Origin of the sequence: Methanocalculus chunghsingensis (assembly GCF_018132105.1) — an archaeon.
GTDB classification, from domain to species: Archaea; Halobacteriota; Methanomicrobia; order Methanomicrobiales; family Methanocorpusculaceae; genus Methanocalculus; species Methanocalculus chunghsingensis.
This window is the reverse complement of sequence record NZ_JWHL01000008.1, coordinates 1-84,062: the sequence shown is the minus strand read 5'-3', so window position 1 is coordinate 84,062 and position 84,062 is coordinate 1. Positions and strand designations below refer to the sequence as shown.

Sequence of the window (84,062 nt, the reverse complement as noted above, 5' to 3'; positions counted from 1 at the left end):
ATGTTAGCGGGGAGAGGTTATATAGGTTCCTGCCAAAGCAGCTGAACCCATCGAATCTCTTCACCACCCTGACGAGCCCCGGCATGTATACCGCCGGGACCCGGTGGCGCAGGCCCCCTGCAAGGGAGTTGCGCCCGGTCGGAGGCAGGATGCCACAATCCCGGATATGCTCCGGGTTGCGGCTGATTCGGGCGCTTTTGCGCGGAGCAGTGCCCCGTCGCGGCGCCCTCCTGTCTCCTGCGACTCTACATAGAATGCTATTCGTACTTATAAAGGTTCGGATAAAGCCGTGATTTTGCAGGGATCGAAGCCGGTGCCACACCCATCAAAGTCCCTCTTCTGCCCATATTCAGATCTCCTCAGGGTGGTCAGGTGGAAAACGCGCAAATTCCGGGATCAGACAACCCCCATGGTTCTGAAGTAGGCCCCTTCCACTGCAATCGCAGAATGAGGAGTAAGAAGTCCACCAGAACAAGCGGGGGAAGGAAAAGAAGAATGTTGTACATACAAGCAGACAGAATGCCCCGGAGAAGTGGTCACAGATATCAACTACCAACGACTAAAGTCGTTGGTTTGCCCTTCCATCTCCCTGATCCGGGTTGGATCAGAGCGGAGTGCGATAGGCTGGTTGATAGACAACCCCTAGATATGTGCATGATAACCGTTGTCTCCCCGGAGGAAGTGCCTTGCACACATTAGTATCGACCACTGAATGTATCGCTTAAACGGCATTCATCCCACGAATGAAGTCGTGGGCTTCCTGCCTTTGTTAGATCGTGATCAGGGGAGAAAATGGCGCCGGATCGATACCTGGGAACCCCACACCTTAAACGCCTCACAGCGTGAATAGTATTGTATGGATCCATTCGATCTCGTAGCACGTAACACCGTTGAAATCGTTACGGAAGAGGAGCTGCGGAGAACTCTCGATCAACCGGTCAAACGGGTATATACCGGATATGAACCTTCAGGGGAGATCCATCTGGGCCACCTCGTCACCATCAACAAGCTCATCGATATGAAGGAGGCAGGTTTTCACGTTGTTGTCCTCCTTGCCGATCTCCATGCCTTCCTCAACAGGAAAGGAACCCTGGATGAGGTTCGGGAACTTGCCGAGTATAATAAGGCATGTATCGAGGCTGTAGGGCTGAAGGGAGCAGAGTTTGTACTGGGAACAGATATCCAGCTCAACTCCGAATACCAGCTTCAGGTTCTTGAACTCTCCCAGCAGGTGACGCTTAACCGGGCGAAGAGGAGTATGGACGAGGTTGGCCGGGCGATGGAGGCACCGACCGTCTCCCAGATGGTCTATCCAATCATGCAGATGGTCGACATCGCAGCACTCAATGTGGATGCGGCAGTCGGCGGGATCGACCAGCGGAAGATCCATATGCTCGCCCGGGAGCACCTCGGTGCAATCGGAAGGCAGCCACCCGCCTGCGTCCACACCCCGATCGTCAACGGACTCGATGGGAAGAAGATGTCCTCGTCTGCAGGCAACGTTGTATCAGTCGCAGATTCGGAAGAAGAGATCAGAAAGAAGATAAAAAAGGCCTTCTGCCCTCCTGAGACAGAGGGGAATCCGATTATGGAGATCTTCCGCCATCATATCTTCCCGCGCCTTGGGGAGGTTGTGGTGAAGAGGCCGGAGAAGTATGGAGGGGATCGGCAGTTCCATTCGATAGAGACCTTTGAAGCCGCATATACCGCCGGAGAAGTCCACCCGATGGATGCAAAGAATGCCTGTGCAGATGGCCTCACCGAGGTGCTTGCACCTGCATACGAGCTTATCCAGAGCTACAGAAGAGCCTGAAGAGAGAGGAACAAGGGGAAAAGGAGAGTGTGAGGAGATGGGACGAAGGGGAGAAGAGACCAAAAAAACCGACAGCCGCATAGAAGAACTCGATCGGGAGTTATCCAGGATGGGTATCCGGATCCGTGACACCGACCAGCGGAAGGTCAGGGATGAGGTCTTTGATGAAGTCACCCTTCTCGCACTTTATAAACTCGCCAACAGGAAGGTGATCAATGCAGTCGGAGGATCAATATCAACGGGAAAAGAGGCGAATGTCTTCATTGCCAAGCGGGGAGACGATCTCGACTGCGTCATTAAGATCTACCGGATTCGTACCGGCAATTTTAATGTAATGAGTGATTATATCCTCGGAGATCCAAGATTCGCCAGCATCAGGAAGAATAAGAAGAATATCATCTTTGCATGGACAAAGAAAGAGTTCTCAAATCTGAAACGGGCTCTTGACGTGGGCCTCCCTGTGCCGGAGCCGATCGCTTTTGATCGGAATATCCTGATCATGGACTTCATCGGGAAGGATGAAGTACCTTATCCCCAGCTCCGCCTCAACCCGGTCGATGATCCGGAGGCAGGGTACATTGAAGTGCTTGGTCTTATCACCGACCTGTACCAGAAGGCCAGGCTCGTCCATGGTGACCTCTCAGAGTATAATATCCTCCATGGAGGGGGAAAACTCTGGCTCATCGATATGGGGCAGGCGGTCACACCGGATCACCCATCGGCACACAGGTTCCTCTTCCGTGATATCCAGAATATGAACAGGTATTTTGGGAGCTGGTGTGAGACACTCGACGAACATGAGATCCTCAGAGGGATCGTTGGTGAAGACTTCTTCACCCCATAAATTATAGAGGAGAAGCATATGACGATACAGGAACTGAAGGTGGCCTCCGATCGGATCGGTGTCATCATAGGAAAGGGCGGGGAAACACGAAGATCCATCGAGGAAAAGGCTCAGGCGACAATAAGCATAGACAGTGGAGAAGGCCTCGTGACCATTGAAGGGGAGGATGCCATCGGCGTATTGCGTGCAACCGAAGTGATCCGTGCTCTTGGGCGTGGTTTTTCACCAGAGCGGGCATTCCGACTCTTTGACGATGATGATATCATCCTGGATCTCCTCGATCTCTCGCATGTCGCTGATACCCCACAGAAGATGAACAGGATCCGTGGGCGGATCATCGGCCGTGACGGAAAAGCACGAACGCAGATCGAGAATATGACCGATACCACCATCTCGATCTATGGAAAGACCGTCGGGATTATCGGACTCCCTGAGCCGGTCATCACCGCACGAAAGGCTATCGAGATGCTTGTCGAGGGAGCAGAACATGGAAATGTCTTCTCATTCCTTGACCGGAGAAAGAAAGAGGCAAAGCAGGATCTCATCAGTTCCTACTACTGATTAGAGCTTCAATTGGAGATGTACCAGAGGAGAGAGTCGATCAAAAGGAGATCTCTATTGGAAAAATAACTGCTCTCATGCAATTTTTTCCAAGGTACATAGAGAGCAGTATTATGACCATTGTAAGAATTCATGAATTGAATTAAATAAATGGTAAAAAATTTATTACAATCAATAATAAATACGTTCATATAATTATCGATGTGATTCCCAGTGACAGAAGAGCATTCCAGTGGAAATGAAGGGGTTCCAGAGGGGGATCTCGATCTCCTTCCGATTCCGGAACCCCTCAGGGAACGGTATGCAGCAGCCGGGATCACCGCCCTCTATCCTCCACAGATCACCTGTATCAGCGAGGGGCTCTTTGAAGGGAGAAACCTCCTGATTACCATCCCGACTGCAAGTGGCAAAACCCTTGTTGCAGAGATGGCGATGCATCACCAGATTGCGCAAGGTGGAAAATGCCTCTATGTCGTCCCTCTCAAAGCACTGGCAAGCGAGAAGTATGAGGATTTCTCTGGAAAAGGGGTCAGGGTCGGGATCGCAACCGGGGATTTCGACCGGAAGGACGAGAGGCTTGGGAGATCCGATATCATCGTTGCAACCTCGGAGAAGGTTGATTCACTCCTGAGGAACCGGGCAGGATGGATCGATTCGGTCAGCCTGATCGTCCTTGATGAGGTTCACCTCATCGGTGATGAGAGCCGGGGGGCAACCCTTGAGATGGTCATCACAACGATGCGGAGCAGAAACCCGGCCATCCAGGTGATAGGTCTCTCAGCCACGATCGGAAATCCAAAAGAGCTTGCAAAGTGGCTCGATGCAGGCCTCGTCGACTCTGCCTGGCGACCTGTCAGCCTCAGGGAGGGAGTCTACTATAAAGGAAGGATTGCGTTTGATGATGGGGAGAGAGAGGTGCCATCCCCGAAGAAGGACGCTGACACAAACCTCTGCCTCGATACCATTGCAGAAGGGGGGCAGGCACTCGTCTTCGTCTCATCACGGAGAAATGCAGAAGGGACCGCGAAACGGATTTCGGCTGCGCTTCGGCTTGATGAACCTGAACTGACGAGGATTGCAGATGCTGTGGAAGGGAGCGACGACAGCTCAGTCGGCGAAACACTTGCCCTCTGCATCAGGCATGGAGCAGCGTTTCACCATGCAGGCCTCTCCCGGGATGTCAGAAGGCTTGTCGAGGATGGGTTCCGGAGAGGGGCGATCCGGGTGATCGCCTCGACGCCGACACTTGCAGCCGGGCTGAACCTCCCGGCGCGGCGTGTCATCATCCGTGACATCCACAGATTCCAGGCTGGAGAGGGGATGGTCCCGATTCCTGTACGGGAGTACAGGCAGATGGCGGGGCGGGCCGGGAGGCCCGGCCTTGATCCCTATGGTGAAGCGATCCTGATAGGAAAAGATCCTCGATCAGAAAAGAAACTCTTTGAGGAGTTCATCCATGCGCAGGCCGAGGATATCGATTCACAGTGTGCAAAACGATCCACGCTCCTCTCACGTATCCTGGCCCTTGTCGCGACCAGGGAGGCGGGAGATACAAAGGCCGTAACCAGCTTCTTCAGGGGAAGTTTCTATGCTACCAGACATAAAAATCTCCAGTATCTGGATCGGTTGATCACCCGCGTTATCCGGGATCTCGAAGAGATGGAGATGATCGTGGATCTCGGTTCCAGGCTTGAAGCGACTCAGTTTGGAGAGCTCACCTCACGCCTCTACCTCGATCCGCGATCAGCGGTGATGATCGCAGATCAGCTCCGGGGATACGAGAGAGAAGGGCAGGAGACGATCACCCCCTTCGGAATCCTCCACCTCCTCTCAGCCACCCCCGATATGTTCCGTCTTTATCTCCGATCCGCCGATGCAGAACTGATCGAGACGGTTGCAGAGGAGCGGGAAGGGGAGTTTCTTATTGGGAGGGCTGAGGATGCATGCCCATGGCTTGGATATGAAGAGATCGCCTGCGCCATCAAGAACGCCCTCGTCCTTGAGAACTGGATCGATGAGGTTCCAATCGAGATGATCACAGAACGGTTCGGGATCGGGCCTGGAGATATCCACGGAGTCGTCGAGGGCATTCTCTGGCTTATTCATGCAACCCGCGAGATCTGCCGGAGAGAGATTCCCGCCCTATCCAAGGATGTATGCGACCTTGAGATACGGGTGAAGAACGGGGTAAAGGAAGAACTCCTTCCACTCATCAGGCTCCGGGGGATCGGTCGTATCAGGGCACGCCAGCTCTTCAACAGCGGATACACCACACCGGAGGCCCTTGGTGCGGCAGGGATCGATCAGATCGCTCCGATCATCGGGCGGAAGACTGCCGAGTCCATTCTTGATCAGATCTCAGGAACATCTGAACGAGGAAGAAGAAAGAAGAAAAAAGATACAGGTACGGAGGATGATACCATGGAGATGAAGAAAGGGGTCTCTGCTCTCCTTCAGCAGAAGGGGAGAGCGCAGCAGTCGAGCCTTGATTTCTGGGAGAGTGGTGAAGAATAATGAATGACGATTTTCAGATCAGGATGGCACAGATCAGGGTTGATTCTGTACCCGGGGTACTTCATGCAATACGGGAGATTGCAGAGTCACTGGATCTTCGGATCATCTGTATGAATGCCGGAAAAATGGCGGGATACAGACATGCGGAGAAAGCAGTTCGCCATGCCCTCAGGGCAGAGAAAGAAGGGGGGATGACCGCACGAAGCCTTGAGATGGAGGCCCTCCTCTATGTCTCCGGCCAGCGGCAGACCGGAATCGGAATGAACTTCGGTCTTACGGAGGGGGAGATGACTGCATGGGTCGTGCTTCTTCCCGCATCGGATGATGGCTGGAAGAAACTCTCTGGGATCATGGTCTTCATCCAGGAGGAAGAGGGAGTGCCGGATGAGAGGATCCCCGTTCTCAAAGATCTGTATGGAATTACCGATGAAGAACTTGGAGTGGTCGGAAGAGACCGGATCGATGAGCTGGTCATCGAGCGGACGGCGCTTCTTGAGATTTTGAAATAACACGGGAAATGAGGGGCTCTGAATGGAGCTTTCACTTTTTTTGGGCATGGGAGAGGATATGGCCTATCTCCGGAATGATGATCTCTGCAACGGCGAGACGGACGGCCTTTGTAGAGCCTGGTATACAGAAGACTGCGCGGCCGGAGATCAGACCTGCAGTTGCACGTGAGAGGATAACGGCGGTTCCAACCTCCCTGATACTGAACTGCCGAAAGATCTCTCCAAATCCATCCATCTCTTTATCAAAGAGTGGTCGGACCGCCTCGATCGTTCGATCATCAGGAGTGAGCCCTGTTCCTCCGTTGATGATGATACAGTTTGCCTCATTTATTGCCTCATAGAGGGTACGCCGGATTGCATCATCCTGATCAGGGATAATGCTGTAAAAAACAGGAGAAAGACCAGCTTCGACCAGGAGAGCTTTGATAGTCTCTCCTGATACATCCTCAGCTTCGGTTCTTGTTGTTGAGACGGTGACAATCCCGGTTCGTATTTCGATCTTTCGGTGGTGTTCTTTGCTCATCTGAGGTGATTGATCGTCCCGGTATATCTCATCTTCTCGAAAGAAGATGGAGATCGATCAGATTTATCATGAAGAGGGGAGGGATAGACCATCCGGATTCTCCTCTTTTCCAGTGGAAATAAAGGGGTTTGGAATCATTTGGATCGGGAATGGTAGATGTCTGACAGATGTGAGTATCGGCATGGTATAGAGACTTTTCGAGGAGAAGCTGAAGAAATAAAATCTCCAATGGAAGGAGTTGGCGGTAATACCTGATGGAAAAAGGGGAAACGGAGTTCGTGGAATGGATAGTTCCAGGTGGATCGGAGGTACCCCTTTGTTTCCACTGGAGATAAAAAAAGTATCAGATGGAATGGGATGGGGGATTCTATAATTAAACTAAAACTAAAAACAAATTATTTAATTTATTTAATATATTACTAATTAATGATACTATTTATTTTTTTAAAAATATGTTATTAAAAATTTTTTATTTTCTTGTATATTGTTCCTTTGTGATGTTTGTACATCAAACAGATATGTATATATACTATACTCTCAAATTTACAAATGACTATTCTGTCTCATTTTTCACTTTGCCTCATTTTGATCAGCCACAGATCATCCTATCCTTCTAAAACTCCTCCACTCGAAATTAAGGGGTAGGGGTCAGCCGGGTCCTCCTCTTCTATTACAAAAATCAGATTTCGTCATCTCTCCCTCCAAACAGATATTCACATCCAATAAACAGTAATTCTGATCGATCCGGTTATCTGCATCGGAAACCACAAAATCATCCGATCAACGGTCATATTTTACCATAGCAGAACGAACCTTTTACCTCGCGTCCGGAGAGTGAGGTTCCAGTGGAAATAAAGGGGTCATATATTTTTGATGGATTGTTGAATAGTGTACCTCCAGTGGAAATAGTGGGGTTTAATAGTGCGGAGATTATCATATGATTACTCATCTCACAGCAGGACAATCCAACGGAGGGGATTTTACGACAGATAACGATGGTCATTCACTTGGTCTTTTTAAAAAATACCTGGGAAACAACAAAATATTCAAAAACAGGGAAGTTCTCAGGCATAGCTACAGGCCATCCATTCTTCCTCACCGTCGACCACAAATCGACTCAATCGCTGCCATTCTTGCGCCCTCACTTCAGAATGAAACCCCCTCCAACATCCTTATATATGGCAAAACCGGGACCGGCAAGACTGCGTGTGCCCGGTACGTTGGATCGGAACTTGAAAATGCAAGTGGCCAGATGAATACATCCTGCCGGGTTGTTCATTTAAATTGTGAAGTAATTGACACTCAATACAGAGTTCTTGCACAGATAGCAAAGCTGATCACCGACACCGAACATCTCGCTTCTGATCGTGTCAAAACACATATTCCGATGACAGGATGGCCAACCGATCAGGTCTATGCAGAGTTGAAGAATGTCCTCGAAAATACAGGCGGTGTCCTTGTCATCATCCTCGACGAGATTGATAAACTCGTCAAAAAAAGTGGAGATGAGACACTTTACAATCTCACACGGATCAATTCTGATCTTGAACGCTCAAAGGTCTGTATCATCGGAATCTCAAACGATCTCAGATTCACTGACTTCCTCGATCCCCGTGTCCTCTCCTCCCTCTCCGAAGAGGAGATCGTCTTCCCCCCGTACAACGCACCACAGCTCATTGATATCCTGAAGCAACGATCCGATGTCGCATTTGTTGAAGGGGTCCTTGATGAGAGTGTTATCCCGCTCTGTGCAGCACTCGCAGCACAGGAGCATGGAGATGCCCGCCGGGCGCTCGACCTTTTCAGGGTTTCAGGGGAACTTGCTGACCGGGCAAGCGAAGATCGCGTCACGGATCGTCATGTCCGCCAGGCACAGGATAAAATCGAGACAGACAGCATGGTTGAGTGCATCTCAACCCTTCCGACACAGAGTAAGGTAGTCCTCTATGCGATGCTCCTCCTTCATCGCATAAACCAGAAGGTCTTCACCAGTGGTGAAGTGATGCGTCTTTACCGGGAGATCACAAGAGAGCTTTCACTTGAGACGCTTACCCATCGCAGGGTCACCGATCTCATCAGTGAATTAAATATGCTCGGAGTCATATCAACCCGTGTCGTATCCAAAGGACGGTACGGAAGAACCAAGGAGATCACGTTCGATGCCGCAACGGATCGTATCTGGGATGTGATCATGAATGATCAGCGGCTGGTTGAACACCGTATCTCCCGATATAATGAAGAGCAGGCAGGTAAACTCTTTAGGTGAAGATTATGGATGAAAAAGACAGGGAGATCCTACGTGTTCTTGAATCCGACTCCCGTGTCGGAGCAGAAGATCTTGGAACGATGCTGAGCCTCTCCCCCTCGGAGGTTCAGGCACGGATTGGCACACTTGAAAAAGCGGGGGTACTCCGGAAATATACCGCCATCATCGACTGGAAGAAGGCCGGTGAGGACGGCGTTGTCGCTCTTGTCGAACTGAAAGTCAGTCCTGAGCGTGAGTTCGGATATGATCGTATCGCAGATCGAATCGCACGATTTCCCGAGGTCAAATCTCTTCGCCTCGTCACCGGAACATATGATTTTCAGGTCATCGTCACCGGCAGGACGATGCAGGAGATCGCTGAGTTTGTATCAGGACAGATCGCCTCACTTGAGAATATCAAGGAGACGGTAACCCATATCGTAATGAAGACCTACAAGGAGCATGGCTGTGAATTACAGAGAAGCGAAGGGCTCGAACGTCTCCCGTACAGCTTCTGAGATCCCAGAGGAGAAGGTCCCGAGGAGCTACATCTCACAACGGGCTGAAGGGATCCCACCATCGGGTATCAGAAAATTTTTTGATCTTCTTCTCACGATGGATGATGTCATCTCACTCGGAGTCGGGGAGCCCGACTTTAACACTCCATGGAACATCGCCGTTGCCGGGATCGATTCTATCGAAAAGGGCATAACCTCGTATACCTCAAACAAGGGCCTCCAGGAGCTTCGCGATCTCGTCTCATCTTATCTGAGCCAGCACTATAATACGGATTATGATCCGGATGATGAAATCATCATAACAACCGGTGTCTCTGAAGGTCTTGATCTGGCAGTCCGGGCTGTTGTCGATCCCGGTGATGAGGTACTCGTCGCAGATCCCTGTTATGTCTCATATGCCCCCTGTGTCATGCTTGCAGGCGGTATTCCTGTTGCACTCCCCTGCCCGGCAGAGGATGAATTCCGTGTAACCCCGGATGCACTCCTTGAGAAGGTGACAAAGAAGACGAAACTTCTGATGATCAACTATCCAAACAACCCCTCCGGCGGAGTGATGGGGAGGGATGATCTCAAAGCGATCAGTGACATCATCGTCGATCACGATCTTCTTCTCCTCTCTGACGAGATCTACTCAGAGCTCACTTATGAAGGCCGCCATGTCTCTCCCGCCTCAATTGAAACTCTTCGTGAGAAGACGATCACCCTGAATGGTTTTTCAAAGGCATACTCCATGACCGGCTGGCGTGTCGGATATCTCTGTGCACCTTCCGAGATCGCAGGTGCGGCATTGAAGATTCACCAGTATGCGATGCTCAGTAGCCCGACGATGGCACAGTATGCTGCAATTGAGGCATTACGAGGGGCTGAGGATGCAAAAGACCGGATGGTAGCAGAGTTCAGGATGCGAAGAAACCTCTTCGTTGCAGGTCTCAACAGAATAGGCCTCCCCTGTCATCTTCCAAAGGGTGCATTTTATGCATTCCCATCGATTGAAGGAACCGGTCTCACGGACGAAGAGTTCGCTGAACGTCTCCTCATCGAGCAGCAGGTTGCTGTCGTACCCGGCAGGGCCTTCGGATCCTCAGGGATCGGTCATGTCCGTTGTGCCTATGCCGCTTCACGTATGGATCTGGAGGAGGCTATTCGAAGGATAGGAATTTTCATCGATTCAATATGAGCCGTGAGAAATACGAATGAATTTATAGTTTCCTCACCCCAATTTTAGATACGTACATGAGTGACTCTGGTGACACTGGTGCAGCTGGAGCAGTTATCTCCGGACGGCTTGGATCGATTAAAAAAGAGTATTTTCAGTATATACATGAAAATATCGAGAAGATCGACTCCAACATCCCTGTCTTCTATGCACAGGTCTTCTCTGCCATCGAGTCCAAATTTCCTGATATCCGGGATGAGGATCATGATCGGTTCTTTGACGATATCACCTATCAGATCCTGAGAAAAAGTAAAAAAAATTCGGATCCCGCATATTTTGAGAAGGTCATCCAGCAGGCCCTCCGCTTCCGGAGGAAGAAGGCTGGAAGAAGAACGATTGAGACCTTTCTTGGGATAAATAAATTGCGTAATAATCAGATCAAAGAGGCTCTCACCCTTCTCGAGAAGTACGCACTGAAAGATGCGGTCATCGGCGTCCTTGTCGCATACTGTTATTACCGCCTGATCGAGGAAGACCGCCGGACCAACCCGGATGCGTACAATGGCCCGCGTCCGGGTGAGATGGAGCTTCGATCCCGGCAGCTCCTGCTTGAACTCTCTCGTATCCAGCCAAAGATTGGTGATCACTCTTTTCTCAGGGGTGAAGATGCCGAATGGGTGAATCAGATCTTCTGGTTCATGATCCACCAGGCCCACACCTGGCTTCCGAGCCACCGCTGGTTCCTCAGGATCGCGCTTGAGAAGGCGAAGAAGGAGGGGAGCATCCAGAAGAGAGATGAGGTACTGAAGATCTCTGCAGAAGTGTACAGTGACGATCTCTTCTTCCTCCGCGAGCTCTTCTCATTTTACCTCCAGAATCATGATGGGCAGGGTGCGGCGAGCACCGTTCTCCAGATGATGCAGCAGCATCCAAAAGCACTTGAACCAGCGTATTATGGGATAAAACTCTCCTTCCTCTCGGGGAAGAAGGATATGTACTACAGGTTCAGAAAACTTGCAATCGTCCGTGGCATGCCGGAGTATCTCCTTGGTCTCTTTGATGCTTCACAGGCCCTCCTCTCCGGGAACAGAGCAGAAGGCCTCCTCTCCTTCAAGGATCTCAAAATGAAATATGACTCACTTGAGTATCTTGTCTCTCTCCTCTCCTATGTGGCGGAAGATTTCTTCTCAGATGATGAAAAAGTCGTCCGGTCAGCCCGAAAGGTCTATCTGAATGCCCTTGATGGATACTGCCTTGGGATCATCCGTCGAAAGGATGCCTGATCTGATCTCTCTTCCACTATAACAGGTATATTGGATCAGAGATTCCATCTAGTACCCATGTTAAGAGATCAGGAGATCGTCTCCAGATTCTGCGAGGCCGGCCATCTTGTTGATCCGACGGTCGTCTCTTACATACAGGAGAAGGGAGATCCTGCCCTTATTCAGACGATACTGAAATCTCTCTCTGTTAATTGCACAGTCGTCCTTCCCTCTCATATCCCTTCCCTCACCCAGCGGCGTGATGGCATACGGTTCACCGCTGATCCCATCCTTGAGGTGATCGAGGGGATGGAGGGATCTGCCGGCCCTGTCCGGCAGATAGAGGATTATGCAAGTCTCTTCAGAAACCGGTATGACACCCTCGGATCTCTCATCCGCAAACGTACAGGTTCAATACCTGTTGAGGCACTGATCCGCTCATCACGATTCCGTGATAGTGATGTAACGATCATTGGAATCGTCCTTGATGTGAAGACGACAGCAAAAGGCCACCGTATCATTGAGCTTGAAGATCCTACCGGTATCATCCCCGTCCTCTTTAACAGTGGACGTGACGGCTTTGCAGATGCGGAGCGGATTGTCCCTGATGAAGTGATTGGTGTCCGGGGCAAACTCTCTCCGGATGCGGGGCTCTTCTATGCGGATCAGCTCCTCAGGCCGGATATTCCTATTCAACACGCTCCATATACCCCTCACCAGTCCGGAAAAGCGGTCTTCATCTCCGATATTCATATTGGATCTGATACCTTCCTTGAGGATCCATGGGAGAGGTTCTGTGACTGGATATCAGCAGAAGATGACATTTCATACCTTCTTGTTGCCGGTGATCTGGTTGATGGTATCGGCATCTACCCTGGCCAGGAGAAGGAGCTGACAATACAAAATATCTATGAGCAATATGACCGGCTCGGTGAGATGCTCGCCACACTTCCATCCCGCCTCAGGATCGTCCTTGCCCCCGGAAACCATGACGTGGTCCGGGGAGCAGAACCCCAGCCCGCGATTCCGGCCGAGTTCCGATCTGCATACACCCCAAACTGTACATTTGTTGAAAATCCTTGCGCTGTCAGCATCCAGGGTGTCCGGGTTCTGATGTACCATGGCCGGAGTATCGACGATCTCATCAGCCTCATCCCGGGTGCACGGTATGAGGCACCTTCCGAGATGATGGAAGCGATGCTGAAGAGGCGCCACCTTGCCCCTTCCTATGGAAGAAGAACCCCGGTGCTCGCGACCGAGCAGGATCGCCTCATTATCGATCCCGTCCCGGAGATTCTTCATACCGGCCATGTGCATATCACCGGAATATCACGGTACCGTGGTGTCCTCTCGGTAAATGCGGGTGCATGGCAGGGCCAGACTGCATTTCAGAAGCAGATGAATATCAATCCCACCCCCGGCCAGGCGATCATCATCGATCTTGAGAGGATGGAGCCACAGGTCTGTGACTTTCTCTCAAAATGAGGATCAGATGATTGGTGTAATTCCTGATTCTCCGTTCCCAAAAGAATGGATAATTAAACAATATTCAAATACTCTCTCTTCTAATAAAATAATATTCTATGAAAATCCTTCATCTGATATTCTTCTTCATTGCCATCTGCCTCTTCGTCTTTCTCAACCCTCTTGGTATCTCTTTTCCCTCTGATATTGATGCAGCAGGTGCAGGTACGTTCTCTCTCATCGGAGATGGCTTCGTCTCGATGAACCAGAGTGGCATTGCGGCATCCTGTTATTCATATGCCCTTCATTTTGATCAGAATGAGACAGTCCTTATGCAGAAACAGGCAGAGGCCTTCTACTCGCTTCATGAGTACGAGGAAGCGGCAGCCCTCTACTCCCAGGCGGCATCGATTGATCCCTCGTCATCTGAATTACTCACCGGTCTTGGTCGTTGTTACCTGATGGCAGGGGATCCTCAGGCGGCAGAGAATGCCTTCACAGAAGCCCTCTCTCTCTCCCCTGCTGATCCTGCCGCTCTTCATAGCAGGGCGGTTACTCTTCTCGCAGAAGGGCGGTATACTGAAGCCATCTCGGATCTCGATGCTCTCATTGCCACATATCCTGATAGCGGACGGGCACGGATGTACCGGGGGGATGCTTACATACATATGACGCAGCGCTACGAGACCGAGATGCAGGAGACCCATTCCAGGCCGGGATCGGGCTTCTCCGAGGGAAAAGCAACCGCCACAACGAGGCTGACAGGTGAGGCATCGAATGCATATATGAAGGCGATGGAGGACTATCAGAAGGCAATGGAACTTGATCCGCGGCTCACCCCGGTCATCACCATGAAGGTGATGGCACAGTACCAGTCCCAGGTTGAAACATACGCAATGATCATCGGATCACTCTGATCCCCCTTATTTTCTGCGCGCATCCGGACTGATCACGAATACCTATTCGTTAATAGCCGTATCTTCCTCGCATCATTCCATATGATATTTATGCTTCTCGTACCTTCTTCTATGGAAGGCATTCCGAACATGGAGGTATAAAAAACATGGATCTCGTTTATCTAGCACCTCTTGCTGCCCTTATCGCCCTTGCATTTGCGGGCTTCTCCTTCATCACGGTGAAGAAGGAGGGTACAGGAACAGAGGTGATGCAGAAGATCGCCGCCGCCATTCATCTCGGCGCCATGGTCTATCTGAACCGCCAGTATCGTGCGATTGCTGTATTCGTTGTTGTACTTGCAATCGTTTTAGCAGTTGGAATCTCCCCGCTCACCGCGGCGACATTCGTTCTTGGTGCGGTCCTCTCCGCAACCGCCGGATATATCGGTATGTACACGGCGACCGCAGCGAACGTACGAACGACCAATGCAGCCCGTCGTGGCATTGCAGAGGCGTTTCGTGTCTCATTCTCAAGCGGCTCTGTCATGGGCATGGCTGTCGTCGGTCTTGGCCTTCTTGGTCTCTCCGTCGCGTATCTTGCTCTCTCCGCTATGGGTCTTCCCCAGGGGGAGGTTCTCTCGACGGTGACAGGATTTGGTCTTGGTGCCTCATCGATTGCACTCTTCGCACGTGTTGGTGGAGGTATCTTCACCAAGGCAGCTGACGTCGGTGCAGATCTCGTCGGTAAGGTCGAGGCAGGCATCCCTGAGGATGATCCACGAAACCCGGCAGTTATTGCTGATAACGTCGGTGACAATGTCGGTGACGTCGCTGGTATGGGTGCTGACCTGTACGAGAGCTATGTCGGATCTATCATCGCCGCGATGGTCCTTGGTATCACAGCGGTTCAGACCGAGATGTATGCAGGCCTTGACCCGATGCAGCTCGTTCTTCTCCCGATGATGATCGCCGCACTTGGTATCTTCTCAGCGATCGTCGGATCATTCTTCGTCCGGACGAACAAGACCGAGATGACAGCAATTCATATGGCCTTCAACAAAGGTCTGATCGTTGCTATCGTCCTCGTTGTCATTGCGACATATTTCCTTGTCACAACCCTCATCGGACCTGAATATATCGGCATCTTCTTTGCAGCAATTGCCGGTCTCGTTGCAGGATTTGCAATCGGTCTCATCACCGAGTACTACACATCCTATGACAGGGCCCCGACACTCTCGATCGCCAAATCCGCCCAGACCGGATCCGCAACCACTATCATCAGCGGATTTGCAAAGGGCATGGAATCGACCGTCTTCCCGGTCTTCTTTGTTGCAATTGCAATCACCATCTCCTACCACTTCGCAGGCCTCTATGGTATTGCCATCGCCGCAGTTGGTATGCTCTCGACCCTTGGTCTCTCCCTTGCAGTCGATGCATACGGACCGGTCGCTGACAATGCAGGTGGTATCGCAGAGATGTCACACCAGGATCCCAAGGTCCGGAAGATCACCGACACCCTTGATGCAGTCGGCAACACCACCGCCGCCATCGGCAAAGGCTTTGCCATCGGATCCGCAGCACTTACCGCACTCGCCCTCTTCTCTGCATACACCCTTGCAGTCGGGCTCAATGTCATCGATGTCACCAACCCGATGGTCTTTGTCGGTATGCTCATCGGTGCAATGCTTCCGTTCCTCTTCTGCGCACTCACCATGACCGCAGTAGGAAAGGCAGCCTACGAGATTGTCATCGAAGTTCGCCGTCAGTTCAAGGAGATTCCCGGGCTGATGGAAGAGAAGGCAGATCCGGATTACGCATCCTGTATTGCCATCTCGACAAACTCCGCACTCCGTGAGATGATCGCACCTGGTGTCCTCGCCGTCCTTGCCCCGCTTCTTGTCGGGTACTTCCTCGGCCCTGCAGCACTCGGCGGTCTCCTTGCAGGATCCCTTGTTGCAGGGTTCTCCCTTGCGATCACCATGGCAAACGCCGGTGGTGCATGGGATAATGCCAAGAAATATATCGAACAGGGCAACTTTGGTGGAAAGGGTTCAGATGCCCACAAGGCAGCAGTCGTCGGTGATACCGTCGGTGACCCTTTCAAAGACACTTCAGGTCCTGCCATCAACATCCTGCTGAAGCTGATGTCGATGGTGGCACTCGTCTTTGCCCCACTCCTCATCCTCCTCTGAGGATGAAGAACAATCTTTTTTGATTTACGACGTTCTCTTCTCACTTTCTCTTCTCTCTTCCAGTATCTCCACCCGCAGCTCAGGCTGTCAGGTGACGGGGGGATTGGGAAAAGATGGATAAAAAAGGATCTTATGCCCCGATACCAAGATACCAGGTTGCAATCGAGAAGTAGATCAGAACCCCGGTGATATCGGCAAATGAGGTGACAAGGGGTGTGCTCGCCACCGCCGGATCTTTATTCAGTCTGGTCAGCAGGAATGGAAGCGTCATACCAATGAGCGATCCGATGCAGACGATCAGCATCATCGAGAGCCCGACCACAACAGCAATCCCAGGTCCTCCCCGGAAGATTCCAAGAACCATCACCGCCCCTGCAAGACTTACTCCAAGTGCCAGGGCGATGAATACCTCACGCCCGATGAGCCGTGCCCAGTCTCCTGCCCCGACATCACCGGTTGCAAGAGACCGGACCATCAGGGTTGCCGACTGTGATCCGGCATTTCCTCCGCTGTCGATGAGAAGCGGGAGGAAGAAGACGAGTGCGACATACGCAGCGATCGTCTCCTCGAAGTACGCGATTCCTGCTCCTGAGAAGACGTTCATCAGGACGAGGACGAGAAGCCAGGGGAGTCGTTTCCGATAGAGTATACCGATGGTCGCATCCTTGACGCTCATCCCGATATCGCGGACAGATCCGATCTTCAGGAAGTCCTCGGTCCCCTCCTCTTCGAGGAGATCGATGACATCATCAAAAGTGATCGATCCGACAAGCCGGTCTTCTGCATCAAGGACCGCTATTGCATAGAGATCATATTCAGCAACAAGTTCCGCAGCCCGTATTCGCGGCTCGGTTGTCCTGACGAAGAGGCCGGGCTCTGCTGCAATCTCTCCGAGCCTGATCTCAGGAGTTGTCTTGAGAAGACTCCCGAGGCTGATATACCCGCGATATATCCTCCCCGGGCCGATGACATAGATGACGCCCATCTCATCAGGACGGAGGGGGCTTGTATGGAGGCCTGCCAGCACCTCCCCGATTGTCGTATTCTCATGGAATGTAAGGTACCGGGAGGTCATAAACCGGCCACAGCTCCCTGCAGGGTACCCGAGGAGCTGACTGACTGCTGCTGCGTCTCCGGGCTTCATCTCTGCAAGGATCCGTTTGGCGATCTTGGCAGGAAGCTCCTCAAACAACCTCGTCTGGTCATCGGGATCGAGTGATTCGACAAGGCTGAGGGTCTCCGGATCCTCCATCAGAGAGATAAGCCGTGCCTGCTGCTCGGGATCAAGCGATTCGAAGACATCAAGGGCCGTATTCTTCTCAAGGAGACGGAAGAAGATGGTGTATTCGGCATCCTCTATCTCAGAGAAGAGATCGGCAGCTTCGAGTCTGGAAAGCTCTTTTGCATAATTTCGAAGTCCTTTCCAGTCTCTCAGAGCGAGTAATTCCAAAATCCTATCCCGGTGCATTGGCCTCTCCTTCAGTATCCGAGAGTATGGTGGCTGGATATAAGAGTCTGTTGTCAGCTTTATTGCGGTATTGGATGGAAATATGGCCTCAATTGACGATTATCGTTAGGTGCAATAAAATTCGTAGCCTTGGACATCCTTTTCTTCCATGCATCCCCATCACTCATGATAACCAAGGTGTTCCTATGAAACGATCATACATCATGCTGATTCTTCTTCTCATCGGCATCAGTGCATCCGCCGGATGCATGATGGCAGATACATCTCCGGACTTTCCCCACGGGTGGAGTGAAACGGTGGTCTATGAGAACGCTGCTCCCTATGAAAGGTCTGATGTGGCTTATGATACAAAGACGGGCTTTGTTGATGCACAGGTGATCAGGGAAGGCGAGATCTCTCTACAGAGCCGGGATCCCCGGCAGACGGCAGATGAGATCACAGAGATAGCAGAGCGATATAACGGCCGTATCCAGTCACTCACCATCAACTCTGCCGGGGTTCGGGATGGAAAGCAGCGCTATTATGTTGAGGCCATCCTCAGAATTCCACCGCAATCCTTTGATGCAGTGATGCAGGAGATTGAAGGTACCGGAACACTCACCCACAGGCAGATACGGGAAAGGGATGTCACCGAAGAATACACCGATCTCCATGCTGAGAAGCAGTCACTACAACGGCAGGTGGAGCGATATGATGATCTCCTTGAAAAGGCAGTGACGGTTGAGGAGATACTGCAGGTCCAGACTGCCCGTGACACCGCTCAGAGAAGCCTGGATATTGTGACCGGGAGGCTCAATCTCCTTGAATCACGGATCGATGAAGCGATTATCACTGTCTCGATCAGGGAAGCGCCGACTGTTGGTGTGGACTCCGGATTTAGTGCTTCGGGGGTTTTGAATACCGGTATATCAGCATTTATGGCGGTTATTGTCATCCTGATCGTTGCTGCCTTTGCCCTCCTCCCGCTCGCCGTTATCGGGGGGATCGTCTGGCTCATTCTCAGGCGACGGAAGGGATGATCCCTTATATTCTCACAATTTTTTCTGCTTTTTTGATATCAAGGCTGAGGTCCGCGTTCCGTACAGAATGGGTCAGCCATCCGGATGAAACGAGATCAACCTCGCATCCTGCATAGGACCCGGCATTTTTCGGTGTGATCCCTCCTGAAAGCTCAATTGTCACCCTCTCCCGAAGCCCTGCTTCTTTGAGGAGCTCAATGGTCCTCTTCACAGTTTCCGGGGTCATATTGTCGAGGAGGAGGATGTCAACACCGGCAGATGCGGCGATGATAGCATCCCCGGGGTTCTCCACTTCACACTCGATCACCCTGAATGCCGAGAAAGCCTTCGCACGCCTGATCGCCTCTTCAATCCCTGCAATGGCGAGATGATTATCCTTTATCAGGATCGCATCCGAGAGGGAATACCGGTGTGGCTCTCCACCGCCGATCCTGATCGCTTTTTTGTCAAAGAAACGAAGACCCGGAGCGGTCTTCCGGGTGCCGGCGATCCGTGCTCCAGGCATCGCCGACCCGATCACCAGTCCAAACCGGCTGGTCGCGGTTGCGATCCCCGACATCCTCCCCATCAGGTTCAGAACGGTCCGTTCGGCGGCGAGGATCCCATGGACAGGCCCGGTCATTGTAAGGACCGTCTGGTTGGGATCCGCCCATTCACCGTCAGGTATGGCAGGATAAGCCCTGACCCCGCATTCATTAAAGAGGAATACTGCCTCGTCAATACCGGCGATCACCATCGCTTCCCGTGCGATGATCACTGCCCGGCTCTCGGTTTGCGGAGTGGTCGCCTCTGTTGTTATATCCCCGAAGGGGAGATCCTCTGCCAGAAACCTCCGGAGTGAATCCTCCATGATCATTTTCTCACCGCCGTATCCGGATCATCCGTTCGACCGCCCGCTTCGCAGGCTCCAGGATCTCGTTCTCGATGATCACTTCATAAACACCGTCCCGGAGGGAACGGAGAAGATCCTCCCGCTTCGTCTTCTTCATATCCTCGCAGATTGCTTCCTCGGGGAGATGAAAAGCCCGATCCGGGTAGAGGCTCCTGAGCCGGTATCCCATATCGCGCTCTGTGCATACAAACCATGTCTCACATTCATCTGCATGCCTCACCATTCCGCCTGTTGATGTGACGAGATCGGATCGTTCCTGAACTTCGGGGCGGCATTCAGGATGGCAGACGATCCGGCATCCTTGGGATCGCGCCTCTTCGATCTGGGGAACGGTGAAGGCTGTATGAACATAGCAGTGCCCTTCGGCAGGAAGCGGGATGATCTCCTTCTCGGGAACCTGTTTCTGTACATAAGAGGCGAGGTTTGCATCCGGGCCGAAGAGGATCGTCTTCTCCGGTAGTGATCTGACGACATCGGCGGCATTTGCTGATGTACAGGTGATATCGGCTACTGCTTTGACGGCCGCTGTCGAGTTGACATAGACGACGACGGCAGCATCAGGATACTTCTTTCGTGCTTCCAGCACCATCTCCGGGGTGAGATGATCGGCGAGCGGACAGCCGGCATCCGGGATTGGAATCAGGACGGTCTTTTCAGGGGAGAGGAGCTTTGCTGTTTCAGCCATGAAGAGGACACCACAGACTATCAGTATCGACTCTTCAGCCTCAGCTGCCACTACAGCAAGTTCAAGACTGTCGCCAACGATATCTGCAACATCCTGAATCTCCGGCAACTGGTAGTTATGTGCGAGGATGAGGGCATTCTTCTCCTTCTTCAGCCATCTGATCTCTTCTTCTGTTGTCATGTTCCGATCACCAGCGGATTATCAAGATTTTCGAGCAGTGTCAGTATCGAGAGTGCGGCAAGATAGCTTGTTGCAGGGTTTTCGGGGCTTGGAATGTTTCGTACCCTGATATATGCATCCCCAAATTCACCTTCAATGAATATCTCATGGATGTTCCGATCCACATCCGGATCGACCCAGAGTTCAACATCGACCTCGTGGCCGGCAGCCAGGGTCAATGCCTCAGAGACGTTTACGTTCTTTGGATAATCCCTGATGCATTCATGTGCCTTTCCTGAGAAGATCATCGTTGGTACATCTGCCCTGATGGAGAGGGATGCCGGGCTCTTCGTCGTCCTGAGGAGGAAGGTATCAATGGCAGATATCTGCCCGACCTTGATGTTGTCAAGGCCCATCACCGCACCGGATGGGACATAGATCTTCTTACCCATCTCTTTTGCGGTTCGGACAAGCCTCTCACGGAATTCCGTATCCGAGAGTGCCCCCACACTCATCACCACGAAGTCACGGCCGGATCTGAGTATCACTTCACCGTACTCCTGCGCGGCGGCAACCGAGGCTGCTTCGACGACGATATCAAAGTCTGCGGAGAGAAATGTTGTAAAATCGGTATAGGCCCGGGCATCGGATGCTGCTGCCAGCTCGTCTGCCCTTGCCTCTATCTGGTCATAGACTGCTGTTATACTGAATGATTTCTGGTGTTTTGCGATGATATGCCCGATATTGCCGCACCCGAGCAGTCCAACGGTGATCATTGGTTATGGTATTGCTTCTTTTCAGTATAAACGGTTCTGGTCAATGGAGGTGTTTGATGGAGCTATTGTTCAGGCGTTACTTCTTCTTCTCTGCTTTCTTCTTCTTTTTATCCTTCTTCTTCTCTTTTTTCGCCTTCTTCTCTGCTTTCTTCTTCTTTTTATCCTTCTTCTTCTCCTTTTCTGCCTTCTTCTCCTCTTTCTTGTTTCCAGCTTCTTCTTCGCTCAGAGTATTCTGTTCGTCACGGGCAGGAGATTCCTCCTTCTCCTCTCCATTCTTAGCATGGATCATGATGAGCATCATCTTGAACCGGTGGATTGGCCGGACTGCATGGGGGATATTGGCAGGCATGATGATCATCTCCCCCTCCCTGAGGTGATGGGGTGTTCCGGCGATGGTGATCTCCGCTTCGCCATCAAGCGAGAAGGCAAGTGCATCAAAGGGTGCGGTATGTTCTGAGAGTCCCTGGCCCTCATCAAAGGCAAAGAGTGTCACCGTCCCCTGCCTGCTCATCATCACCACCCTTGATATAATCGTCTCGGACTGATAGGTGATCATATCCCGTGGCTTGATCGGAACTCCGATGATTGCGTCGTCTCTCTCTTCTGACATAGTTGAGAAGTGGTGCTGTCCGCATATCAAGCTTCTGATGTATCCATTTCTCGCCCTGATGGGATGATTGCCCGATGAGAGACGTTCATTTTTGATATTGGAAAACCAGATCCCTTTAATAGCAGTTTCCGCATTACGAGCACCTCTGATGCAGAAATAAAATTAAATAATCAAAATAATATAATTGCAAAAAAAGGACAATTTTTGAAAATGGCCATTATACGGGTTTTACGTCACCTTTAAGAAGACTAAGATCGTACTAGTAGTGAGTTGAAAGTAATATGGAATTATCTTCACAAAACTACAAATCCGGAGAATATCACAACTCGATCGGAGAGGATGCACCACAGTGGAGGGACTGGCGCTGGCAGATCGCCCATACCGTCCGGAGCCTCTCGATGCTTGAGAAGGTTCTCGGCATCACCTTCCCCCCGGAAGAGCGGGAGAAGCTGCAGGAGACGATAGATAAGTTTCCCCTTGCTGCAACACCATACTATCTCTCGCTCATCAAGACCGAGGATTATGCCAATGATCCCATCTTCCGGCAGGCCGTTCCGGTTCCTGATGAACTGAGGGTGGAAGAGTGTGAGCTTGAAGATCCCCTTGCCGAAGATAGCGACAGCCCGGTTCCGGGGATCACACACCGGTATCCGGATCGCGTCCTCTTCCTTGTCTCAAATGTCTGCGCAATGTACTGCCGTCATTGTACACGGAAGCGGAAAGTCGGAGATCGGGACAGAATCCCGACATGGGAGGAGATGGAGGTGGGTATCACCTATATTCGTGAGCATCCCGAGGTCCGGGATGTCCTCCTCTCGGGCGGTGATCCACTCATGCTCCCCGATGATCTCCTTGATAGGATCCTCACCCAACTTCGGGCGATTCCGCATGTCGAGGTGATCCGGATCGGGTCGAGAACCCCTGTCGTCCTTCCATTCAGAATAACTGATGGTCTGGTGAATGTCCTCAAAAAACATCAGCCGATCTGGCTCAATACCCATTTTAATCATCCCCAGGAGATCACCCCGAGTGCTGAGAAGGCACTTGCGAAACTCGCGGATGCCGGGATTCCACTCGGCAACCAGTCGGTCCTCCTCGCCGGAGTGAATGACTGCCCGAGGATCATGAAGTCGCTCGTCCAGAAGCTCGTCAAAAACAGGGTCCGGCCGTACTATCTCTACCAGTGTGATCTCTCTGAGGGTCTCTCGCACTTCCGGACCCCGGTCGGGAAGGGGATTGAGATCATGGAGAACCTCATCGGCCATACAAGCGGCTTTGCGGTTCCAACCTATGTCATCGACGCACCTGGTGGCGGCGGGAAGATCCCGGTGATGCCGACATATCTCATATCGTACTCCACCAACAAGGTGATCCTCAGGAACTTTGAAGGGGTGATCACCACCTACCGGGAGCCTGACAACTATACCTCGATCTTCTGTGATCGCAACTGCAAGGACTGTTCACTCCAGCTGAAACTCGAGGCCGGAGACGAGCAGCATGTCGTCGGGATCGCAAAGCTCCTCTCAGATTATGATGAAGCGACGGCACTCGTCCCTGCCGACTCGGAACGGATGGCACGGAGAGAGGATGAAGAGGAGTGATCCGGTCATCAGGGTGGGCCGAAGCCTCATCCAGCATGGAAGCTATAACAATCGGATCTACCTGATGAAACTCGATCCTGAGGATACCGCCCTCATTCTTGGTTGGATCCGGGAGACGCTTGAAGAAGAGGGGTATAGCAAGGTCTTCGCAAAGATCCCGGGTCCGGCTGCACCTGCATTTGAGAGGGAGGGGTTCGGCGTTGAGGCGAGAATCCCCGGCTACTTCAGAAATGGTGATACCTGTCTCTTCATGGGGAAGTACACCGATCCCTCGCGGAGGGAGTATAATGAGGAAGGGGTAGCCGTAGCACTCGGGACTGCCTTAGAACGGGCAGGTTCAGGCCATAATCCATTAAAGGAGGGATATCTGATCCATGAGGCAGACCTTTCCGATGCTGAGGCGCTTGCAGAGCTCTATGGAACGGTCTTTCCGAGCTACCCGTTTCCGATAGATGATCCCGGCTTCATACAGACCTCGATAGAGAGCGGGGAGACCCGTTTCTTTATGGTGATGAACGGAGAGACCCTCCTCGCCGCCTCGTCGGCAGAACTTGACCCTGATTCCGGAACGGTCGAGATGACTGACTTTGCGACCCTCCCGGAGGCGAGGGGGCTCGGTGTTGCCGGTGCTCTCCTGAGACATATGGAAGGGGTTGTACGGGATGACGGCTATCATCTTGCCTACACCATCTGCCGTGGCGAGGAGCCTGCGGTGAATATCCTCTTTGCACGTGGAGGGTACCAGTTTGCCGGCACCCTCCCGAACAATACCCAGATTGGAGGAGGATTTGAGAGTATGAATGTCTGGTACCGATCCCTTCTTACGAACCCTTCGCCTGGTTAACCATCTCCAGGCCACCTTCGAGTCTCTCGATCATCTCAGCGACAGAGGTCTCATTGCCAAGGCCGATCACCTCCATCGCATCCCGAAAGATATCGATCAGGGTTCTTCCAAGGTCGGAGAGCCAGCCGATAAACTCATCGAGCCCTTCGAGGGTCCCGGTGGGTCCCGCCGGATATTCTGTTGCCGATACTGTACCAGTGCAGAGGATGCAGAGGAGGATGGGTAGCATGAGAATATGATAGATCGCCATACAGTACACTCTCAATCAATAACGATAATACAACTGCTCATCGTAGTAACCAGATAGTATGCATGATCCTGATCTGCGGGCGGGGATCGATATTGGTGCGACCTGGATTCGGGGCGGCCTCATCGATCAGCATGGCTCCCTATCGTCTCTCATCCGGATGCGGACACCGACTGCCGGTCGTTCCGGGGCCGTCGTGACCGAGGCGGTGATTGCGATCCTCGATCAGATCCTTCCTGAGACCCCTCCGAATAGCAGAATCGGGATCGCCTCTGCCGGTCCCCTGGATCTCAGGTCAGGATCGGTCGTTGCCTCACCGAATATGGCATTTGACCGGATCGAGATCGTCTCCCCGGTTAAAGAGCGGTTCGGCCGTCCTGTCACCCTCATCAATGACTGCCGGGCCGGCGCTCTCGCAGAAGCGGCTTCTGGTGCCGGTCGGGACCTGAGAGATCTCGTTTATCTCACCTTCTCATCCGGGATCGGAGGGAGCGTCATCTCCGGTGGCCGCCTCCTCTCCGGTGCAGGTGGCAACGGCGGCGAGGTCGGGCATTTCTATGTTGACGGACGGTATGGCCTCATCTGCGGTTGTGGCGGAAGAGGCCACTTTGAGGCATATGCTTCCGGAACCGGTATTCCCCGTTTCTATGCACGTTTCCTTGAGGAAGAGGGGGAGATCGGATCCGTTCCGGACTCTGCCGATGCGATCCTCTCCTCCATGGACCCGGTAGCCTCCAAATTCAAAAAAGAGCTTGCAACCGTCTGCGGCCGGGGTCTCTCCACCATCATCGCAGCATATAACCCGGAGGCTGTCATCTTTGATGGCCCGGTGGTTCGGAACCATCCGGCCTTCGTTCCTGCGATGGTGAGCCGGGTGGATCGGTATCTCCCGGTTCCTGATTGTCTGATCAGCCCCCTCGGCGGAGATGCACCATTGATAGGTGCAGGGGTGATCGCATGGAGAGAGGGATCTCTGGATCGCTGACTCCTTTCCGGTAACACCTCATTAAGCCGGAGTACGTCTATACAGAAACCACAGGATGAATGAACAGATGAACGAGACCGAGATAGAATCAATCGCCCAGGCCAGTCTTCCGCTGATGAACCCGACGACTTCGGAGATGCTCCTCCGTGCAGGATCACGTGCCCGTCTCTCTCCAGGCAAGCTCGTCTATGATATCGGTTGCGGGAACGGGACCCTGCTTGCCCTCTGGCATGAGGCATACGGGATTTCGGGTGTCGGGATCGAGGAGCGGAAGAGCTCGGTCCTCAGAGCCCGGAGAGAGGTATCCGATGCTGGTGGCCAGATTCAGATCATCGAAGGGGATGCCGCTGTATGGACTCCTGATAGAGCTGCAGACTGCACCGTCGCCCTCGGCTCTGCCTTCATCTTCGGTGGTACTGATGGCGCTATTCCCCACCTTGCAGAGATGACCGCACCCGGGGGGGTGGTCGTCATCGGCGATCGCTACTGGCGATCAGATCGGGTCTCCCCGGAATTTGCTGTCCAATGGCCGGAGATTCCAACCGAATACGGCCTCGTCTCAACAGCCCGGGACTCCGGCCTTACACTTGCCGGTCTCGTCCGGGCAACAGAGGCCGATCACGATGCCTACGAGAGCGCAATCTGGCAAAATTGTCTCGACTGGATTCATACCCATCCGGATCATCGTGATCGCCCTCTTATTGAGGAGTACCTCTCCCGGATCCAAGATGAGTACCTCGTCTACGGGAGGGAGGCCTTCGGCTGGGCCTGCTGGATCTTCCGGAAGCAGAACTGAGAGATATCGGGAGGCTGATCCATCTGGCTTTTGAATGCAATCAATGTGGGGACTGTTGCAGTCACCTCGGGCTCGTCCATCGGATTATCCAGGATCTTGGCGATCACCGGTATGTCGTGAGAAACGAGTATACCGGTGAGCGGACGACCGTCACCGTCGCCCCCGGGATGCTTTCCCTCTTCAATGACCGCCGGACCCTTGTTGACCGCCCGGAAGCCTGCCCATTCTTCCGCTTTGCCAGGGAGAACGGGAAGGGGTACTGTTGTGTCCATGCAACCCGGCCTGAAATCTGCCGTGATTATGGCTGCTGGCGGATTCTGATCCTCGATCGGGATGGGAGGCGGGTTGGGAGAATTATGGCGTCACGACACCTCGCCTCTGAGGACTCCGATCTTCTCCGCCTCTTTCGGGAAGAGATGGCTCTGCATGCGGAACTCAGCGATTCCGAGTGGGATCGGGTGATTATCCGGATGGTACATGCGGCAGGCTACCGTGTATGCAGATAATCGTACCTTATACCAGAAGACGACACATAATCTGGAGTGCGGAAGATATCTGCTCCTGAAACAACCGGATCAACGCTACGGAGACGAATTGCGGAGCGCCTCTTTTTCCTGGGTCCTGTCCTTATCCTTGCAATAGAGGTCTCGGGAGAATCGGGGATCGTTGAGATCTTCGGGGCAGGGAAGGCGACGGGATACTCGCTCCTCTGGATATGTGCTGTCGCGCTCATCTATAAATATGCCTTTGCATATGGTATTGCCCGGTATACCCTTGCAACAGGAAAGACGATCTTCTCCGGCCTCCGGTCTATTCCAGGTCCCCGGAACTGGGAGGTTACCTTCATCACGATCATCTATGTCCTTGAGATGGTTGCGTACGGAGGTTTTCTTATCATCGGGGCACATTTTCTCTACTATCTCATTCCCTTTGATATCCCTATCCAGATAATCGCAACCCTCACCCTGGCTGCCATCATCGTCATCCTCTGGAAAGGGTCATATGAGCGGTTCGAACATCTGATCCTTGGGATGGTCCTGCTCCTCTTCATCGGATTCATCTTCAGCCTGACTGCACTCCATATCCCCTTCACTGAGGTTGCAGAGGGTTTTATCCCGTATATCGATGAGAACAACCTCCTCTGGAAGATGGCACTTCTCGGTGCCGTCGGCGCCGGCCTCAATATCCTCCTTTACTCTGTCTGGCTTCATGAAAAGACCGGTGGGAAGCCCTGTACCGATGATCTTCCGAAGAAGATGCGGATCGTCCGGGATGATCTCCTCATCGGCTTTGGATTCATCGCTTTTATGAGCTTTGTATTCCTCTCGATTGGTGCTTCTTACCAGGGGGCACCTCACCTTGAGATGGCTAACTCTGCCGTTGCGGTCTCCGGTCATATCCTCATGACGATCCCCTATGCCGCCCCCGTCATCATCTTCTCCTCATTCATCCTTCTTGCAGGTGCGGTTATATCGGGAATTGACGGCAGGGCCCGTGCTGTCTGCGGAATTCTGCGGGAAGCGGGGGGAGTCAGGATACCCCCGAAGAGGATGTACCGCCTGATCCTCCTTGGCTTCTCTGCCATGATCTTCGCTGCGTTCTTCATCTCAAAACCTGAATACCTGATAAAAAACGTCTCAATCTTTGCATCGATCCTCTTTGCGGTCATCGGGTTTGCTCTCATCTATATCGATAACCGCCTTCCAAAAAAGTACCAGGGATCACGGCTCTGGCTTGCCGTAATGGCTGCCGGATCCGGCCTCTATCTTCTCATAGCCCTCCTCCAGGAGAAGAGCCTGCTTGATTTTGGTCTTCCTCTCATGGAGAGGCTTGCAATCGTCTTACTCGTCCTGTACTTTTTTGTCCGTTCTGATCTCGCCGAGGCATACCGAAAAGGTGTTGCGACGAGAACCGATCTTCTCTGGCTGGTCCTGATCTTTGGAGTACTCTCGATTTACGGGACTTTACGGGGCTTCCAGATAGATGATGTCATTCTGAACTTCAGGGACCTTGGCCCGGTTCTTGCCGGTCTGATCGGCGGTCCCCTTGCCGGAGCGGCAGCCGGTCTGATTGGTGGGGGCTACCGGTATTCGCTTGGTGGCTGGACTGCGCTCCCCTGTGCGGTTGCAACGGTCGCGGCAGGGATCATCGGGGGTATTGCCAGAAGGTACTGGAAGACGTTCACACCGCTTCGGCTCGCCATCCTCGGTGTCGGTGTCGAAGCCCTCCACATCCTTGTCATCCTCCCTCTTCTCACCCTCGGCCACCCCACCTCCGAGGTCCTTGATGTGATACGGCATACCTTCCCGGCAATGTCGCTTGTCATGGTTGCCGGGCTGATCATCTATCTCATGGTCGAGGATCAGTACAGGAAGATCTGTGATATGAAGGATCTCGTGACATGGGTACGCCAGGATATTGATCCCGACTATGATCCTGATAAGGAAGAATAATCAGAGATACTCTGCCTGGGCTGCAAGCACCCCGGCACTATCACCTGCTGCTGCATAGTCGGCAAGGGGTTCGGCATTCACCTCAAGGAACCTGATCCCAAACGGGACTTTTGCGAGGATCTCTTCTGCCTGCCCCTTCTCTCCAAGAATAATGAGTGCTGCTGCGAGTGCCTCCACCGAGGAGAGGACAAAAGGCTTCCCGAAATTAACCGGGTTTGCCGCAACCAGGAACGGGAGCGCTCTCCGGCCCCGGAACCGTGCCATCTCCTCCCGCTCAAGCACCTCCCAGGAACAGTCGAGGGCTGTTATCGACCGGACCCACCTCCGGTCAGCAGGTGAGATGACAACTCCGGCGGTCGGGTCGAGGAGGAGGGTTCCTCTCGGCACCTGCTTAAACGAGGGGACGATCCGGATCATCCCAAAGCGCTCCAGCCGTTTCACTGTACACTTCCGTGGGGCGCAGGTGTTGTCACGATATGCGATCAGGGGAATCATGCTGGATCAGTATCTGTTCTCATCTCTCATCAAGAGCCGCGATCAATCCATCTGGGATCAGGACAGATATAATCTATGTACGTCATGATCGCCCCCTGTATTCTGGATCCCTCCCTCCGGGCAGAGGGGATTACACGGGAAGAGGATCTCAGGGCATATGAACGATGCCTCAGGCGATGTTCGGTATTCGGGCTTGAGATCGTTCCACTTCCCTGTGCTGAGACGCTGTACCTTGGGAGGAACCGTCCCCCCGGGACATACACCGAACGGCTCGATACGCCTGAATTCTCTTCCCTCCTCGACCGGCTCGAATCTGAGGTTCGGCAGATCATTCTTGAAAAGGGTGAGCCGCTCTGCATCGTCGGGGTTGACTCCTCACCTGCATGCGGGGTGAATACCACATGGTACAGCCCTGAAGGGAAGATAGACCATCGGGGAGCGTTCCTCTCACGATTCCCCGATATCCCGTCAACAGATGTCTATGACTTCGCCCGGTACAGGGTCTATCTCGCCGCCCCACTCTTTTCGGAAGCGGAACGGAGGTACAATGAGTTCATCCGTGATATCCTTGCCACCCACTGCTTTGAGGTCTATCTCCCCCAGGAGGCGGGTGATGACTCGGCATCCCGGCATCATCAGACGATGCAGGAGATCTTTGCATCTCATGCCGAGGCGCTCAGGAGTACCGACTGGGTGGTTGGTATCGTCGATGGTGCGGATGCGGACTCAGGGACCGCATGGGAGATGGGGTATGCCCATGCCCTTGGGATCCCGGTTGTTGCTCTCCGGACCGACTTCCGGAGTGCAGGTCATCATGAGCATGTCAACCTGATGCTCGAACAGTCATCGACTGTGGTGACGAGAAGAGAGGATCTTCCGGCGGCTCTTCTCTCTCCCCTGCATCATTGAGTCTTCAGGAGCGTTCTCCTCTCCCCGGGAGCTCTCCAAGGGATTGGAAGAGATCCCAGACCTCTGAAAAGACCGGAACGCTCCCCCGTCTCAGGACCGGGATGGCAGGCCGGACCGAGTCTCCTCCCGGAAAGGCGGCAAGAACCATATTATCCGTATGATCTGAGAACCGGACGATCTCAAGGGCGATCTGTCTGGGATCGGCAATCGCCGTTGGTGCGGAGATAATGATTGCGATATCCCAGAAATCCTGATTCTCAAGGAGGATATCGAGGACGGCGGCGAACCTCCCCGCCGTCGCGTCACCGATCATATCGACGGGGTTTCGTCCGCTCCATCCGGGAGGGAGGACCTCGTCCATTCGCTGGTGTGCCTCTGCCGGGAGATCGATCAGTTCAACTCCGGCGGCATCGGCATAATCAGATGAGAGGACTGCAAATCCTCCAGCGCTTGTTATGACCACTCCCCGCCTCCCCTTCGGGTATCCCTGGTCGGCGATGATCCCGCCGATCTGAAATGCTGATCGGATCGACTCTGCGGGAACGACGCCTGCCTGCCGGAATGCTGCCCTGTATGTCTGGTAATCCCCGGTAAGTGATCCGGTATGCGATGCCGCGGCAGCCTGGCCGATCCGGGAACTCCCTGCCTTGATGGCGATCACCGGCTTCATCCCGGCAACCTGGCGAACCGACTCCAGAAACCTTTTTCCATCCCGGATCTCCTCGATATAGAGGACAATGGCCCCGGTTCCATCATCCCGGGAGAGGAGATCGATATACTCGACGAATCCGATATCAGACTGGTTGCCGACACTGATCACCGCAGAGAACCCGATCTCCTCTGCAGCGGCCCAGTCAACGATGGTGGTGATCAATGCCCCGCTCTGTGATATGAATCCAAAAGGTCCCGGCCGCGGAGAATTATTCCCGAAGGTTGTGTTGATCTCAGCAGGCGGCACCATGATACCAAGGCTGTTTGGCCCGACGATTCGAAGATCATATGACCGGGCGATGGCAAGCATCTCCTCTTCAAGCCGTTCTCCTTCAGCCCCTGCCTCTTTAAATCCATAGGAGATGACAACGGCAACCTTCACCCCTTTCTCTCCGCACTCTTTGATGATCCCCGGAACAATTCTGGCGGGAACTGCAATCACCGCCATATCGACAGCCCCGGGAATATCGGTGATCGCCGGGTATGCCCTTCTCCCGAGGATTCGGTCATGCTTTGGGTTAACCGGATAGAGCTCACCGGGAAACGGGAGGAGGTTCCGGGTGATGGTATAGCCGATCTTCGTCTGGTTTGGAGATGCACCGATGACTGCGATCGAACCTGCCTTCAGAATGCAGTCCGAAAGAGGCCGGATCTCCGGAATATCCTCATTTAAAACGTCTCCTGTGATAAACCTGATATCCACGGCAACAGCCCCTTTCTCATGGAGAATGAGAGGATTGATGTCAAATTCGGTATACTCGGGATGGTCAAGGAAGAGGCGTCCGGCTGCGTTGATCACAGAAATGAGAGCCTCTTCATCCCGGGGTGGTTCATCCCGGAATCCTTCGATGAGGCGGTACCCCCGTATCTCCCGTATCATTGATCGGATCTCCTCCTCATCGATGGGGAGGACCCGGATCGCGGTATCCCGGAGGAGTTCTACGAGTTTGCCGCCCATACCAACGGTTATCGTCTTTCCAAAGGTGGGATCCGTTGATCCCCCGATGAGTATCTCAAGGCCCGCAGGCACCTCCTCCTCGATCCGAACCCCGGTGATCCGGGCATCTGGCCGCAGCCTCTTTACCCTCATAAGGAGATCCCGGTATCCTTCCCGGAGCTGTTCCTCACCCTCTATCCCAACGATAACACCGGCAACATCACTCTTATGCACGATATCCGGGGACTCGATCTTCAGAACGACCGGATACCCGATCCTGCCGCCAATCGCTGCCGCTTCATCTTCATCTCCGGCAAGCTCCTCTTCCGGCACCCGTATTCCATATTCTGCAAGGATGGAGTATGCCTCACGTCCGGAAACAACCTTCTCAGCCATATCTGAACGGAGATATGGCGGCAGTACTTTTTATTCTATCCTGATAATAGCAGAGGGACGATGATACCCGTTCTTGAGATACTCCTTCTCCTTGCAGTAGCGAAGGCAGCAGGAGAGCTGGCCGAGCGTATCGGATACCCCGGACTTGTCGGCGAGATAGGAGCGGGTCTTATCCTTGGTCCGTCAATCCTTGGGCTCATCGAACCTGGTGTTGTCATTGAAGCACTTGCCGATCTCGGTCTGATCCTTCTTCTCTTCCTCTCCGGGGTGCAGACTGATCTCAAAAACCTCGCATCTGCCGAGATGGCGGGATCGGCGACTGCTGTTGGGGGCATCATGATCCCTCTCCTCCTCGGTTCCGCCCTTGGTCTCTTCTTTGGAATGGATTCCCTCACTGCGATCTTTCTCGGTGTCGTCCTCTCGATCACCTCCATCGGGATATCAATTCGGACCCTCGTCGATGAACATGCCCTGAGTACTCCGGTTGGAAGCATCATCATAACAACCGCAGTCATCGATGATATCATCGGTATCCTGCTGCTGGCATTTCTGATGGCGATCGCATTTGGAGACGGTATCGTCACGGTACTTGGGGTGGCGGCCGCAGGCATCATCTTCATCATTCTGATGGTCACTGTGGCCCCGTCTCTCCTTGGATCTTTCTATGGACGTATCAGGCGGGGGGCATCCCATGAGACTGCATTCTCAGCAGTCATCTGTCTGGCACTTGGAGGGGCGGCCCTGACATCTCTTCTCGGGCTTCATCTTGCCATCGGGGCATTCTTCGTCGGTCTGGCACTCAGCGACCGGATACGGCCCGACCGTACAATTGAGGGAAGCCTCTCGGATCTGGCGGGGGGCTTCCTCATCACCATATTCTTTGCCTCCATCGGCCTCTCGCTTCTTATCTCTGTCAGTACATTCATCGATCCGCTCCTCCTTCCGCTTATTGTGGTGGCATTCATCAGTAAGATCCTCGGGGGATATCTCGGCTCACGCCGGTTCCTCCCTGATTCCCTCAGTGCACTGCTAGTTGGTATTGGTATCACGCCACGCGGTGAGATGGCCCTCGTCGTCGCGACGGTTGCTCTTGCAGGAGGGTTTATTACAGACAGCCTCTATGCCACAGTAACGATGATGGTGGTTATAACTGTCCTCATCTCGCCTGTTTTCTTACGATGGGGGTTCAAAGCTCACCGACAAGCCGGAGATGCCTGATGATGTGGCATATCTCGATCCTTCCCGTCACCCTGCCTGCGTCGTCGGTGACGATGAGATCTCCATGACGGTTTCGCTCCATCTGTTTCATCGCGTTGATGACCGAATCGTCCTGATGAATGGTGATATGGCCTCTGCTCATGATCTCACGTGCTGTTGCCCCCTCTTTCTTCAGATGGCAGGTGATGCACCGGTGCGATCCCCCGCTCCGTACACCGATCGAAGGGAGGATTGATCCGATCAGATCAAGCGGGGTGACGACGCCAAGAAAGATTCCCTCAGGAGTTGTTACCGGAAGATCGCCGCATCCTTCCTCAGATCCAAGGATGATGAGGTCACGGACGGGCGTCTCCGGGGTGATGGTCCGGATAACACGGGTCATAATCGAGCTGACTGGAGCCGGGTTTCCCTCGGGTTCATCGGATGGTGACATACAGGTACCTCAGATTCTCTGATGGTACCGTATCAGAAAAAAAGGTTCTGTAGGTTTTTATCTCCGCCGTGCAACGACGAAGATCATGCCAAGGAGAGCAACTGCCCCGATGGCGGTGATCGGAAGTGCTGCAGCCGGCTCGGGTGTCGGTGCCGCCTGTGGGTTGAGTGTCGCAACGACCTGTGCGGTCTCACCGGCAGTCACTGCAACGGTGCTCGTCCAGTCAGTATACCCCTGCATCTTTACTGTCACCGAATGAGTCCCGGGTTCAATATCAGGGACGATGACCGGTGCATATCCGCGGAAGAGGTTGTCAAGATAGACCTCGGCACCGCCTGGTGCGGAATTGAAGCTCACTTTGCCGGTCGTCGCCGGGGATGAGGCCGGTGTCAGGGTTGCCGTTACGTACTTCAGGGTCCCGCCGGTCACGGTGGCACTTGTTGTGTAGTCGTTGTATCCCGGCTTTCTCAGGGTGATCGAATGTGTACCGACCGGGATATCGATGATATCAAAGTAGTCGTTTGCAAAGGTTGTCCCCTGGAAATTTCCGTCAAGGTAGATGGATGCTCCTGAGGGGAATGACTGTACACCAATCGAACCTGTTGTCGGGGTCGTCCTTGAGAGCTGGGCATTTACGTTTGTTGTCTGTCCTGCGTAAATCTGTATGTTCGACCTGTAGGCACTGTATCCTGCCAGGCGAAGTTCAATGGTATGCGATCCGACGTTGAGGTTTCCAACCGTCATCGGCGCATATCCCCGGTAGCTCCCATCAACATAGACATCAGCCCCTGATGGATTGGAGGTGACTGCGAGGAATCCGGTGGATGGGGGGTTTGGTGTCAGGGCTGCATAGATGGGGCTCGTCTGCCCGGAGTATGCAGTATATGTCCCTGCCCAGGATTCATACCCGGCAAGCTCTATCTGAACCCGGTGGGTGGTCCCTGATGTGACGCTCCGGGTAATGGGTGTTGTTCCGACATAATGGCCATCAATCCTTACAGTAGCTCCGCGTGGCTGAGAGTCGATGGAGAAGTATCCCTCTGGTGAGGGTGTCGGCGTTGGTGCTATCGGCTGGAGGACTGCATGGACATAGGCTGTCTCTCCTGCACCGACTGATGGTGCCGGAGTGGAGTATGTCTTGTATCCGGACATCGAGACGACGATCTGTCCGCCCGGAGTCCCTGTTGTATAGATTTTGATATCAACAGGGGTGCTTCCTTCATACTGGCCATCGTAGTTCACATTGGCCCCGCTCGGATCAGATGTGACCGAGATGATCCCGACATCGCCACCGAGCTGGGCGGCGGCCGGGGTTGCCGATGCAATGAGCAGTACTGCCATTGCAATGATGATAAGAGAGAGTTCTTTCTGCATGGAATTTCCCAGTATAACAGATGATAAAAGGAAAATATATAGCTATCGCATCTTTCTGCTCAGGATCAATTTATATGATTGGGGGGTGTACAATTTCTCATAGACCTTCTGATCAGTTATTATCCCGGCAGAGGGTGCGGATGGTGATTTTGTATGGATGGATATATCGAGATTGTTGATTTTGAACTTGGCGGGGAACATTATGCACTTGATATCCATCTCGTCCGCGAGATCGTCGAGATGAAGCCGATCACAGAGATCCCCCGGACACCGCCCTATATTAAAGGAATTATGAACCTCCGGGGTGAGATAACGACGATCCTCTCCTTAAATGAACTTCTCTCCGTTCCTGAAAAGATGGATGGGGATCGGAAGATCATCGTCCTCGTCCCGGAGACATCACAAGGATCCAATGTCGGGATGATCGTTGATGATGTTCATTCGGTGATGCATGTTCCGGAGTCTGATATCGATCTCTCCCGGGAAGGATACGGCGATGAGGTGACGGACTATCTCCGGGGCATCATCAAGATCAGACGGGAAGGGGGAGGGGAGGAGGATGAGCTGACCAGCCTCATCCTCTGGCTTGATATGAAACGCCTCCTTGAGAATTTCTTTGCCGATGCTGCCCGAACCTAACGTCTCAGCCTGTACCCGATAAGAAGCCCGGCTCCCGCAAGTGCAGTCCACCATCCTGCCGCTTCAGTCGCCGGTGGAACTGTCGTCTCCGGAGGTTCAGGCATCAGGACCGGGGTGAGATTTGTCACCAGAGATGTCGTCCGGCCATCATAGATGGTAATATCCATGATCAGGGGTTCGTATCCGTCATGGGTGACCACCAGATGATAGCCTCCCGGAGGCAGCGATATGCCAAGTGGTGTCTCTCCCTGGTATTCAGAGTCGATCTCCACCTGTGCACCATATGGCGAGACGGTCACCTGAAGCGAGCCCCGTTCCTCAGTGAGAGTAAGGCGACCCGTCTCACCGATCACCGCTTCCATGGCCGCTGCGTTTGGGAGCAGGAGAACGGCGATGAGGAGTACTGCGACTGCTGTTCTGTACATGTGATGAGGTATAGCCTTTTCCGGATAATGCTCTTTCCCTCCTCTCCGGCGGGACGAGACACTCTTTCCCTTCCCCGATGAGATCCCTCCTCCCGGCAGAGATGAGTCCTTCACGGACGAGTGGATAATTGGCGGGATCCATATATCTGAGAAGAGCACGCTGGATCTGCCGTTCACGTCCTTTCGGGACATGAACCTCCTCCCCGGTCATCGGATCGATCCCTGTGTGGTACATCGCGGTCGATCGCGTCATCGGGGTCGGCGTAAAGTCCTGAACCTGTTGTGGGGCAAGTCCGGTCTGCCTGATATATTTGGCCAGCTCGATCATATCCGGAATAGTACATCCCGGGTGTGATGAGATCCAGTAGGGAATCAGGTACTGCTTCCCCTTGCCTTTGGGTTGGATTTCAGCAAATCTCTTACGAAATTCTTCGAATGAGTCCTTGTCCGGCTTGTTCATCAGTCGTGTCACATGAGGGGTGATATGTTCGGGTGCGACCTTTAACTGGCCGGAGACATGGTGGCGGACCAGTTCTTCGATGTACTCTGATCGGTCAGCGATGGCGAGATCGAACCGGACTCCTGATCCGCAGAAGAGATGTTTTACCCCCGGTATCTCCCGCAGCCGTTTCAGGAGACGGACAAGGGGCGTATGATCGATGGTCAGTGACGGGCAGTCCGGTCCGCAATCCCGATCCGGGCAGGTCCCTCTCTTCAGCCATTTCGGGCAGGAGAGGCCGTACATATTTGCCGACGGCCCCCCGACATCCTGAATCGTCCCTTTGAAGGATCGCATCCGGGTGATATCCTCAATCTCGGCTGCTATCATGTCTTCGCTCCTGGAGGTGACGATCCTCCCCTGGTGATGAGCGAGTGCGCAGAACGAGCAGTTTCCAAAACATCCCCGATGGCTGATAACCGAGAATCGGACCGTTTCAAGTGCAGGTATTGGTTCTTTATAGGAGGGATGGGCAGATCGGGTGAAGGGGTGGTCATAGATTGCATCGATCGTGGCAGTCGTCGGGGGAAGGCGGGGCGGGTTCTGGATGATGACCGTCTTTGGATGTGGCTGGGCGATGGTCCTGCCACGGACGGGATCCTGCTCTTCTGCGTATGCGGCATAGGCCCGTGCATAGGCAGCGGGGTCATCCCGAACCCCGGGATAACCGGGGAGGAGAACCATTCCGGTGGTATCGGTCGTTCTGAACTCTGCAACCGGCATCGTCCAGCAGGTTCCCCTGAGATCCCGGATGGATCGAATCGCTTCTCCTGCCGCCATCCGGTCCGCGATGGCGATCAGGGTCTCCTCTCCCATTCCATAGACGAGGAGATCGGCGGGGGCGTCTGCCAGGATCGACTGGCGCACGCTGTCTGACCAGTAGTCATAGTGTGCGAACCGCCGGAGACTCGCCTCAATCCCTCCAATCACGATACCGGTGCCGGGAGCGATGGATCGGAGCAGGTTTGCATAGACGATCGTTGCCCTATCGGGCCGTCGGGGAATGCCGCCGGGAGAATAGGCATCCTCTCTTCGCCGCTTCTTGTTCGGGCTGAATGCATTGACCATCGAGTCGACATTCCCGGCAGATATGGCGAAGAAGAAGCGGGGGATGCCAAGTTGTGTGAGATCATGATCTGATCGCCAGTCCGGCTGGGCGATGATCCCGACGGTATATCCGGCACCCCAGAGGTTCCTGCCAAGGATCGCGGCGGCAAAGGAGGGATGATCGACGTAGGCATCCCCGGAGACGATGATGATGTCAAATCTCTCGATCCCGAGCTTCTCCTTCTCTCTGGGTGTCATCGGAAGGAACGCTGGCTCCGGTATCGGGTTCATAACTGATCACGCATCTCTGAGGACCTCAGGGTGAGGATAAATGCCGATCCCTTCTCCGGATGCCCTGGAATCCTGTTATCTACCCGGATACCTCCCCCATACCGGGATGCAAGGGTCCTGCAGAGGAAGAGCCCTATTCCAAGTCCACGCGATACAGTGGATAGTCTGGTGTACCGCTCAAAGAGGCGCCTCTTATCCTGATCCGGGATGCCCGGACCATCGTCTGCCACGGTGATGATGACCCTGTCACCTCTCATCTCAGTGGTAACCTCGATCATGACATCTGGTCCTCCGTGCTTCTTCGCATTTGAGAAGAGGTTCGTAAATATCCCTGAGATGAGGTCATCTGCAATGACGGATACGCCGGACTCCGTCAACCTGAAGTTAGTACGCGGTGGTACAGCTCCTTTGATGATTGGATCAAGGGCGACCGGCCTGAAGCTCTCGCCGCCTCTCTCCCTGATCCGCCGGATCATCATAACATTCTGATGGATCTCTGCGGCTGACTTCAGTGCTGATCGGATGATCCCTGCATGCTGGCACCTCTCCTCGCCCTCGGCATCCATCATAAGGTCGAGTCCCGCCTCGATTGCCATATGGGCGTTATTGACATCATGGATGAGGATGTCAAGGAAGAGGTTAGCCATATCATGAGCATCCCTCACCTCCTCCTTGATTCTTTGCGCCTGGATAGCGCCTCCTATCTCCCTTCCGATACCGATAAGATGAGACTGTTCATCCGGATCAACGATCTCCTCTCCAATTTTGTAGATGTTGATCGATCCATGGATCGTCCCGTCTGCTATGAGGGGGATGATGATTGCTCTGGTGGGTGCGATTCTCGTGGCATACTCTGCAAATCCGGTGACCTCGGGGCATTTGAGATTCAGAATATCACAGAAGATCGCCTCTCCTCTCTGGTAGACGGCAGCATATGGCTCTTTATCGAGAGGTAACCGTTCATATTCCGAAAGTTCATCAAGGCAGTCTTGCGGAGCACGTATGACCATGAGAGCTGCTTCACCCGCATCATGGTCTGTGAGATATATCGAAATGATCGAGAGCCCGAATATGCTATTGAGCTCATCAGCAATGATCGTCAGGGCATCCTCGAGCTTCTCTTCACGGTGGATTGCAGTGATAACGGTGTTTGTCATCGTCAGGAGGCGGTTCTGGGATTCAATCCTCCGCCCGGCATCAAGGAGCGGGGTCACATCCCTGACGGTGGCAACGATCCGGCTCCTCTTACCAACCCGGATTGGCGTGAGGGTGACACTCGTCTCCCGCTCGATTCCGCCTGCAGCACGATGAACCCAGAAGGCTTTTATCGGCCCCTTCCCGGCCTCTCCAAGAAGATGATGCATCTTGTCTTCAGCTCTTATCCCGTCAGGCTGATATTCCGGGGAGAGTTCGGCAGGTGTTCTTCCTATGAGCTGGTCAGGTGGTACCCCGAAGAACTCGCCAGCAGCAGTGTTGGCTTCGGCGATCCGATCCCGATCAAGGAGAAGGATGATCTCCGGTGCTGATAGAAAGATCTCACGATAAAGTGCTGCCGCATCTATCGGCGCCTCTCCGGGCTTGCCGGGATCGTTACTGGCCGCATGATAATATTGTTCGTTTCCAGGGAAGGTTTCGCTGATGATCTCTTTTAGCCTCTGTTCAAAGAAAAAGGTTCTGAACGTTCTTCTTCCCCTGCCGATACGACAGCGGTAATGGTCCCGGATTCATCCCTGATAACTGTATTATGCCACCAGATCTCGCGAATCTCCCCTTTTCGATCGATGATGGGGTTCCTCTCACGTGATCGCGGCTCAACGCCGGATTCGACGAGGTGGTTGAACCTCTCCCGCAGCTGATCCCGGATATTCTCAGGGACGACGGTTTCAAACCAGTCGGCACCGATGAGTTCATCTTCTGTGTACCCAAGGATTGCCGATCCCTTTTTGTTGATCATCCGTACGGTTCCGTCCCGGCTGATGACGGCGATCAGGACACCGGCCAGCTGGAGATAACTGTTAGCACAATCGCGTTCTTCTTTCAGCCTTTCTTCTGCAATGAGGCGTGAAAACCCGGTCTTTGTCAGTGCCTGAAGGGAGAGTATCCTGGAATTGATTTCCGGTCGCATCACCCTCTCATGATCTGATCCAAGAATAACGGAGAGGGAGATCGCCTCCTCGCGCACGATAGGAATGATCAGAAGCGATTCTATGCCGGATCCAAAGATCTCCGGGGATGGCCTCTCAAGATGCCGGATTTCTCCATAAAGATACTCATCTGCATCTGGGGGGAGGGTCTCCGGGAGGAGATCCTCCCCGGCACATCCAAGTGATCGTATCTCATCGCTTCCGTTGCGCCGGAAGACTCTTCCAGCCTTCATGCCGGAGACTGCGAGAAACGCATCAAGACAGGGTACGGCCGCCTCCCTGAATGAGGCCGCCCCCTCAAAGCGGAGGGCAAGGTCCCGCTCAATAAGAATACGTTCGGCTTCCTGCCGCTCTTCGGTGATATCCCTGCTGATGCTGAGAATGTAGCGCATATCTCCGCATGAAGAGAAGATCGGAATCTTCTTTGTACTGAGGGTTCTGGATCCATTTCCGTCGTCTCTGATCTCCACGACCAGTTCAAGGGTCTCTCCTGATGCCATGACGGTCGCCGTCGTCTCCTGCCATGATCCGGCGAGGAGATCCGGGAAGATCTTCTCAGCCTTCTGCCCGGTGAGAAACTCCCTCGGGACTCCGATGAACTCCTCAGCTGCACGGTTGAAGAAGACGAGGGTGTGATTCTCCAGCTCCTCGACGGTGACGATATCGGGGATGTTCTCTACAATGGAGTTGAGAAAGGTCTTCCATTGTTTCACATGCTTGAGGGCCCGGTTTCTTTCAGTGACGTTTCTGAAGGCACCCCTGTATCCGAGGAAGACGGGGTTGCCCTCTGCATCTGATAAGGTGATCGGTGCTCCTGAGAGTTCAATGATGATCGCGGCCCCGTCCGGCCGTCGGAAGCTGCATTCGATCAGCGGCCAGGGCTGTCCGGCACTGATGGATGGTTGGAGCCTTCTTCGAAACTCCCGTGCCTCGAGGGGATCCATAAAGTCGGTGAACTTCCTCCCGTTCATCTCTTCAGGAACAATCCCGCAGACCGCCTCTGATCGCGGGCTGATATAGGTGATGGTACCGGTCTCATCCGTTGACCAGATCACATCGCTGATATCAGATACAAGTGTCCGGAAGAGCTCTTCGCTCTGCCGGAGCGCCTCCTCTGCCTTCTTCTGTTCGGTGATATCCTCAAGGATGACGGTGATGCCGGGTGTGCCGTCATCAAAGACGGTTGGAAAGACCTTCTGCCGGAAGAGGTGTTCATTTCCTCCTTTCATCAGGCGGATCACCTCATCTGATCCGGATCTCCCGTTACTCTCTCTGATATAGTTCTTCAGTGCCGGATGGGAGAAGATGATGAGCGGTGTCTCATCAAGGCTCTTTCCGATGACCTCCTCGCGTATTGCACCGCAGAATGCGAGGATCTGATCATTTGCCAGGATGAGGGAGGCATGCTGATCGAGGACCATGACGAGATCCGAGGCTATGTTGAGCATCGCTCCAATCGGTACCCTCTGGGAGAGGAAGAAGACCTTTGCCTTGCCGAATGTCCGCATCTCCACCTGCCCCCCGATGAGGAGCATATCCAGGTACCGGGCCGCGGTGTTTCGGTTAATCGAGATGGCATCAGCGATCTCACCGACAGACATCCCGCGCGGATTACCTCTCAGCAGTTCGGTGATACGGGTGACCTCAGCAGGGTACGATGGCATTACTCAGGATATCGTTGGATTTCGATAAAACCATTTCGACATTGCACGGCGTCACAATGAGCATCAATGCATGGCATTGAGAGAAATCTTTATATTCTCAAATATCGATGATCGTAATGGACAATCCGGATCGGTCCGATTCGGATATCGCCCATCCAGCAGATGAAGGCGTGCGTCCTGCCCCCGGTCTTGATCACCCACATGAATTCAAGGCACACAATTCACCCATAGACCCGGCTACACACCTCTCAAGCGATCACACACAATTGTTCTCTGATCACTTCGGGTCACCACTTTCGATCAGACCGGGGGCACGCCACCTTCCCACCAGTCAATATTTCCTGTGCCGTGCGGGCATGTATCAATCACCTCTCTCTCTCTCTCTCTTCCTTTTTTTTATTCTCGAGTGTGCAGAAAAGATTCATTTCGTCGCTCCTCTGAAGAGGCGAAAAGGGGGAAAAAGGATAAGGGATTCTTCTCAGAGTAGTTTGTACTTTGTCGTCCTCTGGACAAGCTTTCGGCCGATATCTTCTGAGATCCGGCTCATCACCTTTGGATCAAGGTATCCTGCCTCGCTCCCGCCTGCCTCAACGGAGACATCATCGGAGAACATCGTTCCTCCAAGGTCATCCCCCCCGGCAAGGAGTGCGATCTGGGTGAGCTTGATCCCAAACTTCCCCCATGGAACCTGAATATGATCGAAGTTATCCAGGAAGAGGCGGGATACGGCGATCATCAGGAGGTCTTCCCGGCCGGTTGCTCCTGCCGGAGCAAGCCCCTTCTCATAGAGTGCCGTGTTCTGGTGGAGATAGGAGAGGGGGACAAGTTCGGTGAACCCTCCGGTCTCGTCCTGGATGGTTCGCAGAATATCAAGGTGGGTGATCCGATCCCGTGGGTTCTCTGCGGATCCATACATGATCGTTGATGTGCTCATGATCCCCATGTCATGCGCCTCTTTGATGATCCGAATCCAAGTGGCTGTATCCACCTTCGCCGGGCAGATCACCTTCCGGACACTATCGACGAGGATCTCAGCAGCGGTTCCCTGGAGGGTTCCAAGCCCTGCATCCCTCAGCCGCTCAAGCACTTCACCTGTTGAAACCCCGCTCTTTCGTGCGATGTAATGAACCTCATCGGGGCTTGCGGTATGGATATCGATGCCGGGAGCGGTCTCATGGACGGTCCGGATGATATCTTCATAGCTGTCGATGGTATAATCGGGGTGAACGCCCGAGAGGAGGCAGATCTCGGTGATCTCCCGGGTAAGGGCGAGCTGAACCTTCTGCCGGATCCTTGCGGGATCATCGAAGAAGGCATCGGGGTCCCCTTTTCTCTTCCCGAAGGCGCAGAATCCGCAGAGATTTTTACAGATATTCGTTATATGGATATTCTGGTTTCTGACATAGGTGACCCGATCCCCGATCTTTCTCAGGCGAAGCTCATCTGCAGCTGCAGAGACATCAAATATCTCCCGTCCTTTGACGTTGAGCAGATGGAGGCCCTCTTCAGGGGTAAGCCGGTGGCCCCCCAGGCAGTCGTCGAGTATTTGCTTTGTCTGTATCATCGTTTATCTCTCCTCACTCCTTCGTCTCCTTGATGCGATCAGTTCCTGGATGATAATAATGGCGACGACGACGGCTGCAAATTTCCAGATGTTGAGTGGAAGGTACCCGATGAGAGGGATCCGAAAGACCGCCTTTCCGATGATCCATTCATCCCTGACCGGCTCGATCCTCCCAAGGCCCGGGTGAATCGTCACCTGGTCGATGACCGGGTTGTTATCACCTTTTGTAATGATACCTCCATCAGTATTCTCGAGGCCAAGTTCAGATGCTGCGGTATCGCTATCGATCCATATGATTGCACGATGGATGATCGGGTGGACCTGCTCATTGCCGTTTGGCCGGAATATGATGACATCTCCCGGATGTCCAAACGAGGTATGCCCGATTCCTGCACCCTCTTCCGCCGTCACAAGGGATCCGAAGCGATCCGGCGCGGCAACGAAGACGAGATCCCCTATCTGCATCTCCGGGAGCATGCTCCCTGACTCGATCGTTACAACGGCAGGCCATGTTCCAAAGACGAGGAAGAGGAGAAGGGCGATTCCCCCCACGACAAGGGCAACCCAGACGAGATCACGGCCAAGCGATACAGCCGGATGGTCACTGCTCCTGAATCTCTCTATCAGGGATGTGTCAGTTTCATCTCTCGGATCCTTCTTCGTCGATCTCGTCATTGTCAAATTATATGTACAGGCTCACTCTTGATGGTTTCCTCTTATGATCTGATGGGGCTTGTCTGTATGGTGACGGGGGGCTACTTTATCACCTACCCAAACAGAAATCTAATGATACGATTATGTCCTGTACGATCATCGTAGGTGGTTTCTTTGGTGATGAGGGTAAAGGCAAGATCGTTGCCCATATCGCTCATCAGGACCATCCAACAGTTATTTCTCGTGGCGGTGTTGGTCCAAACGCCGGCCATACAGTTAAAGTAGGGGAGAAGGAATATGGTGTCCGGATGATTCCGTCCGGTTTCGTCTATCCTGATGCAAAACTCTGTATCGGTCCTGGTGTCCTCGTTGACCCCAGAGTCCTTCAGAAGGAGATAGATGAAGTCGGTGTCTCCGGGCGCGTCTTTGTTGATGGGAGATGCGGCATCATCGATGAGGAGCATATTGCCCGTGACAAATCGAGTGAGCATCTGGCAAAGAAGATCGGAAGCACCGGATCCGGATGCGGTCCTGCAAACTCGGACCGGGTACTCCGCCTCTCAAAACAGGCAAAGGATATCCCCGAACTTGCTCCGTATATCGCTGATGTTGCAGAACTGGTAAATCAGGCGATTGATAATGGCGAGACCGTTCTCATCGAAGGAACCCAGGGTTTTGGAATCTCGCTTTATTATGGGACGTACCCCTATGTGACGAGCAAGGATACCTCGGCATCCCAGATTGCAGCTGACACGGGTGTCGGTCCGACACGGGTTGATGATGTCATCGTCGTCTTCAAGGCATTCCCGACACGGGTCGGTGAGGGTCCCTTCTCAACAGAGATGAGTCTTGAGGCATCCCATTCCATGGGTATTCAGGAGTTTGGGACCGTCACTCACCGCGAACGGAGGATCGGAAACTGGGACGGTGACATGGCACGGTATTCGGCGATGATCAACGGCTGCACCCAGGTTGCCATCACCGGCATCGACCGTGTTGATCCCGATTGTTATGGAGCAACTGAGTATGATCAGCTCAGCCAGACCGCAAAAGATTTCATCCATCAGGTAGAGGTGGATGTGGGACGTCCCGTCACAATCATCTCGACCGGACCAGAACTCTCACAAATCATTGATCTGAGGAAGAAGAAATGAAGCGTTGGTTGATGGATATCCTCTGTTGTCCGGTCTGTAAGGGTGAGATTGAGCTCTCTGTTACTGAAGAGGACGGGGAGGAGATTATGGAAGGAAGCCTCCGGTGTCCGGCATGTTCTGTCGACTATCCGATCCATGAGGGGATTCCAAACCTTCTTCCACCCGAACCAGAAGGGGAGTAGTCTGCCTGTATGACTGTCATTGATGTGCATCTGAATCGGAAGGGAGTAAACAGCATCGAGGTCTCGGCACGTGAGGTACCCGTCGATGCAGGGAGTGACCTTAGAATCCGGTTTGAGAACCACGGCTCCCCCACCCATGCAACGATCAGAACACAGAACGGACAGGCATTCACCGACTTTTTTCATGAGAATATCTTTGTGGATGGCGTCATCGAGATCGCTATCCCTATTCGTGAATCCTCAGGGGACGGTATCTTTACCCTTGATATAATCACCGGATATGGAGCAAGAACGACACGGGTGAAGGTCGTGGTGAGCAAGGCATGCCCTATCGTCTGTGAAGATCCTGAGATCATCGTGGTTGAAGAGTCCCTGCTGAAGAGGTCTCCGCCACTCCTTGCCCTGATCCCCTGTATCCTGGCATGCATCATCTATCTCATCTGGCTCTCCTTCCGTGGCGCACTCCTTGCGCCTGTGGATGCATTTGCCACAGCACTCATCGTTCTCCTCCTTCTTGCCGGGGTCGTCACTGCATGCCGTTCGCCGGAATCATTCTGATCCTGGCAGTCTTTCTTGATCGGGCTGTGGGTGATCCCCATACGCCATATCATCCGGTAGCCCTCCTCGGAAGATTTATTGGATGGTGGGGAAGACCAACTGCATACCGCCGATCCCTCCAGCGGGTGGCGGGTCTCATCTTCTGGATTGCAACCGCCGCCATCGCGGTGATCCCGGCACTCCTCCTTGAATGGTATGCTCCCTGGTGGCTCTATATTCTGATTGCACCAGTGTTTTTGAAATCAACTTTTGCATGGCGTTCACTTGAAGAGCATGCCATATCGGTCGAAGAGGGGCTCTCGCGTGGGAGCGGTGAGGGGCAGAGGGCAGCAGGGATGATGGTCTCCCGAAAGACTGCCCTCCTCTCGGATGAAGAGGTCCGTTCAGCAGCGTATGAGTCGGTTGCTGAAAACCTTGTTGACTCGATCATCGCCCCGCTCTTCTGGTTTGCCCTTCTTGGTCTTCCCGGTGCTGCGATGTACCGGGCTGCCAATACGATGGATGCGATGCTCGGATACCGGGATGATCGCGAACGTCTTGGCTGGTTTTCTGCCCGTGCCGATGATATCCTCAGTTATATCCCGGCACGTATCACCGGATGCCTCCTCCTCCTCTGGTTTACAGCCCGCAGACGGGGGAGGGAGGCATATCTGGTACTCCGGCGTGATGCAGGGAAGCGTCCGGGGTTCAATGGCGGGATCCCGATGGCACTCATCGCAGGAGGGTGTGGGATCCGGTTTGAGAAGCCGGGGAGCTATAGGATTGGGGACTGTACACAAAGTCTTAAGACAGGGGGGCGATGTGTCATCGCCGCGGTACGGGGGGCGACGGTGCTTGGTCTTCTGGCTGCCATCCTATGCCTCCATCTTGCCAATCAGAATCATCTTCTATTTATTTTATAAAATATAAAAAATTAATAAAAATATTCACTTTCCTGTTGCCTTTTTACTTCATTTATGGGTGTTTGAATCAGCCAGGAAATCATCACTAATCTGTGATGCTGACCTTATACTCGCATAATCATATCCACAATCTTTATATTATTTTGAACTAATATCTGCGATACTTGCAGAGGGGGTCATGCATTTCACAAAAGCTGTGGAGCTGATCGCATCTTCAATGAATGCTTATAATACTTTATACTTTGAGAGGTGTTCGATGAGTACAACATCACGATATCTGGTTACAGGGGCGATGATATGGCTCCTTCTTGTCTTTCTTATTCCCGGAACAACGACTGCTGCTCATATCTATGTCGATTCCTTCAATGGAACAATGGCAGGGAGCGGACAGTCCGGAGGAATTCCCCTTGCAAATCCCTATGGTGTTGCGGTTGACTCCCTGGATGATGGAAATGTCTATGTTGCAGATACCCAGAATCACCGGGTGGTGAAGTTTGATCCATTTGGAACTGTGGAATGGTCAATTGGAACCCAGGGGTCCGGGGAGCGCCAGTTCCATGAACCAAAAGGGATTGTCGTCGATAACCAGGGTTTCATCTACATTGCTGATACAAAGAATCACCGGATTGTCCGCATCGATCGGGCAGGTGGGCAATGGCGAACATTCGGCTCATTTGGAAGTGCGAATGGAGAGATGAAGAGTCCGGGTGCTGTTGCGGTCGATGATACCTATCTCTATGTTGCTGATACCGAGAATCATCGCATCCAGATACTTAATAAAGATGGCAGCTTTGTGAGGGCTTTTGGCCAGGCGGGAACCATTAATGGAACATTCCGATATCCGGTCGGCATCTCGGTCGATTCGTCAATGAATATATATGTGATGGATCAGCAGAACTTCCGGGTTCAGGTCTTTGATATCAATGGCGTCTACCAGAGAAGCTGGGCTTCCGATGGGTATGGTATCCTGATAAATGAGGAGAACAACATCTTCTCAACAGACTGGACTTCGAATCTGATCAGGGTAACAGACAACGTAGGTGGATCAATAACAGCGTTTGGTGATGATCCCGGGATCAGTCAGCTGGATGAGCCCCGTGATATCGGGATCAAGCGGGTTCTGGCAACGCCTGGAAGGACTCCATTTATTTATGTGGCAGATACCGGCAATAACAGAATCTCGATCTGGGCGCCTGAAGGTTCAACCCTCCCTCCTATCGCTGATTTTGAATTCGAGAGTATCACTCCGGCATCTGTGCCTCATGGGGTATGGCTCAACGATACATCCAGTTCAGATCCTGAGGGGAGAAAGCCGACAACATGGCGATGGGAGGTCTCCAGAGATGGAGGTCCATGGGGTATCCTCTATGAGACCCAGTCTTATGAACAGCGTAACTACACGCATGAATTCACCGATGTAGGAACGTACTCGGTCCGCCTGACAGTGAGAAACGGAGAAGGGACCGACACGATCACCAAATCTGATCTCTTCAGTGTGACTGCCGCTCCCCATCTCACCTTCGATCCCGATCAGATGGATCTGACGATCGGCCAGGAGCAGATCATCGGTCTCTGGCTCGATATTCCGGCAGGACATACCCCGAATGATCTCTCCGGGTTTAATATCACGCTCAGCCTCTCAAATGATAATGTGAAGATCACAGATGTCCGCCCGTCCCCTCTCTGGAATGCCTATGAATTCCAGACCGAATATGCCGCGCTCCCTGGAAGCAGTGTCTGGGTGACAGCGGTTGATCTGAATGGTGAATCAGGAAGAGACTCTCTTCATCTCTTCGATCTGGTGGTTGTTGCCGATAGCGGAAGCGGATCAACAGTACTGACGATTGAGAAGACTTCGATACCGGGTGATTCCGGTGATGAGATCCATATCGCTGATCGTGAAGGAGGGATCTATCGGCCGGTTGTCAATGATGCCGTCATCAATGTTGAAGGGGTCCTGTCATTCCCCCGGCCATCAGGAGGCCTCTTCCCCTCGCCAACGGCACGTGGTATTATTGCAAATACCTATGAAGATCTCGATGGAAACGGGAGAATCGGCTTCAATGATGTCGTCATCTTCTGGAATAATATGGATGCAATCGCTACCGGCAATCATGGTACAGTTGATTACTATAACTATGATGGTGTTGGCGGAATTACGACAAATGATATGAGGACGCTCTACCGTGCAATCGAGTGATGGGAGAATCTCCTCTCACTCTCAACTATTGCTCGTTATGATTATGCATCTGGCAGGGACAGGGATGGTGATACTGGCATGAAACCGGCAGTCTGGCTCCTGATTATCATAGTCTCTTTGCTTCTTGTACCCGGTGGTTCGGCAGTTCTGGTCTCTCCGGAGTCCTCATCCGGATCATCCTATGAGATGGCCTTCATTCCGGCTGAGGTTACCGCAGGGACGGGAGATAGTATTGATGTTACCCTGAAGGCGATAACTGCCCCGAATGGTCTCATTGGATTTAATATAAGCTTTTATCTTGATAACCCCGATGTTGGGGAGATTGTTGAGGTAATCTTCCCTTCATGGGTTGATCTACGGCAGCAGAGTTCACTTCCGGGTGATGAGGTCTGGTGCAGGGGTGCAGATCTCGGGGACGGCCCCGGCGGTTCGGATATTACCGTCCTGACTCTTCGTATCAGGGCTGATGCCCCCGGGATGACCGGAATCAGGATTCGTTCCGGGGAGGGGTATCTCGATGATGCAGCCGGTTATCGGGAATATCCCCCTCCCATCTCTGCTCTTCTGCATGTTGGGTCAGATCCCGGACCGACACCAACTCCTGAGCCCACCCCCATTCCGACTCCTGAACCAACACCCAGCCCTCAACCGGATACATCCTCTGTTCTTCTTGCAGGGGATGAGGACGAACTCTCCGTCGGGCAGACGGCTGTCTATACCGTGGTGATGGAGAACGCGGATCAGGGCATTTCCGGCTATAATATTACGGGTTTTGTCTCTGACTCCTCGGTTCTTGAGATCACATCGGTCTCCTTCCCTTCATGGGCAAATATGCCGGAGCATGGACCGCTTCCAGCAGAGAGTGTCTGGTGCAAGGCGGTTGATCTGGCCGGTGATTCCGGAACAGGAGAAGTGGCCCTTGTCATGATGACCGTCCGTGCAGTCGCGCCGGGAGAGGCCGGGATTGGTATTCTTGAGGGGCATCTTATCGATGATCGTCAGGGTGGACTGTACTGCCCGGCCCTTCAAGATCGATCGATTACGGTCAAAGAGATGCCACCCCCTCCCCAGGCTGATTTTTTTGTCAATCAGACTGAAGGAATTATCCCATTCCCTGTTACACTGACGGATCGATCGACAGGTACCGTTGATGCATGGCTCTGGGATTTCGGGGATGGGACAACCTCATCAGAGCAGCATCCGGTTCATGTCTATCAGGATCCTGGCACCTATTCGATCTCTCTCACCGTCACGAATGCAGGTGGGGAGGATCATATAATCACGGACTCCATCATCACCGCACATCCGCCACCTCCATCGGCAGCATTCGATGCCGATATCAGAGAAGGCAATGCTCCCCTCTCTATCTCATTTAGTGATCTCTCATCAGGAACCATCGATGAGTGGCACTGGATGTTTGGTGATGGCGGTGAATCAACCCTTGAAAACCCGGTATACAGCTACACTACCCCGGGAATCTATACTGTCAGCCTCATGGTCAGAAATGGCGGCGGATCTGATACCATCACAAAAAGTGATTATATTAATCTCCTTCGCCATTTTCCAAAGCCTCAAGGAGGATTCTTTCCAAAACCCCAGGATATGACCGGAGATCGGCTTTATGAGGATCTTGATGGCAATGGAAGAATCGGGTTTAATGATGTCATCTTATTCTATGAAAATATCGAGGTGTTGCGACTCGGAGACTTTGGCCAGATAGAGCTCTTTGATTATGATGGAAACGGCCGAATCGGGTTTAATGATGTGGTGGTGCTCTACGAGATGGTCTGAAAACCGGCAGGGTGCTGAAAGGATGATGACAGGTATCTGGAATGGTTTAGGTTGCTGATAAACAATGGATTGTTTAATAAACGCGGGTGTCAGGATATGAAGTGTACTACATTGATATACCTTGGAGTAATTCTCGGTCTTGGCCTCCTCTGTTCACCATGTCTGGCAGAGGAGGAGTATATCTTTTTCAAGTCGTTTGAGGTACTGGATTCGCCATTTGATCGCCCGTACGATGTTGCCATCGATTCGACCGGTAATGTCTATGTTGCTGATACATATAACAGCCGGGTTGTCAAGTTTGATCAGGCCGGTACTTTCATCAGGGAATGGGGTTCATTTGGAACCGGTGAACTGGAGTTTCAGTATCCAAAGGGGATCGCAGTCGATCGGGGCGATCGGGTCTATGTTGCGGATACCAACAACCACCGGATTGTCGTGTATGACTCGGAAGGTGTGTATCAGCGTTCCTATGGTTCATATGGAGATGGTGCGGGACAGCTCACCAGCCCGACCGGTATTGCGGTCGATACAATCAACTGGATTTATGTTGCAGACTCCGGTAATAACAGGATACAGAAGATTAACCGTATAAGCGGGGTCTTTGAGTCTTTTGGAGGTCCCGGAACCGGTGAGGGGCAGTTTCTCAATCCTGTTGACGTGATGGTGAATGAATCAGGTTATATCTATGTTATCGATGACCTGAACGGCCGGATTCAGTGTTTTAATACTGCTGGCACATTCCAGAGGGCCTGGGATACACCAGGATATGGCATCGCTGCTGATGACAATAACCTGGTGTATCTCGCCGATCCCGCCAATGATCGGATCATCAAGCAGACCCCTGAAGGTGAGACGCTCCTTGTGTTTGGATCCGGTGGTGCAGGAGATGCAGAATTCTCAAGCCCCCGTGGTGTTGCAGTCCGAAGATCCGGAGGACTTGGCCTGACGCCTTTTGTTTATGTTGCAGATACCGGGAATAACCGGGTGTCCATCTGGGTACCGGCAGGATATCCTCTTCCTCCGGTTGCAGGGTTTACCGCATCGCCAACCCATGGATCAGCACCCCTTAATGTCTGGTTTACAGACGAATCTTTCAATAACCCGACATCATGGAGATGGGATCTGGGAGACGGAACAGTACTCACCGAGCAAAACCCCCAATATCGGTACGAAACACCGGGAACCTATACAATAACCCTGACGGTTACAAATAACGAGGGGAGCTCAACAGAGGTGAAGACGAATTGTATCACGGTCACTGAGGCTCCTGTGATGCCGTATCTTGAGTTCCGGCCCTATACTCTGGAGGACAGATACGAGATCCGGTTGGGACCCGGACAGACCGAGAAGTTCGGGCTCTGGCTTGTCTATCCAGCCGGAGGATCCGGTGTTCTCTCGGGATTCAATCTGACACTCTCTCTTACAGATAACGGGGTTGCAGAATACATTGATGTGGAGTTCCCTGCATGGGCTCATTTTGATCACGTCTCAAACCTTCCATCTGTCGTTGTTACCTGTACAGCAACCGATATACGCTCCGATGTCGTGGCGAGCAGGGAGATACATCTACTGGATCTGACGGTTGAGGGTGGCACAACGCGAGGAAATGCGATGATGATGGTGGGCGGCGGTCCGCGTGCAATTCAGGATCGTGAAGGACGGACATACCAACCAAATAATGGGGTTATTGTTCAATCAAAGCAGATACGCATCTCTGATGTCCTGCCATTTGGTTCATTTCCAAATCCGACCATGAGGGGGAAAATATCGGGAACCTATGAGGATCTCGATGGAAACGGGTTTATCGGGTTCAATGATATTGTCATCTTCTATAACTATATGAATACGATCAAGGAAGGAGAGCATGGGGATATCGATTATTTTGATTATGATGAGAATGGATGGATTGGGTTTAATGACGTTATAACCCTGTATAATGCGTTGGAATGGTCATGAGGAGAGAATCCTGATCCCCTCTCTCTTTTCCCGGAGATGAAGGCTTCACGATTAAATAGAGAAAATGATACGGGTTGATAATACTATTTCCCCTTCAACGCCGCTTAGGATACGACCAGAGAATGTCATGGTATCCTGTACCGGGGGGTATGAATCCCGAAACAATGGAGTGTATTCTCTCAAAAGGGAACCAAAAAACCTGCTATTCCGGTCTCGCTTCGTATCTCTCGGGATGCCTTTATGGTATCTGCTTCTGCTGGTTTCTCTCTGCCTTCTCTCAATCTGTACATCTGCTTCTGCCCACTCCGGTCTGTTATCCCTGAACCCCAATCCCATGGACGAAGGGGATCTTCCCCCGGTCATCATAGCAGAGCCGGGGATCCTTTCGCTAACTTCTGGTGAGAAGCTGGCGATAACACTCTACCTGGATCCAGCCCGGAGTGGGTTTGCCGGATACAACATCAGCATGTATCTCGGTGAACCGGGTATTGTTGAGATAGATCAAATTGCCTTTCCGGAATGGGCGTATCTTTCCACCTACCAGAAGAGTGGATCTCCTGCTGATGCGGTCTGGTGCAAGGCGATAGATCTTACGGGGGCAGGGGGAACCGGCAATGTCACCCTCATCTCATTTACCCTGCATGCTCTCTCGCCTGGCAATACAACGGTTCATCTATCCGAAGAATCCCTGATTGATGATCGACAGGGTGGCCTGTATCTACCTCACCTGACACCAGTTGAGGTGGTCGTCAGGCCTGCTCCGACCCCTGAGCCGACACCTACGGCCACTCCCACTCCGGTTCCGACGCCGACGCCGACGCCTGCTCCGACCCCTGAGCCGACACCTACGGCCACTCCCACTCCGGTTCCGACGCCGACGCCTGCTCCGACTCCTGAGCCGACACCTACGGCCACTCCCACTCCGGTTCCGACGCCGACGCCTGCTCCGACCCCAACCCCCAGACCTGTGATCCCCGTCACCGATCTGACGGTGATAAACACTACATCCGGATCCGCACACCTCACCTGGACTCCTGCTGTTGATGCACAATCAGTACACCCTGAGGTGAGTACAGATGGCGGAACAAGATGGGAAGCAGGTAATCATACCCCGATTCCCCCTGATGCCGGGGAGACCATTCTGGATGGCCTGGCTCCATATACCGACTATCAGATCCGACTGGTGGTACTGGGAGGGTATAGCGAAGGTATCTCCAATACCGTTATCTTCAGGACCGAACCCGGATATCTCCTCAGCAGAACATTTGGATCATATGGCTTTTCACCCGTCCGGTTTCGGGATCCAGCCGGAATCGCCGTCTCTCCTGCCGGGGAGATCATCGTTGCCGACAGGCAGAATAACCGGGTTATGATCTTTGATAATGAAGGAAGTGTCATAAAGAGTATAGGAGCAGATCTGAGTGTTCCGGTTGGTCTTTGTGTCGATGCGAAGGGTGACATCTACCTTGCTGATGCAGGAAACCACCGGATTATCACCTTTGATTCTTCCGGAAGTTATCAGAGAGAGATTGGATCACGGGGGTCGGAACATGGGGAGCTTCTCTTCCCTGGCGATGTGGTGGTGAACCGTTCAGGATTCATGTATGTCTCCGACACATCGAACCATCGGATCCAGCTCTTTAATCCGGATGGAGATCTTGTCTGGAGTCGAGGATCGTATGGGAGCGGCATCTGGCAGTTCCAGTACCCACAAGGGATGACAATCGATCCCTCAGAGACGATCTATATAGCAGATCGGGAGAATAACCGTATCGTCGCTATCGACCTCTCTCTGGATTTCCGGGTATTTGGGGAGTATGACGCCGGTGATGATCAGCTGAACCGTCCCAGGGATCTGGCATGGAGCCCGGAAGGGTTTTTCTATGTCGCTGATACGGGGAACACCAGGATCGTTGCCATGGATCTGAATGGAGAGATTCTTCATATAATCAACAATGAGGCCCCCTCTTCGGTTGATATCACCTCCCCTTCCGGCATCGCCGTCGATTGTAATGGGACTCTCTATATTACCGACAGCAGCCTCCACAGGGTTGCCATCATCACCTATCATGGTCCTGTTGCTCCACCATCTCCAGCCTTCACTGCCACTCCCCGTTCAGGATATGCCCCGCTTACGGTTCGGTTTGATGATATCTCTATGGGGCGTGTCACCTCATGGAACTGGAATCTCGGAGATGGGACGATGAATGTCTCCCGGTATCCTGAAAAGATATATTCCTCTCCAGGCACGTACACCGTCTCACTTACTGCCGGTAATCAGGGAGGAATGGCAACCATGGTTCAAAATGACTTCATCACTGTCCACCTCAGGGGTGATCTGAACAGAAATGGACGGATCGATATCGGGGATCTCTCACGGGTCGCCTATATGGCAGCAGGATATGGTGAGGGTGTTAAGGAGGCCGACTTCAACGAAGACGGAGTGGTGGATGGAGCTGATGCAGCCTATATTGCCTACGCATATCTGGGGATGACCGGGCCACCGGGCGGAGATGGTATATGATACTGAAGAGAGAACGTCAGATGGGATCTATTGCCGAGGGGAGAGAGAAACGAGTATGCATTCTGATAGAGGGCGGTCAGGCAGTTCATCATGAAGCACTGTCCGGACTCCATGGAATGAATGGATGTGATCATCGATGATACCAGGGAAAAAAATCATTTTTGTACTACTGTTCGGGCTGGCACTCATTGCCGGCACCCCTTCATCCGCACTGGAGGAGTATATTTTCATCGGGTCGTTTGGGACATCCGGATCGGGTGATGGGGAGTTCCTGACACCGATTGGTATTGCTGTGGACATCCAGGGGAATATCTATGTAGCTGATACCGATAACCATCGTATCCAGATGTTTGATGGTTATGGCAGCTTTATTCGTCAGTGGGGGGGAGAAGGGGTTGCTGATGGCGGCTTTTCACAACCCCGGGGCGTTGCCGTCGATGATAGTGGGAGGATCTATGTAGCAGATACCGGCAACAACCGGGTTCAGGTCTTTGCCCAAAATGGATCCCACCTCTTATCTTTTGGATCATATGGTTCCGGTGAATATGGTTTGCTCCAGCCTTCAGGGATTGCAGTTGATGCCGCATACATCTATATCGCTGATACCGGGAACAACAGGATCCAGATATTCACTAAATCAGGGACACATATACGTTTTTTAGGTGGATCAGGTACCTCTGAAGGGAGATTCAGGTATCCGAGCGGGGTTACGGTTGACAATATGGGAAATCTCTATGTAATGGATGAGATAAATAGTCGGATTCAGAAATTCGCTCCCGATGGCGAGTATATAAACCAGTGGACGACCGGTGGTTATGGTATCACGGTTTCTGATGCAGGGGATATCTATAATGTTGATTATAATGCCCGCCAGATAAAAAAGTGGAATGATACGGGCGACATTCTTGCCATATTCGGTTCTGATCACCTTCGTTTCCCCCGTGGTGTTGCGGTGAGGATGGTTGGCCAGACCGGGAGAACTCCGTATGTATATGCGGTTGATACGGGAAATGCCCGGATCGCAATCTTTGCTCCAAGAGGTAACCCTCTTCCTCCGATAGCCGGTTTCAGCCATACCCGTCTGGATACGACAAACTCCGTTCCGCTCTCCATCCAGTTCACCTATACCCGGCAGGAGCTGGTTGAACGGGCTCCTTTAAGCTGGCATTGGGATTTTGGTGACGGTGCGACTTCCGATGTTGAAAATCCCCGACATACCTATACAACTCCCGGTCTGTATACAGTCAGCCTGACGGTTGAAAATGAGGAGGGGAGGAGTACGGTGACCATGACCGACCTGATACGGGTAACGCCTGCACCGGAACTCTATTTCGTACCCGACAAGATCATCTCTGTTCCTGACAAGGATCACTCATTCAGCCTGTTCCTGAGAGTTCCGGAGGGGCAGGTTCCCGATGATCTCTCCGGATATAATCTCACTGTTACCGTGGGAACAGAGAACCCATTCCTTGATCTATTGCCGATTGTTGATCTTACCTTCCCCACATGGGCACAGTTCAATGATCTCTCTCTTCTCCCATCGAGTACTGTATGGTGTCGTGCCATCGATCTGAATGGTGATTCCGGACATGGAACCATCCATCTTCTCGACCTCACAATACGCACCTCTACAACCGGAGAGTATATTCTGGGTATTCTGGATGAGGTCGATGGACCGGTTTTCGAGGTTGAGGATAAACAGGGGAATTTATATCGTTCGGTTGTTATTTCTTCGGAGATTATCGTTAAGGATCGGCTCCCGTTCCCCGGAGGACTTGAGGGCGATTTCCCGGATCAGAGGAGTATCTCTCCCAGCTCCAATTCTGAACCTTTCATTCAGGGGATGCATTATAATGATCTTGATGGAAATGGACGACTGGGCTTTAATGATGTCGTGGTGTATTATCGCAACATCGGGCCGATACGCGATGGTGATCATGGCCGCATTCTGCATTATGACTATGATGCAAATGGATATATCGGCTTTAATGATGTTGTAATCCTAAATGGGTGGGTAGGATGATTTTATGAGAATAAATATTGTATCAGTAATTATCGTCTCTCTATGCTTTCTGGTAACACCTGCCCTCGGGGCTGATGTTATTGTATCGCCAGCCGGGAGTCTTTCTCTCGGTGTTGGTCAGCAAATTCCTCTGACGATCGGAATCACCGGTGCTACAGATGGGATATCAGGGTTCCATCTCAATCTTGAAGTGACGGATCCGCATATCCTTGATGTTGCCGATGTAACCTTCGCGGAATGGGTGATGCTGGAAGAATTTGTATCTCCAGGCACAGAAACCGGTCATATAAGGGGTGTTGATCTCTCCCAGCTGGCAGAACCTGGAGAGGGTTCATTTCAGTTTGCAGTCCTCTCTCTTGCCGGCGTTGCCAATGGTATGGCAACCATAACCATCACTCCGCATATCCTTGAAGATGACTTTGGCGATCTGTATAATGGTTCACCCATTGTCATTCCTGTGACTGTCGGTGTTAGTGCTTCTCCGGCATCCGGTGGTTCCGGTGGAGGGGGGTCCTCATCTTCAACACCTGTTGTTACCGCGACTCCCACTCCCACACCCACACCTGCCATGACTCCTGGTATCACAACAGTCGCAACGCCGGAAGAGACTCCCGAGCCTGTAGCAGATCAAGTGACCCCTCTGGATTCCGAATCTGGTCATATGGAGGATCAGGTGGTTTCGGTCGATGAACCGGATCTTCAGAAATCTCCCGGAGGGCTATTCCTTCCCATTCTGGGATCTCTCATCGCCCTGCTGTTGATTGGATCTCTGCATGGTCGTGATCCGGAGAATTAGCGTGAAGATCTCTTCTCATCTCCTCTTTCTTCTTCTTGCCTGCCTATGTCTGACAGCTTCGGCAGGCGCCGATGAGGCCCCTTCAATCCAGAACAATGGAGTTCCCATCTCGATCATCCCTGATCCCGAATATCTGGTTGCTGAAGTTGGCGATCTGGTCGAATATTCATTTCTGGTAGAGGATGCTCCTGATGGAATTTCAGGGTACGAATTCATCATCCAGATTGATGATCCAGAAATCGGCGAGATAACGTCAGTCCTCTTTCCCGGGTGGGCGGATCTCCCGGAGAACAGTACCCTTCCCGGTCAATTGGTCAGATGCAAGGCAGTTGATCTTACCGGTGCTGCCGGGACAGGGGAGGTTCTCCTGATCACCATCTCTGTCCGGGCGATTGCACGTGGATATACTCCTCTGCAGATCCAGGTAGATAGTATCGATCCCCTGGGACCAGGCAAATATGATCCGATCGTCTCCTCGGCTGTTCTCAATGTCGGGGATGTCCCTGTTCCTCCCCAGAAGCCTGCTGCACGATTCAGTGCTGATCCGGTTGCAGGTGTTGCCCCTTTATCTGTCCGCTTTATGGATCAGTCAGATGGGAATCCTGATGAATTTTTATGGGATTTTGGAGATGCAACCGGTTCAATGGAACAGCACCCGACAAAGATATACACCATACCCGGACTCTATACTGTATCCCTGACGGTGTCGAATACCGGGGGGAGTAGTATCCTCACAAAAGAAGACTTTATCCACGTTCAGGAAACACCTCTTCCACCCACTGCACATTTTCTTGGAGATCCGACCAGCGGGGCTGCACCACTCCTTGTTGCTTTTACCGATCATTCCACCGGAGATCCGGACTTCTGGCTCTGGGATTTTGGAGATGGAACAGCCTCTGAAGAACAGCATCCAACAAAGATCTATGAAGATGTCGGTACCTATACCGTCAGCCTCACCACCGGGAAAGACATAGGGAGTAATCGTTCAACACGAGAGGGGTATATCACCGTCACCTCTCCCGCTGATCCCGAATATTATCTCTTCCGGAGGAGCTGGGGATCGTTTCTGAGTTCTCCTCGTGGCATCGCCATATCCTCATCAGGCATCGTCTCTGTCGCAGATATGCTGAATAACCGGATCATGATCTTTTCTTCTGAAGGCACCTTCGTCCAGGAGATCACCGGTGCTCCGGGAGAAAACCTGGGCGGACCTGTCGGCGTCTCCTATGATGAAGCCGGCCGGCTCTATGTGGCTGATACAGGGAACCACCAAATCCGGATATTTGACTCGGATATGCAGTTCCTTCGTTCATTTGGTGAGAGGGGATCTCTCCAGGGAGAGCTCTCATTTCCCGGCGGCATTGCCATAAACCGATCCGGGGTTCTTGCTATTGCTGATACAGGAAACCACAGGATTGATCTCTTTAACTCTGAGGGTGGCTTTATCCGCCATTTCGGCTCACAGGGGTCGGGTGATGGAGAGTTCAGATCCCCGCAGGGTGTCCGGTTTGATCGTGATGATACCCTCTATGTTTCCGACTCCGGGAATAACCGCGTGGTTGCTTATGATCGATCCGGGGTCCAGATCCGCACCTACGGCCCTTCGCTTGAAGGTGATGGGGGGCTGACAGCGCCCCGCGATGTTGCCATATCTCCTTATGGAGAACTGTTCATCGCAGATGCCGGAAATGGAAGAATTATCGCATTTCATCAGAACGGAACATATATCGGATCATTTGGCACTGGTCGCCTCTCATCTCCGTCCGGAATTGCCGTTGATAGCCGTGGTGATCTCTATGTGACAGATGCAACCCATAACGCCGTCTTTGTATTTTCACCATCAACTCCCCCTTCCCCTCCTGTTGCCGATTTTGCTGCAGATCTGCTCGTTGGTCCTGCCCCTCTTACTGTAACTTTCACCGATCGGTCAACCGGCTACCCGGACAATTGGGAATGGAGTTTTGGTGACAAAACAATCGTCCGTGATCAGCATCCCATAACGATCTTCGAAATCCCGGGAAGATACCGGGTATCCCTCACGGTATCAAATCATGCCGGAAACGATACGCTGACACGAAATGAGTATATTATTGTCAATCCGAGAGGTGATCTGAATGGCAACGGCAGGGTGGATATCGGAGATGTTGCAAGAGTGGCATACATTGCGGTCGGACTCATTGACCAGGATCCCAGGGCGAAATTAACGGATCCTCTTTCCGATCCGGTAAATCACAGTGATGCTGCAAAAATTGCGTATCATTATGTGGGTGCGATACAACTTGGATAAATAGTATCTCAAATTTTTTCCCGAGTCTGATATTCGATATCTCGGGATACCATCGGAGAGTGGTTCGATTCTCCGGGATGTTATGTTTTATAGTCTTGCCTGATCCAATAAACAGGGATGAAACTTGAAGAGCTGAGGTTTGGGACGGAACTTCTGAAGCGGGGTTTTGCATCGATGCAGAAGGGCGGCGTCATCATGGATGTCGTCTCTGCTGAAGAGGCAATAATCGCAGAAGAAGCCGGTGCGGTTGCGGTAATGGCGCTTGAACGTGTTCCTTCGGATATCAGGAAGATGGGGGGTGTCGCCAGGATGGCAGATCCAACCAGGATCGTCGAGATCACCGAAGCGGTCTCGATCCCGGTCATGGGGAAGGTCAGGATCGGCCACTTCGTCGAGGCGCAGGTGCTCCAGGAGCTTGGTGTCGATATGATCGATGAATCTGAAGTGCTGACACCGGCAGATGAGGAGTTCCATGTCGATAAGAAGGTCTTCTCGGTGCCGTTCGTCTGTGGGGCACGCAATCTTGGTGAGGCGCTCAGGCGGATCAACGAGGGGGCAGCGATGATCCGGACGAAGGGTGAGGCCGGGACCGGCAACGTCGTCGAAGCCGTCAGGCATATGCGGGCCATTCAGTCCGAGATCCGGCTTATCTCCGGGATGGATACCCAGGAGCGGGCGGCGTATGCCCGGAAGATTGAGGCCCCGGTCGAGCTCGTCGAGGATGCAGCAGTCCGCGGGCGTCTTCCGGTTGTGAACTTCTCTGCAGGCGGTATTGCAACACCCTCCGATGCCGCACTGATGATGCAGCTTGGTGCAGACGGCGTCTTCGTCGGTTCAGGGATCTTCAAGTCAGAGAATCCTGAGAAGATGGCACGGGCGATCGTTGAGACGGTCCATCACTTCAATGATCCCAAGGTTATTGCAGAAGTGAGCCGTGGCCTTGGTGAGGCGATGAAGGGCATCGACATCCATACGCTCCGTCCGGACGAGGTGTTGCAGACCCGTGGCTGGTAGGATTGGAGTCCTTGCACTTCAGGGCGATGTCTCCGAGCACCTGGAGGCATTTCGCTTAGCGCTTGGTGATCGGGGGGAGGTATCTGCCTTCCGTACAGCATCCGAGATACCGGACTTTGACGGCATCGCACTCCCAGGAGGGGAATCAACAACGATTAACCGACTGATCCAGAATGCAGGGATGCAGCGCCCCCTTCAGGAGTACGATGGGGGGATTTTTGCCACCTGTGCCGGGATGGTTCTCCTTGCTACAGAAGTCGAGGATGACAGCCTCTTTGAGCCACTCGGCATCATGGATATGACGGTGAAGCGGAATGCTTTCGGACGCCAGCGTGAGTCATTTGAGGCCGATATTGACTGCGTCGGACTTGCAGATCCATTCCATGCAGTCTTCATTCGTGCACCTGTGGCAACCCGTGTCGGATACAAAACAGAAGTACTGGCGAAGCTTCCACAAGGATATATTGCAATCAGGCATGGCCTTCATATGGCCTTCTCGTTCCATCCCGAACTCAGTGGAGATCTGAGACTCCACCAGCTCTTCCTTGAAAACCTCGGCCTCTGATCTGCATCAGAGGAGCTCGAGGGCTTCTTTTCCTATCATTCCTTTGACAATTCCTTTTCCAACTGCATGTGTATTTGCCTCTTTGACTTCTGCATAGAGGATCTCCTCAATTGAGGTGATGGCAGGCCCGGTCATCGCCTGCATCTTTGCTGCAGGTACCCCGAACTTTTCAAGCGCGGCGATATCGAAGGCCCCACATCCGATCAACCCATCGCCTGCTGTAACAAAGATGAGATGAACACCGCCAACCGGGATCGAGTATCCGTCCGCCATCCGCTTCTCGAGGGGTATTGTGAGGTGTTGCATTGGACCCTCCCCCTCAGTCATCGAGTGTTCCAAAGTAGGAGACGATCTTATCGGCAATCGGTTCTGCCGATCCCATTGCGATGCTATCCTCCCGGACATCACCTGGATAGAATCCCCTTCCGATGATATGGCCGATATACCCGTACTCATGGGTCGAGAGGAAGGCTTCAAGTGTCTCAAGTGTCCGGGTTCCTCCCTTGTCTGCACAGACCGCGATTGCAACCGCCTTCTTTCCGGCAAGCTTGCGGTCATGCCAGAGCGAGTAGGTCCGGTCGATGAGGTTTTTCACCTGTCCGCAGACATCAAAATAGTATGTGGGCGATCCGATGATCAGAAGATCTGCATTGACCATCTTCTCGATGATCTCATGCCAGTCATCATTTTTAATGACACAGCATTTCTCTTCCTTACATTTCTCACACCCGATGCAGGGTTTGATCTCTTTGCCTGAGAGTGAGATGAACTCGGTTGGAACACCCTTTTGCGCGACATGCCTGAGGATCTCCTGGACCAGAATGGCGGTATTCCCCTCGCGCCGCATACTCCCTGATATGCCAAGTACCTTCATAGAGGTATCCTTCATCTCTGATCTCTAATATCTTCTGATCGTGGCCATGAGTCCGATTGACGAGAAGATATCTGCAAGTTCTGAAGCCGGATCATCCAAACGGATAAAGAGGTGGGACCGACACCGGCAGTCGGAGGCCCCGAAACCCGGTATTGACGGGCCGCCCACCAGATCTGCAAGGGTGCACTCAAGACGTTCGGTTGTCGGTGCAGCAACCGATGCAATCAACCGGGTTGAAGGATGCTGGAGGAGGTAGTCGATGTGCCAGTGCGGCCGCCTCCCGTCATGGGCGGTCGTTTTGTGGCGGCTGATCCGTCCAAGCCCCCCCGGCCCGAGGGCGGATCCGACATAGATGAGGTATCCTCCGGGTATCGTGAGATTGCCAAGCGCTCCAATCTCTATATCGGCGCCTTTGGATTCGAGCACGAGTGTATAGATTCCCTTATCCATGATAGGACTGGAGGCACTGCCGGGTGGCAAGCAGATGTCTTCCTGCGCCACTCTTCACCGGCTGCTCATGGCCTGGCCAGAGCGACTCAACCCGGAGCATTGCGAGCTTTTCGACCGATCGTTTCAGGTCTCCGGCGTTTCCACCGGGAAAGTCGGTCCTCCCGAATGATCCCCCGGGGAAGACGGTATCACCGGAGATGAGTGCCGCCTCTTCCTCATGATAGAGGCAGATGCTTCCCCTGGTATGGCCGGGGGTATGGATGACCCTGAGTGGCCCGATCTGGTCTCCGTCGCTGAGGATCCGATCGGGTATGATCATTGGGGGGCGTGCGCCGAAGTGAAACGAGAGGCTCTCAGCCTCGGATCTGAGGGCACCTGCATCCTCCTCATGGATACAGACCGTTGCACTGCACATCGCCTTGATCTGAGCGAGATGGGCTGTATGGTCGAAGTGTCCGTGTGTCAGAATGATCGTCTCAATCCTGTCTTTATATTGTTCAAGAGCCATCGGGAGAACCCCTGCATCGATCAGAATATCTCCGATAAGATAGGAGTTCGCCTGCCAGCCGCTCCCGGGTATCCACTGGACGGGCATGCAGGATAATAAGCTCTCCAGACAGATGGTTCTTATGCATGCACTCATCAGGCAGTGCCGCTCTGATCCCCCTCCGGAGCTCACAGCGGTTGCCAGGACTGAAGGTATCTCCCCGGAGAGGATGGCAGAAGCAGTTCAGCGAGGGCGTATTGTCATTCCTGCCAACCCGCGGCGGAATGCCCGTCTGATCCCTATCGGGGAAGGGTGCCGCGTCAAGGTTAATGTGAATATCGGGACCTCACAGGGAAGATGTGATCCCGATCTCGAGATGGTCAAGGCTGCCGCCGCCATCGATGCAGGTGCGGACGCCCTGATGGATCTTTCAACTGCCGGAGATCTCAGGGAGATGCGTCGGAAGATCCTCTCCCTCGATATCCCTGTTGGAACGGTTCCGATCTACGAAGCGGTCCGCCGTGCCGGATCTGCAGCCGATCTCACTGCTGATATTCTCTTCTCGGTGATCCGGGAGCAGGCCAGGCAGGGTGTTGATTTCATGACCCTCCACTCCGGTGTGAATCTTGATGCATTCGAGGCACTCCGGCTCGATCCAAGGACACTCGGTGTCGTATCACGGGGTGGGGCGTTCCATGTCGCATGGATGGCGGCAACGGGTGAGGAGAACCCTCTTGCAAAGGAGTTCGATTACCTCCTTGAGATCCTTGCCGAAGAGGATGTCACCCTGAGTCTTGGTGATGGAATGCGACCCGGAGCACTCGTCGATGCGAGCAGGCTTGCCAAGACGACCGAGTACCTGACCCTTGGCAGGCAGGCCCGTATCGCGCTGCAGGCCGGGGTACAGCGGATGATCGAGGGGCCCGGTCATATCCCGATCCATGAGGTTGCATGGAATGTGAAGGTCATCAAAGAGGTGACCGACCATGCGCCGCTCTACCTCCTCGGCCCGCTCGTCACCGATATTGCAACCGGGTATGATCACGTCGTCGGCGCCATCGGGGGCGCTATTGCGGCATCAGCAGGGGCAGATTTCCTCTGCATGGTCTCTCCGGCCGAGCATCTTGCCCTCCCTGATGAACGCGAGATCATCGAGGGGACACGGGTCGCACGGATCGCCGCCCATGTCGGGGATATCTCCCGGCGCGGCGGGGTTTCCGGATGCCCTGAAGAGGAACGCATGGCGATTGCCCGGCGTGATCTCGATTGGGAGGGGCAGTATGCTGAAATGCTCTTCCCTGACCATGCACGTGCCATCCACGATCGCGACACCGAGAGGGAGACCTGTTCGATGTGCGGGGATCTCTGTGCGGTGAAGATGGTTCGGGAGATATTTGACGGGGATCAGAAGAAGTAGGATTCGCCAATACTATCCTCCCTGGTCTCCGGAAGAGACTATTTTTCGGTTATTTTTACCAATGAAGGATCAGATTCATTCTGTAGACAGACCACAGGGTGGGAGGATACTCCCTCCCCTCATGGCTGGCTGCTCCCTCATGCAACGCCGAGTATCCGCGCGGCGAGGTGTGCTGCATTCTCCCCGCCATCAACTGCGACGCAGGCGACCGGGACGCCCTTTGGCATCTGGGCGATCGAGAGGAGTGCATCGAGCCCACCCATCACTTTTCCGCTCACAGGGACCCCGATGACCGGTTTTTTTGTCTTTGATGCGATGACGCCGGGGAGGGCGGCGGACATTCCGGCGATCCCGATGAAGACGCGGGCATCGCTCTTCCCGATATACTCCTGGAGTTCCAGAGGATCGCGGTGAGCTGAAATAACCCGTTCTTCATAGCTGATACCGTATTCTTCGAGTGTTACGCAGACTTTGCGAACGATCGCCTCGTCTGATTTTGATCCCGCGATGACAGCTACGTCGACCATAGGCTTCACCATCTATTAAGACCTTTATCTTCTTATAGTACGGTCGATCAGGATGCAGAACGAACTATTACTCATGATGCCAGGACCGGTCCCGATGCCGGAACGGGTCAGGAACGCGATGTCCCGGCAGGCGATCAACCACCGGGGGAAGGAGTTTGGCGGTGTCTATGCAGACTGCGTCAGGGTGCTGAAGGCTCTCTTTGGAACAGAGAATGATCTCTTCGTCCTCTCCGGGTCGGGTACCGCCGGGATGGAGGCCGCAATCGCCAACGTCGGCCTTGACCAGACGATCGTCTCGCTCGTCAACGGGAAGTTTGGCGAGCGTCTTGCTGAGATCAGCGGCAGATACGGGACCTCAGTCGCGATCGAATCCGAATGGGGCCATCCGTATGATCTTGAGGTACTTGCAGAGGCACTTGAGAACGGTGCCGGTATCGTGACGATGGTACATAACGAGACCTCGGCCGGTATCCTCAACCCTGCGGCAGAAGTTGGCCGGCTTGCCCGGAAACATGACGCACTCTTTGTGATGGACGGGATCACCTCCATCGGTGGGGAGCATGTCGCCTGTGATGAGTGGGGTGCTGATATTGCAATCGTCGGCTCACAGAAATGCCTCGCCGCACCAGCAGGCCTCTCAGCAGTCTCGGTCTCGGAGCGAGCCTGGGAGCGTCTCTCAGAGAAACGGCCGTATTATCTTGATCTGAAGGCATACCGGAAAGCAGGATCGAAGGATCCGATGGAGACGCCCTACACCCCGGCTGTCCCCCTCTTCTTTGCATTCCGGGAGGCATGCCTCATCGCCGAGGAGGAAGGGATCGAGAACCGTATCGCACGGCACAGGAAGCTTGCAGACGCTGTCCGGGCTGCTGCGAAAGAATGGGGTCTTCCCCTCCTCCCGGTCTCAGACAACCTCCATTCACCATCCAATACGGTGACAGCGATACAGTATCCTGACGGTGTCAGCGACGGAGACCTCCGGGGCAGCCTCAAGAAGATGGGTATTGAGATCGCCGGCGGCCAGGATCGCCTGAAAGGAAAGATCTTCCGTATCGGGACGATGGGCGCAACAGGCCCATCCGAGGTGCTTGCGACGGTTGCAGCGGTACAGGGGACCCTGAAGCGGCTCGGCTACAGCTTCGATGGAGATGGTGTCAGCGCCGCCACAGAGGTGCTGGTATGAAGATCGGGATCGCAGACACGACATTTGCACGGGCAAATATGGGTGCGGCGGCGGCAGATGAGATCCGCCGTCATACCAGCATCAGGATCGAGCGGTATACCGTGCCGGGATTGAAGGATCTCCCGGTCGCCTGCAAGAAACTGATCGAGGAGCGTGGCTGCGATCTCGTGATGGCGCTTGGGATGCCGGGTGGGGCAGAGAAGGATAAGGTCTGTGCCCATGAGGCGTCACAGGGCCTTCAGCTCGCGATGCTGATGACGAACAGGCATATCATCGAGGTCTTTGTCCACGAGGACGAGGCGAAGGATGATAAAGAGCTTGCGTGGCTGCTTGAACAGCGGACCCGTGAGCATGCAGTAAATGCCGTCAAGCTCCTCCTTTATCCGAAGGAGCTTGAACGGGATGCAGGGACCGGACAGCGACAGGGTTTTTCCGATGTCGGCCCGGCACGGCAGTAAGGAGATGATGATACTATGACGATAAAACTAGGATTGGTCGTTGCGGAGTTTAACCGCGATATCACGTACATGATGGAGATCGAGGCAGAGGAGCATGCAAAGTTCCTTGGCGCGGAAGTCATTGACCGGATATATGTCCCTGGTGCATATGACATGCCGCTTGCCATCAAGAAGATGTTAAAGGATGGAAATGTCGATGCGGTTGTCACCATCGGCTGTGTCATCGAAGGGGCAACCGGGCATGATCAGATCGTCGTCCAGCATGCCTCCCGGAAGATCATCGACCTCTCTCTTGAGTTTGAGAAGCCGGTGGCACTTGGTATCTCGGGTCCGGGTATGACCCGTCTTGAGGCACAGGAACGGGTCGATTATGCCCGCAGGGCCGTCGAATCGGCGGTGAAACTGGTTCAGAGATTGTCATGAAGCATCTCTCAACGGCGATAGGGGCGATCACCCCTTCGGCAACGATGGCTATCACTGACCGGGCGAAGGAGATGGCCCGGGAGGGAATCGATGTCATCAGCCTCTCGATCGGTGAGCCGGACTTCGCGACCCCTGACCATATCACCGAGGCGGCGATTGCGGCACTGAGGCGTGGAGAGACCCATTATGCCCCCTCACGCGGGATCCCGGAGCTGCTGGATGCGATAGCAGAGAAGCTCGGGAGAGAGAACAATATTCCTGCCTCATCTGCCGATATCATCGCAACCGCCGGTGCAAAGGATGCGATCCGGCTCCTCTGCCAGGCGGTCCTGAACCCGGACGACGAGGTGATCATCCTTGATCCCTCCTGGGTCTCCTATGAGCCCTGTATCCAGATGGCTGGTGGCCGGGCGGTCCATTACCCTCTTGATCCTGAGACATTTCAGCCGGGAGAGGATCTGGCGGATCTGATCACCCCTGCAACGAAGATGATCATCATCAACTCCCCGTCGAATCCCACCGGGTCGATCCTCTCCCGTTCATCCCTCGGGATGATCGCTGATCTCTGTTCTGATCACGATATCCTCGCCCTCTCGGATGAGATCTATGAGAAGCTCGTCTATGACGGGGCCGAACATATCTCCCTTGCCTCGATTGGGGATATGGCAGAGCGGACCGTGACCGTAAACGGCTTCTCAAAGGCGTATGCGATGACCGGCTGGCGGCTCGGCTATGCCGCAGGGCCTGCACCAGTGATCAACTATATGAACCGGATCCAGCAGCACTCGGTCTCCCACCCGACGACCTTTGTGATGTATGGCGGTGTTGCTGCCCTCACCGGGGATCAGGGATGTGTCGAGGATATGCGGGCTGAATTTGCCGTTCGCCGGAGATATGTCATCGATCGCCTCTCCGGTGCAGGCTACCCCTGTGCACCCCCTGACGGTGCATTCTATGCATTTGCCCATGTCGGGGGGGACGATCTCGCTGTCGCCTCGGAATGGCTCGAAGAGCGGCATGTGGCGACGACCCCGGGATCAGCCTTTGGAGCGCCGGGATGGGTTCGGATCAGCTATGCAACCTCAATGGAACGGCTGGAAGATGCAATGGAGCGGATCTGCGGGGCGTAAGAAGCCTCTTTCAGGATCCCTTCCCAAATCTTTTTCCTCCTCTGTCAGAAACCAGGGATACACCAATGTCTCCATCTCCTCCCCATGACGACTCCTCACGGGAGAAGACAGGGATCGCCCTTGTCGCGGTCTTCAGCAACACCTTCCTCGTCATTCTGAAGCTCGCCATCGGCTTCTTCACCGGATCGGTGGCGATCATATCCGATGCGGTGCATTCGGCAACAGACATCATCGCATCCTCGATTGCCTACTTTGCGGTGAGAAAGTCCGCCCGGCCGCCGGATGATCAGCACTCGTTTGGCCATGGGAAGTATGAGTCGCTCTCAGGACTCATCGAGGCTGTCCTGATCCTTTCTGTAGCCGGATACATTATCTACGAGGCTGCGGGGGCCCTCATCGCAGGCGAGAGCACCCTCAACCCCGACCTCATCGGCCTTGGCCTGGTGGCAGTCGGTGTCTCGGCACTTGCCAACATCATCATCTCCCATCGGATGATGGAGATTGCGAGACGGACCGAGTCGATTGCACTCGAGAGTGACGCCTGGCACCTGAGGACCGATGTATATACTTCAGTAGGTGTCTTTGCAGGACTTATCCTGATTCATTTCACCGGAATTCTCCTCCTCGATGCGGTTATTGCCATCGGTGTCGGTCTTGTCATCATCAGGACCGGGGTGGAACTTGTCAGAAAAGCACTTGCACAGATCCTTGATACCCGGCTGCCAGAGGAGGATGTCGCACGGATAGAGGAGATCCTCAAGGAACACTGCACCCGGTATGTCAATTTTCATGGTCTTCGAACCCGGCGATCCGGGCCTGACCGGTTCATCGAGTTTCATGTGATGTTTGACCAGGATATCCTCCTGAGCACAGCACATGATCTCGCAGATCATCTGGAGGCGGATCTGAAGACCGAATTTCCAAAGAGCCACGTTACCATTCATATGGAGCCGTGCCATGAAAAATGCGATGAGTGCGGGGTATTGCTCTGTCCCGCACGCAGGGAATAGCCGCTATTCCGGCTGGCTGATCGCCTTCTTAATGGTGAGGATATTCTTCCCGTCATCACGCCTGTAGGTGAGCCGGTCGGTCAGCTGGCGGGCAAGATAGATACCGAGGCCGCCGATCTTCCGGTCGCTGAGATCCAGGCCGATATCCGGGGGTGGAAGGTTCTCCGGATTAAACGGCATGCCCGAATCTGTGAAGGTGATGATGACCGTCGTCGCATCTCTGATAACCTCGATGCTCACTGAACCACCCTCTGCCCCATAGGCATAGGAGGCGATATTGGTAAAGATCTCATCTGCAGCCAGCTGGAGATCAAATATCTCTGTGGGTGAGAGTCCCATCGAAGAGAGTGTTTCTTCGAGAAAAAGAACCATATCAGGGAGTTTTTGGATATCTGCCCGGAATATCTCCTTTACATGCAGCGGTCTCACATCCTGAGAGGTGTTCTTCATCTTCCGGATCTCCTTTCCTACCCTGACAACGCCTCGGATACCGACTCCCTGATGGTGAAGACGGATGTCAGCCCGGTCATCGTGAAGACTGCGTCTATCTCGGGTCTGAGAGCGGCGATCCGCAGTTCCCCGCCTGTCTGTTTTAGCCGTTTCTGTGCAGAGAGGAGCACCCGGAGACCGGATGAGCTTGTATAGAGGAGCTCTCCGGCATCGAGGATGATGATTCTGAGACCTTCTCCGATCAGCCTCTCAAATGCCGCGTCAAGAAGCGTGAAGCTGGCAGCATCAAGCCGGCCGGATGGCCTGATGATCCCGATATCCTCCTCCATCCCGGTTTCGATCTCCAGCATCTATCTGATCATTACAGCCGATAGAAGATAGCCCTTTTCTCTCCGGCGTCCTGTGAGGGCGATAGATATACAAGGTTGATATACATTGATCGTGTATATTTATACTAATGCGAAATTCGTTCCTCGTCGCAGCTCTCGTCGTCGGCATCCTTCTTGGTGCCGGATCCGCATCTCTCCTCTCTTCTCCAGCCCTCCCGCAGGACAGGGAGGTGTTCTATCAGGTCTCTGCCATAGATGCCCTTCTTGAGAGTGTGTACGATGGCGTCATCCCGGTCGGTGATCTGATCCGGTATGGCGATACAGGGATTGGAACCTTTGACTCGCTTGATGGCGAGCTGATCCTTGTCGATGGAATCGTCTACCAGGCACGGGGGGACGGAACTGTCAGGATTGCACCATCCGATCTCCTCACTCCTCTTGCGATGACCACCTTCTTTGATCCTGATAGAACCCTCACCGGGGCATCGACGAGCGGATACGCCGGTTTTGAGAATCTTCTTGATGCAGAGGTGCGATCAGGAAACCTGATCTATATGATACGAATTGATGGTTCTTTCTCCTCTGTTACCGTCCGTGCCCCCCATCGGCAGGAGCGCCCCTATCCACGCCTTGTTGACGCACTGGCAGATCAGTATATCGCCACCCATACCAACGTCTCCGGTACCGCAGTCGGGACACTCCTTCCGGAGTATATGGGGGGTCTGAATGTTCCCGGTTATCATCTCCATTTCATCAGTGATGATCGTACGATCGGGGGCCATATCGTTGACTTCTCCCTTGAGAATGGAACTATCTTCCTTGATGAGACCCCACGTTTCATGATGCTCCTTCCATCGGAAGGAGGTTTTATTGAGGCAAAACTGGGCCGGGATCTCTCCCATGAACTAACAGCTGTTGAACGGCCGGTGACCGGGTGATCAGAAGTGGCGGATATCCCTTCCATTCTCTTCGTCTGCAACAGGAATGCAGGGCGCTCCCCGATGGCGGCCGGTCTCCTCCGCCACCTTGCACCTGGCCGCTACATTGCCCTGAGCGCCGGGATCACCCCTGCATCGAGAAGCAATCCGCTCGTCACCCGGGTGATGGATGAGATGGGGATCGATATCCCGGATCACAAGCCCGGCTCTCTTTCTGCACTCCTCGATCAGTGGTTCGACCGGATCATCCTCCTGACAGACGAGGTACCCCCCTTCCTCCCACCGGCAGGGGAGGTCATCCAGGTCCCGCTCTCCGACCCTGCCGTTCTTCAGGGCCCGGAGGAGGTGCAGCTTGCCGCCCTCCGCTCTCTGAGGGATGAAATTGCCGCATGGATCAGGGGGAATCTCCTCTGAGAGGGTGGCTTCTATCTCTTCTCCTCCTGATGTTCATCTTCTGCCCGGCAGCCTCGGCCGATGAAAGAATGGTTCTTGTTCTCCACTCCTATCATCCCGAGATGGTCTGGGTGACAGATATCAGTGCCGGTATCGAGGGGGTTCTGGGTACATCAACGGATCCAATCCAGATACGGACCGAGTATATGGATACGAAGCGGTACGATTCACCTGAGTATCTTGACCAGCTCGCCGCGATGTACCGGTACAAGTACCGCGATGACCCCCCTGACTGCATCATCGTTGCAGATGATGCCGGACTACGTTTTCTTCTGGATTACAGAGATGAACTCTTTCCCGGGATCCCGATCGTCTTCTGTGGTATCAACCATTATGATCCCCTGCTGATCGAGGGGCATACAGGAATCACCGGTGTCGTCGAGGGTCTCAATATCCATGATACACTGGTGCTGATCAGAACCCTTCATCCCGATATGAAGCGGCTGGTTGTGATAAATGAAAAGAGTATTACCGGAGAACAGACGCTGAGGACGTTCAGTGGGGTTGCATCTGTCCTCCCTGCTTCTGTATCTGTTGATTATATCGAAGGGGAATCGCTTCCTGCAATCGGGAATCGTCTCGGATCATATGGTGGGGGGGATGTTATCCTCCTCCTGGCACTGACCAATGATCCGGATGGTGCGGCATTCATCCCGCATGACAGGGTGGGATCCTCCATTGCGGCGAGGACGGATGCCCCTGTGTATGGTATCTTTGAGTACTATCTTGGAGAGGGGGTGATCGGGGGGGTCTTCTGTATTGGACGGGACCAGGGGAGGATTGCTGCTGATCTTGCACGGAAGATCCTTGATGGCGCAGATCCCGACGACCTCCCCGTCATTGAAGAGATTGAGACGAAAGCGATCGTCGATCATCGGGCTCTCATCGCCCATCAGATTGCCCCTGAAGATCTCCCCCCGGGAACGGAGATCATCAACACGCCTCCACCTATCGTTGAGATCCCCGTCTATATCCTCATCGCCCTTCTCTTCGGGTGCGTCTTCCTCGTCACCATCGTCGTTATGAAAGAGGCCGAGCTTCAGAGGCAGAGAGGGATGGAGGCTGAGCTCCGGGAGCGGGAGGAACTGTATCGCGGGATCAGTGAGCGGAGCTTTGATCCGATCGTCACCATCGATCCGGATGGCAGGATAACGTACCTCTCACCATCATTTCAGCGGGTTGCCGGTATGGCCGTTACGGCTGTTATCGGGACGCAGCTCTCCGGGTTCATTGCGAATGACGATCGGGAGAAGGTAAGCAGAGCCTTTGAGACCATCCGCAATGGTGAACGGGTGGAGGATCTCACCTTCCGGTTCCTGCGATCAGATGGCAAAGAGGCAATGATCGAGGCGACCTTCTTCCCTATCCGAAAAGGAGGGAGTATCATCGGTATTCAGGGGCTGCTCCGGGATATCACCGAGAGGATGGAACTCATCTCGCAACAGAAGGAGGCATTCAGGCAGATCGAGGAGAATATCACCCAGCTTGCGATCCTTGGGGATCATATTCGAAATCCCCTCCAGGTTATCGAAGGCTACACCATCCTCGGTAATGGGGAGTATGCTCTGGAGATCTCAGAGCAGGTTCGAAGGATCAACGACATCGTCTCCCGGCTTGACCAGGGGTGGGTTGAGTCTGAGAATGTCCGGGCGTTTCTGAAGCGCCATTATGCCATCGATCCCGATCATGAGGATGAGAAGCATTAAGTGCAAATGTAACGAATGTTTTACATTCTCAGGCACCCGGCCCGGGTGCTGGTGGTGAATATTTATGGCAGAAAGCATCATGAAAATACTCTTCCGGCCCGATGAGTTCTTTGAAGAGCATGCAGGGAAGGAGCCTGCACTCGGGCTGCCGTTTGGTATCGTCCTGATATATGCAGCCCTCTCTGCGATCCTCGGGTATCAGATGACGGTACTGATGGCCCCGATGTACGCCTCGATTGCAGAGGGATATGAGGGGATCATCATCTTCTTTGGAGCCGCCGGTGGATTTGTTTCGGCAATCATATTCTGGATCATCGCATCGGTCATCTTCTATCTGCTGAGTATGATCTTCAAGGGTGAAGGCTCGATGAAGAAGGTCCTTGAGGCGGTCGGATACGGGATCGCCCCCCTCATCGCCTCGGTCGGCATTGCCATCATCTGGCTCTCGATGATCGCCGACCAGATCATCACCCCGGTGATCCGTGATTTTATGGATCCTGCCGCAGTTGATACAGCCCTGGAAGCATTTATGGCCCAGCCGGCGATGGCGGAGTACACCCTCCTCCAGACGGTCCTCTCGATCGTCTTTATGATCTGGGCTGCAAACATCTGGTATTCAGGGATGCGGTATGCCAGGAAGCTTACTGCACGGGATGCCGCATACACAGTTTTTATCCCTGTAGGATTATATCTTATCATAACCATCATTTCAGTCGGGGTTCTCTGATGCGGATATATCTCATACTACTGGTTCTCCTTGCGGCTCTTGTCTCCACAGGGGTTGCAGCCGAAGCCTCGGCACAGGTGACGGTGACCGGAATCTCCCTTGATCCCGAGGTCTTTATGCCATGGGATACCGGGACATTGCAGCTCACTGTTCAGAATACCGGAACGCTCCCGATCAGCATCTCGGCTGTCCGCCTGACCGGCCAGCAGAATGTGGAGGTGCTCACCTCCCCGCATACCGGATCAGGAGCCCTGGGTGCCGGAAACAGCATGACGTTTACCTATACCATCCGGGTCCGGGGCGAGGAGGGTATCTTCTACCCACGCTTCTCCATGAATTTCATGGGAGGCGGCTCCCTCTCTGAGCCGATCCTTCTCAGGGTGGACCGGCGGCCGCTCGATGCTGCCATCTCATCCCGGCCTGACATCTTTATGGAGGGGAGGAAGGATACTGTCGTCGTCTCCCTTGGAAACCCACGGATGAACAGCATATCATCCGTTTCGGTCGTCCCCGTCACCGGTGTTGCCGATGTCGTTCCAACGACCATCTTCATCGGGTCGCTTGCACCGGGTGAATCGAGGGATGCTTCGTTTTCAGTCACGCCGACTGGAACAGGTGATCTCACATTCAACGTAGAGTATCGCAACGGCCAGAATACCCACTCTGTACCGCTGACCATCCCGATCACCCCGGGTACTGCAAAGAAGGCGGCAGATCCGATCGTCTCGAATATCGAGGTGACATCGGTTCCAGGCGGATACCGTATAACCGGGGATGTCTCAAATGCCGGACTTGAATCTGCACGTTCTGTTGTGATGACTACGTCATCCCCGGCAACGCCAATCGATCCGTTCCGGGTCTATGTTGTTGGAACGCTTGATCCCGATGACTTCTCCTCCTTCGAGGTGACCTTTGCCGCCTCAGATGCCGAAGAGATCCCCCTTCTTATCCGGTACCGCGATGATGATGGAAATCTCTATGAAGAGACGGTGATGGCGACGATCAGATCCGGGTTACAGCCTGTACAGGAACATGAGGGCGGCCTCTCTCCGATGATGATCGGGATCATTCTCCTCTCAGTCGTGATCGTTGCAGGAGCGATCATCTATTCACGAAAGAAGAAGAGATGACACCCGCGATCCGGTTTCTGGACGTCTCAAAGATCTACTCTCTCAGGAGTGGGGATGTCACCGCCCTCGACAATGTCACCCTCTCGATCGAGGAGGGGGAGTTCATCGCAGTGATGGGGCCGTCCGGATCCGGAAAATCAACTCTCCTGAATATGATGGGGTGCCTCGACACCCCGACAAAAGGCCAGGTCTTCATCGGGGAGAGAAATATCGGGGAGATGACCGATGATGAACTGACGATGCTCCGGCGTGAGCACCTCGGTTTCATCTTCCAGCAGTTTAACTTAATCCCCCTTCTTTCAGCGATAGAAAATGTCCGGCTTCCCCTGATCCTGAAAGGGGGTGATCCGGGATGCACCGACCGGTGCATGAATATCCTTGCCGAGGTCGGCATTGAGGTCGATCGCCTCGATCATACCCCTGCAGAACTCTCCGGCGGCCAGCAGCAGCGGGTTGCAATCGCCCGTGCCCTCATCAATGATCCTGAGGTTCTGCTTGCGGATGAGCCGACAGGAAATCTCGATACGAAGACCGGTGCGCAGATCATGGATCTCCTCGTCCGCCTCCAGAAGGAGGAGGGGAAGACGATCATCATGGTGACCCATGATCCAACCCTCTCGGAGTATGCTGACCGCGTCATCCGGATCGTTGACGGGAGGATTGCATGAACCGCCCGATCTTCTTCCTCTTCGCGATCCGGAACCTTCGTCTGCACTGGCTTCGGTCACTTCTGGCGATGCTTGGGATCATCATCGGTGTGGTTGCGATCACCTCGATGGGTATCCTCGGCTCCTCCCTTGTCCTCTCCATCTCAGAAGACCTGACGACGGTCGGCGATACGATCGTCGTCGTCCCCCATAGCGGCGGGAGCGGTATGGGTGGCGGGCCTGGTGGCGCCGGGATATCATCGGATGATACAATCACTTCCCGGCAGCTTGAGCGGATCACCCGTGCATCCGTTCCTCATACCGTCATCCCGATCTATTCAGGGGGTGAACGGATCAGGATCGGGGCTGAGACAGGATTCGCCCCCATCTATGGGATGCGGACAGCCGATATTCCGCTACTTCTTGAACGGGAGGATGGCCAGTACCTGCGGGGATCATCAGGTGCGATGATCGGGGCCCTCCTTGCAGAGACCTACTCGCTGAAGGTCGGGAGCAGGATCCTGGTCGGCTCTGATGAACAGCCGGTCAGGGTGACCGGGGTTCTGGAGGAGCGGGGCATGGGGTTTGACATCAACACCGACAGTGCCATCGTCGTCTCTGAGAGATGGTATGAGAACCGGTATGAGCCCTCCGGGTATGATCGGGTCATCGTGAAGGTGCGTGATCTTGAGGAGATCGAAGCGGTGAAGAGCTCTATCGAGACCTCACTGAACCGGAGGGAGACGGAGGTGGATGTCTATGATACCCGCGCCATCCTCGCGACCATCCTCGAGACATTCGGCAGGATCTCGACCTTCACCATCGCTATCGGTGGAATCTCCCTCATTGTGGCAGGGGTCTCCATCTTCAATGTCATGATGATGTCGGTGATGGAGCGGTACCGGGAGATCGGGGTACTCCGTTCCATCGGTGCCCTCAGGCGGGAGATCAGGCGTATGTTCTTCTATGAGTCGCTCCTCCTCGGTGTTGCGGGATCGATTATCGGGGGCATCCTCTCGGTTGCCGGAGGATACCTTGCACTCCTTGTGATGCTTGAGGATACCAGCTATCTCCTCGCCCCGTCAAGCCTCATTTACATCCCGATCGGGATGGTCTTTGGCGTAGGGACGTCGATCCTTTCCGGATTGTATCCGGCATGGAAGGCATCCGAAGCTGATCCGATCGAAGCGCTCCGGCATGAATGAACGGTCGCCTGGATAAATCCACAACTATTATCTCTTCTTTTTCCAGAATGTACTACCGGATTCTCCGATGATCAGATGGCTGGCTGAGCCCGCCGGAGGTGATGTCAGGGTTGTTCTCTGTTATACACGATGAAGAGGCATTCACCGGCCTTGAGGCGGCGGTCATTCTGATCGCCTTTGTCGTCGTTGCGGCAGTTTTTTCATATGCTCTCCTCGGATCAGGCTTTTATGCAACCGAGAAGGCGCGCCAGGTCACCTCGGATGCCGGGACAACCCCCTCTTCGGTGATGGTGGCCGGATCGGTTATTCTGAAGACCGATGCATTTTCCAATCCGGAATCACTCAGTTTCTTCTGCGAGGTTATCGGAGGGGAGGCTGCCATCTCGGGTATCCACTACTCGCTCCATACAACCGGGATGATCTACCAGGTCCCGGATACGGATCTTCAACTCAGGTGGCCATCCGGGGGATCGGCTGAGGGACTCCTCTCCCGTGGGGAACTCCTCAGCGTCAGACTGACCATCACTGATGCGGGCCTCTCCACCGGAGATGACTTCACCCTCACCATCATTCCACCCCGCGGGGTGCCGGTCAACATACCATGCACCGTTCCGGGTACGCTCCTTGGGAACAAACGCTATGAGGTGGGATGAGTGGAGGACGGTTTCACCGGCCTTGAAGCTGCAGTCGTCCTGATCGCCTTCGTCGTCATCGCCGCCGTCTTTTCACAGATCATCCTTGCCGCAGGCTTCTCAATCTCACAGAATGTCGGAACAGAGGTTATCGAGGGTGTTCACCGGGGAAACTCGGGCTTTGTTCTGGCAGGAAGCATCTTTGCGGTTGATACGAATAATGATCTGAGATGGGCTGAACACCTTGAGATCCCGGTCCAGCTGACGCCGGGATCCCGTCCGGTTGATCTCAGGACCGTCTCCATCAGGTTCAGAGGGTTTTACCATTACGAAGAGATGTATGCGCATGATCCCCTCTTCACCTCTTCCCCTGCCACTCCCCGCTTCTCGATCATCCGCCCGATACGCGATGATCAGAATCCAATCCTTGAACCCGGCGAGGTGGTCGTCTTTATGGTGAAACCCGGCATGTCGCGGGATCTCTCTCCGGGGTCACGGTTCACCGTCGAGATCATCGCACCAGGTGTTTATCCTCTTCATATCCCTTTCCTTTTTCCACCAGCCATAACCAGATATACCAGGGTCGGCTGATGATGCGCAAACCCGAAGCCTCATTATAAAGGAATGACAAACGTACCCTGATTCGGATGGCTGAGATACCAGAGGATGAATACCTCCTCAAATGCACGACGGCCTGTGCCGGGTGCAGCGCAGCGCTTGCACTCAGGTATGTGCTCAAGGCGGCCGGACCAGATACGGTGCTTGTCGTTCCGGCATGCTGTACAAGTGTTCTGCAGGGAATATACCCAAATACCGCATTTGCTGTTCCTGTGTATAATATCGCATTTGCTGCTGCGGCGGCATGTGCATCAGGAATGAGCGAAGCGTTTGCGAGTGAAGGAAAGAAGACGAACGTCATCGTCTTTGCGGGCGATGGTGGAACAGTGGATATTGGTATCCAGGCACTATCGGGTGCACTTGAACGTGGCACCAACTTCCTCTACATCTGCTATGATAATGAGGCATATGGAAACACCGGGATGCAGCGGTCGGGTGCAACCCCGATAGGGGCACGGACGACGACGACACCGGGTGGAAAGACCGATACGAAGAAGGATATCGATCGGATCATTGCCGCTCATAACATCCCCTACCAGGCGACGGCATCTGCGGCACATCCAAAGGATCTCTTTGAGAAGGTGAAGACCGCCCTTGCCACGCCCGGCCCCTCGTTCATTCATATCCTTGTTCCCTGCCCGCCGGGCTGGCGTATCCCCTCTGATATGCCGGTGACGGTCGGGAAGATGGCGGTGAAGACCGGCATGTGGGTCCTATGGGAGAGGAAGTACGGGGAACTTACCATTAATGGCCCCTCCAGGGCTGTGATGAAGAAGCGGCTCCCGCTGAAGGAGTATCTCTCGCTTCAGGGTCGGTTCAAGGGGATCACAGAGAAGCAGGTGAATGAACTTGAGCAGCAGCTCGGGAAGAATCTCGCCATGCTTGCGAAAGAGGAGGCAGGAGAATGCTGACGATAGCAACAGGGAACAAGGCGGTTGCGGCTGCCGTGAAAGCGGCAAAGCCCGCCGTTGTTGCGGCATACCCGATCACCCCCCAGACCGAGGTGGTCGAGCAGATCGCAGAGTATGTTACTGCAGGTGAGATGGATGCCCGGTATATTCCGGTAGAGAGCGAACACTCGGCGATGACCGCCTGTATCGGGGCCTCAATAACCGGTGTCCGTTCTTTCACGGCGACCAGCTCCCATGGGCTTCTCTATATGCATGAGATGCTCCACTGGGCTGCAGGTGCCCGCCTTCCCATCGTGATGGCAAACATCAACCGCTCCCTCGGTCCCGGATGGAATGTCTGGGCAGAACATACCGATGCCTTCTCACAACGAGACACCGGATGGCTTCAGTTCTTCGTCGGCGATGTTCAGGAGGCGTATGATACCACCCTGATGGCATTCCGTATTGCAGAGAACAATGATATCCTCCTCCCGGTGATGGTGAATCTCGATGGTTTTGTCCTCTCCCATATCATGCAGTCACTTGAGACGGTGGAGCCTGGAGACTATATTCCTCCGATGCGGCTCCCCCACAGGATCGATCCGGAGAACCCGGCAGGCTATGGTGCAATGACCGGGCCAAACGATCATTTCAGGTTCCGGTGGGAGATCGAGCGGGCGATGCGCAATTCGCCGGCTGTCATCCGGGATGCGGAGGAGGAGTTCTTCAGACAGTTCGGGCGGAAATATGGCCCGACCGAGGAGTACCGATGCGAGGATGCCGAGGTGCTCATCGTCGCACTCGGGACACTTGGCAAAGAGGCCGAAGTGGCAGTCGATATCCTCAGGGACGCTGGTATCAAGGCAGGCTCCATGAGAATCCGCTGGTTCAGGCCATTCCCTGACCTTGATATCGGGGGACGCGATCTCGTCGTCCTGGATCGGGGGTACTCATTCGGGTACGGCGGGGTCCTCTCTTCTGAGATCCGCTCGAAGTATCCGGGTGCCTCGATCTACTCGGTCGTCGCCGGACTTGGCGGCCAGGAGGTCACCTATGATGATATCGCCGGTTTTGTCAGGGATCGCCGGATGGGTGAAGAGTTCTGGTTCGGGGTTGATGCCTGATGTATGAGATCCGGATCCATTCGCGTGGTGGACAGGGTGGTGTCACTGCCGCCCGTCTCATAGCGATGGCGGCCTTCCTCGACAAAAAGCATGCAACAGCCGCCCCGTTCTATGGTGCCGAACGACGTGGTGCTCCTGTCGTCTCGTTTGTCCGTATCGATGATCATACCATCAAGATCTACTCCCAGATCCGATCCCCTGATCTCGTCATCGTCCTTGATGCAAGCATCATGGATGCGGTCGATGTCCTTCAGGGGATGAAGCCAGGCGGCCGTGTTCTCATCAACAGCCCGCATCCGGTTGATCTCCCCGGGGTTGAGGTTATGACAATCGATCTCACCGGAATTGCCCTCTCCGTGGATCTTGTCGTCGCGGGGAGCCCGATCCTAAATACCCCTGTTCTTGGGGCGATTGCAAAGATGGGTCTCATCACCCATGAATCTGCGCTTACCGCGATCCGTGATATGTTTACGGATGAGCGGAACGTGAAGGCGGCTGAGGCTGCATATGAGGAGTTGACGCTATGAGTGACCCTGTTGCGATGAGCAGGCCCCGGAAGGGAGCTGCAGGAAAGACCGGAACATGGCGGACATTCCGGCCGGTGGTCGATCGCGAGGCATGCAATGCCTGCGGCCTCTGTGCGATGTACTGCCCTGACGCCTGCATCGATGCCGATCTTGAGATCGATCTTGAGTTCTGCAAAGGATGTGGGATCTGTGCCCAGGAATGCCCCAAAAAGGCAATCCGGATGGACCGCGAAGAGCGGTGATCACCCCCCAATCTCTCTTCTGCCCTCATACAAGGTTTTAAATATTTTTAGTTCGTCTATATCCTTACAGTTCGTTGGGTTACGAACATATGCCAGGTCCAGTCTCCGGGGAGTTCCGGGTCATGAGCACCATCTGCTCTCTGTTTTTTTTGGGCCGGTCCTGGATGTGAGGAAAGTCTATGGCAAATATTGTATCAGACGTAATATGCACCTTCTGCGGAACACTCTGTGACGATCTTGAGATCGAGCTCTCCGATGACGGCAGGAAGATCAAAGAGGTCTATCATGCCTGTGCCATCGGTGCAGAGAAGTTCCTTCATTCCCAGGCAGAAGACCGGATCACCCGGCCCCGGATGCAGGATGACGACGGCAACTGGACCGACGTCTCCTACGAGGAGGCGGCAAAATACACCGCCAAAATCCTCTGTGACGCAAAGAAGCCCCTGATGTATGGCTGGTCCTCAACCTCCTGTGAGGCACAGAGTGTCGGCCATGAGATCGCCGAAGCTGTCGGCGGCATGGTGGACAACACCGCGACCGTCTGCCACGGGTCATCACTCATCGCCGTCCAGGACGTCGGGATTCCATCCTGCACCCTCGGCGAAGCGATGAACCGTGCCGACCGTGTCGTCTTCTGGGGATGCAACCCGGCACACGCCCACCCACGGCACATGTCCCGGTACTCGGTCTATCCCCGTGGATTCTTCACCGGAAAGGGCTCAAAGAGCAGAAAGGTCATCGTCGTTGACCCACGCAAGACAGATACCGCATCCCTTGCCGATGCACATCTCCAGCTTGAACAGGGTCGTGACTACGAACTCCTCTCAGCTCTCCGTGTCGCGTTCCGTGGCGAAAAACTCCCGGATTTCGTTGCAGGCATCCCCAAAGACCAGATCTACGAAGCAGCCGACCTCTTAAAGAGCGGCAGGTTTGTGATCATCTATTTCGGGATGGGTGTCACCCAGTCACTGGGCAAGAACCATAACATCGATATCGCAATCGCAGTCACCCGTGACTTAAACGACTATACCAAAGCGGCCATTATGCCGATGCGGGGCCACTACAACGTCACCGGCTCAGGCGAGGTCCTCGGCTGGCAGTTCGGGTTCCCGTTCTGTGTCGATCTCTCCCGTGGTGTCGCCCGATATAACCCCGGCGAGACCAGTTCAAACGATCTGCTTGTCCGGGATGAACTCGATGCCGTCTTCGTCCTCGGGTCTGACCCCGGTGCACACTTCCCGATCAGCTCGGTCAAAAAGATTGCCCAGCTCCCATCGGTTGCCATCGACCCCCATCTCACCCCGACGACCGCGGTCTGCAAACTGCATGTCCCGGTCGCCTTCGTCGGTGTCGAGGTCGGCGGCTGCTGTTACCGGATGGATAACGTTCCGATCGAGTCACGCAAAGTCGTTGACCCGCCGGAAGGGATGCTCACCGACCAGGAGTTCCTCACGATGGTCCTTGGTGAAGTCAGGAAATGCAAGGGAGTGTAGAACCAATGGCAGAATATCTCATCAAAAATGGTTTTGTCTTCGACCCGGTCCTGGGGATCAACGGAGATAAGAAGGACATCGCCATCAAAGACGGCAAGATTGTCGAGAGTGTCGGTGCATCTGCAAAGGTGATCGATGCTGCCGGCAAGACCGTGATGGCCGGGGGTGTGGATATCCACGCCCACGTCGCCGGACCAAAGGTCAATGTCGGCCGGTGGTTCCGCCCTGAAGACAAGAAGCAGGCGACCTATGAACCTGGCCGCGGTGTCCGCAGGATGTCGGGCGGGTTCTCTGTCCCGACCGTCTTCAAGACCGGCTACGAGTATGCGAACATGGGATACACCACCGTCATGGAGGCGGCGATGCCCCCGTTCTATGCACGGCATGTCCATGAAGAGATGCGGGACACTCCGATCCTTGACCAGGGTGCGTACCCGGTCTTTGGGAACAACTGGTTCGTCCTTGAGTATCTCAAGAACGGCGAGATCGAGAATACCGCGGCATATATTGCATGGCTTCTCCGTATGACGAAGGGATATGCAATCAAATGCGTTAATCCCGGCGGTACCGAGGCATGGGGCTGGGGACTGAACTGTACAAGCGTTCAT

At 53.7% G+C, this 84,062-nt stretch carries 80 protein-coding genes; 56 read left to right on the top strand and 24 right to left on the bottom strand.

Annotation, left to right across the window (positions count from 1 at the left end; all coding sequences use genetic code 11):
- The first annotated feature begins 856 nt into the window (after window positions 1–856).
- From RJ53_RS06535 to cgi121, 5 genes are all read left to right on the top strand, one after another.
- The gene (locus tag RJ53_RS06535; RefSeq protein ID WP_211530826.1) at window positions 857–1,813 is read left to right on the top strand and encodes a tyrosine--tRNA ligase; all 957 of its coding nucleotides are present in this window, start codon (window positions 857–859) and stop codon (window positions 1,811–1,813) included.
- A gap of 37 nt (window positions 1,814–1,850) precedes the next feature.
- Window positions 1,851–2,657: a serine protein kinase RIO gene (locus tag RJ53_RS06530; RefSeq protein ID WP_211530825.1), complete on the top strand. Its 807-nt coding sequence runs from the start codon at window positions 1,851–1,853 to the stop codon at window positions 2,655–2,657.
- 18 nt (window positions 2,658–2,675) lie between these two features.
- The gene (locus tag RJ53_RS06525) at window positions 2,676–3,218 is read left to right on the top strand and encodes a KH domain-containing protein (protein WP_211530824.1); all 543 of its coding nucleotides are present in this window, start codon (window positions 2,676–2,678) and stop codon (window positions 3,216–3,218) included.
- A gap of 213 nt (window positions 3,219–3,431) precedes the next feature.
- Window positions 3,432–5,732 (top strand): ATP-dependent DNA helicase, encoded by a 2,301-nt coding sequence (locus RJ53_RS06520; RefSeq protein ID WP_211530823.1) that lies wholly within the window; start codon window positions 3,432–3,434, stop codon window positions 5,730–5,732.
- The gene (gene cgi121 / locus RJ53_RS06515) at window positions 5,732–6,241 is read left to right on the top strand and encodes a KEOPS complex subunit Cgi121 (protein WP_211530822.1); all 510 of its coding nucleotides are present in this window, start codon (window positions 5,732–5,734) and stop codon (window positions 6,239–6,241) included. The genes RJ53_RS06520 and cgi121 overlap by 1 nt, the downstream gene beginning before the upstream one ends.
- Window positions 6,242–6,272: 31 nt before the next feature.
- Here cgi121 and RJ53_RS06510 read toward each other — a convergent pair whose 3' ends face one another.
- Window positions 6,273–6,764, bottom strand: coding sequence for a MogA/MoaB family molybdenum cofactor biosynthesis protein (locus RJ53_RS06510; RefSeq protein ID WP_211530821.1), 492 nt, complete (start codon window positions 6,762–6,764; stop codon window positions 6,273–6,275).
- Window positions 6,765–7,701: 937 nt separating this feature from the next.
- Here RJ53_RS06510 and RJ53_RS06505 point away from each other — a divergent pair.
- From RJ53_RS06505 to RJ53_RS06475, 7 genes are all read left to right on the top strand, one after another.
- Window positions 7,702–9,030 carry an ORC1-type DNA replication protein gene (locus RJ53_RS06505; protein WP_211530820.1) on the top strand — a complete coding sequence of 443 codons (1,329 nt, stop codon included), beginning with the start codon at window positions 7,702–7,704 and terminating at the stop codon, window positions 9,028–9,030.
- Window positions 9,031–9,035: 5 nt separating this feature from the next.
- Window positions 9,036–9,527, top strand: coding sequence for an Lrp/AsnC family transcriptional regulator (locus RJ53_RS06500; protein WP_211530819.1), 492 nt, complete (start codon window positions 9,036–9,038; stop codon window positions 9,525–9,527).
- The gene (locus tag RJ53_RS06495; RefSeq protein ID WP_211530818.1) at window positions 9,472–10,704 is read left to right on the top strand and encodes an aminotransferase class I/II-fold pyridoxal phosphate-dependent enzyme; all 1,233 of its coding nucleotides are present in this window, start codon (window positions 9,472–9,474) and stop codon (window positions 10,702–10,704) included. The genes RJ53_RS06500 and RJ53_RS06495 overlap by 56 nt, the downstream gene beginning before the upstream one ends.
- A gap of 56 nt (window positions 10,705–10,760) precedes the next feature.
- Entirely contained in the window at window positions 10,761–11,966 is a 1,206-nt protein-coding gene (locus RJ53_RS06490) for a hypothetical protein (RefSeq protein ID WP_211530817.1), read from the top strand.
- 57 nt (window positions 11,967–12,023) lie between these two features.
- Window positions 12,024–13,430, top strand: a complete 1,407-nt coding sequence (locus RJ53_RS06485; protein ID WP_211530816.1) for a DNA-directed DNA polymerase II small subunit — start codon at window positions 12,024–12,026, stop codon at window positions 13,428–13,430.
- 98 nt (window positions 13,431–13,528) lie between these two features.
- On the top strand, window positions 13,529–14,326 hold the full coding sequence (locus RJ53_RS06480) for a tetratricopeptide repeat protein (RefSeq protein WP_211530815.1): 798 nt from the start codon (window positions 13,529–13,531) through the stop codon (window positions 14,324–14,326).
- Between the two features lie 146 nt (window positions 14,327–14,472).
- Window positions 14,473–16,497, top strand: a complete 2,025-nt coding sequence (locus RJ53_RS06475) for a sodium-translocating pyrophosphatase (protein WP_211530811.1) — start codon at window positions 14,473–14,475, stop codon at window positions 16,495–16,497.
- Between the two features lie 130 nt (window positions 16,498–16,627).
- Here the strand turns inward: RJ53_RS06475 and mgtE are convergent, their stop codons facing one another.
- Window positions 16,628–17,947, bottom strand: a complete 1,320-nt coding sequence (mgtE, locus tag RJ53_RS06470; protein ID WP_211530809.1) for a magnesium transporter — start codon at window positions 17,945–17,947, stop codon at window positions 16,628–16,630.
- A 203-nt stretch (window positions 17,948–18,150) separates the two neighbouring features.
- Here mgtE and RJ53_RS06465 point away from each other — a divergent pair, with 203 nt between their 5' ends.
- Window positions 18,151–18,984, top strand: a complete 834-nt coding sequence (locus RJ53_RS06465; RefSeq protein WP_211530804.1) for a DUF4349 domain-containing protein — start codon at window positions 18,151–18,153, stop codon at window positions 18,982–18,984.
- 4 nt (window positions 18,985–18,988) lie between these two features.
- Here the strand turns inward: RJ53_RS06465 and nadC are convergent, their stop codons facing one another.
- The 4 genes from nadC to RJ53_RS11865 form a co-directional block, all read right to left on the bottom strand.
- Complete coding sequence (gene nadC, locus RJ53_RS06460) at window positions 18,989–19,834, bottom strand: carboxylating nicotinate-nucleotide diphosphorylase (RefSeq protein WP_343221842.1); 846 nt, start codon at window positions 19,832–19,834, stop codon at window positions 18,989–18,991.
- A gap of 10 nt (window positions 19,835–19,844) precedes the next feature.
- Window positions 19,845–20,741 (bottom strand): quinolinate synthase NadA, encoded by an 897-nt coding sequence (gene nadA, locus RJ53_RS06455; protein WP_211530802.1) that lies wholly within the window; start codon window positions 20,739–20,741, stop codon window positions 19,845–19,847.
- Window positions 20,738–21,496, bottom strand: coding sequence for an aspartate dehydrogenase (gene nadX / locus RJ53_RS06450; RefSeq protein ID WP_211530801.1), 759 nt, complete (start codon window positions 21,494–21,496; stop codon window positions 20,738–20,740). The genes nadA and nadX overlap by 4 nt, the downstream gene beginning before the upstream one ends.
- A gap of 76 nt (window positions 21,497–21,572) precedes the next feature.
- Complete coding sequence (locus tag RJ53_RS11865; protein WP_211530800.1) at window positions 21,573–22,106, bottom strand: cupin domain-containing protein; 534 nt, start codon at window positions 22,104–22,106, stop codon at window positions 21,573–21,575.
- 281 nt (window positions 22,107–22,387) lie between these two features.
- On the opposite strand from RJ53_RS11865, the gene kamA reads away from it, so the two are divergent.
- On the top strand, window positions 22,388–23,707 hold the full coding sequence (kamA, locus tag RJ53_RS06440) for a lysine 2,3-aminomutase (protein ID WP_211530799.1): 1,320 nt from the start codon (window positions 22,388–22,390) through the stop codon (window positions 23,705–23,707).
- Window positions 23,694–24,551, top strand: coding sequence for a putative beta-lysine N-acetyltransferase (gene ablB, locus RJ53_RS06435; RefSeq protein WP_211530798.1), 858 nt, complete (start codon window positions 23,694–23,696; stop codon window positions 24,549–24,551). The genes kamA and ablB overlap by 14 nt, the downstream gene beginning before the upstream one ends.
- Here ablB and RJ53_RS06430 read toward each other — a convergent pair.
- The gene (locus RJ53_RS06430) at window positions 24,529–24,801 is read right to left on the bottom strand and encodes a hypothetical protein (protein ID WP_211530797.1); all 273 of its coding nucleotides are present in this window, start codon (window positions 24,799–24,801) and stop codon (window positions 24,529–24,531) included. The two genes, ablB and RJ53_RS06430, sit on opposite strands and share 23 nt — an antisense overlap.
- Before the next feature lie 58 nt (window positions 24,802–24,859).
- On the opposite strand from RJ53_RS06430, the gene RJ53_RS06425 reads away from it, so the two are divergent.
- The 4 genes from RJ53_RS06425 (at window position 24,860) to RJ53_RS06410 (ending at window position 29,032) form a co-directional block, all read left to right on the top strand.
- Window positions 24,860–25,783, top strand: coding sequence for an ROK family protein (locus tag RJ53_RS06425; protein WP_211530796.1), 924 nt, complete (start codon window positions 24,860–24,862; stop codon window positions 25,781–25,783).
- Window positions 25,784–25,850: 67 nt separating this feature from the next.
- On the top strand, window positions 25,851–26,579 hold the full coding sequence (locus RJ53_RS06420) for an SAM-dependent methyltransferase (RefSeq protein ID WP_211530795.1): 729 nt from the start codon (window positions 25,851–25,853) through the stop codon (window positions 26,577–26,579).
- On the top strand, window positions 26,546–27,085 hold the full coding sequence (locus tag RJ53_RS06415) for a YkgJ family cysteine cluster protein (protein ID WP_343221844.1): 540 nt from the start codon (window positions 26,546–26,548) through the stop codon (window positions 27,083–27,085). Before RJ53_RS06420 ends, RJ53_RS06415 begins: the two co-directional genes overlap by 34 nt.
- 36 nt (window positions 27,086–27,121) lie before the next feature.
- Window positions 27,122–29,032: an Nramp family divalent metal transporter gene (locus RJ53_RS06410; RefSeq protein WP_211530794.1), complete on the top strand. Its 1,911-nt coding sequence runs from the start codon at window positions 27,122–27,124 to the stop codon at window positions 29,030–29,032.
- Here RJ53_RS06410 and RJ53_RS06405 read toward each other — a convergent pair whose 3' ends face one another.
- On the bottom strand, window positions 29,033–29,527 hold the full coding sequence (locus tag RJ53_RS06405) for a DUF367 family protein (RefSeq protein WP_211530793.1): 495 nt from the start codon (window positions 29,525–29,527) through the stop codon (window positions 29,033–29,035). It lies immediately after the preceding gene.
- 75 nt (window positions 29,528–29,602) lie between these two features.
- On the opposite strand from RJ53_RS06405, the gene RJ53_RS06400 reads away from it, so the two are divergent.
- Complete coding sequence (locus RJ53_RS06400; protein ID WP_211530792.1) at window positions 29,603–30,436, top strand: nucleoside 2-deoxyribosyltransferase; 834 nt, start codon at window positions 29,603–29,605, stop codon at window positions 30,434–30,436.
- 4 nt (window positions 30,437–30,440) lie between these two features.
- On the opposite strand, the gene RJ53_RS06395 is transcribed toward RJ53_RS06400, so the two are convergent.
- Window positions 30,441–32,480 (bottom strand): acetate--CoA ligase family protein, encoded by a 2,040-nt coding sequence (locus tag RJ53_RS06395; RefSeq protein ID WP_211530791.1) that lies wholly within the window; start codon window positions 32,478–32,480, stop codon window positions 30,441–30,443.
- Window positions 32,481–32,540: 60 nt separating this feature from the next.
- Between RJ53_RS06395 and RJ53_RS06390 the strand changes: the two genes are divergently transcribed.
- Complete coding sequence (locus RJ53_RS06390) at window positions 32,541–33,698, top strand: cation:proton antiporter (RefSeq protein WP_211530790.1); 1,158 nt, start codon at window positions 32,541–32,543, stop codon at window positions 33,696–33,698.
- Here RJ53_RS06390 and RJ53_RS06385 read toward each other — a convergent pair.
- Window positions 33,667–34,131, bottom strand: coding sequence for a CBS domain-containing protein (locus RJ53_RS06385; RefSeq protein WP_211530789.1), 465 nt, complete (start codon window positions 34,129–34,131; stop codon window positions 33,667–33,669). The genes RJ53_RS06390 and RJ53_RS06385 overlap by 32 nt on opposite strands.
- Before the next feature lie 57 nt (window positions 34,132–34,188).
- Window positions 34,189–35,505 carry a PEGA domain-containing protein gene (locus tag RJ53_RS06380; RefSeq protein ID WP_211530788.1) on the bottom strand — a complete coding sequence of 439 codons (1,317 nt, stop codon included), beginning with the start codon at window positions 35,503–35,505 and terminating at the stop codon, window positions 34,189–34,191.
- A 153-nt stretch (window positions 35,506–35,658) separates the two neighbouring features.
- Between RJ53_RS06380 and RJ53_RS06375 the strand changes: the two genes are divergently transcribed.
- Window positions 35,659–36,144, top strand: a complete 486-nt coding sequence (locus tag RJ53_RS06375; RefSeq protein WP_211530787.1) for a chemotaxis protein CheW — start codon at window positions 35,659–35,661, stop codon at window positions 36,142–36,144.
- On the opposite strand, the gene RJ53_RS06370 is transcribed toward RJ53_RS06375, so the two are convergent.
- From RJ53_RS06370 to RJ53_RS06340, 6 genes are all read right to left on the bottom strand, one after another.
- The gene (locus tag RJ53_RS06370) at window positions 36,141–36,569 is read right to left on the bottom strand and encodes a PEGA domain-containing protein (RefSeq protein WP_211530786.1); all 429 of its coding nucleotides are present in this window, start codon (window positions 36,567–36,569) and stop codon (window positions 36,141–36,143) included. The two genes, RJ53_RS06375 and RJ53_RS06370, sit on opposite strands and share 4 nt — an antisense overlap.
- Window positions 36,487–38,406, bottom strand: a complete 1,920-nt coding sequence (locus RJ53_RS06365; protein WP_211530785.1) for a YgiQ family radical SAM protein — start codon at window positions 38,404–38,406, stop codon at window positions 36,487–36,489. Before RJ53_RS06365 ends, RJ53_RS06370 begins: the two co-directional genes overlap by 83 nt.
- Entirely contained in the window at window positions 38,403–39,917 is a 1,515-nt protein-coding gene (locus RJ53_RS11860; RefSeq protein WP_343221843.1) for a sensor histidine kinase, read from the bottom strand. The genes RJ53_RS06365 and RJ53_RS11860 overlap by 4 nt, the downstream gene beginning before the upstream one ends.
- Before the next feature lie 137 nt (window positions 39,918–40,054).
- Window positions 40,055–42,214 (bottom strand): PAS domain S-box protein, encoded by a 2,160-nt coding sequence (locus RJ53_RS06350; RefSeq protein WP_211530782.1) that lies wholly within the window; start codon window positions 42,212–42,214, stop codon window positions 40,055–40,057.
- Between the two features lie 478 nt (window positions 42,215–42,692).
- Window positions 42,693–43,778: a 5-amino-6-(D-ribitylamino)uracil--L-tyrosine 4-hydroxyphenyl transferase CofH gene (cofH, locus tag RJ53_RS06345; RefSeq protein WP_211530781.1), complete on the bottom strand. Its 1,086-nt coding sequence runs from the start codon at window positions 43,776–43,778 to the stop codon at window positions 42,693–42,695.
- Between the two features lie 3 nt (window positions 43,779–43,781).
- A complete protein-coding gene (locus tag RJ53_RS06340) occupies window positions 43,782–44,453 on the bottom strand; it encodes a S24/S26 family peptidase (RefSeq protein WP_211530780.1) in 672 nt (223 codons plus the stop codon).
- 122 nt (window positions 44,454–44,575) lie between these two features.
- Here RJ53_RS06340 and RJ53_RS06335 point away from each other — a divergent pair, with 122 nt between their 5' ends.
- The 13 genes from RJ53_RS06335 (at window position 44,576) to pdxT (ending at window position 62,384) form a co-directional block, all read left to right on the top strand.
- A complete protein-coding gene (locus RJ53_RS06335; protein WP_211530779.1) occupies window positions 44,576–45,586 on the top strand; it encodes an adenylosuccinate synthetase in 1,011 nt (336 codons plus the stop codon).
- Window positions 45,583–45,768 carry a methytransferase partner Trm112 gene (locus tag RJ53_RS06330; RefSeq protein ID WP_211530778.1) on the top strand — a complete coding sequence of 62 codons (186 nt, stop codon included), beginning with the start codon at window positions 45,583–45,585 and terminating at the stop codon, window positions 45,766–45,768. The genes RJ53_RS06335 and RJ53_RS06330 overlap by 4 nt, the downstream gene beginning before the upstream one ends.
- A gap of 9 nt (window positions 45,769–45,777) precedes the next feature.
- Entirely contained in the window at window positions 45,778–46,326 is a 549-nt protein-coding gene (locus RJ53_RS06325; RefSeq protein WP_211530777.1) for a DUF7524 family protein, read from the top strand.
- Window positions 46,302–47,228, top strand: a complete 927-nt coding sequence (gene cbiB / locus RJ53_RS06320; RefSeq protein WP_211530776.1) for an adenosylcobinamide-phosphate synthase CbiB — start codon at window positions 46,302–46,304, stop codon at window positions 47,226–47,228. Before RJ53_RS06325 ends, cbiB begins: the two co-directional genes overlap by 25 nt.
- A gap of 256 nt (window positions 47,229–47,484) precedes the next feature.
- The gene (locus RJ53_RS06315; protein WP_211530775.1) at window positions 47,485–49,428 is read left to right on the top strand and encodes a 6-bladed beta-propeller; all 1,944 of its coding nucleotides are present in this window, start codon (window positions 47,485–47,487) and stop codon (window positions 49,426–49,428) included.
- 78 nt (window positions 49,429–49,506) lie between these two features.
- Window positions 49,507–51,219 carry a PKD domain-containing protein gene (locus tag RJ53_RS06310; protein ID WP_211530774.1) on the top strand — a complete coding sequence of 571 codons (1,713 nt, stop codon included), beginning with the start codon at window positions 49,507–49,509 and terminating at the stop codon, window positions 51,217–51,219.
- A gap of 96 nt (window positions 51,220–51,315) precedes the next feature.
- On the top strand, window positions 51,316–53,175 hold the full coding sequence (locus RJ53_RS06305; RefSeq protein WP_211530773.1) for a PKD domain-containing protein: 1,860 nt from the start codon (window positions 51,316–51,318) through the stop codon (window positions 53,173–53,175).
- 232 nt (window positions 53,176–53,407) lie between these two features.
- Window positions 53,408–55,699 (top strand): PKD domain-containing protein, encoded by a 2,292-nt coding sequence (locus tag RJ53_RS06300; RefSeq protein WP_211530772.1) that lies wholly within the window; start codon window positions 53,408–53,410, stop codon window positions 55,697–55,699.
- A 136-nt stretch (window positions 55,700–55,835) separates the two neighbouring features.
- Window positions 55,836–57,722, top strand: coding sequence for a PKD domain-containing protein (locus RJ53_RS06295; protein WP_211530771.1), 1,887 nt, complete (start codon window positions 55,836–55,838; stop codon window positions 57,720–57,722).
- Between the two features lie 4 nt (window positions 57,723–57,726).
- Window positions 57,727–58,518, top strand: coding sequence for a hypothetical protein (locus tag RJ53_RS06290; RefSeq protein WP_211530770.1), 792 nt, complete (start codon window positions 57,727–57,729; stop codon window positions 58,516–58,518).
- Between the two features lies 1 nt (window position 58,519).
- The gene (locus RJ53_RS11785) at window positions 58,520–60,805 is read left to right on the top strand and encodes a PKD domain-containing protein (protein ID WP_211530769.1); all 2,286 of its coding nucleotides are present in this window, start codon (window positions 58,520–58,522) and stop codon (window positions 60,803–60,805) included.
- A gap of 117 nt (window positions 60,806–60,922) precedes the next feature.
- Complete coding sequence (gene pdxS / locus RJ53_RS06280) at window positions 60,923–61,819, top strand: pyridoxal 5'-phosphate synthase lyase subunit PdxS (RefSeq protein ID WP_211530768.1); 897 nt, start codon at window positions 60,923–60,925, stop codon at window positions 61,817–61,819.
- Window positions 61,809–62,384 (top strand): pyridoxal 5'-phosphate synthase glutaminase subunit PdxT, encoded by a 576-nt coding sequence (pdxT, locus tag RJ53_RS06275; RefSeq protein ID WP_211530767.1) that lies wholly within the window; start codon window positions 61,809–61,811, stop codon window positions 62,382–62,384. The genes pdxS and pdxT overlap by 11 nt, the downstream gene beginning before the upstream one ends.
- Window positions 62,385–62,390: 6 nt before the next feature.
- Here the strand turns inward: pdxT and RJ53_RS06270 are convergent, their stop codons facing one another.
- From RJ53_RS06270 to RJ53_RS06255, 4 genes are read right to left on the bottom strand one after another with little or no spacing between them, the layout of a single operon-like run.
- Window positions 62,391–62,690, bottom strand: coding sequence for a YunC family protein (locus RJ53_RS06270; protein WP_211530766.1), 300 nt, complete (start codon window positions 62,688–62,690; stop codon window positions 62,391–62,393).
- A gap of 13 nt (window positions 62,691–62,703) precedes the next feature.
- Entirely contained in the window at window positions 62,704–63,273 is a 570-nt protein-coding gene (locus RJ53_RS06265; RefSeq protein ID WP_246496021.1) for a flavodoxin family protein, read from the bottom strand.
- Window positions 63,274–63,282: 9 nt separating this feature from the next.
- Entirely contained in the window at window positions 63,283–63,708 is a 426-nt protein-coding gene (locus tag RJ53_RS06260) for a GIY-YIG nuclease family protein (protein WP_211530765.1), read from the bottom strand.
- Entirely contained in the window at window positions 63,701–64,303 is a 603-nt protein-coding gene (locus RJ53_RS06255; RefSeq protein WP_211530764.1) for an MBL fold metallo-hydrolase, read from the bottom strand. Before RJ53_RS06255 ends, RJ53_RS06260 begins: the two co-directional genes overlap by 8 nt.
- Between RJ53_RS06255 and thiC the strand changes: the two genes are divergently transcribed.
- Window positions 64,302–65,612 carry a phosphomethylpyrimidine synthase ThiC gene (gene thiC, locus RJ53_RS06250; protein ID WP_246496020.1) on the top strand — a complete coding sequence of 437 codons (1,311 nt, stop codon included), beginning with the start codon at window positions 64,302–64,304 and terminating at the stop codon, window positions 65,610–65,612. The genes RJ53_RS06255 and thiC overlap by 2 nt on opposite strands.
- A 137-nt stretch (window positions 65,613–65,749) precedes the next feature.
- Here the strand turns inward: thiC and purE are convergent, their stop codons facing one another.
- Entirely contained in the window at window positions 65,750–66,139 is a 390-nt protein-coding gene (gene purE, locus RJ53_RS06245) for a 5-(carboxyamino)imidazole ribonucleotide mutase (RefSeq protein ID WP_211530763.1), read from the bottom strand.
- A gap of 52 nt (window positions 66,140–66,191) precedes the next feature.
- On the opposite strand from purE, the gene RJ53_RS06240 reads away from it, so the two are divergent.
- The 5 genes from RJ53_RS06240 to RJ53_RS06220 all read left to right on the top strand — a co-directional run bounded on the left by RJ53_RS06240 (window position 66,192) and on the right by RJ53_RS06220 (window position 70,343).
- Window positions 66,192–67,322, top strand: coding sequence for a pyridoxal-phosphate-dependent aminotransferase family protein (locus RJ53_RS06240; protein ID WP_211530762.1), 1,131 nt, complete (start codon window positions 66,192–66,194; stop codon window positions 67,320–67,322).
- Window positions 67,319–67,780 (top strand): riboflavin synthase, encoded by a 462-nt coding sequence (ribC, locus tag RJ53_RS06235; RefSeq protein WP_211530761.1) that lies wholly within the window; start codon window positions 67,319–67,321, stop codon window positions 67,778–67,780. The genes RJ53_RS06240 and ribC overlap by 4 nt, the downstream gene beginning before the upstream one ends.
- 15 nt (window positions 67,781–67,795) lie before the next feature.
- Entirely contained in the window at window positions 67,796–68,203 is a 408-nt protein-coding gene (gene ribH, locus RJ53_RS06230; protein WP_211530760.1) for a 6,7-dimethyl-8-ribityllumazine synthase, read from the top strand.
- Window positions 68,200–69,333 carry a pyridoxal phosphate-dependent aminotransferase gene (locus RJ53_RS06225; protein ID WP_211530759.1) on the top strand — a complete coding sequence of 378 codons (1,134 nt, stop codon included), beginning with the start codon at window positions 68,200–68,202 and terminating at the stop codon, window positions 69,331–69,333. Before ribH ends, RJ53_RS06225 begins: the two co-directional genes overlap by 4 nt.
- Window positions 69,334–69,398: 65 nt before the next feature.
- Window positions 69,399–70,343, top strand: a complete 945-nt coding sequence (locus tag RJ53_RS06220) for a cation diffusion facilitator family transporter (protein WP_211530758.1) — start codon at window positions 69,399–69,401, stop codon at window positions 70,341–70,343.
- Between the two features lie 3 nt (window positions 70,344–70,346).
- Here the strand turns inward: RJ53_RS06220 and RJ53_RS06215 are convergent, their stop codons facing one another.
- Window positions 70,347–70,793 carry an ATP-binding protein gene (locus RJ53_RS06215; RefSeq protein ID WP_211530757.1) on the bottom strand — a complete coding sequence of 149 codons (447 nt, stop codon included), beginning with the start codon at window positions 70,791–70,793 and terminating at the stop codon, window positions 70,347–70,349.
- Window positions 70,794–70,810: 17 nt separating this feature from the next.
- Window positions 70,811–71,143: an STAS domain-containing protein gene (locus RJ53_RS06210; RefSeq protein WP_211530756.1), complete on the bottom strand. Its 333-nt coding sequence runs from the start codon at window positions 71,141–71,143 to the stop codon at window positions 70,811–70,813.
- Window positions 71,144–71,250: 107 nt separating this feature from the next.
- Between RJ53_RS06210 and budA the strand changes: the two genes are divergently transcribed.
- From budA to RJ53_RS06135, 15 genes are all read left to right on the top strand, one after another.
- Window positions 71,251–72,060, top strand: coding sequence for an acetolactate decarboxylase (budA, locus tag RJ53_RS06205; protein WP_211530755.1), 810 nt, complete (start codon window positions 71,251–71,253; stop codon window positions 72,058–72,060).
- Between the two features lie 6 nt (window positions 72,061–72,066).
- Complete coding sequence (locus RJ53_RS06200) at window positions 72,067–72,474, top strand: arsenate reductase ArsC (RefSeq protein WP_211530754.1); 408 nt, start codon at window positions 72,067–72,069, stop codon at window positions 72,472–72,474.
- Window positions 72,450–74,219 (top strand): PAS domain S-box protein, encoded by a 1,770-nt coding sequence (locus tag RJ53_RS06195; protein ID WP_211530753.1) that lies wholly within the window; start codon window positions 72,450–72,452, stop codon window positions 74,217–74,219. The genes RJ53_RS06200 and RJ53_RS06195 overlap by 25 nt, the downstream gene beginning before the upstream one ends.
- Before the next feature lie 64 nt (window positions 74,220–74,283).
- Complete coding sequence (locus RJ53_RS06190; RefSeq protein ID WP_211530752.1) at window positions 74,284–74,946, top strand: YIP1 family protein; 663 nt, start codon at window positions 74,284–74,286, stop codon at window positions 74,944–74,946.
- Window positions 74,946–76,076: a COG1361 S-layer family protein gene (locus RJ53_RS06185; protein WP_211530751.1), complete on the top strand. Its 1,131-nt coding sequence runs from the start codon at window positions 74,946–74,948 to the stop codon at window positions 76,074–76,076. Before RJ53_RS06190 ends, RJ53_RS06185 begins: the two co-directional genes overlap by 1 nt.
- On the top strand, window positions 76,073–76,744 hold the full coding sequence (locus RJ53_RS06180) for an ABC transporter ATP-binding protein (RefSeq protein ID WP_211530750.1): 672 nt from the start codon (window positions 76,073–76,075) through the stop codon (window positions 76,742–76,744). Before RJ53_RS06185 ends, RJ53_RS06180 begins: the two co-directional genes overlap by 4 nt.
- Window positions 76,741–77,928, top strand: a complete 1,188-nt coding sequence (locus RJ53_RS06175) for an ABC transporter permease (protein ID WP_211530749.1) — start codon at window positions 76,741–76,743, stop codon at window positions 77,926–77,928. The genes RJ53_RS06180 and RJ53_RS06175 overlap by 4 nt, the downstream gene beginning before the upstream one ends.
- 101 nt (window positions 77,929–78,029) lie before the next feature.
- Window positions 78,030–78,581 carry a flagellin gene (locus RJ53_RS06170; protein WP_211530748.1) on the top strand — a complete coding sequence of 184 codons (552 nt, stop codon included), beginning with the start codon at window positions 78,030–78,032 and terminating at the stop codon, window positions 78,579–78,581.
- A complete protein-coding gene (locus tag RJ53_RS06165) occupies window positions 78,582–79,151 on the top strand; it encodes a flagellin (RefSeq protein ID WP_211530747.1) in 570 nt (189 codons plus the stop codon).
- A gap of 56 nt (window positions 79,152–79,207) precedes the next feature.
- Window positions 79,208–80,089, top strand: a complete 882-nt coding sequence (locus tag RJ53_RS06160; protein ID WP_211530746.1) for a thiamine pyrophosphate-dependent enzyme — start codon at window positions 79,208–79,210, stop codon at window positions 80,087–80,089.
- Window positions 80,083–81,192 carry a pyruvate ferredoxin oxidoreductase gene (gene porA, locus RJ53_RS06155; RefSeq protein ID WP_211530745.1) on the top strand — a complete coding sequence of 370 codons (1,110 nt, stop codon included), beginning with the start codon at window positions 80,083–80,085 and terminating at the stop codon, window positions 81,190–81,192. The genes RJ53_RS06160 and porA overlap by 7 nt, the downstream gene beginning before the upstream one ends.
- Window positions 81,192–81,719: a 2-oxoacid:acceptor oxidoreductase family protein gene (locus RJ53_RS06150; RefSeq protein WP_211530744.1), complete on the top strand. Its 528-nt coding sequence runs from the start codon at window positions 81,192–81,194 to the stop codon at window positions 81,717–81,719. The genes porA and RJ53_RS06150 overlap by 1 nt, the downstream gene beginning before the upstream one ends.
- A complete protein-coding gene (locus RJ53_RS06145; RefSeq protein WP_211530743.1) occupies window positions 81,716–81,961 on the top strand; it encodes a 4Fe-4S binding protein in 246 nt (81 codons plus the stop codon). The genes RJ53_RS06150 and RJ53_RS06145 overlap by 4 nt, the downstream gene beginning before the upstream one ends.
- Window positions 81,962–82,140: 179 nt before the next feature.
- On the top strand, window positions 82,141–83,454 hold the full coding sequence (locus RJ53_RS06140) for a formylmethanofuran dehydrogenase subunit B (protein ID WP_211530742.1): 1,314 nt from the start codon (window positions 82,141–82,143) through the stop codon (window positions 83,452–83,454).
- A gap of 5 nt (window positions 83,455–83,459) precedes the next feature.
- Window positions 83,460–84,062, top strand: a 603-nt coding sequence (locus RJ53_RS06135; RefSeq protein ID WP_211530741.1) for an amidohydrolase family protein, incomplete at its 3' end; no start/stop codon positions are given.

Coding starts and splice junctions, on each gene's coding strand:
- RJ53_RS06375 (WP_211530787.1), top strand. CDS start 35,659: ATGGATGGATATATCGAGATTGTTGATTTTGAACTTGGCGGGGAACAT.
- RJ53_RS06380 (WP_211530788.1), bottom strand. CDS start 35,505: ATGCAGAAAGAACTCTCTCTTATCATCATTGCAATGGCAGTACTGCTC.
- RJ53_RS06405 (WP_211530793.1), bottom strand. CDS start 29,527: ATGATTCCCCTGATCGCATATCGTGACAACACCTGCGCCCCACGGAAG.
- RJ53_RS06390 (WP_211530790.1), top strand. CDS start 32,541: ATGATACCCGTTCTTGAGATACTCCTTCTCCTTGCAGTAGCGAAGGCA.
- RJ53_RS06485 (WP_211530816.1), top strand. CDS start 12,024: ATGTTAAGAGATCAGGAGATCGTCTCCAGATTCTGCGAGGCCGGCCAT.
- nadC (WP_343221842.1), bottom strand. CDS start 19,834: ATGGAGGATTCACTCCGGAGGTTTCTGGCAGAGGATCTCCCCTTCGGG.
- RJ53_RS06505 (WP_211530820.1), top strand. CDS start 7,702: ATGATTACTCATCTCACAGCAGGACAATCCAACGGAGGGGATTTTACG.
- porA (WP_211530745.1), top strand. CDS start 80,083: ATGCTGACGATAGCAACAGGGAACAAGGCGGTTGCGGCTGCCGTGAAA.
- RJ53_RS06225 (WP_211530759.1), top strand. CDS start 68,200: ATGAAGCATCTCTCAACGGCGATAGGGGCGATCACCCCTTCGGCAACG.
- RJ53_RS06265 (WP_246496021.1), bottom strand. CDS start 63,273: ATGAAGGATACCTCTATGAAGGTACTTGGCATATCAGGGAGTATGCGG.
- RJ53_RS06315 (WP_211530775.1), top strand. CDS start 47,485: ATGAGTACAACATCACGATATCTGGTTACAGGGGCGATGATATGGCTC.
- RJ53_RS06185 (WP_211530751.1), top strand. CDS start 74,946: ATGCGGATATATCTCATACTACTGGTTCTCCTTGCGGCTCTTGTCTCC.
- RJ53_RS06400 (WP_211530792.1), top strand. CDS start 29,603: ATGTACGTCATGATCGCCCCCTGTATTCTGGATCCCTCCCTCCGGGCA.
- RJ53_RS06500 (WP_211530819.1), top strand. CDS start 9,036: ATGGATGAAAAAGACAGGGAGATCCTACGTGTTCTTGAATCCGACTCC.
- RJ53_RS06150 (WP_211530744.1), top strand. CDS start 81,192: ATGTATGAGATCCGGATCCATTCGCGTGGTGGACAGGGTGGTGTCACT.
- RJ53_RS06170 (WP_211530748.1), top strand. CDS start 78,030: ATGTCAGGGTTGTTCTCTGTTATACACGATGAAGAGGCATTCACCGGC.
- cofH (WP_211530781.1), bottom strand. CDS start 43,778: ATGATACAGACAAAGCAAATACTCGACGACTGCCTGGGGGGCCACCGG.
- RJ53_RS06175 (WP_211530749.1), top strand. CDS start 76,741: ATGAACCGCCCGATCTTCTTCCTCTTCGCGATCCGGAACCTTCGTCTG.
- RJ53_RS06395 (WP_211530791.1), bottom strand. CDS start 32,480: ATGGCTGAGAAGGTTGTTTCCGGACGTGAGGCATACTCCATCCTTGCA.
- budA (WP_211530755.1), top strand. CDS start 71,251: ATGCGAAATTCGTTCCTCGTCGCAGCTCTCGTCGTCGGCATCCTTCTT.
- RJ53_RS06270 (WP_211530766.1), bottom strand. CDS start 62,690: ATGCAACACCTCACAATACCCCTCGAGAAGCGGATGGCGGACGGATAC.
- RJ53_RS06210 (WP_211530756.1), bottom strand. CDS start 71,143: ATGCTGGAGATCGAAACCGGGATGGAGGAGGATATCGGGATCATCAGG.
- RJ53_RS06465 (WP_211530804.1), top strand. CDS start 18,151: ATGAAACGATCATACATCATGCTGATTCTTCTTCTCATCGGCATCAGT.
- RJ53_RS06260 (WP_211530765.1), bottom strand. CDS start 63,708: ATGGATAAGGGAATCTATACACTCGTGCTCGAATCCAAAGGCGCCGAT.
- RJ53_RS06490 (WP_211530817.1), top strand. CDS start 10,761: ATGAGTGACTCTGGTGACACTGGTGCAGCTGGAGCAGTTATCTCCGGA.
- RJ53_RS06215 (WP_211530757.1), bottom strand. CDS start 70,793: ATGAAGAACACCTCTCAGGATGTGAGACCGCTGCATGTAAAGGAGATA.
- RJ53_RS06305 (WP_211530773.1), top strand. CDS start 51,316: ATGAAGTGTACTACATTGATATACCTTGGAGTAATTCTCGGTCTTGGC.
- purE (WP_211530763.1), bottom strand. CDS start 66,139: ATGGTCGACGTAGCTGTCATCGCGGGATCAAAATCAGACGAGGCGATC.
- RJ53_RS06525 (WP_211530824.1), top strand. CDS start 2,676: ATGACGATACAGGAACTGAAGGTGGCCTCCGATCGGATCGGTGTCATC.
- RJ53_RS06340 (WP_211530780.1), bottom strand. CDS start 44,453: ATGACGAGATCGACGAAGAAGGATCCGAGAGATGAAACTGACACATCC.
- RJ53_RS06290 (WP_211530770.1), top strand. CDS start 57,727: ATGAGAATAAATATTGTATCAGTAATTATCGTCTCTCTATGCTTTCTG.
- RJ53_RS06255 (WP_211530764.1), bottom strand. CDS start 64,303: ATGCCCGTCCAGTGGATACCCGGGAGCGGCTGGCAGGCGAACTCCTAT.
- RJ53_RS06300 (WP_211530772.1), top strand. CDS start 53,408: ATGCCTTTATGGTATCTGCTTCTGCTGGTTTCTCTCTGCCTTCTCTCA.
- RJ53_RS06180 (WP_211530750.1), top strand. CDS start 76,073: ATGACACCCGCGATCCGGTTTCTGGACGTCTCAAAGATCTACTCTCTC.
- RJ53_RS06530 (WP_211530825.1), top strand. CDS start 1,851: ATGGGACGAAGGGGAGAAGAGACCAAAAAAACCGACAGCCGCATAGAA.
- ribH (WP_211530760.1), top strand. CDS start 67,796: ATGACGATAAAACTAGGATTGGTCGTTGCGGAGTTTAACCGCGATATC.
- RJ53_RS06420 (WP_211530795.1), top strand. CDS start 25,851: ATGAACGAGACCGAGATAGAATCAATCGCCCAGGCCAGTCTTCCGCTG.
- RJ53_RS06475 (WP_211530811.1), top strand. CDS start 14,473: ATGGATCTCGTTTATCTAGCACCTCTTGCTGCCCTTATCGCCCTTGCA.
- RJ53_RS06160 (WP_211530746.1), top strand. CDS start 79,208: ATGGCTGAGATACCAGAGGATGAATACCTCCTCAAATGCACGACGGCC.
- RJ53_RS06195 (WP_211530753.1), top strand. CDS start 72,450: ATGGATCAGGGGGAATCTCCTCTGAGAGGGTGGCTTCTATCTCTTCTC.
- RJ53_RS06365 (WP_211530785.1), bottom strand. CDS start 38,406: ATGAACCCGATACCGGAGCCAGCGTTCCTTCCGATGACACCCAGAGAG.
- RJ53_RS06190 (WP_211530752.1), top strand. CDS start 74,284: ATGGCAGAAAGCATCATGAAAATACTCTTCCGGCCCGATGAGTTCTTT.
- ablB (WP_211530798.1), top strand. CDS start 23,694: ATGAAGAGGAGTGATCCGGTCATCAGGGTGGGCCGAAGCCTCATCCAG.
- RJ53_RS11865 (WP_211530800.1), bottom strand. CDS start 22,106: ATGTCAGAAGAGAGAGACGACGCAATCATCGGAGTTCCGATCAAGCCA.
- RJ53_RS06425 (WP_211530796.1), top strand. CDS start 24,860: ATGCATGATCCTGATCTGCGGGCGGGGATCGATATTGGTGCGACCTGG.
- RJ53_RS06325 (WP_211530777.1), top strand. CDS start 45,778: ATGACTGTCATTGATGTGCATCTGAATCGGAAGGGAGTAAACAGCATC.
- nadX (WP_211530801.1), bottom strand. CDS start 21,496: ATGATCACCGTTGGACTGCTCGGGTGCGGCAATATCGGGCATATCATC.
- cgi121 (WP_211530822.1), top strand. CDS start 5,732: ATGAATGACGATTTTCAGATCAGGATGGCACAGATCAGGGTTGATTCT.
- RJ53_RS06430 (WP_211530797.1), bottom strand. CDS start 24,801: ATGGCGATCTATCATATTCTCATGCTACCCATCCTCCTCTGCATCCTC.
- ribC (WP_211530761.1), top strand. CDS start 67,319: ATGAAGATCGGGATCGCAGACACGACATTTGCACGGGCAAATATGGGT.
- kamA (WP_211530799.1), top strand. CDS start 22,388: ATGGAATTATCTTCACAAAACTACAAATCCGGAGAATATCACAACTCG.
- thiC (WP_246496020.1), top strand. CDS start 64,302: ATGCAGGATAATAAGCTCTCCAGACAGATGGTTCTTATGCATGCACTC.
- RJ53_RS06350 (WP_211530782.1), bottom strand. CDS start 42,214: ATGCCATCGTACCCTGCTGAGGTCACCCGTATCACCGAACTGCTGAGA.
- nadA (WP_211530802.1), bottom strand. CDS start 20,741: ATGACAACAGAAGAAGAGATCAGATGGCTGAAGAAGGAGAAGAATGCC.
- RJ53_RS06385 (WP_211530789.1), bottom strand. CDS start 34,131: ATGTCACCATCCGATGAACCCGAGGGAAACCCGGCTCCAGTCAGCTCG.
- RJ53_RS06535 (WP_211530826.1), top strand. CDS start 857: ATGGATCCATTCGATCTCGTAGCACGTAACACCGTTGAAATCGTTACG.
- RJ53_RS06145 (WP_211530743.1), top strand. CDS start 81,716: ATGAGTGACCCTGTTGCGATGAGCAGGCCCCGGAAGGGAGCTGCAGGA.
- RJ53_RS06140 (WP_211530742.1), top strand. CDS start 82,141: ATGGCAAATATTGTATCAGACGTAATATGCACCTTCTGCGGAACACTC.
- RJ53_RS06295 (WP_211530771.1), top strand. CDS start 55,836: ATGATACCAGGGAAAAAAATCATTTTTGTACTACTGTTCGGGCTGGCA.
- RJ53_RS06370 (WP_211530786.1), bottom strand. CDS start 36,569: ATGTACAGAACAGCAGTCGCAGTACTCCTCATCGCCGTTCTCCTGCTC.
- RJ53_RS06310 (WP_211530774.1), top strand. CDS start 49,507: ATGAAACCGGCAGTCTGGCTCCTGATTATCATAGTCTCTTTGCTTCTT.
- pdxS (WP_211530768.1), top strand. CDS start 60,923: ATGAAACTTGAAGAGCTGAGGTTTGGGACGGAACTTCTGAAGCGGGGT.
- RJ53_RS06495 (WP_211530818.1), top strand. CDS start 9,472: ATGGCTGTGAATTACAGAGAAGCGAAGGGCTCGAACGTCTCCCGTACA.
- RJ53_RS06335 (WP_211530779.1), top strand. CDS start 44,576: ATGTCCTGTACGATCATCGTAGGTGGTTTCTTTGGTGATGAGGGTAAA.
- cbiB (WP_211530776.1), top strand. CDS start 46,302: ATGCCGTTCGCCGGAATCATTCTGATCCTGGCAGTCTTTCTTGATCGG.
- RJ53_RS06480 (WP_211530815.1), top strand. CDS start 13,529: ATGAAAATCCTTCATCTGATATTCTTCTTCATTGCCATCTGCCTCTTC.
- RJ53_RS06220 (WP_211530758.1), top strand. CDS start 69,399: ATGTCTCCATCTCCTCCCCATGACGACTCCTCACGGGAGAAGACAGGG.
- RJ53_RS06330 (WP_211530778.1), top strand. CDS start 45,583: ATGAAGCGTTGGTTGATGGATATCCTCTGTTGTCCGGTCTGTAAGGGT.
- RJ53_RS06510 (WP_211530821.1), bottom strand. CDS start 6,764: ATGAGCAAAGAACACCACCGAAAGATCGAAATACGAACCGGGATTGTC.
- RJ53_RS06240 (WP_211530762.1), top strand. CDS start 66,192: ATGCAGAACGAACTATTACTCATGATGCCAGGACCGGTCCCGATGCCG.